We start from the raw sequence: 115,343 nt of genomic DNA, 5'->3' as shown, positions 1-115,343 counted from the left end.
CGCTTCACTTGGTGAAAATGTGAAGAATGGAATGGAACTCTATTTTGAAGAAATCGGCTGGGAAGTTGCGGGAAAGAAGATAGAAATTGTGCATGAAGACACAGAAGCAGATCCCCAAGTTTCATTACGAAAACTCCGTAAGTTAATGGAGCAGGATAAAATTGATATTTTAACAGGTCCAATCAGTACGGCGGTTGCGTATGCGATTCGTGATGAAGTTGAAAAGAATAAATTACCATTCCTTGTATCACATGCGGGTGGTAATGACCTAACAAGATCAAAGCGTAGTGATTATATCTGGCGTTCATCGTTCTCTTCCTACCAAATTGGCCATTCTATGGGTCAATGGGCATATGACAATATTGGTAAAAAAATCTATTTAACAGCTGCTGACTATGCCTTTGGTCATGAAGCGACTGCGGCATTTAAAGATGCTTATACGGCAGCAGGTGGGGAAATCGTCGAGGAAGTATTTGCTCCACTAGGAAATAATGACTACTCTTCTTATCTAGCAAAAATGAATCGTGATGACATTGATGGAATCTACGCATTCTTTGCTGGGACAGATGCAATCCGCTTTGTTCAACAGTATGAGCAATATGGATTAAAAGGTAAGATTCCTTTAATTGGTTCTGGATGGCTAACGGCTGAAGATACTCGTCCACAGCAAGGAACGGCTCCGGAAGGAATTATTACTTCAATCTTCTGGGATTATAGCTTAGACACTCCTGAAAATAAAAAGTTTGTTGAAGCGTATGAAGCGAAGTTTAATGCTAGACCAAGTATCGAATCTGCAGAAGGATATGATGCAGCAGCGATCATGGCAAAAGCAATTGAAGCGTTAAATGGAGATGTTTCAGACCCTGATAAACTAGTAGAGGAAATCTCAAAGGTTGAGCTTGATAGCCCGAGAGGTCCAATCAAATTTGATCAGGATACACATCAAATTATTCAAAACCTTTATATCGTTGAGACTTATCTAGATGGCGATAAGACAGAAAATAAAGTAATCGACACAGTACCAGAAGTTGTAGACCCAGGAAAATAAGAAAATATAAAAGAAGGGGGCAAAGGTAACAGGTGTTGCCTCTTTCTTTACATTTGATAGGGGGAAAGTAATGGATACATTGGTTTTGCAATTGATGAATGCACTTAGCTACGGGTTTCTCCTTTTCATTATTACATGTGGGATAAGTCTCGTTTTCGGTATTTTAGGGGTATTAAATTTAGCACATGGCTCGCTATATTTATTAGGGTCGTATATTGGCTATTCAATCGTAGTAAAATCAGGGCTGCCATTTTGGGTTGCTCTCTTAGTTGTGCCATTTATTATTGCAATCATCGGGTTAGTTTTAGAAGTGGTCCTACTTCGTCCTACTTATAAGCTTGGTCACCTCTCTCAAGTATTGTTAACCTTTGGTCTTGCTTATATCTTCCATGATCTCTTCTCCATTATTTGGGGTAAAAACATTATGACCGTAACACCACCTGCTTTCCTAAGCCAATCTGTTGAAGTGATGGGGAATATGATTCCTTCATATCGCCTCGCCTTAATTGTAGTCGGAATCGTCATTGCGTTAGTCCTTTGGTATACGCAGGAAAAAACAAAATGGGGTGCCGTTATTCGTGCGGGATTATCAGATAAAGAAATGGTTGGTGGACTAGGCGTTAATATCCACCTTGTTTTTACACTCGTCTTTTTCTTTGGAAGCTTTTTAGCAGGGGTTGGTGGAGTACTAGGTTCGCCAATTCTAGGGGTCGCTCCAGGGATGGAGTTTAACATATTGATTTTATCACTTGTTGTCCTTGTCGTTGGAGGACTGGGGTCTGTCTCGGGGACGATTGTAGCCAGTCTCTTAGTAGGAATGGTGGAAACCTTTAGTCGCTTCTTTGTTCCTGAATTAAGTTTAATCATTACATTTGCATTAATGGCTGCAGTATTAATTATCCGTCCGCAAGGATTGATAGGAAGGAGGGCATAAATGGGCAAACAGTGGGTCAAAGGTAGTTTATTATTTTTCTTAATGGTTGCTGCTCCATTTTTCGTTTCTCTTTATTACGTGAACATTTTTACGGAAATATTGATCTTTGGAATTTTCGCCATTAGCTTAAATATCCTCGTCGGACAAACCGGATTGGTCTCATTAGGGCATGCCGCGTTTTTCGGTGCTGGTGCCTATGCAACAGGTCTTGCTGCTAGTCATCTATCAACGAATGTGTTTCTAACCCTTGTAATCGGAATGGTGATTGCATTCCTATTAGCCATTTTGATTGGATTTGTGTCAACAAAGGCTCATGGATTTTACTTTTTGATGCTAACACTCGCATGCTCTCAAATGGTCTACTCTGTCATCTACCAATGGACGGATGTTACTGGTGGGTCCAATGGGTTATCAGGAATACCTTCACCAAGTCTATTTGGAGATTTTATCCTTTCCAATCAAGTGTTTATCTACTATTTTACTTTAGTCGTGTTTACGATCGTCATTTTTGTCATTAACAGACTTCTTCACTCCCCATTAGGGTATGTCTTCATCGGAATTAAAGAAAATGAAGACCGAATGAAGTCGATTGGTTATAACACAACCTTCTATAAAAACATTAGCTTTTTGATTGCAGGTACTTTAGGGGGATTAGCTGGCGGACTCTATGTATTTTTCAATGGCTTCGTTGCTCCGACAGATGTGTACTGGACTGTTTCAGGATCTGTATTAATCATGGTACTAGTCGGAGGTTCAGGTACGCTTTGGGGACCAGTTATTGGAGCAGCGTTTATCGTTGTATTGGAGACGATTATTAGCTCATACACAGAAAGCTGGATGATGATTATTGGAACCACCTTTATTCTGTTTACGATTTTTGCTCCATCCGGAATTGCTGGGTTGTTCTCGAGAATTACACAAAATCTATTTAAAGCAAAGCCCCAACCGGTAAAGGAAGAATATATCGAGCATCCGATTGAACCAATTAAACAGCAATCAAAAATAAATGGATAGGGGGGACAGGGATGACGACGATTCTTTCAATTCAACACCTATCAAAGCATTTTGGTGGTTTGAAGGTAATTGAAGATATTACATTAGATATTTCTGTTGGCGAACGTGTTGGATTAATCGGACCCAATGGTGCCGGAAAGACAACCTTTTTTAATATGATTGCCGGAGACTTGAACCCTAGCGGGGGCACAATTACTTATTTTGACCAAGATATTACGAAGGTTCCTAATTATAAACGAACAGAAAATGGAATTGTACGTACGTTTCAGAAAAACAATCTCATGTTTGGGTTAACTGTAAAGGAGAATGTCCTACTTGTTTTACAAAAAATGAGAAAAGAACATATCCAATGGTGGAAGAGTGTCAGTCTTAAAAACTACCGTGCACTCCATGAAGAAGCAGATGCGCTTTTACATGAATGGAGCCTTGAACCATACAGTGATATGAAGGTACAAGAGCTCTCTTATGGGGTTCAAAGACAAATCGAGATTGTTATGGCGATTGCCGGAAATCCGAAGCTTCTGCTGTTAGATGAACCAACTGCAGGTATGTCACAGGTTGAAACCGACCAAATTATTGCGCTGATTAATAAGCTTCCGAAAGAAGTAACCATCTGTATGATTGAACATGATATCGATGTGTTGTTCGGAAATATGGACCGTGTAATTGTTCTTCATACAGGAAAATTAATTGCCGACGGGAATCCAGAAGCTGTTCGTGAAAATGAAGAGGTTAAAGAAATTTACTTAGGCCGGGAGGAGGCTGCACATGCTTAAACTAAACAATGTTAATAGCTTCTACGGTTCAAGTCACATTCTTCATGGTGTAAATCTCGAGGTGAAGGAAGGGCAGGTTGTCACTCTACTTGGAAGAAATGGCATGGGGAAAACAACAACGATGCATTCCATCATTGGGTTTGTTAGTAAAGTGCAGGGAGAAATCCTATTTGAAGGTCAAAATATGACCTCACTCCAAAGTCACCAAATTGCAAAGAAGGGAATTGGAATTGTCCCACAGGGTCGAAGAATTTTTCCGAACCTAACCGTGACAGAAAATCTAACTGTGTTCGCTGATTCAAAAAAAGGCGATTGGAATCTAGAGAAAATTTTTCATTATTTTCCTCGATTAAAGGAACGTGAAAAATCGCATGCAGGCACACTAAGTGGCGGGGAACAGTCGATGCTGTCAATCGGGCGAGCCTTGATGAGAAATCCGAAAATCCTTCTCCTCGATGAGCCAACAGAGGGACTATCCCCATTAATGGTAGGTGAAGTAATGGATGTTCTTTTGAAATTGAAAGAGAGCGGAATGTCGATGCTTTTAGTTGAACAAAATATCTCAACGGCATTACGAATCGCGGATGATGTGTATATTTTAAGTAAGGGAAAAGTCGTCTACCACGACAATCCGGAAGAACTTAAAAATAATATGGATATTGCTTATCACCATTTAGCCCTAAGCAGCTAACAGTAGCCCTTCCCATTCGCGGGAATGGGCTATTTTATTTTCTGTAAAATAAAAGGGAGGGTAAATGATTGGACAGTAATCGCACCCTCGGCCAGTTGAGTGTAGAAGAGTGAGGGTACGAATAAGCAGTAATCGCACCCTCGGCCAGTTGAGTGTAGAAGAGTGAAGGTACGATTAAGCAGTAATCGTACCCTCGGCCAGTTGAGTGTAGAAGAGTGAAGGTACGAATAGGCAGTAATCGTCCCCTCGGTCAGTTGATTGTAGAAGAGTGAAGGAATGATTAGGCAGTAATCGTACCCTTGGCAAGATGGAGAGAGAAGAGTGAAGGTACGACTAAGCAGTAATCGTACCCTCGGTCAGTTGAGTGTAGAAGAGTGAAGGTACGAATAGGCAATAATCATACCCTAGGCCAGTTGAGTGTAGAAGAATGAAGGTACGATTAGGCAATAGTCATACCCTGGGCAAGATAGAGATAGAAGAGTGAAGGTCCGATTAGGCAGTAATCGTCCCCTCGGCAAGATGGAGAGAGAAGAGTGAAGGTACGAATAGGGAGTAATCGTCCCCTCGGCAAGCTGGAGAGAGAAGAGTGAAGGTACGAATATGCAATAATCATACCCTGGGCAAGATAGAGATAGAAGAGTGAAGGTACGAATAGGCAGTAATCGTCCCCTCGGCCAGTTGAGTGTAGAAGAGTGAAGGTACGAATAGGCAGTAATCGTACCCTCGGCAGTTCGGAAGTAGAAGAGTGAAGGTACGAATAGGCAATAATCATACCCTGGGCAAGATAGAGATAGAAGAGTGAAGGTACGAATAGGCAGTAATCGTACCCTCGCCAAGTTGAAAGTAGAAGAGTGAAGGTACGATTCCACTGTCTTTTCTGATTTGAAGCCACATTCTTTCCATCCAACCCAAAAATAACCCTACATATAACATACTAAATTCCCCTTTAGTAAATACTACAACTGGTGATGAAAATGCCTTGTCAATCAAGTGATGAATTAAAGGAATTGGTCAAAGAAGCGCGCCCAATTGCGAAACAAGGACGCGTAGCAGACTATATACCTGCACTCGGAAAAGCAAACCCCAATGACCTATCGATTGCAATCAACTATCCGGATGGTCGTTGCTATTCTGCTGGGGACATTGAACGAAAAATTTCCTTGCAAAGTATCTCGAAAGTCATTACACTTGCTCTCGTTTTAATGGACAGAAGTAAGGAGTATGTCTTTGCACGAGTTGGAATGGAGCCCACTGGGGACCCGTTTAACTCGATAGCAAAGTTAGAATTGATGGCTCCCTCAAAGCCACTGAATCCGATGATCAATGCAGGGGCACTAGCTGTAACCCATATGATAAAGGGGAATTCCGTGGAAGAAAGGTTTCAACGACTTCTAACCTTTATTCGAGAATTGTCGGGCAATAATGCGATTGAATATAATGAAGAAATTGCTCGCTCTGAATTCGAAACAGCTCATCTCAATCGAGCCTTATGCTATTTCTTGAAGCAACATCATATCATTGAAGGTGATGTTGAGCAGCTGATTGACCTCTATACAAAGCAATGTGCAATCGAAATGAATTGTCTTGATTTATCAAGGATTGGACTTGTTTTTGCATTAGACGGAACTGATCCACAATCAGGAAAACAAATCATGCCCATGAACATAGCGCGCATTTGTAAAACCTTTATGGTGACCTGTGGGATGTATAATGCCTCTGGGGAGTTTGCGATAAAAATTGGGATACCCGCAAAGAGTGGCGTATCCGGCGGAATTATGGGAGCCGTGCCTGGAAAATTTGGAATCGGTATCTTTGGTCCAGCATTAGATGATAAAGGAAATAGTATTGCAGGAATAAGACTCCTTGAGCTCCTTTCTAAAACGTACAACCTAAGTATGTTCTAAAAATTCATACGAAACCATAGTGGATACAATTTCATTGCAAACTTACAGTTCTTGATATAATATAGCTTATGCCTACATAAAACACTGGTATAAAAAATGAACTATACGTATAAAAAAGGGGGAATAGGAATGGATTTTTCCGACAAACATATCCGCCCTAATTACGGTATACTTACCGTCTTGATGGTTGGAGCCTTTATTTCATTTTTAAACAATACATTACTAAATGTTGCTTTGCCTTCCATTATGACGGAATTAAAGGTTGATCCTCCAACCGTTCAATGGTTGACTACGGGCTTCATGCTAGTCAATGGAATCCTGATTCCGACGACTGCATTTTTAATCGAAAAATTTACAGTTCGTCGTCTATTTTTAGTCGCGATGGGATTGTTTACAATTGGTACGATTCTGTCGGGTACGGCTCATATTTTCTCTATCCTGCTTGCTGGACGAATGATCCAAGCATCTGGATCTGCGATTATGATGCCACTATTGATGAACGTGATGTTGGTAAGTTTCCCAGTTGAAAAAAGGGGAACCGCGATGGGGGTATTCGGATTAATCCTGATGTTTGCACCTGCAATTGGGCCAACATTATCAGGTTGGATTATTGAACATTATGACTGGAGAATGCTCTTCCATTTTATCACTCCAATTGCAGCAGTGGTGTTTATCCTTGGATTTATTATGCTGAAGGATAAAAAGGAAAAAATAACCTTAAGACTCGACTTTTTCTCCTTAGTACTATCAAGTATTGGTTTTGGTGGCTTATTATATGGATTCAGTTCCGCTGGAAATATGGGGTGGAGTAGTCCATTTGTCTACGGAACCATTATAGTCGGAATTATTTCATTAACTTGGTTTATTATCCGTCAATCGAAGCTCGATATCCCAATGCTAAACTTTGGTGTTTATCGTTATCCGATGTTTGCATTATCATCAGCAATTACAATGGCTGTCAATATGGCGATGTTTTCGGGCTTTTTACTTTTACCGATATATGCTCAAACGATTTTACGTATTTCGCCTATGGATACAGGTCTAATGCTTTTGCCTGGGGCAATCTTAAATGCGATTATGTCACCAATTAATGGGCGTTTATTTGATAAGTTTGGTGGACGGATATTAGCTACTATAGGATTGGCCATTACAACTGTTACAACCTATCTTTTTAGTCAGTTAACATTTGAAACAACCTATACAAATCTTGTGATTTTACATGCGGTGAGAATGTTTGGGATGTCCATGGTCTTCATGCCAGTTTCAACGAATGGATTGAATCAGCTGCCACGTAATCTGTATCCACATGGTACGGCGGTAAACAATACGTTGAACCAAGTTTCCGCAGCAATTGGAACAGGATTTTTAATTACGCTTATGTCATTAAAAGAAGAATCATCTATAGCGAATTTATTGAAGAATATTCAGGGGCAGCCTACCGAGGCACAAATGGGTCAAATCCAATTACAAGCCATGCTTGATGGAATAAATTTCACATTTTTCGTGTCAACCTTCTTAATTTTCCTTGCTCTCATCCTTGCCTTCTTTATCAAACGTGCAAAACAGGAAGAGGATATTACAGGAAAGAATAAAACAAACCCTGGTGTAAAACCTACATTAGCCAAGAGTTAAAAAAAGGAGAGATCCACCAACATGGATTTCTCCTTTTTACTGTCTTAAAGCAGGTATTTTAATTTTGATTTTAAATTCCTCTTCTTTATGAACAAAGTCTAAGAATCCATTTGCCTCATGGACGACATCTTGAATGAGCTTTGTACCAAGCCCCTCGTGACCATCACCTTTAGTCGTTTTACCGTAGCTCACGAACAGCTGATCAAGGACCTGTGTTGGAATCGGAAGAGAACTATTTTTACATTGTAAAATAAACAAACCACTCCGCTTATAAAATTGCAGCGTCAGAAAGGGTTGTTTATTATATTTGTTTTGCCATTCCTCACACGCATCGATGCAATTTGATAAGAGATTTCCGATTAGCGTGACGATTTGTTGGTCAGACAACGGTAAAGTCGAAAGAGGCACATCAAAATCATATACGACCTCAATATGTAATGCACTTGCTTTACGGTACATTTGATGGAGAATACCTGCCACGACGCCACGCTCCCCTTTGATAGAGAGGTTCGTCTCCTTATAGCCTTCCACCAATTCATCCAAATATTGTTTGGCTTCCTCGTTCTTGCTCGTTTCCAACATAAAATGAATCGCAGATACATGCTTTAAAAAGTCATGGCGTTCACTTCGAACAACGCGGAACGTTTCATTAAATTGAGCACGCTGCTCATCAAAATGTTTAGCTTCTTCCAACAGAGTTTTTACTTTTTTTGAAAGAGCATATCGCGATAAAAATAAGTAAAGGCATAGAATCCCTAAGACTAACGTGATGCCCCAATACATTGTTACGCCACCTTAAAAATAATTTTGTTGTAAAAAGTCGACTTTTTCTTTTGTAATCATCGCTTGTTCTTCGATGCCTTCGAATGTGACAATATACGAGTTTTTGGCATAGAGTGAGAAGTTTTTTACATAATGGATATTGATGATAAACGATCTGTGTGACCGAATAAAATCACGTTCCCGCAACTCTCCCTCCAGATCATTAAGAGTTTGGTAGGTTTTGATCGGTCCTGTTTTTGTGAAAATCGTCGTTGACCGGCCTGAACGCTCGATAAAAATGATATCCTTTTTCTGCAGAATATGTATTTCATTTTTTTGCTTTAAGTAAAGTCTTCCATGAATTTCAGCTGATTTTGTTTTCTCAAGTAATCGCTCAATGGATTTCACTAAACGTTCCTTCGGATAGGGCTTCATAATATAATCATGAACATTCAGCTCAAAAGCGTGGACGGCATAGCCACTATTTCCAGTTACAAAAATCACAGAAATATTGAGCGCATGCGAATGAATAATATCAGCAAGCTCATATCCAGATAAATTTGGCATCTCAATGTCAGCGATCAACAAATCAATTTCTTCTTTTTTTATTTGTTCATAGGCTTCCTCGGCAGACAAGGTGAAGAAGATAATCTCAACATCAGGAATGCCGCTCACAATGGCTTTTAACTTATCCAAATCAATCAAACGGTCATCTACAAGACCAACCTTCATATCGCTATCGACCTCACAAGAATACATCCACATAGTAATTTCCAAATATAGTATCTTATTATTTTAACATCTTTATAGGGAAATTTGACCTATTCACGACAAAAAAAGGAACATTCGCGACATAACTAGAGATTTTGTAGATGGGTATGGCTATGATATAGACATAAGAATAAGACGAGGTGGAAAAAATGATTGAAGTTAAAGAAGTAACAAAAAGGTTTAAAGATAAAAAGACTTCTATTACTGCATTAAAACATGTGAAGTTTACGATTGAAAAAGGGCAAGTGGTTGGCCTACTAGGAGAAAATGGAGCAGGGAAAACGACCCTCCTTCGAACAATTGCGACTCTATTAACTCCGACTGACGGTCATGTAAAGGTGGCTGGGTACGATACACAAAAAAATCCAGAAGAAGTGAAAAAGAGAATTGGAGTTTTATTCGGCGGTGAAACAGGATTGTATGATCGCTTAACGGCTCGCGAAAATCTAGAGTATTTTGCAGTCCTTTATGGGTTAAGCAAACATGAAACAAAAGTAAGGATTGATGAACTAGCGCGAATGTTTGGTATGAGAGATTACTTGAATCGAAAGGTCGGCGGGTTCTCTAAAGGGATGAGGCAGAAGGTAGCGATTGCGAGAACGTTGATTCATAATCCAGAAATTATTCTATTTGATGAACCAACGACAGGTTTAGATATCACATCATCCAATGTGTTCAGACAGCTTGTTCACCAGCTAAAACGTGACGGAAAGACAATCATCTTCTCAAGCCACATCATGGAGGAAGTTTCCATGCTTTGTGATTCAGTTGCGATGATGCATAAGGGAGAGCTTGTCTACCATGGTGACTTAGAAGAGCTATATCAATCAGAGGGAAGCCAGGATTTAAACTATATTTTTATGAGTAAACTTGTGAGGGGGAACGAAACATATGCTTCGTAAAATTTATTTAAAGGAATTAAAGGATTGCTTTAGAGATCGTCGAACGTTAATACTCACTGTCTTATTGCCTATCATTATGATGTCAGGAATGACGTTTTTCTATGAAAATATGATTTCAGATGGAGAAGGAAAAACCTATCAGCTTGCGATTGAAGAGTCTTCTATGAATGAAGCGGAAAGTATTTTTTCAGAAGTAGAGAATGTAGAACTTATCAAATCTTCCAATCTAGAACAATCCATTCAGGACGGGGATGCACAGAGCGGATTACAATTAACACCAAATTTCATTGAGGCTACTCAAAATGAGGAAGATGCTTCAGTAACACTGATTGGTGATTCATTTAGTCAAAAGTCTACTCAATTAAATGCGATTATCATGAATGCTTTAGCGGTTTTTGAAAAAACAGTTGTAGCTCAGAATCTTCAAGAAGGCGGAGTGAATCCGTCTGTTATGCAGCCATTTGCAATTGAACAAATCGAGCTTACTAATGAAGATCCAAGTGTGGAAATGCTTGCATTTTTAATTCCCTTAATCTTATCAATTGCAATCGGTGTTGGTGCAGGACCTTCTGCATCAGAATTATTTGCAGGGGAAAAAGAGAAGAAAACAATGGAAGCTCTCTTAATGACACCGGTTAGAAGATCTACATTGCTACTTGCAAAATGGCTAACGATTGCAACAATTGGATCAGTGATAGGCATTATTACATTAGGCGTAGTTGCATTAGAGATTAGTTTGTTTACGGAAAGTCTTAAAAATGCTGTATCATTTGGAGATGATGCTTATTTAATCATTGGAATCGGAATTTTACTTTCCATCATCTACGCTGCATTCACCGCATCATTAATCATGATTACAAGTATTGCTGCGAAGACGATCAAGGAAGCAGGAAGCTATAGTAGTCCAGTCATGATGATTGCGATGTTCCCTGCAATGATTATAGTAGGGATTGGTGTGAATGAACTTACAACTTATCATTTCGCTGTACCAATTATGAATTTGTTTACTTTATTAAAAGAATTGATGTTCGGAATCATTAACTATGAACATATTCTACTTGCATTCGGTAGCAACATCGTATGTATGATCATTTTCTTTGTGGTTGGTAGAATTATGTTTATGAAAGATAAATGGGTGATGAACTAACGAAAAAAACGGCTAACCTATTCGGGTTGGCCGTTTTCTTATCAAACGTCTTGTGCGTATTTATCATCCGGAATCTTTGTAAGTGTGACATACAGACTCACATTTTCAGATCCGTCATTAAGAAAACTTAGGGTCTCTTCACCGTTAATGACGATGATATCGTTCTTTTTTACTTTTACTTCTTGCTCATCTATTGTAAAGGTTCCTTCGCCAGTAAGAACATGTAGATATACATTTGAACCTGGATGTTTATGAGCGGGGAGTATTTGTTTTGGCATAAAGTTTAGCACAAAGACAGTACTTCCGCCTTCTTTAAAAATGATCCGTTTTGTAAGTCTTTCCTCATTATATTCAATAAAGTTATTGAGCATTTCCTTTTTCATTTGAATCGCTCCCTAATCGTATTCTCCATCTATCTATACCCATTATAGAGTAGGATTAAAAGCATTACTGTGATTTATATCATTAATAAATGAATAAACCACATCTAAGTTCAAAGAAACTTCAGTATAATGGTAGTATTACGACTAAAGTAGTATTGTCTAACTTGTTCGAAAGGGTGTTTTAATGAAGCGATTAATGAAAAATGAGTCTTTATTATTTTACTTTTTTGGATCATTTCTCTTTATGGAAACGATTTTCAGGATTATTACAGCTGAAGTTTTATTTACTGTTGATTATGTTAGATCTATCGTTTTTTTACTTCCCATTTGTTTAGTCCTCTTTTTAATTTGTAGTTTTTTCAATGGTACAATTAATTTTATAATTGCCCTTTTACTTTTAGGTATAGCCTCATTGATTTATTCATCCCAGATTATTTATTATAAATTTTTTAAAACGTATTACATCATTTACTCACTTGGAAATACAGGTCAAATCATGGAATTTAGACGAGATATTTTCAATGTAATTGTTGAAAATGTGATTTTTCTTATTTTATTTTTTCTACCCGTTATTGGTTTGGTCTTTTTTAAAAAGAAGTGGATTACATTTGTGAGAATTGGCTGGTTAAATCGACTAATTGTTGTTTTTTGTACCATTCTCTTTCAATTTACTGGAATAGCAACAATTTACGCAGGCGGAAAGGAATCTCATTCAGCGTATGATTTATATTACAATAGCAATCTTCCAAACCTTTCTGTTGAGCGATTTGGCATCTTAACAGAAATGCGCATTGATCTTCAACGACTGCTTGTAGGGTGGACGCCTAAAGTCGAGGTACCTAATACGTCTAAACCAGTTTTCAGTCATAAACCACTACCACAAAAGGAATCTAATGTGAAAAAAACGCCAGAAAAAATAGAAGCAAAGCCCATAGAATATAACAAACTAGTGATAGACTTTGATGAATTAATTGCAAACGAAGCAAATGAGGAAATTCGTAACATGCATCGTTACTTTACTTCAGTTGAACCCACTGAAAAGAATGCATACACCGGTAAATACAAGGGATATAACCTTATCCTGATTACAGCTGAAGGTTTTTCATCTTATGCTGTTCATAAGGAGGTAACACCTACCCTTTATAAGCTCGTCAATGAAGGCTATCAATTTACCAATTTTTATAATCCGATTTGGGGAGTAAGTACGTCAGATGGAGAATATGTTGCTTTAAATAGTTTAATACCGAAAAGTGGAGTTTGGAGCTTTCAACGATCGGGAAGCAATCTCTTACCGTTTGTTATGGGAAAACAATTGAAGAAACAAGGATACAAAACTACCGCATATCACAACCATACCTATACGTATTATGGAAGGGACATCTCACATCCAAATATGGGCTATGACTATTATGGACTTGGAAATGGTTTGGATATAAAAGAGACCTGGCCAGAATCAGATCTTGAGATGATGGAAAAAACAATTCCAAATTATATAGAAAACGAGCCCTTTCATACGTATTACATGACTGTTAGTGGTCATATGCAATACTCATTTATGGGAAACTTTATCGCAAATAAAAATAAACAGCTTGTGAAAGAGCTACCTTATTCTGAACAGGCAAAGGCATATCTGGCAACGCAAATTGAGTTAGACCGGGCGCTGGAAACACTGATGGTTGAACTTGAGAAGAAGGGGATTGCTGAGCGCACATTGATTGCCTTAAGCGCTGACCACTACCCTTATGGGCTTGAGAAGGAAACAATCAACGAACTTGTAGGTCATAAGGTTGAGGAAAACTTTGAACTCTATAAAAGTACATTTATCCTGTATACAAAAGGAATGAAGCCAGTCGTCATTGAAAAAGCTGCTTCTAGTTTAGATATTCTCCCAACTCTTTCTAATTTGCTTGGGCTTGAATATGACTCAAGGTTATTGATGGGAAGAGATATTTTCTCAGATGCCGATCCGCTTGTCGTTTTTCAAAATCAAAGCTTTATTACGGATAAAGGAAGCTACAATGCGATCACCAATGAGTTTACTCTAAATGAAGGAGAAGTTGTGGAAGAGGAGTATGTTCAGAACATACTTCAGCGTGTACAGGAAATGTTCTATTACTCAGCGAAAATATTAGAGCTAGACTATTATCGAAAAGTATATGGGAATGAATAAAATATATCGATTAAATAGGAAGTGGGACCAAGTATGTAAAAATGGGTCTCGTTTCCTTTTTTTATATCTCTGAATTTATGGGTGTTATATAACAATAATATTGAGTTGTCTACCAAAGTGGACTATAATTCTTAATATACGGAATATTCAAAAACAAAAAAGGGGGAATGTATGTGCAGGCATTTACAGATTGGGTAAATGGGGTGCTTTGGAGCCCGGTCATGATTTATGGGATGCTTGGGGTAGGACTTTTATTTTCAATTTTAACTCGCTTTTTACAGGTAAGGCACATCAAGGATATGACAAAGCTTATGTTCAAAGGGAAAAGCTCAGAAGCAGGGGTATCTTCGTTCCAGGCGTTAGCTGTTTCGTTATCAGGCCGCGTAGGAACAGGGAACATTGCTGGTACTGCAACTGCCATTGCATTTGGTGGTCCTGGTGCTGTTTTTTGGATGTGGGCCATTGCATTTATCGGAGCATCTACGTCCTTTATTGAATCAACATTAGCTCAAATCTACAAAGAAAAGCAAGACGGTCAATATCGAGGAGGACCAGCGTATTACATAGAAAAAGGGATCGGTTGGAAGTGGTATGGAATTGTATTTGCAATTGCAACCCTTCTCGCGATGGCATTCCTAATGCCAGGAATCCAATCGAATTCGATTGCCGCTGGACTTGACAATGCTTTTGGGATTAACAAATGGGTAACTGCAGCCATTCTGGTGGCCTTAATTGGTGCTATTATTTTTGGGGGTATCAAAAGGATTGCAAATGTTGCGCAGTTTGTAGTGCCATTTATGGCATTAGGGTATATTTTAATGGCCATTGTAATTATGATTATGAATATTGATCAGTTTCCAGCTGTCATTGCTTTAATTTTTAAGAGTGCTTTTGGGGCAGAGCAAGCATTTGGTGGTATTATCGGGATGGCCATTTCGTGGGGAGTAAAACGTGGTATTTACTCAAACGAAGCGGGCCAAGGAACAGGTCCACACGCAGCAGCTGCGGCGGAAGTATCGCATCCGGCTAAACAAGGTTTGGTTCAGGCATCAGCTGTATATATTGATACATTATTAGTATGTTCAGCAACTGCCTTCATGATTTTATTCACGGGGATGTACAATGTTCAAGCACCAGATGAGTCCTATATTGTAAGCAATTTAGGCGAAACCGTTGAGGCAGGACCAGCGTTCACTCAGGCTGCCGTTGAAACGGCACTCCCTGGATTTGGTGCAGGATTTACAGCAATCGCCCTATTCTTCTTTGCCTTCACAACCATTATGGCTTACTACTATATGGCTGAAACAAATATCGCCTATTTAATAAGAGGTCGGGACAGTCGGGTGGCCATGTTGATTCTTAAAATTGTATTATTAGCATCAATGACATACGGAACAGTGAATGAGGCGAAGCTTGCATGGGCATTCGGTGATATTGGGTTAGGTCTAATGGTTTGGCTGAACGTCATTGCCATTCTCATATTAGCGAAACCGGCATTGATAACATTAAAGGACTACGAGAAACAGCGAAAGGCAGGAGTTGATCCAGTCTTTAATCCGGAAAAGCTTGGAATTAAAAACGCGGATTACTGGGTGAATGATTATGTTCACGATGATAATCCATCAGGTTCACTAGCTGATAAAGATAAGTCATTCCCAGGTTAAAAGGGGAAGGGGCCGTCGACTTAAGGTCACGGTCCCTTATTTATTAATATGAAATAATCATTCCGCCCTTCCCCGCGTAGGTTCCCATCGTGGCTCCCATATAATTAAGCATGACATCTTTCGGATGAAATTGAGCAATGATTTCATTTTTAAGTGCTTCCGCTTCTTCGATGTTACCTGTATGAGTGATACCAAAAACGGTCTCAGAAAAATCCGATTTAGATTGTTTGATGACCTCTAACAATCTTTTTTGAGATTTTTTCTTCCCGCGGATTTTTTCGAAAATCTCGACGGTGCCACCATTTCCTCTTTGTAATAACACTTTTATATTGAGGAGCTTTGCAAGCGATCCTTGAAATTTGCTTAACCTGCCACCTTTTACAATATTCTCTAGTGTATCAAGGAGAATGTAAATGTTCATGTGTTCACGGTAATCAGTGAGATTTGTAATAATTTCATCAACCGAATGCCCTTGTTCAGCAAGTTCAGCGGCCCTTAAAATTTGCATGCCGTGCCCTAAAGAGCCTGCTAATGTATCGAAAACAGTGACTTTATTTTCGCTAAGATCTTTTCCAATCGTTGCAGACTGGTAGGTACCACTTAATCCAGAAGAAATCGTCAAACATAGAATATCTGAATCGGCTGGAAACCTAGAATATGCTTCTGCAAAAGTAGCAGGGGATGGCTGAGATGTCTTTGGCAGTTCGGCTGTCGCAAACATCTTCTTAAAGAATTCCTGTGGCGGTAAATCCACACATTCTCGGAAATCCTTCCCTCCAATCGAAACATTCATGGGAACTACCGTAATATTATATTTTTGAAGTAGCTCAATTGGGAGATCCGCTGAGCTATCTGTTACAATGTTAATCATTCTAAATCCCTCACATTTTCAACTATCTGTTATTTTAAGTATATCATTTCCACATGAAATATACGTTTTACAACACTTACAAGGGTTTTATTTGAAAAAGAATTCAAATCTATGCCTTTGTAGTATAAAATTAGATGTATACACAAATTGAGCATGTATAAGGAAGGTCTATAATGTCTGAAGAAAATATTACGAGGATCGAATTAGATGGCAAGGAATACATATTAATTGGTACAGCACATGTTTCGAAACACAGTGCTGAACAGGTTAAAGAAGTGATTGAAGCAGAGCAACCAGATTCAGTATGTATTGAATTGGATGAGCAAAGATATCAGTCGATGATGGAAGGTAACAAATGGAAGGAAATGGACATCTTTAAAGTCATTAAAGAGAAAAAAGCCACATTACTTCTCATGAACCTAGCGATTTCCTCCTTTCAAAAACGAATGGCAAGCCAGTTTGGAATCAATGCTGGTCAAGAAATGCTGCAGGGGATAGAGTCAGCAAAAGAAGTTGGAGCCAAACTCGTTTTAGCAGACCGTAACATTCAAGTAACGTTTTCACGCATTTGGAATGCTGTTGGGTTCACCGGCAAAATGAAATTATTAATGTCGATTATTTACAGTATATTTAGCAACGAAACGATTTCCGAGGAAGAGCTCGAAAAAATGAAATCTCAGGATATGCTGAATTCCATGCTGACTGAATTCTCAACAAGTTTTCCAAAGTTAAAAACGCCTCTCATCGATGAGCGGGATCAGTATTTAGCTCAAAAAATTAAACATGCCCCTGGAGAAAAAATAGTAGCGGTACTTGGGGCAGCGCATGTTCCGGGAATCAAGGAAGAAATTAAAAAGGAACATGATTTGAAGAAACTTACCCAGCTTCCAGCAAAATCAAAAGCACCCAAAATACTTGGATGGGCAATTCCGATTTTAATTGTGGCAATCATTGTCTATACCTTTTTTGCCAATCCAGAAGCTGGCCTACAGCAAACCTTAAGCTTAGTTTTGTGGACTGGCTCATTTTCAGCAATTGGTGCTGCGATTGCTTTAGGACATCCACTAACAATTGTAGCAGCCTTTTTTGCAGCACCAATAGGGGTCATGCATCCATTAATTGCTGCGGGATGGATAGCTGGCTTTGTCCAAGCCTTTTTACGCCGCCCAAGCGTGAAGGACTTTGAAACACTTTCAACTGATGTCTACAGTGTAAAAGGCTTCTGGCACAACAAAGTAACACGCATCTTACTGATTATTGTTTTATGTAACCTAGGTACAACTCTCGGTCTATTTATTGGTGGCGCAGATGTAGTGCGATTGTTTATCAAAAATTTATGATACGAAAAAGGCCTGTCCGCAATGGACAGGTCTTTTCAATATTAGTTAACACCCTTCATGAACTTTTGAATCTTAGGTGAAACAAATAATAGGATAATACCTAAAACGATAGATGCCCCACCAATGATTCCGAAATAAGCCATTTCTGTTTCAGGTGTATAGAACTTAACTAGCTGTGCATTAAGAGCTTGTGCTGCAGCGTTTGAAAGCATCCATAAGCTCATCATCTGTGCAGTAAATGCAGCAGGTGCTAATTTCGTTGTAGCGGAAAGTCCGACTGGAGAAATTAATAGTTCACCAAGAACAACGATGAAATAACTTAGTACTAGCCATAATGGATTTACTAATGCATCCGATCCTGCAAAATAACCTGGTAAAAGAATCACAAGGAATGAAAGACCGGCAAACAGCAATCCTAATGAGAATTTCTTAGGAACTGAAGGTTGACGATTTCCAAGCTTCACCCAAAACCATGCGAAAACAGGTGCTAGGACAATAATAAATAATGGGTTTAATGATTGGAACCAAGCTGGTGAAATTTCCATACCTGCAAAGTTTAATTGTGTTCGTGTATCAGCATAGTTGGCAAGAATGGTTGCCCCTTGCTCTTGAATAGACCAGAACATAACAGCTGCTAGGAATAAAGGAATATACGCTAAGATTCTTGAACGCTCAACATCAGTTGTTTTTGAACTACGGTACATTGTAACAAAATAAATAGTAGGAATTAAGAAACCAAGTATACCAATAAGTGCAATAAATGAATCAAATGTTAGGAAACCTGTTGGAATTCCAACCGCAACTAAAATTGCAACAACAATTACACCTAGAACGATTTGGGTATAAACCTTTTTCTTTTCATTCGGTGCAAGTGGGTTAGGAACGATTGTACCAGCAAGTCCCAGATTCTTTTTCTTCGTTAAAACAAACATAACTAAACCTACGAACATACCAACAGCGGCAATTGAGAAACCTAAGTGGAAATTATGCTTCATTCCAACTTCACCAACGATTAATGGAGCAAGGAAGCCACCAAGGTTGATACCCATATAGAAAATACTAAATCCGGCATCACGACGTGAATCTGTTTCACTATAAATCTCGCCGACAACACTAGATACATTCGGTTTTAATAATCCTGTACCAAGTACAATTAGGACCATTGAGATAAAGAATAAAGTGATGGTACCAGGAATCGCAAGTGCGATATGACCCAACATAATTAAAATCCCACCGTAGAACACGGCTTTTGAAGTACCGAAAATCCGGTCTGCTAACCAACCACCAATAATACCTGACATGTAAACAAGTGATCCATAAATAGACATGATAGCCATCGCAGTATGCTGGCTAAGTCCAAGACCGCCTTCAGTTACTTCGTAATACATGTAGAATAATAGAATAGCTCTCATCCCATAATATGAGAATCGCTCCCAGAATTCTGTGAAGAAAAGAGTGAATAGTCCTTTAGGATGTCCGAAGAATCCCTTTTGGGGAACACTGTCCACAATTTTCTGTCTATTATAGCCTGACATAACATAACCTCCAAAATAGTATGTTGATATAATAATCTAAATAATTTCATTATGTCAAACATAAGAAAATTCTGATTTGGCACCATATTTTATAAGGTTTTTAATTTTTGGTAGACTGATGAGGTTTTATATAATATTTTTCCAATAAAATAAGCAGATTGCGCTTACAATCTGCTTGATGTTTCTATAAAAGGGTAATTTTTCAATCATTTATGGTGTGAATTATATAAAATGTATAATAATGCCAACATCACAATATCTAGTCTTACCGCAAATGCAAAGTGTAGGAAGCCAGTATGTAGGATAGGAACTTTTACTAACAGGATGGCTGCAATCATAATGACAAGTAATGGAATCGTTGCTTTTTTAACTTCCTTATTGATTACAATAAGAATTCCACAAAGAACTTCAAGAATGGCGACAATATACATGACCAATTCTGGTGCAGGTAATGGTAGATTCATAAAGGTTGAGCTTAGTTCATTGCTAAGAAGTTTCATAGCACCAGCTGTAATAAATACATAGCCAACAGCATATCGAATAAGTTTTAAGCTGGAAAATGTTTTATTCATGAGTATTCCCTCCTTTTATATTACACTATGCCGGGAGGGACAAACTATTCTTACAATACGTCTCAGAAAAATAAATCCATAGAAAGTAGTAAGTGAACCGAATTTGATTGATTGAATAAAATAGGCTAATGACATCTTTAGAGAGGATGATGTATGTTGTCTTTTTATAACAGGGCACGACCCAATGGGTTTATTGCCTATACTTCGAGCCAAAATGGGCATTATGACATTTGGCTTTTTAATCTTCAAAATGGAGCTCAGGTACAGCTTACGAATGGAATAGCTGATTCTTTTTCAAAACCTATTTGGTCAGGTGATAATAGTAATATAGCCTTTGTTGGGAAGAATCGGATAGTGTATGTCATCAATCTTTCGACTGGTAGAATTGCAGCGATCGAACAAATCGATCCTAATGAGGATCCAACATTGGATTGGTCACCAAATCATCGAACACTAGCTTACACAACGCGAAATCAGATTATGATGTATGATGTTATATCACATCGAGTAGCAAGTATTTCGGCTCCGAATGCATCTAATGTACAGTGGTTTCCAAATGGAAGGGAGCTTCTTTTTCAAGGAGTCGATTCTTCAGGTTTCCAGCAACTATTCCGAATTGCTACAAATGGCTTTGGTAGAAGGCAGGTCACAAGAAATACAGAAGGACCTTTACATGATGTTTCACTATCTCCAGACGGAACATTTGCCCTTTACACGACACCGGGAGCGAGTATATCACTGATTCGTACTGTCGATTTAATGTCTGGTGATGTTTACGAAATCAAAGGCGGGGAACAAGCAAAGAATTATTACCCAACATGGTCTCCGAACTCACAGCAAATTGCCTTTAGTGCAACAACCTATGCTGAAGGAACTGGCTATTATAATGAGATACGGATTGTGGGAAAACGCGGTGGAAACGAACGAGTACTTACGAAATCTACATGCTATGCAACACCTGTTACATGGTCCCCTGAAAGCCGTTTTATTGCTTATTTATCTGGCTGCTCTGAACAAGGCTTGGCAACTGAAATGTGGATGATAGATTTACAGAATCCGTCCCCAGTCATGCTCACGAGAGAAAATTTAATTGGAAATCTGAGTTGGTCTACAGGGAATATTCGACCTGAGAACGCGGTCTATACAAATGAAACCTATAGAGTGCGATTCCAGTATCCATCGAACTGGGAGCAGGTAGATCCGGAGAGATATGAAGGGGCAGATGGATTTTTTCAAATTTCTGCAATTGGGGGTGGGGATGATATTCATGAAGTCTGTCGGGGTGAGGCATACCACCTGTTGAAGCCATATGGTTCATCACCTCGCATTTACCAAACAAGAATAAGTGGTCAGGAGGCATGCTTGATTTATCCGTCTGCAGATCAACCCCCTGAAATGAAGCGCCAAGCAGCAGCCATCGTTAGATATCCTGTTCCTGTGAAAATTGAAGGTTCAACCTATAATTACTTTATTTTATGGGCCGATGAAGTGCATCTGAGTTCAATCGCAAGAACAATTATGTTTTTATAAAAAAAGAGTTGCAACCTGTTTGGCTGCAACTCTTTTTACATTTCACGAAGTTGTTTAGACAATGAACTGATTTCGTCTTCTAGTTCTGCAATTTGACGCTCCAATGGTGAAATATTACCATTCACAGAATCTAATTTCTCTAAATCATTTTGAAGGCGGGCATAGTCTAATTTTAGCTCGCGTAGCTTGTATTCTATTTCTTTTTTATCCATTGATAGTCCTCTTTCCACATTTTTCTTACATTATAACATGCGTCATTTTGCTTCGCTTGGTTCAGGAACACGCGTTAAAATGATAAAACCGATGATGAATAAGATGACTAGGCTAAAGACACCGGTATTTGATTTGCCTGTAATTTGGGCTGTTACTCCAACTAACAACGGGCCCATAATGGCTGCGAATTTTCCAAAGATATTGTAAAAACCAAAGAACTCATTCGCATTTTGTTTTGGTACAAGCTTCGCAAAATAGGATCGACTTAATGCCTGGATTCCACCCTGTGAAGTTGCGACAAGCATCGCGAGGATCCAGAAATCTAAAGTGGTTTTTAAGAAATACGCATACACGCAAACAATGATATAAACAAAAATTCCAACATAAAGCATCTTTTTCCCCGTGAATTTTTGTGCCAATCTACCGTATAGAATCGCAAATGGAGCTGCCACGATCTGTGTCACAAATAACACGATTAATAGATTTGTAGCATTAATTCCAAGGTCAGTACCATAGGCTGTTGACATTGAAATCACGGTACCAACTCCGTCGATATAAAAGAAATAGGCTACTAAGAACAAAAACACGGCACGGTATTTTTTAATTTCTTTAAAGGTCGTTCCAAGTCGTTTGAAGCTATTCGCGACTGGGTTTGGTTCACGATCAATGTAGTAGCGCTGATGTACATTTTTAAAAAGAGGGATTGAGAAAAGCCCCCACCAGACTGCTGTGATGAGAAAGGCAATCTTGCTGGCAACTGTTGCTGAAATTGGTAGAATTTCTTTTTGGGCAAGTAAAATAATCGCGATTGCAAGCAGGAATGGAATCGTACTACCGATATAGCCGAGTCCATAACCGCGTGCAGAGACACGGTCCATTTTTTCCTCAGATGTAACATCAACAAGAAAGGCATCATAGAACACATTCGCTCCTGTAGAACCTAGTGCAGCAAACGTATAAACAATTAATAAGAGCAACCAATTTTCACTTGGAACAAATGCTAGTAAAGCTGTAGCAGATACCCCCAAAGCAAAGAAGAACGTGAAAAATTTCTTTTTATAGCCTTGGTAATCTGCAATCGTTCCTAAAATAGGACCAATCATCGCTAAAATAAACGTAAAAATGGCAATGGTGTAGCCAAGATAAGCCGTTGAATCTGCCGCATCAACACCTGCATTCGTTGCGGCAGCCTTGTAAAAAATCGGAAAAACAGCTGTTGTAATAATAATCGAATACGCCGAATTGGCCCAATCATAATACATCCAACTCGATTCCTCTCTCGTAAACCCCTTCATCCCATAACCCCCTTAAGAGTGACCAGAGGGACGGTTCCACTGGTCCCTTATTCAATGATTTTTAGTTCAGCCAAAGGGACGGTTCCAGCGGTCCCTTATTCAATGATTTTTAGTTGAACCAGAGGGACGGTTCCATTGGTCCCTTATTTAATGTTTTTTAGATGGAACCAGAAGAACCGTCCCTGCGGTCCCTGGAACCAGGAGAACCGTCACCGTGGCCCCGGTCCGATAGAAGTTCTTCGATAACATGACCGTCGGTTTTTCCGAGGTCGAGGCCTAGTAGGCGGGCAAAGGTTGGGCCTTCGTCTACTAGATGCATGTCTGGAATTTCGATGTTTGGTCGAATGCCTTTTCCAGATGCGATAAGCACCGTTGTGTAGTTCTCTTTTTCGGGTGAGTATCCGTGACTAGCATATGTGTAGCGTTTTTCGCGGACATCTTCAGCTTTGATTTCATCAATATACTCACCTTCAAGATTTTCCTTGAAATAGTAGCCCAGGCGCGCTTCGATCATAAATGTCGCATTGTCATCAGCGCCTTTTTCTTTAGCTTCACTCGTGGAAAGAATGCGTTCAATTCCGTTCTCTTCATTTTCCCTTAACTCTGTTAAAAGAGCTCTTACTTGTTCTTGCGTTTTAGTATCATTTTTATCTTTGAGATAAATATATGCGGAGCCGTCACAGCTTTTGCAGTAGGCCTTCCAATCTAGCACTTTCCCCTCATGGTTCACGGTAATAAGTCCAGCCTTTTTTAACAGTACATTCGGTTTAACCGCTTTGGATTCATCTAATGCACTATGGTCGCCTAATGCGATGATCGTCGTTTTATCATAGATCCCAGTTTCCTCGAGTGCATTTATTATTCTACCAAGTCTTTCGTCATGGCGAAGAAGGGCAGCCATTGCTTCATCCGAGGAAAACCCATGATAATGGCGCTGTGAATCTAAATCAACAAAATGGACAAGCATTAAATTTGGCTGCTTTGTCTTGATCGTTTCAACCGTCGACTCTAGGACGAAATCATCAAGTTCAGGCTGATTAAGTCCATTTCGTAGGTGACCAAATTTACGATTCATCTCTAACTGATACAATGGACTTCCATTAAAGAGGGAAACAAAAATTTGGTTTTGCCAAGGACGATTTGCGAAAATCTCTGGCATATTGTAATCAATATTTGCTTTAGCCGTAACAGGCCACAGAAGAGCTGCTGTTTTCATACCGGCTTTTTTAGCTTCATCATATAAGGTTGTACTTTTCACATGACGACGATGCCAATACCAATCCGGCGAAACCCGACCAGGCTGAAGAAATGTATTGTTCACAATCCCATGATTCCTCGGAAACTTACCTGTGACAATTGTCGCATGACAAGGATAGGTAACCGAAGGATAAATTGTTTCAACATTCCGGCAATACGACGCGTGTTCTAATAGCTTCTTAAAATTGGGAAGCTTTTCGATGATTGGAAAATCGAGTGATGATAGACAGTCAAATGAAATGACGAGTAAATGATCTGTAAGTCGAGACATAGGGATGTTCATCCTCCAAAAGTCTTATAATCTATTTTTAATATAACAGAAAATTGGCAATTAAAATATGAATTTAGTGTAAAGCCAAAGTAAAAAAGTATTCACTTCGATGTTGGATGGAATATAATAAAGGTTATGTTCGATTAACTTTATTCAGTAGAAGTTTCCATTTTAATAATAGGGGATATAAACAAGGAGAACGTATCATGTACGAAACAAACACCATTAGAGAGAAAATAAAATTGATTTTTGTGATGCTGATCCCGATATTAATTACTCAGCTCAGTATGTTTTCCATGGTCTTTTTTAATACGATCATGACGGGGAGATTTAATTCTTCAGACTTGGCAGGGGTAGCCATCGGTTCTTCGATATGGAATCCGATTTTTACAGGGCTTAGTGCCATTTTACTAGCGGTATCGCCCATTGCTGCCCAAAGATTTGGTGAAAAGAAGAGCAATGAGGTGGCAACAATTGTATCGAGTGGCATTTATTTAAGCTTCATTATTGGAGCGGTGGTCATTTTAGCAGGAGTCATCTTTTTAAATCCGTTGTTAAACATGATGAACCTTCCCGAAAGTGTTCACCTAACGGCGCATGACTATTTAGTAGGCTTGAGCTTTGGAATCATTCCACTGTTTATTTTTAATGTATTGCGGTCATTTATTTATGCGTTAGGGATTACGAGAGTGGTTATGTTTGTATTATTGGTATCTGTGCCTATTAATCTTCTATTAAATTATATGTTAATTTTTGGAGCATGGGGCTTTCCGGCACTCGGTGGTGGGGGAGCTGGACTTGCAACCTCGATTACGTATTGGGTGATCGTGGCCATTACGGCTTTCATTGTGATTACGAAAGAACCGTTTTCCTCCTATAAAGTCTTTGTGGGGCTAAGAGGGTTTACTTTTAACGAAAGCAAAGAGATTTTAAAAATCGGTATCCCTATGGGCCTATCCACCTTTTTCGAAACAAGCATGTTTGCAGTCGTAACCATTTTAATAAGTAAGTTTTCAGTCACAACCGTTGCGGCGTATCAATCCGCATTAAACATCGTTTCGTTCCTATATATGATTCCAGTGAGCATTTCGATGGCATTAACGGTTTTAGTTGGATATGAGGTAGGTGCGCGTCGCAATAAGGATGCGAAAATTTACTCATGGCTCGGGATTGCACTCTCCATGATGATCGCACTCGTCACGGGATTATTTGTGATTCTCTTCCGCTTTGAAGTGGCAGGACTATATTCAACCGAAACAGCGGTTATCACATTAACCGCACAATTCTTGATTTATGCTTTATTTTTCCAGGTGTCAGATGCCATTCAAGCAACAGCACAGGCTGCTTTAAGAGGATATAAAGATGTCAATATCGCGTTCGTGATGACATTGATTGCCTACTGGCTCATCTGCTTACCAGCCGGATGGGGGCTTGCCCATTTCACAGATTTGGGGGCAGCCGGTTACTGGCTCGGACTGTCATTCGGTTTACTGGCAGCAGGTGTCGGATTATCGGCAAGACTCATTCACATACAACGCACACGGTTTTCAGAAGAGAAGATGGTGGGATAAGCTTGGATAGGGGCTTCAGAGTGCTTGGATTTAGTTCTCAAAGACAAACTGGGCGAACTCTCGCTTCAAATGTCGTTGAGACATACTCTCGTGGACAAACTAAATTGACGAATGTCGTGAAATGTCTTTGATACCTGCTCTCGTGGACAAAAACCAAGCGAAGTATGTCGTGAAATGTCTTTGAGACCTGTTCTCGTGGACAAACCAAATCGAAGTATGTCGAGAAATGTCTTTGATACCTGCTCTCGTGGACAAAACCAAGCGAAGTATGTCGTGAAATGTCTTTGAGACCTGTTCTCGTGGACAAACCAAATCGAAGTATGTCGTGAAATGTCTTTGATACCTGCTCTCATGGACAAAACGAGACCACAAATGTCGTAAAATGTCTCTGAGCCCTGCTCTCAGAGACAAAACCAAACCACACATGTCGAGAAATGTCACTGATCCTCATTAATAACTTCAGAATAACGAAAAGGAAGGGGCAACCCTTCCTTTTTTTCATTCTCCCTACACCAAAACTTAACAATTCTTTTACAGTAGCTAAAGAAAATAATCGCAATTTTTCGATAAGATGTAGTAAAAGGCGATGGAGGGGTTAGATGAAGATTACGGTTGCGGGTGCAGGGTATGTCGGACTAGTTACAAGTGTTTGTTTAGCTGAACTTGGTCATGAAGTCATTTGCATTGATATCCAAGCCCAAAAAATTGAACAGCTTCAAGAAGGGTTCTCACCAATCTACGAACCAGAGTTGGAACCACTTTTACAGAAAAACCTGATAGAAGGCAGACTTTATTTCACGACAAATCCACGCTACGCGTACACACAAGCAGATGTCATTTTTATCGCTGTCGGTACTCCACAGAATGTGGATGGTACTGCCAATCTGGATTATGTCTATGACGTCGTAGAAACGATCGCTGTACATATTGAAAATGATGTGATTATTTGTACAAAGAGCACCGTCCCTGTGGGAACGAATGAAAAATTAAAACGAATCATTGACTCGAAAAAGCTCCCGCAACTTCGCGTAGAAATCGTATCAAACCCTGAATTCTTACGTGAAGGATCTGCTGTAGTTGATTTCTTTTATGGAGATCGGATTGTCATTGGGGCAGAAAACGATGAAAGTGCTAGAGTGCTTGAAAACATCTATCAACCTCTAAAAATTCCAATTATTAAAACGGATGTTAAAAGTGCTGAAATGATTAAATACGCGTCAAATGCCTTTCTTGCCACAAAGATAAGCTTTGTGAATGAAATTGCGAGAATGTGTGAAAAAGTAGGGGCTAACATTGATGATGTCACATACGGGATTGGGAAGGACCAACGAATTGGACCCTACTTTTTAAAAGCGGGGCTAGGCTATGGGGGATCTTGTTTTCCGAAAGATACGAGAGCACTCATTCATACCTCAGGTAGCCTAGGACATCATTTTGAACTACTTGAGGCGGTTATTAAAGTCAACAACCGCCAAAAATCGTTTCCTGTAGTAAAGGCAAAAGAGCTTTTGAATTCATTAAAAGGTAGAAAGGTTGCGGTATTAGGACTTTCCTTTAAACCGAATACAGATGACATACGGGAAGCAGCTTCCATCACTGTCATTAAAGAGCTCTTACAGGAGGGGGCAAGCGTCAACGCATATGACCCAATCGCAATTAAAAAGGCAAAAGAAATATTTGGGAATTCCATTGACTATACAGATGAAATTCCAACTGCGATTCAAAATGCAGATGTAACCATTATTACAACCGAATGGGAGCAAATTAAACAATTCCCCCTTAATCTCTACAGTGAATATATGAAAGAACCAAAAGTGATTGATGGAAGAAATTGCTACCCACTCGAAGAAGTACAGAAATACCCACTGTTGTATGTATCGATTGGGAGGCCGACAGTGGTTAAAACGTTAACGAAAAAGCATTAAAGGTCAAGGGGGAGACATAGAACATGAAGGTTTTGCTTTCCATTTATCATGCTGATTGTCGAATCTTTCAAAAAGTAAACCAGCATTATGATATAAAATGGCTACACTTTTTCTTCTCAAGAATCACATTTTTAGGTGGGGCTACTTTTACCATTATCACCTGTCTTGCGTTAGCCCTTTTGACGACAAATCAACTAAGGATTACGGCAATCGCAAGTGCGCTTTCACTTGCAATCAGTCATCTGCCTGTCCATGTCATCAAAAAACTGTATCCTAGGAAAAGGCCGTACTTAATAGTGGAAGAATCAAAGTTTCCGTTAAAAGCTTTAACAGACCACTCGTTTCCTTCAGGACACACAACAGCAATATTTTCGGTTATTATTCCGTTTATTTTATATATGCCATACCTTTCCATCATCCTACTTCCTATTGGGATTTGTGTGGGACTATCAAGAATCTTTTTAGGCTTGCATTATCCTTCTGACGTGATGGCGGGTGGGATTTTAGGAACCACATCTGGAGTTTTAAGCTTATCTTTAGTCATTCAATTATCGGAATCTACCTTAAGGGGGATCTTATGAAAATAGCGATTTTTACAGATACTTATTATCCAGAGGTTAACGGTGTTGCACGCACATTAAAAAGGTTCACGGATTATCTAGAGGAACAAAATATGGATGTGAAGGTGTTTGCGCCAATGTCTGATTCAAATGAATATGTATCGAGTCATATTCACCGATTTAAAAGCTTATCCTTTTTCCTATATCCAGAGTGCAGGCTTGCGTTTCCGAATATGTTTCACATTCGGGCAGAACTTGAAAAATTTGCACCAGATATCATCCATGTCGCAACCCCATTTAATATTGGATTTTGGGGAAGTTACTATGCAAAAAAACTAAATATACCGCTTGTAGGCTCGTATCATACCGATTTTGATTATTATCTACAGTTTTATGATTTGCAATTTTTATCCAATCCTTTATGGAAATATATGAAATGGTTTCATCGTCCATTTCAAAGGCTCTATGTTCCAACCCTAGTGACAAAAAATCAGCTTGAGGAAAAAGGGTTTTCCAACATCGAAATCTGGACTCACGGGGTGGATTGTGAATTGTTTAATCCTTATTACAATAGGGCTGTTGTTCAGGAGAAGTATCGGGTTTCAAAAAAGTTTATGCTGACTTACGTGGGTCGGTTAGCGCCGGAAAAAAATGTAGAAGAACTCGTTGACATTGCCAACTCATTGCCACCGGAGTGGAGTGACCAAATTCAATGGCTTATCGTTGGAGACGGCCCCTTACGTAGTAAAATGGAGCAAGAAGCTCCAGCCAATATGACCTTTACTGGATTTTTAAAGGGAACGGATTTGGCAGAAGTATATGCTGCTTCAGATATTTTCGTCTTTCCATCATCATCAGAAACCTTTGGAAATGTCATGCTCGAATCAATGGCAAGCGGTACACCAGTAATTGGCGTGAATGCAGGAGGCGTTAAAAATGTCGTTCAAGAAGGAGTTACCGGTTATTTGTGTGAGCCAGGAAACACAAAGGACATCACGGATACGATTCTGCATCTACTCGAAAATGACGGGGTTCGCAACCGCATGGGAATGGAAGGAAGGAAATATGCCTTAACCCAAAAATGGGATGTCATCTTTGAAAACCTGCTCTACAGCTACTCAAATGTATTAAAAGATCCAAGCAAACAAAAATATGCATAAAAAAGGAAGGGGCGCCCCTTCCTTTTTTCATTGTTCTCCAAGAAAGTTCACAAACTCGCTTCCGGTTAATTCAAGGTTTTTCGGAACACGGATGATGAGAAAATCATAATTAAGAGGCTTATCATCATTAAACCTTCTATCAAACTCATCTGTTAACCCACCACCTCTAAATTGGGAAATCACAAAATCATTATGAAAGCTATGAAGTTTTACCTCATGGTCCATTGCGGGATTCGCAATCAAAGTATTACCCTGGATTGAGAAGGTTGGTGTTGGGATTTCGTCGTAAAAATCGTACCCATTGAATTGTGTATTTGCTACATAATAAATAATCTCGATCGTTTGGTCGTCATTTTCTTTTCGATCAAAAATGGTATACATGTTAATGTTATCCAAATATTGAATATTAAGTTGCGCTTGGTCAAATGGGATATTCCATCTTTCTTTTTCTTTTATCGCTTCTACATTTTTAAATGTCTCTTGTTCAATCGCCTGATGAATTTGCTCGAAAGTCATATCAGGGCTTTCAGCTGAATCAATGGTTGAATTTGGTAGGCAATAATAGACAATGACGGCCACAACCAAGATAATAAAATACGTTCCGAGTAATAGTTTCGTAAGTTTAGCACCTGAGTATTTTTTACCGAAATATACGGTTAGAAAAACAAGAGCTATAATAAACAACAAGAAAATAAAAGGAAGTACAGTACCGATTACTGACATTATTTTCGAACCTCCAATCGGTTAGTTGCCGCAATCACAATCCACACCAATAGGGCAACTGTAACGACAACCTTGATGGTGAATAGTAAAATCGATGTTTCGTTTGCAAAAAACGTGAACCCTGAAAATGTGTTAAATGTTCTTCCTTCATAAATTGCCCATCCAATGAATAGGGCTGGTATCACAAACCCGAAAAGTTTGTTTATTTGTGTAAACATTCCGATGAAATATCCAAATGCCGCAAACAAAGTCAGGTATAAGGCACCAATATAAATTCCAACTAGTAAATCAGAAAATGATAGAAAAAAATGATTAGTGATGATTAACTTGCTGCTTTCTTTGAAGTAAAGGATCACCCTTAACAGAATCCCAATAAAAGTCGAGGTGATACTGGCAATGAATGAATAGACCACTAGCATTCCGAACGTGGATAGATGGCTACTCATTCGGTTTGTAACAAATGAAAAATCAATATAATGATAGGATTTTGTTGTTAGTGTGATTGCCGTAATAAAAGCCCAGAATGCCGTAAACATAAAGATCATGCTTCCGGAGTAGGTGGAAATGGATATTCCACTAAGCCCCATCTGCCCAACGCCATTAAAAGAAAACAAGAGCGCAATGGCCTGCACAGTTACAAGGCTTGTAAACGCACCATAATAGGCGCGAACCTTAAAAAATAATTGCTTTTTTACAACATCAAGTAAACGAGCATTAGTTAAAGACATCATTGATACCCCCCTTATTCTTTGCCGTGAGATACACACAAAGATCTTCTGTCGCAACAGGTGATAGTTCAATCCCACGCTTTTTCGCTTCCAGCCAAGTTGCTTCTGGATAAATATCATTTACAACGGAATACGTATAGTCATGGCCGATGTCCTCAACATAAATAACTTCCATGCCTTTCGTAACTTGTTCAATCACGTCCGTTTTTCCGCGAAGCCCGACCGCAAACACCTTCAAATCGTCAATTGGCTCATGAAGCACAACACTGCCATTCCGGATGAGGAGAACATTTTCCAGAATACTATCGATCTCATTTAGAAGGTGGCTTGAAAAGAGGATGGTTCTCGGGTGTGCAATGTAATCTTTCAATAATGCCTTGTAAAAGTCCTTGCGTATCGCCGCATCCATTCCGGTTGTTGGTTCATCGAAGATTGTAATTGGGCAGCGGGCTGAGAGACCGATAATCATATTAAAGGTACTTTTCATTCCTTTCGAGAGATGATGATGAAGCTGCTTCGGATTTAAATCAAAGTAATCAAATAGACGTTTGGCCAATTGGGCATCCCAATTCGGATAAAAGCCAGCACTTGCTTTTAAAATCTCGGCTAAATTTAACCAAGGCGGAAAGACCATATTGTCATCCACAAAAATAAGATTGGAAGAAACTTTTAAATTATTGAACGGATTCTCAGAAAAAACGCCAACCTCGCCAGAAGAAACTGGATAAAATCCAGCGATAATTTTTAAAAGAGTTGTTTTTCCTGCACCATTTCTCCCAATGACGCCTGTTATTGTATTTGGCTTGATTGTAAAAGTAAGGTGATCTAAAGCTTTCATATCACCATAGAGTTTTGATACGTTGTTCACATCAATCGCAATCACTTCTGATTCCCCCTTTGCCGTTCCTTTTCTTCCTTAACTAGATTGATTAATTCTGTTTCGCTAACTCCTAGACGCTCCGCTTCCAACACAAGTTCATGAACGAGATTTTTCATTGTTTGACTTTTCCTTTTCTCTAAAATAAATTGCGTGGCATTCGGCGTCACAAACATGCCCAAGCCGCGCTTTTTATAGAGGATATTTTCGTCTGCAAGGAGATTGAGCCCCTTCGCAGCAGTAGCAGGATTAATATTGAACATCTCCGCAAGCTGATACTGGGAAAACACCTTATGATCCTCAGGTATCGCTCCACTCAAAATCTCAGTTTCAATCCATTCAGATATCTGGACATAAATAGGTTTTGCGCCATCCTGCTTAAACTTCATATAAGCACCTCCTTAGGTGAATATGTACATTAGTGCATTAGTGATATAATGTACTATACTACATCCTATGAACAATTTCCAGATAATTTACTATGTTTTTTTAAAATGGACTATAATTAGGGTAGAGATTTGTGGAAAGTGCTTTTGTTGAAAATACGTCTCAGGTCTTAGATTCTTGTAATTTCTAGGTCCATAGTTTGAATAAATATCTTATAGTATAGTTAACTTGAGGAAAAAGAGATTATGAAGGGGAAAAGGTTGAGTAGGTGTCGTAGAAATCCTGTTCATCGGGGTGATGAAGGGGAAAAGTCCGCGCTGGTGTCGTGGAAATCCCGTTCATCGATTAGTTGAACGGGAAAAGTCCGCGGTGGTGCGGTAGAAATCCTGTTCATCAAGTCGATGAAGTCCCGAACGAAGGGTAAGTGCCACGTGAAAGTCCTTCATCAAGCTAATGAAGTCCCGAACGAAGGGTAATTGCCGCGTGAAAGTCCTTCATCAAGCTAATGAAGTCCCGAACGAAGTGTAAGTGCCACGTGAAAGTCCTTCATTCAGCTTATGTAGCCCAGAACCTAGAGCAGGGCCCCACGAACCTAGAGCAGGGCCCCACGAACCCAGAGCAGAGCACCAAGAACTCAGTTCTAACAAGTCTATCATCGCCCAATTACGTAGGGCGGCACAGCAAGAACAACACCATTTTTTCCCTCTAAAGTTTTTGAAACCAACGTTCGTGTTGGTTCGTATATAATAATAATAAGACAGAGTGTTAGGAGTCGATGGTATGAATTCGTTTCTCGCTTTTATTGTTAAATCGTTTATTTCAGTGCCGACAACGGCTACTGTTTGGTTAGTAAGCTTTTTTGCATTTGATCAAACATTCCTACTTTCGTCTGGATTTGCATTACTAGGTGGCGGAATTGCCTATTTTGGAACGTCAGCCATTATCAGACAATCCTTTTTACGAAAACATCGCCTAACGAGGAAGGAATATCAGTATATTGAGAGAAATTTAAAAGAAGCAAAGAAAAAACTTGCGAGACTCAATAAATCCCTTTTTACCGTTCGTCACATCCCGTCATTAAAACAAAGAGTCGACCTACATCGTGTCACCAAGAAAATTTATCGCTTATCGAAGAGTGAACCAAGACGCTTTTACCTAGCAGAACGATTCTATTTTTCGCATCTTGATTCAGTTGTAGAGTTAACAGAGAAGTATGCGTTTCTATCATCCCAGCCGAAGAAAAATAGCGAGCTTGAGCGGTCACTGCACGAAACACGAAGAGTACTTGAAGAATTAACGCACACGATTGAGAAGGATTTACACAAAATGCTCTCGAATGATATAGACGACTTGCATTTCGAAATTGATGTGGCAAAGAACTCGAATAAACAAGCAAATGATAATGCATTTCTTGATCAAAACAGGAGGTAAATGAGTATGAGTGAACAGTATTCTCCAAATTATAAAGAGCCAACAAATTTAATGGATGAATTACTTGCCAATCCATTTGATGAGAAAAAAGAGGAGCAGGAAAATCCGATTGTTCTCACACAAGAAGAAGAAAAGAAGCCTGTTCGGTTAGTAGATGTATTGCCTGAAGAAAATAAGGAAAAAGCCTTACAGTTGGCAAAACAAATTGATCCAACCAACCACCAAGCCATGATCTCATATGGTACGCCAGCTCAAAACAAACTGCTTTCGTTTTCAAACACAATGCTAGAGCATGTTCAAAAGAATGATGTGGGTGAAGTTGGACAGATTATTTCAGACCTTATGAAGCGTCTTGATGACATGAAGCCTGAGGAATTGAATCCTGAAAAGCGTTCCGTGATTGCACGGATGTTTGGAAAAATCTCAAATTCTGTTCAAGAGGTGTTATCAAAATACCAAAAAACAGGGGCGCAAATTGACCGAATCAGTGTGAAACTTGATAGAAGCAAGAATGTCCTTTTATCAGATATTGCGATTTTAGAGAAGCTTTACGACAACAATAAGGATTATTTTGATGCGTTAAACGTCTATATTGCTGCGGGTGAACTGAAGCTTGAAGAGATGCATAAACAAGTCATCCCAGAATTAAAGAAACAAGCGGAAGCAACCAATGATCAAATGAAGGTTCAAGAAGTGAACGATATGGTTCAATTTGCGGATCGCCTTGAAAAACGTGTTCATGACTTAAAATTAAGCCGTGAAATTACCATTCAAAGTGCGCCACAAATCCGTTTGATCCAAAACACAAACCAAGCACTTGTTGAAAAAATTCAATCATCGATCATGACAGCAATTCCGTTATGGAAAAACCAAGTGGCAATTGCGTTAACCTTAATTAGACAGCGCCATGCAGTAGAAGCACAAAAACAAGTTGCGAAAACAACGAATGAGCTTTTATTGAAGAATGCTGAAATGCTAAAGAGCAATACGATTGAAACAGCAAGAGAAAATGAGCGTGGTTTAGTGGATGTGGAAACATTGAAGAGAACAAAGGAAAACCTTATTTCCACATTAGAAGAAACATTGAGAATCCAAGAGGAAGGGCGCAACAAGCGTCGTCAAGCCGAGCTTGAACTTGCATCAATGGAAACAGAATTACGTCAAAAATTACTAGACATCAAAACAGACTAAATAAAAGGATAGGTACCATAACACGGTACCTATCCTTTCTTTTTTTATAATCCAAACAGTTGTGGTAAGAACAATGAAACTTGTGGGACAAAGGCAACGAGTAGTAATACCAAAATAACAACTCCGAAATAAGGTAATAATGTTGGGACCACTTCTTCAATTTTAACCTTTGCGACACTACAACCAACGAATAATGCACTTCCTACAGGTGGTGTCATGTTCCCAATACAAAGTCCGAAACAGATGATCATTCCAAAATGAATCGGGTCCATACCGAAGCTTTGCGCCACTGGTAAAAAGATTGGCGTGAAAATTAGTACGGCTGGTGTAATATCCATAAACGTACCAACGACTAACAAGATAAAAATGATAATAAGAATAATCCCAATTTTATTATCTGTAATTGATAATAAAGCACTACTAATTGCTTCAGGCAATCTCATATAAGACATTACAAGTGAAAATAAAGCTGAAGCTGTAATTAAGAAAAGAATCATACCCGTAATTTCAATCGTTTCGATAAAAATGGCTGGTAAATCCTTAAGCTTAAAGTTTTTATAGATGATTGAAAGAATAACCGAGTAAATAACCGCAACAGCTGCACCCTCAGTCGCTGTAAAAACACCGGCAACAATTCCGCCAATTACAATGACAATCAATAATAAACTTGGAATCGCACTCAAGATAATATAAAATATGTCTCTTGCACTTGGTAATTTCGAAATTGGGTAGTTTTCTTTCTTTGCCATAAAATATGCGACAACCATGACGGCAAGACCCCATAAAATCCCTGGAATATATCCAGCCATAAAAAGAGCTGCAACTGAAGTACCACCACTAACCAGTGAGTACACAATCAATACTGAACTTGGTGGAATGATTAATCCAGTTGGAGCGGAGGCAATATTAACAGCTGCCGAATAAGTTAATTTGTAGCCTTGATTCGTTTGCATCGGTGTCATAATACGTCCCATCGCAGCGGCAGAGGCAACGCTTGAACCAGAAATTGAGCCAAATAACATATTTCCAACCGCATTCGTGTGGGCTAATGAACCTGGAAGCTTTCCAACCAAGACCTTCGCAAAATTGACAAGGCGAAAGGCAATTCCACCATTATTCATAATAATCCCTGATAGCACGAATAAAGGAATCGCTAACATTGTAAAGTTATCAATACCCGTTACCATTCGTTGCGCTGATGTCAAAATGGCCACATCGAATGGCAATACAAATAAAAATGTAGCAACTGAACTCAAGATAATGGCGATCGCAATTGGTGCACCAAATAATAGTAAAAAGAAAAAGGTAGCAAAAAGAATAAGACCAGCAATCACTTCCATTATAAGATCACCTCTCTTTTTCTTTCTTTATAGGACATCAAACTGTGAATTTGATAGAGGACGATGCATATACCGGAAACAAGAATGGCGGCATAAACAACTCCCATAGATAAACCAGTTGCAGCTGCAGCTTGTGCAGAAGTTAGGATCACAATTCTGATACCGCCGTAAACCATTAAAATGGCAGCCGTTAAAAGAATAATAATATCGGTTACAAATTCAATTTGAAGCTGTACCTTTGGACTAAACTTTTCTCTTATAAAAAGGATTCCTATATGCTTTTTCGCACCGAACACATAGGCAGCGGACATGAGTCCAAACCAAATTAACATATATCGTGTTAATTCCTCTGTTCCGGGAGAGGAAATATTAAAAACATATCGAGATAATACTTGCCAGGACGATAGTACAACCATGGAGACAAGCAGTAAACTTGAGAAGACGATTAATACTTTGTCCAGAATTTGTTTTACCTTATTCATTAGATGATGTCCCCTTCATTAATTTGTAAATATCTTTTGTTTTTTCATCCTTTGCATAAGCCTCGTGAAGTGGCTTTACAGCATTGATGAAGGAGCTTTTATCTACGTCGATAAAATGAACGCCCATTTTTGTTTTTGCGATTTCAGTCTGTTCTTTAATAGATTTTGCCCAAACATCTTCATGATAAAGGGTAGCTTCCTTTGCTGCTTCCTGAATGATTCTTTGTTCATCATCTGTAAATTCGTTGAATCGTTTTGCATTGATGATGAGCATATCTGGTACGATTTGGTGACCGGTATACATATAGTATTTGGCAACTTCTCCATGATTGTTACCGACTAGAGCGGTTTCATTATTCTCAGCAGCATCGATCACTCCTGATTGAAGGGCAGTATAAACCTCACCGTAAGCCATTGGAGTAGGAAGACCACCGAATGCCTCAATCATGTTTACACTCGTTTGACTTGGTTGAACCCTCGTTTTTAAACCAGACACATCAGCAACAGTTTTTACTTCACGATCCTTCGTATATAAATTACGAGAACCAGCATTGAAGTAGGTTAATGCAATGAAGCCGATATCCTCGGTTTTATAATAAAGTTGATTAGTGATATTTTTATCATTCATTTTCTTTTCAAATTCGTCGTAACTCTCAAACACATATGGCAAGCTGAAGATTGAGTAATCGGATTCAAAACCTTCTAAAGCACTTGCACTTACTTTTGCAACGTCAACAGCACCTGATTGTGTTAATTCAAGTACTTCACGTTCACTTCCTAGTTGACCATTTGGATAGATTTCCACCTGGATTTTATGATTTGATTTTTCTTCAACTAATCGGCCAAATTCCACGAGGGACAAATGGACTGGATGGTCTAACGTTTGGTTGTGGGCAAGCTTCAATTCTTTAACCCCAGCCTCTTGATTGTTACACCCTACAATGAAAAATGTGATTAGTCCAACAAGTAATAATAGGGCAATCTTTCTCATGCTGTTTCCTCCTAGAATTAAAATATAAACGGTTCCATTTTAATATTTTGTGTTGGATAGTAGAACTTATCCTGTAAAATGGAACTATTTTCAATTTATTTGTTTAGAAAACAAACAAAATAGAACATTTAAAAAGAGTACCATAAGTACTCTTTTCAATCAATCATTTTTGTGGTAATCCTTTTATTTCCATGTCGTGTACTGTGACTACCTTTTTACTGAATTGGCTCATCACTAGTCCGAGTGCCGTACCAACGAGAGCCGGAACGATCCACTCTAATCCAGCAGATGCAAGAGGAAGCATATTTTTCATATCTTGCACAGGTCCTAGGTCAAGACCAAAAGCATTTAATCCACTAATTAAGGCAAATACACCAGTGAAAACAAAAGCTGAACCATAAACGACTTTTACATTTCTAAAATAACGACTAAAGAAGGTTAATACCACTAACATGATTAATAGTGGGTACGTCATCACTAAGAAAGGAACAGAGACTTTTAAAATCTGTGCTAATCCAAGGTTTGAAAGCGTAAATCCAACTAACGTTACAATAGTTACAACTGTTTTATAGCTTAACTTTGGTAGTAAGTTTGAAAAATACTGCCCACATGCAGTTGTTAATCCAACAACGGTTGTGAAACAAGCTAATGTAAAAATCAGGCCAAGAAGTAGAGTTCCGCTTTGTCCAAATAATTGGGTTGCTGCAGAAGATAAAATTTCTGTACCGTCTGCAAACGTGCCATGACCTGCCATCTTAGCGCCAACTATTCCAATACCAACATAAATGGCAGAAAGGAGGATACCTGCAATTAATCCAGCTTTGAACGTGTATCGCGTTAACTGTGAACGATTTTCGATGCCCTTTTTTTGAATCGAGTTTAAGATGACAATTCCGAATGCTAACGAAGCAAGAGCATCCATTGTGTTGTATCCTTCAAGGAATCCTTTGAAAAACGCCCCTGTTTGATAGTCTTCTGTTGGATTAAGGAACGGTGTATCAAGCTTAAATAATCCAACGGCGATTAAAATAACAATGGCAACGACCAAGGTTGGCGCAATAAAGCGCCCCATATATTGTTCCATTTTGCTAGGGTTTAAGCTGATAAAATAAACAATACCGAAAAAGACAACTGAGAAAAGTAAAAGAATGAGTGCAGTATTTGTTGATTCAGGTAAAAATGGGGTAATTCCCATTTCGAACGCAACATTAGCATTTCTCGGAATCGCAAGAAATGGTCCGATGCATAGATACACAGCAACCATAAAAGCTGTGCTAAATACAGGATGGACCCGATCGCCCATTGCCTGAGCGCCACCTTTTACAAGGGAAACCGCAAAGATGACAAGAACAGGTAATCCAACTCCTGTTACGATAAAACCAAGCATACCAGTCCAAAAGTTTGTACCAGCCCCAGCACCTAAAAACGGTGGAAAAATTAAATTACCAGCACCAAAAAACATTGAAAATAACATAAAACCGATAAATAAAGTGTCCAATTTCTTCATGGGAATTACTCTCCTTAGATAATATTTTTGGGACAGAGGGACAGGTCCCATGTCCCGACGAAAAAACAAAAAACCTCGCCCCTAAAATAGGGACGAGGTTTAACTCGCGATACCACCCAGATTCCGCAGCCAAAAAGGCGCGACGCTCACTAACGTACAAACATACGTGTTCCTTCGTAACGGCGGACTCTCCGTCAAAGCTTACTTGTTTCAGCTTTGCATCTCTGAGATGATTTTCGGATGGCTCTGAACATCGACTTTCACCAACTGTCGACTCTCTGAGGAACAGAATTCCTATCGTACTCTTTCTCGTCATCGATTTTTAATATATTGGTATAATAACAGGGAAGTAAGAGAAGGTCAATAAGTTTTTTGATAGTTTTTATAATTGGAAGTTTTTTATTGCGAATAGTTTCCCTGTCCCAATCAAAATGGGGGGCAAGAAAACTGCCCCGTGTCCCTATCCTAATTCACCTTCAATCCCTCTTTTACAAGCAAGAACATTTTCAATGATCTTTTTTATAAATTCATCGGTGATTCGATATTTCGGTACACTGACACTAAAAGCGCCATAGTTTTTGCCATTGACTGTAATACTTGCCCCTACACAGAAAATATCTGCTTCGTGTTCTTCATTGTCAAATGCATATCCGTTTTTGCGGATTTCACAGATTTCCTTCATAACACCTTCTTTAGTTGTGATTGTATTTTCGGTTTTCTTTTCTAATGTATGGTTGTTCAAATACGCTTCAATTTGTTCGTCCGTTTGGTCGGCTAGGATTGATTTTCCCATTGCAGAACAATAGAGAGGGATGGCTTTACCAACACGTGAGTACAAGGAAACAGGATTAAAGCTTTCTAGTTTTGTAATATAGATGATGCTCGATTGATCAAGAATGCCCATATGGACCGTTTCCGTTGTTTGTTCCCTCAGTTTTTCTAAAAAAGGCTGTGCAAGATCTTTTATGTCGGTTTGGTTTAATGCTTTGTTGGCAAATTTGATAATGGATCTACCAAGGCGAAATTTTTTGGTTTCGTCGTCCTTTTGTACATATCCAATTAATTGGAGAGTATCTAAAATTTTCAATGCTGTGGAACTAGTTAGTTCGGTTTCTTTCGCGATTTGTTGAAGGCTTTGTGGCTTGTCTGTTGTGGACAGGTATTTTAAGATACTGTCAGCTTTTATCAAGACGGTACCATATGGTTGCTTCTTTTCTTGCAAGGTCGTCACACTCTTTTCGTAAATATTCCGTAAATTCTCAATCTATCTGTTGAAATCCCTTTCACTATTATATATAATAACCTTGTAAGTTTCCATATAATAAAGTTAATTTCCAAATAGGAAATAGTCAAGAGATTTTGGAGGCAACCATGAAAAAAATAAAGATACTCTCAAAAATCGCGGATTGCGGCGTAGTCGCAGTTGTTCGAGCAGATTCAAAAGAAGAAGCAGTGAAAATCTCAGAAAGCTGTGTCGAGGGTGGAATCAATGGAATCGAGGTGACCTTTACAGTCGATGGTGCTGACGAGGTGATTAAGGAGCTAGCTTCCATCTACAAAAATAGTGAAGTTGTCATTGGAGCAGGAACTGTACTTGACGCAACAACTGCACGAATCGCGATATTAGCGGGAGCACAATTTGTCGTTAGCCCTAGCTTTGATGAAGAAACTGCTAAACTATGTAACTTGTATCAAATTCCGTACATGCCAGGGTGCATGACGATTACAGAAATGAAACGTGCACTTGAATCTGGTGCAGATATTATCAAGCTCTTCCCAGGGAATGCCTTTGGACCGGATTTTGTGAAAGCGGTTAAAGCGCCACTCCCACAGGTGAACATCATGCCGACGGGTGGAGTTAGCCTCGATAACATTCATCAATGGATTAAAAATGGATGTGTGGCCGTAGGCGTTGGCGGTAATCTAGTTGCCCCTGCAAAGACCGGAGATTACGCGAAAATAACGGAATACGCTGCCCAATATGTCGCTAAAGTTAAAGAAGTAAGAGGGGCGTAAATCATGAAAAAGATTGTTGCATTTGGGGAACCCTTACTTCGCTTATCCACGAACTTAGGTGAACGCCTTTTTCAAACAGACCAGCTGACAATCAATTACGGCGGTGCAGAAGCTAATGTAGGAGCATCCCTTTCACGATTTGGCTATGAGGTTTATTTTGTTGGGAAAGTACCGAACAATCCGCTTGGGCAGGCGTATGAACGGCATTTACATTCATTTGGCATTCATACGGATTACCTTTTAAAAGGCGGGGAGCGCCTTGGTACATACTACTTGGAAACAGGTGTAGGTGAAAGAAGTGCACAGGTCACATATGACCGAAAAGGCTCAAGCTTTGCACAGCTAGCTAAGGATGAAATTGATTTTGCTGAAATTTTACAAGGTGCTGATCTATTTCATGTATCAGGGATTACGCCCGCACTATCGCAAAACTTACAGGCATTAACTCTACAAGGTTTAAAGATTGCGAAAGAACGAGGTGTCACAACAAGCTTTGATTTCAATTATCGAGCAAAATTATGGAGTCTTGAAGAAGCCTCTGCTGCAATTAAACCATTTTTACCATATGTCGATATTTGCTCATGTGGAGAATTGGATGCGCTTAACTTGTTAGAAATTGAAGAAGCAGATGATACTTTGGACCAATCTCAGAAACTTGCTTTTTATTATCAAAAGATTGCGGATATGTATCCGAATATCAAATATTTGTATTCTACGTTTAGGGAAGTCTTATCTGCTTCTCATAATAGATTACAAGGTTATTTATTTGTTAGCGGGAAGTTGTATCAATCAAAGGTGCATAACATTACCCAGATTGTAGACAGGGTTGGCGGCGGAGATGCGTTTGCTTCAGGAATTCTCTATGGAATTTTAGAAGGACACGAACCTGCGCAAATTGTCACCTTTGGTACGGCAGCATCAGCATTAAAACATACTGTTCATGGAGATAGCAATATCTTTTCGGAAGAGGATATCAAAGCATTTGCCGAAAATGCCTCAGGTAAAATCGTCCGCTGAAGGTATATCGATCTGAATTTAAACTCACTTTATATTTAAAGCCAAGAGGCAGCAAAAATAATGGTAAAGCAAAAGAGTGGAAAAATCATTAATGTTGCGTCCATGCTTTCCTACCAAGGCGGAAGCTGATTTGCAAATATTTGCGAATCAGCTTTTTTTTATGGGACAGAGGGACAGGTTCCTCGTCCCCAAATTTTTTTCAAGTTTATGTAATTTTATGTTGTATAACGTAACAGTGTTATGTTACATTAGTTTTATAAGAAAGGAGCCGTTTAGAGATGAGTGAAGAGTTATTATCGAAAAAGGAATTACTTGAAGTAACAGGCATTTCTTATGGGCAGCTCTACAGATGGAAGCGCAAAGACTTGATTCCGGAGGAGTGGTTTATTCGAAAATCAACTTTTACCGGGCAGGAGACCTTTTTTCCAAAAGAAAAGATCTTAGAGCGAATTGATCGGATTCAAAAGATGAAGGAAAATCTATCCCTTGATGAAATGGCGGAAATGTTCTCACCAAGTGTAGGTGAGCTAAACCTTAGTAAAATGGATCTCGTAAAACGAGGTCTCGCATCTGAAACGACTATTAATCTCTATCTAGACCAGCTCAAAGATAGTCCAGAAAAGTTTCATTTTGAAGGAATCTTAACGGTCTATTTGGTCGAAAAGTTGCTGCAATCAGGAGATATCAGTCTTGAAGAAGCAAAAATGGTGATTCAGGTTTCAAACGATTATTTTTCAAAAGAAAAACAAAGCTACGGTGAACTGGTGATCGTCCGCAAGCTTGGAGTTTCAACCTGTTTTATCGTGCAAAGTACAACAGATTTTGTGATTGACCAAGGAACAAAACTAATCGTCAAAATAGCTTTTACGAATGAAATGGAAGAATTGCGAACGAAATTAATCTAAATGGGAGGCGGCTAAAATGGTGGATTTTGAGAATCAAGGAAACTTACTCATTAACGGAATGGGATCTTCCGGTGGTGGTAGTTTTAATAAAGTTTTAATTAATGGAAAAGGGAATGTGCAAGGTGACATTGAATGCAATGACTTCACGATAAATGGCACTGGCACTGTTAACGGGAATGTTAAAGGAAATGAAGGAAAAATAAGCGGTAGTGGGAATATTGAAGGGTCTATCGAATTTGAGCAATTTACGATTGAGGGTACTGGTGGCATTAAAGGTGATGCCAAAATTAATAACATGAAAATATCGGGTAACGGAAAAATCGGGGGCAGCTTAAAAGCGGAAGAAATAAAAATACGAGGTAAAGCCACGATTGCAGAAGATTGTGAGGCTGAGGAGTTCAAAGGCACAGGCGGTTTTGTAATCGGAGGATTATTAAACGCGGACGTAATCGATATCTCAATTGCTGGTGAATGTCGTGCGAAAGAAATTGGTGGTCGAACCATTACAGTCAAAAAAGGAATTTTTAGTTTCCTTAATAATCTTTTTAAAGCGGTCTATCCAGTTTCGCTGACAACGGAAATAATCGAGGCAGATGAAATTGAAATTGAATATACAAATGCTAAAATGGTTCGAGGAGATAACGTCGTCATTGGACCACACTGCCATATTGACGTTGTTGAATACAAAGGTACCTTCTCGCAAGACCCATCTGCAAAAGTAATAGAAGCTAAACAGATCTAATAGAACAATGTTTTGTTAATGCCCTTCATTCTTGGTGAGGGGCATTTTTGTGGTAGGGGTGACATGGTTTTCCAGCACCCCTGGGAGTACCCCGCATACCAGTAATTAGGAAGTTGGTGGTATTCTAGTTGCCCTGTAGGTACCCTACATACCATTTATTAGGAGATTGGTGATACTCCAACAGACTCGGGAGTACCCCGTATACCAGTAATTAGGAAGTTGGTGGTATTCTAGTTGCCCTGTAGGTACCCTACATACCATTTATTAGGAGATTGGTGATACTCCAACAGACTCGGGAGTACCCCGTATACCAGTAATTAGGAAGTTGATGGCATTCAAGACCAATCACACTTGGAAGTCATCCACTCCCCATACGAAAACGAACAGCCAACCCTCAATAAGCAAATAAATCTCCTTAAATAAACTATTTTTTGCACTTCAGCCAAAAGATAGTTAGAATATACAATAGTCTAAACATACAAGTACGTATAAGGAAGGTACATCAAAATGTCAAAATGGTCTCAATTAGAAGAAATGAAACCTTTTATACAAGAAGTCTGGCAGGAGTCGGGATTTGAAGCTCCAACATCGATACAGGAAAAAGCGATTCCTGCCATACTCGAAGGGAAGGACGTTATTTGCGAATCCCCGACGGGAACGGGGAAAACTCTTTCGTATTTACTTCCTGCTATACAAAAGCTCGACGAAGCAAAGAGTGGCATCCAGATTGTGATCCTGGCTCCATCCCGTGAGCTCGTCATGCAAATCCTGGAGGAAGTTCGGAAGTGGACGAAAGGCACAAACATCGTAAGCGCGTCCTTCATTGGCGGAGCAAATGTTAAAAAACAGGTCGAAAAACTGAAAGAACGTCCACAAATCGTCATTGGAACAACAGGTCGAATCATGGAACTTATCAAAATGAAAAAAATGAAAATGCACGAGGTTACGACCGTCATTGTCGACGAAGCGGATCAGCTCGTTTCAAATGAACATCTATCCAATGTGCAAAGCATTATTAAATCTACCTTAAGGGATCGCCAAATCCTTTTCTTCTCAGCTACAATCTCTGAGCAAACCGAAAAGATTGCGAAGTCCTTGATGAACAATGCGGAAATCATTCGAGTAAAGCAAACTCTCAACCAGGAAAACACATCACACATCTATTTCCTATGTGAACAGCGGGATAAAATCGATGTACTTCGCAAAATTATGTATACCGAACCAGACAAAGCAATTGCTTTTATAAAAAGTCTCGATAAAGTAGAAGAAATTGAAGCGAAGTTAACCTATAACCATGTTGATGTTGCAGTTCTTGCTGGAGAAGCGAAAAAGCAGGAAAGACAGCAATCAATGAAAAATTTCCGTGCTGGAAAAATTCCTTTATTGCTAACGACCGATGTAGCGGCAAGGGGTCTTGATATTCAGGATGTCACCTATGTGATTCATTTTGATTTTCCAAAAACAACAGAACAATATGTTCACCGCTCAGGTCGAACAGGGCGAATGGGGAAAAAGGGTGTAGTCATCTCGATCGTCAATTCACGTGAGGAAAGTTTCCTCAAAAAAATGGAGCATGATCTTGGGATCACTTTTAGTAAAAAGGACTTTTACAAGGGAGAAATTGTGGATGTGCGAGAGAAGAAAACCACGGATTTAAATGTTAGAAAACCAAGAAACAAAACAAAAAAGTAGGTTGAAAGCTTCTTTTTAATCCCATTTTAGCAGTTCGGCTGACTTTCAAATTTGATCAAGTAATCATAGAGGAAAAAGGATAAACAGAATTTATGTTTATCCTTTTTCTATTTATAGGTACTTATTTAAGAAAATTTTAAAAATTATCAATAGCATCATTTTTATTTGAAATATATACTAGATATACTAGAAGAATTTGATTCAAGGGGGAAGTCAAAATGTTTCTATTAAATAGAAAAAGAGAAGAGGCCAATAAAGATAAAGCGTTAACAGATTATTTAGTGGGAGAATTGCAAAGGGTTTATAAACAAAATGAAAACTATGATGGTTTATCAAAAGAGATTCCATATTTATCAGGAGATAGTGAAATAGAATTATGGATAAATAAACTACTTGAGCTAAAAAACTCACAGATAAGAGAGCAATTCCTTCGAAATGTAGAAACTATGGAATTTGTTACGCAAATGGATTATGTAAAGGATATGGTTGATTATATTTCCGTGCAAAAATCATCCATGGATGAAGTGGCCGCTAGTAGCGAGGAAATGAGTGCTTCAATAGAAGAAATATCTAACTTTGTACAATCATCATTAATCACAACAAATGAGACTATTTCTATTTCAACGAATTCTCTTGATACGATTAATGAGTCATTTAAATACATTAATCAATCTTTCGAGGGAATTCAAGCTGTTCAGGAGAAAATGAATAACTTAGTAGAAGTCACAAAGGAAATAGAAAATGTGGTAAATATTATTAATAATGTTGCGGGGCAAACAAATCTGCTTGCATTAAACGCTAGTATTGAAGCAGCAAGATCAGGGGAGGCCGGACGTGGTTTTTCTGTTGTAGCTGAGGAAATTAAAAAATTAGCAGATAATACAAAACAATCAGCGAACTACATAAAAGATATGGTGGCAAAGCTTAGAGGAGAAATCGGAGTTTCCAATCAAACGATAACGGGTGCAGTAACAGTTTTTACTAAAGGAAAAGAACAAATTAATCATGCTGTTCTATCAATGAATCAACTGGAGAAATCATTAGGAAGCATTTCATCGGTTTTTGAGGAAATATCTGCTAATGTAGAGGAGCAAGCAGATACGACACAAGAAACGACGCAAAAACTTTCTGAAATTAACATTCAAACTCAGTTATTAAATGACGTTTGCATAAAAACGGGACAAGGGATTTACGATGTAAGTAGTTTGTTGGAGGATACTAAACAAATGGCTCTTCCTTACTTTAAAGATCTAAAAGGAGAACACATTAAAAAGGTTACTATGGGGGACCATTTACTTTTTAAATGGAAAGCATACAATGCTTCTTGTGGATTTGTAAAACTAAACGAAAATAGTGTGGGTGAACACACAACCTGTAATGTTGGAAGGTATTTAGAAAACACAAAAAAAACAATTCCCTCGCATGAAGCAGTACAGACCTTGTATATTCCGCATAAAAAAATACATGACCTCACGAAAGAGGTTATTCGAACTGTTAATAGTGGAAACAGAAATGATATCAATAACCTTTTGAAAGAATTAGGCGAGGCCACAAATGAATTTTTAAAGGGATTAAAAATGACAAAACTATAAATAGTGCAATAACATGCGGGGCTAGTCTCCCACAGTTTATTAACGTGTTCTAGTTACCAATAGGATAACCAAATCCCTCTTACTCTTCAAATTGAAAAGGAGATAATAATATGATTAAAGTTGTTTGTAAAATCAAACTAAAGCCAGAAGTAAATGTGGAGGAATATGTAACACTGGCTAAAACAGTTGTGATAGAAACTCGAAAAGAAAAAGGATGTTTAACATATACTCTTAATCAAGATATCAATGATCCTTCAATCATTTCTATGATTGAGGAATGGGAAGATCAAGAGTCTTTAAATCGACACAATAATAGTAAACATGTTCTAGAAATTGTTCCTGAGTTAAGGAAATTAAGAGAAAGTACAGAACTTAACCTTTATAGGGAACTAATCTGATACCTCATGATTAGTAATAATTTCGGCATTTCAAAATAATGGATGAAAGCTTGAGATCAAGAGCATATCTACACATGAAAAATAAAAAACTCCCCGAAAACAGGATATCAGTGTTTTCGGGGAGTTTTTTTCCTTGTTTAGGAAATTATAAAATTTATTATTGAGGATAACTTTTATTGGGTGTATCTAAGTCCAGCTCCAGCGCCTAGCCCCTCGAGGTCATAAGCCAATCGCTTCGGAAGGCAAAGAGCGCATTCTGTCAGCGCTCGTCTTATGCTTGTCGGGGCTGATCAAGGCGCTTGCGCTTTTGTTCTTTAACCTGCAGTAGTTGGTAAAAGGTGTGCTTACATTAACCTCCTACTCGACTACTTAGTTGTTCTTGTTTACTTGCTATTCTCTTATATGCAAGATTTGCCGAGGAGAGAACCACAAGACCTAATAGGCTAACACTAAAAAAGAATCCTATTCCAGATATAGTAGTAACAGCAAAGTACACTGCAACGAATCCGAAAATAATAAGTAGACTTGGTATAGGACTATAAATTGTAATAAGAAGGGCATTTTTCAAATGAGTTCCTAATGGTTGCTCAAATTCAACAAAGGAAGCTAATGTGTAGCAAATGATTAGAAAATACATACAACTCATAATCATACTAGAATAAAAAAGTAGAGAGGATCCCTCATTAGAAGCAGATTGTAAAAAGTTAATATTCATAAACAATATAAAACCGATACCTACAATGATTAATCCTAATTTATTACTACCTAAAAACTCTTTTTTATAATAGTGCCAAAACGTTTTGAATACGGGTGGGTGATTCTTGATTAGAAACTGTCTTAATGTAGCTAACATCGCAATTGTAGCAGGAAAGAATCCGAAAATCACGAATCCACATAAAGTAAAAAGAATCCATAATAGATTCAGATATGCTAGCCTTGCAACCCACTCACAAAAGGTTAGAATTGAACCAGAAAATGCTCCTAATTTCATAGTGCTCCCTCCTTAACAATAATATATCATGCAGCCTAAACGAACGTTTTCTATTTTTAGAATAAGGTAAAAAAAATTCCCGAAAAGTAAAAATATTACTTCAATAATGACTAAATGACTTATAAAAATAGTCGTAGTTTGTAAGAAAAAATAAAATTAGTAAAAATTTTGCCAATAATGTAAAAATAATCGATTGTTGAAAGCGGTTTCTAAATCTATACTAAGTCTACATTAACGATTCTTAAGTCATCCAACAAAAGAAGAAGAGGTGAAAATCATGAAAAGCGAAATTAAACTCGAAACAGATCTGGTACAAACAAAAAACAAAGTTCATAAGCGAGCTAAAAAAGGGAAGAACTCTCCTTTTAATGGATGGAAGGAGAATTTATCCGGTTATGTATTTATAGCACCAATGTTTATTGGTACCTCTATATTAGTCTTATTTCCAATTCTATCTTCGTTTGTTTTAAGTTTTACAGATTGGAATTTTGTAGCAGGTTATCAAAATGCTAAATTTGTAGGATTAGAGAATTTTTCAAAATTACTTACCAATGCATTATTTCTTAAGGGGTTAGTCAATAATATTATCTTGATTTTAGCTATACCGATTACTTTAATTCTATCTTTAGGTTTAGCTGTTATCATTAATAAATATGTGTATTTGAAGGATATGTTTAAAGTTATCTACTTTATGCCGTTTATATCTAGCGTTGTAGCAGTTGCAGTTGTATTTCAAGTGCTTTTCCATCCAACGAAAGGTCCAATTAACCAATTATTGAAAACAATTGGAGTAGAAAATCCACCTGGTTGGATAGCAGACGTTACCTTTGCCCTACCATCCGTTATGTTAATTATGATTTGGACAGGAATTGGATTTAATTTAATCATTTACTTAGCTGGTTTGCAGAATATCCCTAAAGAATTATATGAAGCAGCACAAATGGATGGAGCTAATGCTTGGACTCAATTTAGAAAAATCACGATTCCTTTAGTATCACCTACCACGTTCTTATTATTTGTTACAGGAGTTATCTCAAGCTTTAAAGTGTTCGATTTAATTATTGTTTTAACGAATGGTGGACCGGCAAATTCTACAATAACACCAGTTGTTTATTTGTATCAGCAAGCATTTATTGAATTAAGAACAGGCTACGCTTCCGCAATTTCTTTAGTAATGTTTGTTATCATTTTGATTATTACCTATATTCAATTTATTGGACAGAAAAAATGGGTGAATTATTAAGAAGAAAGGAGCAGTAGAGATGATAAAAAAATTAAACATACGAAAATTAATCATGACAGTAATTATGGCTCTAATAGGACTTGCTTTTCTAATGCCATTTTTCTGGATGATATCTGCTTCTTTTAAAATAGAAGAGGAAGTATTAACATTTCCGATTGAATGGATACCGAAAACCTGGAATGTAGTTGAAAATTATAAAGAGGTCTGGACAGGCTCCATGCCATTTTTACTATTATATTGGAATTCTATTAAAGTTACCGTACTAACTACATTAATCTCATGTACGGTTTCATGTTTAGCGGCATATGGTTTTGCAAAAATAAATTTTAAAGGTAGAGATTTAATATTTTTAATCGTATTGGCAACTTTCATGATTCCGCCTCAGACTTTGTTAGTTACACAATTTCTATTATATCGATGGGTCGGGCTTTATGATACTCATACGGGTCTCATATTATTAAATAGTTTTAGTGTATTTGGAACTTTTATGCTACGACAGTTTTATCTAGGAATTAGTAATGAAATTATTGAATCAGCGAGAATGGATGGAGCGGGTCATTTTAGAATTTTTGCATCGATTGCTTTACCATTAGTTAGACCAGCGATTGCAACATATGCGATTTTACGATTTATTTGGACCTGGAACGACTTCCAATATCCATTAATTTTTCTAAGATCGAAAGAATTATTTACGATTCAACTAGGTGTACAAAGCTTTTCAGATCAGCATGGGAGCGTTTATTCGTTAATGATGGCAGCATCGGTGTCCGCGATTTTACCATTACTCATTATCTTCATTATCGGACAGAAAAACGTTATCGAAGGGATACAACTTGGTGGAGTTAAGGGGTAATAAGGGTATTTACCCTCTCTATACAGGGAGGGTTTATATACAAACAAAAAAAGGGAGGCTTTAAAATGAAAAGATGGGGGTTATCGTTACTAGTTGGACTTTTGGCAATGTTTATGTTGGTAGCTTGTTCTGGAAAAGATAACGCTTCGACAGATGAAAAAGATTCTAAGTCTGGTTCAGAGTCATCTAATGAAGAAGTTACGTTAAAATTTGTCCATTGGATTAATGAGGATGTTGGACAATGGGAAAGAGTTATAGCAAAATATGAGGAAAAAAATCCTGGGATAAAAGTGGAATCTATTCCACTTGTTGAAAACATGAACTCTCGAGATTATTTTAAGCAATTAGATTTAATGGCATCTGCGGGTGAAGAAATGGATGTAATTATGTTCTCCAATGTCAATGACTTAGCTAAACGAGTTGATGCAGGATTGGTTGATCCTATTACAGAATTTACTAAAGCAGAAGGCATTGACATTAATGAAGTTTACAATAATGCATATCCACTTATTAATGGTGACTACTATGGCTTGCCAATGAAAAATATTACAGGGCTTGTGATGCTTAATAAAGCACATCTTGATGAAGCTGGCTTAGAGATTCCAACTGAATGGACCTGGGATGAGTATGCGGAATACGCTAAAAAGCTAACAACAAACAAACATTTTGGGTCGTACTTACACACATGGCATGAGTTATTTTCCGTTTTAAAGCTTGTGAGCAAAGAGGAAAATAATATGATGGTAAATGAGGATGGTACATCTAATGCAAATGACCCTATGTTAAAAGCTTCACTAGAACTTCGAAATCAATTAGAAAATGTTGATAAATCATCAGTTCCATTTACAGAAATTTTATCGCAAAAAATGGACTATCGTCAGCAATTCTTTAGTCAATCAGCTTCAATGATTCCTATTTATAGTTATATGGTGACAGAATGGGGTCAATTTACACCTGAATTTGAAATCGCTTGGGCGCCATGGCCAAAAAATAGTGATAGTGAAGAAGCTACTGCGCCGATGGGTGGAGATTTGATTTCCATCGCAAAGAGCTCGAAACATAAGCAAGAGGCATATGACTTTATGCGTTGGTTGACAACAGAAGGTATCGTAGAACAAGGGATTTTTGCACCTTCATGGAAGGATGCAGATGTAGACAAGGTGTTAGAAACAATGGTAAGTGGAACACCAAAACCAGATGCAGTTCATATGGAATCATTGAAACATTCACTTGTTTCTGTTAAACCAACTAAACCAATTGCGCCACCTCCATATATTTTGGAATTAAATACCGAATTTGGTGCAGAGGTTGAATTATATCTTCTTGGTGAGCAGGACCTTGATAAAACGATGAAAAATATTGAAAAAAGAGTGCAAGCTATCATAGATGCGAATCAATAATTAGAATATTCATGCTATAATAGAGAGAAAACACTTGTTTTCTCTCTATTATTTTTTTTGAAGCGGTGATCAACAGTGAAGGTTTTATGGAAAAAGCTAAGTCAAATGTCACTAAGAGCCAGATTAATTATTTCAGTTATTCTATGTATTCTATTTCCATGGGTTAGTACTTATATCGTTTCAAACTATTTTACGAAGGATGTACTCGAACAACGTGCAGCGAAACAATCAGAAGATGATTTAAGGATGATTGAGTTAGGTATTAAGAACATTTTTGATGATATTATGTATACCTCTAACTATATACAATTTGATTCCAGTATGAGTCAGTTACTAAAATCACACGAGTTAATTGAAGCAGATTCTCCAACTGTAAAAGAAAAAATTGCTCTTAACTATATTCATATATCGAATGAATTGTCCAGTATTACGGATTTACTGATGCCTCTGTATATTACAATCTTATTTGAAAATGACCTTTTTTACACCAACTACTCACTGGTAAATTTTAATCCTTTACACTTTAAAGAAAAACCATGGTTCAAAAAATTGGATAACTTAAATTTTTATCAAACCTTTTGGCTAGGAGCACATCCCACCTACATTCAATCTGAGAAAGATTCCTACCCTAACCTGATTACTATTGGTAGAAGGATTCAAAAGGCAAATTCCTCGGATATCTATTTAATTATTAGTTTAAAAGAGGATGAGATAAAGCGGCTTTTAAGCAAATATCAAAGTGATAATCGAGCAAAATTTTACTTGACTAACACGGAAGGTGAAGTCTATTCCAGTTTAAATACAAATGAAATTGGATCAAAATTACCGTATGATGTAATGGATTCTGCTTACCACATAGTCGATTATGATGGAGAGAAACATATATTGGTGTCATATCCGGTTTCGTATTCGAACTGGAGATTGGTTAGTCTTGTACCGTATAAAGACACAATTGGTTCAATAAATACGGTAACTAAAACAACTATTTTAATTCAAGGCGGGTTCTTAGCCCTGTTTTTAATTGGTTTAATTATGCTTGTACGTGAATTCACGAAACCTATTATAAGGCTAAATGATGTTACAAAAGCAATCAAACAAGGTGACTTATCGGCAAGGATACAAATAACAGGAAATAATGACGTTGCACAGGTAAGCCAATCATTTAATCATATGTTAGATACGATTGAGGAAATGATTGAGAAAATTAAAATGAAGGAAGAAGCGAAGCGCAGCGCGGAATTAGAAATGCTCCAGGCTCAAATTAATCCTCATTTTTTATTTAATGTCCTGAATGCAATTCGCTTAAAAATAAAAATGGAAGGCAATAATAGCAGCGCTTCACTTATCTATTCGTTATCAGCACTTCTAAGAATGACAATTAATCGTAACAATGCTTTTATTCCTTTAGAAGAAGAGTTATTGACTGTAAAACATTATGTTGAATTGATGAATTTTCGTCATCAACATGAAGTAGAATTACAGATTCATATTATAGAGGCGGCTTCTAATATTAATGTGCCAAGATTCTTCTTGCAACCCGTTATCGAAAACGCTATCATACATGGTAATAATAATAGCAAAGAAATCATCCAAATTATTTCTAATGAGCAAGTGAATAATTACTTAAAATTAACCATTATAGATAATGGGAAAGGTATGAATGATTACACATTAAAACGATTACAAGAGAAAGTCTATCAATCAACCAATATTCAAAGTGATAAAAATAATCAATCATTTAATGGAATAGGGTTGCAAAATGTTTATCAAAGGATGAAGTTGATATATGGAAAAGATTTTCATATGAATATTGATAGTATAGAAGGAAAAGGAACAACTGTAACCTTTGAAATTCCATTGCGTAAGGAGTGAGTAGAATGTATGAAGTAGTCTTGGTAGATGATGATGTGATCGTTATTGAGTTTTTGAAGAGATTCATCCCTTGGGAAGATCATGGATTTAAAGTAGTTGCATCCTTCCAAGAGAGTAATTCTGCTTTAGAATATCTGCTGGAAAACACGTATGATGTATTAATTACTGATATTGGAATGCCTAAATTAAATGGAATAGAATTAATCGAACAACTGAAAAAATCAAGAGCTAAATCATATCATATAATCCTTTCATGCCAAGATGAATTTCGCTATGCACAACAAGCGCTAAAATTAGAAGTCTTTGATTATATTTTAAAAGAAACAATGGAAGAGACGAATATCATTGATTTACTTGGAAGATTAAAGGAGAAGTTGGACCAAGAACAATTCACAAGAAATCAGCACTTAAAAGTCACCCAGTTTTTAGAAAGAAATAATATGACATTAAAATCAAAGTTTATAGAAAAGCTTATGAAAGAACAGAATTTAAAAAAGGATGGTTGGTGGAAAGATCAAGAGGAACTTTTAGGATTTGACTTTTCATGCAAGTATTCCACCCCAATATTATGCTTTATAGATCAATATCAAGAAGCAATCAATCATTATGAGAATGAAAATTTACTTCAATTTGGTATTAACAATTTGGTAGAAGATGTACTTAGCTCAAAGGTTCAGCAAGTCGTACAGATATTCTTTATACAAGGTAAATTTTTTATTCTTTTTCCTAAGAAGTACAACACAAATGAAAGAACGAAACATCTGCTAGAAAGTATTTTAAAGGAATTACATGATACAATTCAGGCTTGCTTCAAGATTAGCATTACTTCTGTAATTGGCGAACTAAATGTGAAGGAACAGACATTAATAGAAAACATGAGAATTCTACTTGAAAATAAGGAGCAACGATTTTATTACAGATATAACAGTATTCAATACTATTATCCAATCTCATACACACGTGACTCTATATTTCAAGATTATGTAGAGATTTCGCAGACAATAAAAGAGTTGATATTAAAGGATAAAAAAGATGAGATAGTAGAATGCATCTCCCAACAATTAAAACAAATAAGAGAAAAGAAATATTCCCCGGATTCGATAAAAGATTGGGCAATTAAATTAATAATTGATATTAAATTATCTTTAAACGCCTTAAAACATTTTGAACGGCAATCTGTTGTCATAACAATAGCGGACCAAGTAATTCAGTATGTTGAGACATTTGAACATTTAGAAAATGTACTAGTCGATATATGTGATAAGTTTCTCGAACAAATAAGATCAACCAATCTAACAACTAGAAATGAAGATATACTAAAAGCACAAAAATATGTACAGACCCATATAGGAGAAAAGATTTCTTTGAATGAAGTAGCTGCCCATTTACATTTGAATTCTAGTTATTTTAGTAGGATGTACAAGAAAGAAACAGGAGAAGGATTTGTTGAATATGTGACGAAAACAAAAATGACAAAAGCGATCGAATTACTAGAACATTCAACAAAATCAATTGAACAGATTGCATTTGAGTTAGGTTTCGAAAATAAGAGTTATTTTTCTAAAACATTTAAAAAGTATTACGGAATGACCCCAGGGGAATATAAGTATAAAACAAAAGAAAAGATAAACTAGTACTAAATCCAATATCTCTCTATTGAAAATAAAAGCGTTTTCTCGTATGATTAGTATAGTTGAATAGTTTGTTTACTATCCTAACTAATTAAGTTAGAATCTTTTTGTATGTTTATTTAAATACTAGATCGTATACGTTAACTCGAAAGGATGAAAGAAATGAAAACATTTATTAACGATGATTTTCTTTTAGAAAATGAAACTGCGAAAGAGTTGTATCATAATGTGGCAAAAAATTTGCCGATTATCGACTACCATAACCATTTGAATCAAGTTGAAATTCTGGAAAACAAAAACTTCAGCAACCTATCTGAAATTTGGCTTGGCGGCGATCACTATAAATGGAGATTAATGAGAGCTAATGGTATTAGTGAAGACTTCATAACAGGGAACAAACCAGATTATGAAAAATATATGGCATGGGCTAAAACTGTTCCAAATACGCTTGGAAATCCACTTTATCATTGGACTCATTTGGAGCTTTTACGCTACTTTGGTATTGATGATTTATTAGACGAAACAACTGCACCAGCTATTTGGGAAGAAGCGAACAAAAAATTAGCTTCACCTGAATTATCAGTACGCTCTATTTTTGAAAAATTCAACGTTGAATTTGTTGGAACGACCGATGATCCAACTGATGACTTAGCAAGCCATATTAAACTTAAAGATGAAGGCTATAAAGTACAAGTATCTCCATCATTCCGACCTGATAAAGGGTTAACAATTGAAAAAGATGATTTCGTACAATGGGTTGAAAAGCTGGGACAAGTAACAAACCAAACAATTGAAAATTATGAAGCTTTCCTACGTGCACTTGCAGAACGTGTTGACTTCTTTGATGAGCAAGGTTGTAAAAGCTCTGACCATGGCTTAAGTGTTCTTTTCTATGAAGAAGCGACTAAGGAAGAAGTTTCAGCTATTTTTGCTAAGAAAGTAAAAGGTGAGCAGCTTTCTCAGAAAGAGGTTGATCAATTTAAAACATATACACTTGTAACTTTAGGTGAACTCTATGCTGAGAAAGGCTGGGTTATGCAGCTTCACATTGGTGCAACTAGAAATAATAATACCCGTATGTTTAAGCTTTTAGGACCTGACGCTGGTTTTGATTCAATCGGGGATATCAAGGTTGCCGATAAATTATCTAGACTTTTAGATGCACTAGATGTACAAAACAAACTTCCAAAGACAGTTTTATATAGCCTAAATGCAAATGATAATAATGTGTTAGCAGCTATGGCTGGAAACTTCCAAAGCTCGGAAGTACTAGGAAAAGTTCAGTTTGGTACAGCATGGTGGTTCAACGATACAATTGATGGTATGGAAGATCAAATGAGAACATTGGCTAATATGGGACTTATCAGTAATTTTATCGGAATGCTAACTGATTCCAGAAGCTTTCTTTCATTTACAAGACATGAATATTTCAGAAGAATTTTATGTAATTTATTAGGAACTTGGGTAGAGAAAGGAAAGGCGCCAAAAGATATGGCTCTTTTAGAAAAATATGTACGCGGAATTTGCTATGAGAATGCAAAACGCTATTTCTCTATTTAATCAAACGACCCGATAATGAAGTCATAAGAGCGGATGGCGGTTTTTGAGAACTTTTCAAAGACTGCCATTTTCTTTTTGAGTGGAAGGGAGTGGGAGTGATGATTAATTTTTTTAACATAGTTAGAGAAATTATTTTACCGATATTTATCATTATTGCGATGGGATATACCCTCCAAAAAAAGTTCCATATGAATGTACCGACGTTAGCAAAAATTAATATGTTCTTTTTGGTACCGGCATTTATTTTTGTCAAATTATATAGTACAGAATTATCGTTTCAATTATTTGGTTTTGTTTTATTATTTTTCATCATTATTATTCTCATACTTTATGTGATTTCAATACTTGCAGCTAAACTGCTTGGTCTTCAAAAAGGAGAAAAGATTACGTTTTCGAATAGTGCAATCTTTTTTAATTCAGGTAATTACGGTGTCCCTGTGAATGATCTTGTTTTCAAGGGAGACCCATTTGCAATGTCCATTCAGGTTATCGTTTTAACCTTACAAAACATTTTAATCTTTTCATATGGTGTCTTTTCTCTCCAATCCATTAAGATTGGAAAGCTAAAAGCAATGCTAGGATACATGAAAATGCCAGTGTTATATGCTATGTTAACTGGTATTCTATTAAATTACTTAAGTGTTCCCATTCCATCTTTTGTATGGGTTCCAGTAAATTATATTGCTGATGCGATGATAGGAATTGCCTTATTTACATTGGGTGCACAAGTTGCCGAAATAAATTTTAAAGCGGGTTTAACAAAGGTATACTGGAGTCTTTTCTTCCGCCTATTAGCTGGACCGGCGATTGCGCTGGGCATGATTTTTCTGTTCAATATCGAAGGGATATTGGCTCAAGCCCTATTTATTGCTTCAAGTATGCCTACTTCTGTTAATAGTGCGATTATTGCGGAGGAATATAATAATTATCCAGGTTTTGCGGCACAAATAGTTCTATTTTCAACCATATTTAGTTCGATAACTGTCTCAATTATGATTTATTTGGCAAGGATTTTATTCTAAATAAACACATTAAAAAGACCCTGTCAAAAATTTCAGACAGGGCTTTCTTCTTTAAGTAATTGTGTTTCGGGTAGGTATAATTGAATGTTATGAACGTCCAAAAAATGTTGAATTCCTAATGCACAAGCACCGAGCACACACGAATAATTACCAAGGTCAGAGAGAACGATTTCTCCATATTCGCTGACAGAAGAAATGAGGTTTCCTTTTAATTTCTCAACAGATCCAGGATAAATTTTTAATAGCCGGCTATTAATGACAATCGTTTCAGGATTGTATAAATTAATGATATTGTTAAGACCAATGGAGACATATTGAAGATATCTATCTATAAAACTTTTTACAATGATATGATCAGTTTTTAAGAAATTCTGAATGTCAGCAATAGATAAGTTTGTTTGGTTAATTTCAGTTTCCAAATTTCTTAAAAATTTTGTCTCAGACGCATACAGTTCCCAGCAACCATGGTTTCCGCATCTGCATGCATCGCCATTTGGAAATATGATCATATGCCCCATTTCCCCAGCGTATCCGTGAAAACCTTTCTGTAATTCCCCATCTATAATCATGCCCGATCCAATACCGGAGGTTAAAATGAGAGTAAGCAGGTTATTGCTGTGGTGATGTTTATAAACCTTTTCAGCATAGGCAGATAAATTCGCATTGTTTTCAACAAAAATAGGAATGCTTAATTCCTTTTGCAAATCTTCCTTTATATTTTTTTGGACCCATTTATATCTTGGATTAAAGCGTATACTACCAATTTGTTTATTAACTGTCCCATGGATTCCAATTATCGCATTTACTACACCGTATGGACTGTCTGAAAAATGAAGCTGATACTCTTTGATTTTTCCAATAAGTGTCTTGATGATTGAATCATAATCATCAGTATCTACTTTTTCTTCATTTTCAAAAACTGGTTTCCCTTTTAAATTTGAAATCGTGTAAATAATAGATTTATAATCTACATCAATCCCCAACACATAACCCGCATCTTCATTGATGGAGAGCATGATTGGTCTTCTTCCAACTGAATGATGTTCTAATTGTTTTTCATAAACTAATTCTTCTTGTAATAAATCAGCGACTTGGACAGAAATGGTTGCTTTATTTAACCCTGTAATTTTTGATAAATCTGCCCTAGATATAAAATCATTTTCAATTATTTTTTGTAATATTAAACTTCTATTTATCTTTTTAATATAAGAACTATCACCTGTTACCATTTTACTTACTCCTTTGTCATTTGCAATTAATAAATCGCAAAAAAATCTGTCAAACAATTGAAAGGGTTTACATTTAATTATTTGGTTTAGTAGATAATCTAATTATAACAGATAAAAAAGTTTTTTCTTAGTGGAGTGAAAAATTTCTTTTTTGGCTCGACAGGTGGATGTGTATAAAGAACTATTGAAAAAAATTCACATAACCTAATCGTAGAATTTCATTAAAGTGTCAAATTAAAAGCAGTATCAGTCAATTTTTTACTAAAAGTAAGTGCTTTCAGTCAAATAATTTCATTTTTCTTATGTTATGATAATGTTATCATCAAGAATTGAAAGGATGGTAGAGTTGAGACAGCCTATATTGCCAATTTACCGATTAACCGGCAGGCAAGAATTCATACTAGACTATCATTCTCATCAAGAATATGAAATTTATTTTTTTCATAGTGGTTCCTGCCGTTATTTGATTAAAAATCAAATCTATGATTTGGAACCTGGGGATATTCTCTTGATGGATGGAAAAACACTACACAAACCGATTGTTTCTCCAGAAGCGGAGTACATTCGTAGTACAGTTCACTTTTCTGCACAATGGATTGAAAACGTTTTAAGGGAGTTGAATGCAGAATATTTACTGGATGTATTCCGGAAAATACAGCATTGTTTAATCAGGACAAATGAAAACCAACAATCGAAGAAATTGGAGGAATTAATTTGTCGAGTAGACGAATTGTATAGGACGTCTGACAAAAATCAGCTTTCTGTTGCGGAAATCGAAATGAAAGTCCTTCTTATCCAGATCTTAATCCTTCTTGATAAGATGGGAAACGCTAATTCATATAAAAAACCTGAAACAAAGGACGATAAAACAGATTATGTTGAAAGTATTGTTACCTACATTCAGGAACATTATATGGAAAAGTTAACGATTGATTCGATCGCAAAATCACTTAATTTAAGTAAGTCCTATCTGTCACATTTGTTTAAAGAAATAACTGGGTTTACAGTAATGGAATATTTAATGGCAACAAGACTAACACAGGCAAAATACATGTTAGCTTTGGAGCCGGATAAACCTTTGAAGGATGTTTCACTTGATTGCGGTTTTGAAAGCGCCTCGCATTTTAGTCGTTATTTTAAGAGTAAAGTTGGAATGACCCCAAAGGATTATCGTAAATTACAAATAAATGAAGAAGGGAAGTAAAAAGAATGAAAAAAGTAAGATTAGGTATTATTGGCTTAGGTGCACAAGGTGGAGCATATGCAGGTTTCATAGCTGAAGGAAAAGTTCCAAACATGGAAATTGGAGCGATTTGTGACATCGATCCAGCCAAAAAAACAGAGGCTAAAGATAAGTTTCCAAATGTACCATTTTATGAAGATTATATCGAGATGATGGAAAGTGGAGATGTTGATGCAATTGTAACAACAGTTCCACATTACCTACATCCTGAAATGACAATTGAAGCACTAAAAAGGGATATTCATGCATTAGCAGAAAAGCCGGCTGGTGTTTATACAAAACAAGTAAAAGAAATGAATGAATTTGCAGCTTCAAAACCAGAATTAACATTTGCAATCATGTTCAATCAAAGAACGAATGAACTTTACAAAAAGGTAAAAGAAATTATCGATAATGGTGAAATCGGTGAAATTCGCCGTACGAACTGGATTATTACAACTTGGTGGAGACCACAAGGCTATTATGACCAAAGTGCGTGGAGAGCAACTTGGGAAGGTGAAGGCGGCGGTGTTCTTGTAAACCAAGCTCCACACCAATTAGACCTACTTCAATGGATTTGTGGAATGCCGAAAAAGGTTTATTCAAATGTTAAGTATGGGTACCAAAGAAATATTGCCGTTGAAGACGAAGTAACTGCATTACTTGATTACGGTAACGGAGCAACTGGTGTATTTGTAACATGTACACATGATGTTGTAGGTACAGACCGCTTTGAAATCCTAGGCGATAAAGGGAAAATCGTTGTTGATGATAGTAAGAAGGTAACGATTAAACGTTTAACAAGACCAGAAAATGAAATGAGCAACAGCATGAGCATGCAAGATGTCATGAAAATTTTCATGGGACAATCTGATGACAAAATCTTCACTGAAGAAGTAATAGAGTTTGAAAGCGTTTGGGGCGCTCAACACTCTTCAGTATTAGAAAACTTTGCAGCTAATATCTTAGACGGAACTCCACTAATTGCTCCAGGAAGCGATGGAATTAATGGTGTTCAATTAGCAAATGCGATTCACCTTTCAAGCTTCCTTGGAAAAGAAGTAGAAATTCCAGTTGATGAAGAGGTTTATTTAGCAGAGTTAAATAAACGTATTGAAGAAGAAAAAAAGAATCCTATAAAAAAGTAAGTAACGAACCAAACTAGAAATTGGCAATTCGCTGGTTTCTAGTCATTCATCTTCACTCTTAGAGGAGGAAGGATTTTATGCTTAAAGTAGCAGTAGTCGGCTTAGGAGATATATCAAAAATTCATATACCTGCTATTCAGAACAGTTCTAAAGCGGAATTGGTTGCCGTTTGTGATATAAATGAAGAGCTTCGCAATACTGTTGAAAATGTAAATTTTTATACAGATCTAGAAGAGATGCTTAATAAAGAAGAATTAGACTGTGTTCATATTTGTTTACCACACTATGTTCACTACTCCGCAACAAAGGCAGTTGTGGAAAAGGGTGTAAATGTCTTTTTGGAAAAACCATTAGCAAGAAGTGCGGAGGAAGGAATGTTCGTAGTTGATTTGGCAGAACAACACCCAGACGTAAAAATTTGTGTAAGTCTGCAAAATCGCCTAAATGAAACATTTATTAAGCTAAAAGAAATAGTAGATAGTGGGGAGTTAGGCCAGGTAACAGGTATTAAAGGTCTTGTTACATGGTTCCGTCCAAAATCCTACTACGATGTAAAGCCTTGGCGTGGCAAAATGAAACTTGCTGGCGGCGGAGTTATGATTAATCAGTCGATCCATACATTGGATTTGATGCAAATAATCGGTGGAGAAATTGAAACAATCCGTGGGTCTATTGACCAATTGGTTGATTATGGATATGAAGTGGAAGATACAGCTGTTGCAAATATTAAATTTAAAAATGGTGCAACTGGATTATTTTTTGCAACGACTACGTATGCAACTAATTCGTCTGTAGAATTTCAAGTCATCCTTGAAAAAGGCAAATTAACCATTAAAGATAGTGTTCTTTCTATTACTGATAGCGAAGGCGTTAAAAAAAGATTGATAGAGGATTCGAAGCTTCCAGGAAGTAAGTTTTACTATGGAGCTAGCCATGATACATTAATCAATCAATTTTATGATGCGATTATTAACAATACAGAAGATTATATTCATGTTCAAGATGCTCAAAAATCAATGGAAATGATTAGTGCAATCAGAAGATCTTCTGAGGTTAAAATTCCAATTAAAATGGAGGTATACAAATGACAAAAGGCAGAATTGGCGTTCAAATGATGATGCTTAAGAAAAAGGTAGAAGAACTTGGTGTTTATGAAACAATGAGAAAGATTCATGAGCTTGGATTTGGTGCAGTTGAGGTTTCTCAAATTCCAATGACAGAAGAAAATGTAGCAGACTTAAAAAGAGCAAGTTCAGATTTTAATATCAAAATTGCAGCTCTATCTGCAGCATTAGAACCAATGTTTGAAAATGCACCAGGTGAAGCCTTGTCTACACACTTTGACAAAATTGTAAGTGACTGTAAGACTCTAGATTGTAATTTTGTTCGTATTGGAATGCTTCCTTTTACAGTTATGGGAGATAAAGATAAAATCATGGGCTTTATCGAAAGAGCCGAGGAAATGGCACATCGATTAGCAGAGCATGGAATTGAATTATACTATCATACTCACCATGTGGAATTTGAAAAATACGATGGTGTGTATTTACTAGACCTTATTAAACAAAACACAACAAAATTAGGATTTGAATTAGACGTACACTGGATTCAACGTGCTGGTGAAAATCCTGTGAAAATTATCCAAGAATATAAAGACCGTATTTCATTACTTCACTTAAAAGACTATCGAATCACTAAGTTCGAATTTAATCCAGATGACATGAAAGATATGGCAGGATTCATGAACAAATTCTCTAACATCATTCAATTTGCAGAGCTGGGTGAAGGCAACATGGATATTGCATCGATGATTGAAGCAGGTAAGGATAGTGGAGTACAATACTTCCTAATTGAACAGGATGACACATATGGGCGTGATCCATTTGAATGTCTTGAGGTATCTGCTCAGCACTTAAGAAAAATTGGTTATGCAGACTGGTTCTAATAGGAAAAGCGCAAGGCGCACGTAGTGGAACATCGACTAACTACTGCCACGTCCTGTGGCAAACGTCGATGTCAGCACTTCCTGTGCAAGTACAAGCATAAGTCGAGCGCTGACAGAAGGTGCATTTTACCTTCCGAAGCGATTGGCTTATGACCAGAGAGCCGATGGCGCATGGAGCTAGACGTCGAAAACTAAGTAAAAAGTATAAGCAAGCACCTTGTGAAGATGAAAATCTAAATTTTTGGTGCTTGCATTTTTTACTATATAAACTAACAGGAGTGATTCAACAAATGAGTAGTAAAGATGGAATGAATTATGCACCAAAGGGGAAACCAAATCCTGTAGTTAAAGAAGGGGAATTTCCTATTGCTGCAGTTGCTCTTGATCATGGGCATATTAATGGTATGTGTAATGGATTAGTAGAGGCAGGTGCAACATTAAAATGGGTCTATGATCCAGATCCTGAGAAGGTAGAAAAGTTTATTGAAGCATTCCCTGAAGTGCAAGTTGCAGAGTCATTAGAGCAAGTCTTAGAGGATAAGGAAATTAAACTAGTTGCAGCAGCTGCCATCCCAAATAAGCGTAGTGAATTAGGGATAAAGGTAATGGAGGCAGGTAAGGATTACTTTACCGATAAAACTCCGTTTACTTCATTAGAGCAATTAGAAGAAACAAAGAAAGTAGTGGAACGTACAGGTCAAAAATACATGGTTTATTTCAGTGAAAGACTTCATGTTGAGGCAGCTGTTTTTGCGGGGGATTTAATTAAGCAAGGGGCAATTGGCCGTGTAATTCAAGTAACAGGCTTTGGCCCACATCGCCTTAATGCTGACAGTCGCCCTGACTGGTTCTTTAAGAAAGAACAATATGGAGGCATTCTCTGTGATATCGGAAGCCACCAAATTGAACAGTTTTTATATTACACAGGAAACGAAGATGCAACCGTTCTTCACAGTAAAGTAGGGAACTATAATAACCCAGAGTATCCGGAACTAGAGGACTACGGTGATGCAACTCTAGTAGGTGAAAATGGTGCTACTTTCATTTTCAAGGTAGATTGGTTTACACCAGATGGATTAGGTACATGGGGAGATGGACGTACATTTATTACAGGAACTGAAGGCACAATTGAATTAAGAAAGTATATTGATGTCGCTAAAAATGAATCAGGAGATCATCTGTTCCTAGTGAATAAAGAAGGCGAAAAACATTATGAGTTACGAGGAGAAGTTGGTTTTCCTTTCTTCGGACAACTTATTTTAGATTGTGTCAATCGCACTGAAAATGCTATGACACAAGAGCATGCATTTAAAGCTGCAGAACTATGCTTAAAGGCTCAGAAACAAGCGATTGTTGTAAGTAAATAAGAAAAGAAAGCACAAGTGCTTGTCTGGGCAAGGCGCTGGAGCTGGACATAGGTACTAGCAACTGGTCAAACTACACTGGTTTGACCAGTTTTTTTGAGTATGAAGGATTTCTTAACCAAATGCTGAAAATATAGATTCGATCCTTTTGTTAAAGAGGTTTCAAACGCTTTATAGGTATAGATTTAGATCGTTTGACTAGGTAACAAACGATTTAAATGTTTTTTAGTAGATTAGAAGTTTTTTCTGTCTTTTTGTTTGTATTAATTATAAGAAATATGAAAAGAGGATATCCGATGACAGGAGACCAACGTAAAAAGATGATCATTTTAATGGTCAATATGTTTATCGCAATTGGAAGTTTTGGTATTATTATTCCTATTTTACCTGCTTATCTCGAATCGATTAATGAGGGGGGAAAAGCTGCTGGACTTATGATTGCTATTTTTGCGGGAGCCCAGTTCATTTTTTCACCTGTCGCAGGAAAATGGACGGACCAATATGGTCGTAGAAAAATGATTATCTACGGGTTAGCAGGATTAACACTATCCATGTTTATTTTCTATTTTGCGGATTCAATTTGGTTACTATATGCATCTCGCGTCGTTGGTGGCATTGGTGCGGCACTTCTTGTCCCCGCTATATTTGCCTATGTCGCAGATATAACAACCATGGAACAACGTGCAAGAGGTAACAGCTATGTGTCTGCGGCTATGTCTCTAGGAATTGTTGTTGGACCAGGAATTGGTGGGTTTCTTGCAGATTACGGTATAAAATTTCCATTTTTAATATCCGCATTGGTTTCTCTTGTATCGGTTATTTTCTCCTTTGCAGTCCTAAAGGAAAGTCAGCAAAAGGAAGAAGGCTTCATGCCTGTTGATGATGAAACCATGGCAAGAAAGCTAGTACGCTCTGTACGAATGCCATTTTTTATTCCATTGGTTATTACACTTGTCATGAGCTTCGGTTTAATGACTTTTGAATCAGTGATTGGTCTTTTTGTAGATAACCAGTACAATGCAACACCACAGGAAATTGCAATGATGATAACATCGACTGGACTAGTTAGTGTAATTGTTCAATTATTTGTTGTGGATCGTATGGTAACACGCTTTGGAGAAGGTAAAATCTTAACCATTTTTATTTCAGTAGCTGCATTCAGCTTTCTTCTTTCCTTGGTTGCAAATAGTTTTGAAATGTTTTTTGGAATTACACTACTCGTCTTCCTAGCAACTTCCATCTTACGTCCTGTGTTAAATACATTGATCTCTAAGCTTGCAGGGAATGAACAAGGATTTGCAATGGGAATGAATAACGCATACATGAGCATTGGAAATATATTAGGTCCAACACTTGGTGGATTATTATATGATGTACAAATCATCTATCCATTTATTCTAGGGCTTTTACTACTCGTTGTCACCTTACTCATTACAATGCTATGGCAAAAAAACGCAAAGTCAAAAGTACAGTTTAAAGCAATGATTTAACAAAGAAAGCGAATGGCTTCTGAAGTGATTACCGAACCTATGTGCTTGGTCAATTATTCTCTAATCTATGTAGATAAAGCGCCAGTCGATTCACCCAAACAAAGGAACCCCCAGCTTTTTAAGGCATTGGATGAAATTCGTATTTTTTTGAAAATGTTTTATTAAATTTGTAGAAAAAAGTCTTGTAAATAAAAGCGGTTTCATTTATTATAAGACTATAGAATTAATTTGTTGGCCAAACAAATTATAAGATATCTAATTCGATATCTTGGTTATCTGTCTATTTGTTTGTTTAGTAGAGAAATTAATAACTAAATTGTAAGCGTTTGACAATAAGCAATATCTAATTTGAAAGCGGTTAACGCCAGGGGGGCTAATTATGTCAACAATTGCTACAAATAATCAACAATACAATAAGGCTAGGCTTTGGGAAATTGGTTTCTTTGCATTAAATAATACAGCAACAAATCTTTACATGTTTATCATGATGTTTGTATCTTATTATGCAGCTGGAATAGCAGGAATTGGGGTTGTGGTAGTAAGTACTATTCTAACCTCAATGAGGATATTTGATGGTATTACAGATCCAATAGTAGGATATATGGTAGATAAAACGGAAGGTAAATTTGGTAAGTTTCGACCATTTATGATCATAGGAAATATTATTTTAGCTGGTTCTGTACTAGTGTTATACAATGTAACACACTTGATCCCGGAATCATTCAGACTATTATTCTTTATTTTAATTTATGCAATCCACATTATTGGATATACATGTCAAACTTCAGTTACTAAAGCAGCGCAAACAGTATTAACGAATGATCCGAAACAACGTCCATTATTCGCAGTATTCGATGGAATTTATAACACATTACTTTTCACTGGTGGACAAGTCTATGTAGCGTCTTATTTAATCAAAAAATATGGCGGCGACTTCAATATGGGACTTTTTACAGAATTAAACACTATAGCTATGATCCTTGCGGGTGTATTTACAGTTTTAGCTGTAATTGGACTTACAAGTAAAGATAAGAAGGAATACTTTGGATTAGCAGAGGAAACTGTTCAAACGAAATTCCGTGATTTCTGGCCAATTTTGAAAAAAAATAAACCATTATTAAAGTTGATTACTGCTGTAACCGTTGACAAATTAGCATTCTCTCTTCTACGTCACGCAGTAGTAGTAGTTATGTTATTTGGTATCTTAATCGGTGATTATGGATTAAGTGGTACAATTTCAATGATTACCATTGTTCCTACATTATTGATCACGTTCTGGGCTGTGGCGAAAGCAAGAAAAACGGGTATGAAAAAAGCTTTCCTTTTCTCAACTTGGATCGCATTAGGTACTTTTATCGCACTAATGGCAATGTTTATAATGATTGATGGTTCAACAATCTCTTTGAGTAACTTAGGATTAGCAACAATCCTTTTCATTGTTTTATACACTTTGGCATTGGGATTTGGTCAAGTACCATCAACTCTTGTAAACCCAATGATTGCAGATGTTTCTGATTATGAAACTTCAACTTCTGGAAGATATGTACCAGGTATGATTGGAACGATGTTCTCATTCATTGATAAACTAATCACATCTTTAGCACCAGCTATCGTTGGTTTTGCAGTTGCTCTAATCGGATTTAAGGATGCGTTCCCAACAGTTAAAGATGTGCTAACACCTGAACTTAAAGTAGTAACAATTATCTTAGCATTTGGTATTCCTGCTTTAGCATTAACAATCTCTGGTTTAATCATGAGTCGATACGAACTGGACGGTACAAAAATGGAAGAAATCCAGGCAAAAATTGCTGCGAAAAAATCCAAGCATACAAATGATGATGATCAAAAAGTTGCTAATTAAATAGTGCCTGCAATGTAAACGCTTATTTAGGATAGCGACTAAGAAACCCCTCTTGTCTTAGTGTGAAATACACTAAAACAAGGGGGGTTTTTGTATCCTGTTAAAACGTCTATTTTGATAGGGGGAAACGGGGGTAGATGGACTCGCAGTTATGGTGCAAGAAATTCAAAAGGGAATTGCAGATATTAAAAGGAAACATAGGAAAGGTGAATATACATCCTCCAATGCCTTCTGAGTGAGAAATAGCAAAGTGTTTTAAGGTAGCTCATCAGTTGGTGGGCCATTTTTTCACACAATGATAATTTTTAACACATGAATGGCAGGAATCTGAATATATTATTCTATTAATCAAAGTCTATTGACAACAATATACAAGTGGTGATAAAGTTCAACTCATAAAAAATTTTCAGGTAATTTAAATTACAAAAAAATAGTTTGTTTGATGAACAAATTTTTAAAACAATAAGGGTAACTAAAATGGAGGATTTTTACTTTAAATGATCTGAAAGTGGTGAAAAACTTTGACAAATTTAACTGGAGCGAAACGTTTACAATTAGCGTTTATTTTAGGAGCACTCGGACTTTTAGGTCCATTTACAATAGATACATATTTGCCATCATTTCCAACTATCGTTGAAGATTATCATACGAATGCATCACTGGTCCAAATTAGTTTAACGGCATGTCTATTAGGACTAGGGTTAGGTCAATTGATTATTGGACCAATGAGTGATGTACATGGGCGACGCAAGCCATTGCTTGTTTTTCTTATCCTGTATATACTTGCTTCAGTAACTTGTGCGTTTGCACCTAATATTTATTTCTTTATCACATCCCGTTTTATACAGGGATTTGTGGCAGCCGGCGGGATTGTGATTTCTCGGGCGATTGTTCGAGATGTTTATAACGGCAGGGAGCTTACAAAGTTTTTCGCATTATTAATGTTAGTCGGAAATCTCGGGCCAATTGTTGCACCAATTGCGGGTGCGGGGATTCTTGCCTTTGGAGATTGGAACTGGGTGTTTATCGTTTTGAGCTGTATAGGCATAGTGTTATTATTGACCGTTGTATGGAAGTTAGAGGAAACGCTACCACAGGAGAACCGTATTCCTAGCAACCTTCCACAGATTGTAAAGAATTTTGGAACCCTTTTAAGGGATCAGCAATTTGCAGGCTACACGTTGACACAGTCCTTTATCATCGCAGGAATTTTTGCTTACGTATCTGGTATTTCGTTTGTGTATCAAAATATTTATGGTGTGTCTCCTCAAGGATTTAGTTTGTTATTTGGTGTAAACGGTATTGCTCTTATTATCGGCAGCCAGTCAGTTGGCCGACTTTCTGATTTCATATCCGAAAAAACCTTTTTAAAAATTGGTTTGATTATGGCTAATACATCTGCTGCCTTATTACTCTTAGCCATTTTTCTACAAGCACCGCTATTCTTGTTTGCGATGCCGATTTTCTTTTTTGTTTGTTCGATTTCGATTATTTCAACAACATCCTTTTCATTAGCAATGGAATCACAAGGCCATATTGCTGGAAGTGCTTCTGCATTATTAGGGGTTCTGCCATTTTTCTTTGGCTCCTTAACGGCTCCGCTTGTCGGGTTAGCTGGAGAGTATTCAGCGGTACCAATGGGCATCATAATCTTTATAGCATGCTTTTTTGCTTTCTTATCTTATTACGGATTGATTCGCAAAGCTCCTATGCAGGTACACTCTAATAAGATAGGGAAAGAAATCAATTAACCAATGATTATAAAAACATAGACTTCCCAAAGCGTCAGCTGGATTTGATCTAGCAGGTTTCATGCCCCTTTGTTTTAGCCGTTTTTACTAATACAAATTTTTTACATGTGTGTTCTGAAAAAAAATTGAACGTTGATAGCTCGCCAGTCTGGCGGGCTATTTTTTTCGACGAATGCTATACTAGCAGTAGTGAATTTTCGAATGAAAGGGAAGGGAATCATGGACAAAAAACTTCCACCGAATCATGAGCATGTTGATGACGGCATGATCAAACTTGAGGTAAATCTTGATAATATGTCGGGCGAATGGCTCGGCTATGTCATGGATTTATTATTTGATGCAGGGGCAAATGATGTCTATTACACCCCGATCTATATGAAAAAAAATCGCCCAGCTGTCCTCCTTCAGCTTCTTTGCTCAAAAAGCAAATTGGATAAAATGAAGGAAATCCTATTTGCTGAGACCACCACACTAGGTTTACGGTATTATCCTTTGACTGTTCACCGCCTCGAGCGAACTTTTACAGAAGTGATGACTCAGTGGGGCAAAGTTACGATAAAAGAGGGAATTTTTGAGGGAGAATCAGTTCAAAAGTCTCCAGAATATGAAGATTGCAGACGCATAGCCGAAGAACATGGCGTTCCATTGAAAAAAGTGTATGAAGAGGTGTGGAAGGAGATAAACAATAGGGGGTAAAAGAGGCTGCCATTCGGCTGTTACTGTTTTTATTTTTCATTTACTGTTTTTAATGGTAGAATACTGTTCTTAATTTGGATTTACTGTTGTTATTTTATTAATACTGTTTTTAGAGCTGGTTACATGTGTTTAGGTGAATACTGCTACTAGCTCCAAAATTGAAATAACCCACTGAAGCCAGTGGGTTACATTTTACATATCATTCAATTCCAGTTGAATATACTTTTTCGTATTCGGACCATAGATCCCATCATCGGCAAGAGCGGCATACATCGATTGGAATCTTCGAACAGCATCCTCCGTTAATGGACCATAGTTACCATCAATCATTTTAGGATCAAAGTGGATATGCTTTAAGGCACGTTGGATCATGCGAACCTCTTCGCCCTTGTCGCCACGTCCCCAAACGCCATCAGGAAGCGGAAACTCTTCATAGGTTGAATTGCCCTGCTTAATAACTTCCTCAAGCTTCCTCAAAGTCGCTTGACCAACTAGACCATCTACAGCTAACCCAAATCGTTTTTGAAATCGCATGACTGCAGTCTCTGTTTCAGGACCAAAGCTCCCATCCGCACCATAACGAGGTAATGGAAAACCAGCTTTAATTAAATCTTGTTGAATTTCCTTAACGAATGCACCTTTATTACCTCTTCGAATTGGAAGTCGTGTTGACACTACACCAACAACAGGCTTTGGGTTGCTCGTCGGAATCCCTTTAAAATCGCGATTATACGATTCTTGTACATCATTTATAAATTCTTCCCAAGACACACCATGTGGGCGCAGCGCATTCTGTGGGTCTGATCTTCGCGAAGGATCTAATGTGCTATGGGCAACGATATGTCTTTTCGGATCTAAATTGAATTTGTCACATAAATAAGCATGGTACCAGACATATCGATTATATGCCTCTTGGAAATTAATTTTCCCTCCGTGACAAAACTCCACACCAATCGCTGCATCATTAGCATCATCACCAAACATTCGATTGTCTGTCGTTACATTGTAGCGAACATGCCATGCTTTCTCAGTAAGCGGAATGATTTCCAATATATATTTATCATCAATAAACGTATGGGCAGAAGCACTTGGCTGTGATCGGTCAAAATAATTTCGATTCCCATAGGCCGTTGAACCGGGATTTCCAGTATCATGACTTACGATAAAACGGACCTTTGAAATCTTTTGACCTGAACGTGAATTTCCAAAACGAATATAATCTCTAGTAATTGGATACTCCATTTCATTCACCTCCATGAACTATGAGTATTACAATCCATTTATTTTATGCCTTTAATATTTATAACGTGCCAAAATAGGCTTGGTTCATGGAGGAGACGAGGGAGCATGTGTTGTCAAAATGAAAAAACCGAAGGAATTTCCCTTCGGTTTTAACAACATACCTATTTCTTTTTCCGTTTCTTCGCTCTAGCATCGGCTGCGTTAGAGCGTGCTAATGCCTCTAAATCATCCTGGTCAGCAAGCTCACGTGAGAACTCGACATCACGACCATCTGATTTCATATTTTTTGGAACCTGTGGTAGGCTCCCTTTGTTTTTATCTCGTGATTTTTGTCCCCTTGATCGTCCCATTATCAACACCATCCTAAGACAATAATGGAGAGGTCGCTTATGGCAACCTACTCAATTATAGGATGACCTTGATGACGAGCTTCATAAGTGGAAGATACTGATATGTATTACTTTTTCGTCGTATACCCGCCGGCTCGATCGGCCATTTTAAATTCCCTAGAATAAGTTACAGCCTGCATGCTGCTTAATGTGCTTTTCGACTTTTCACGCCTTTTATCTTTTGGCATCAAAGTTCCCTCACTTTCTAAGTAATGTAGTATTATTTTATCCATCCAAAAAAATTCCAAACAAAAAACCCGTTAAAAAACGGGTTTGAATGTTAAGCTTCTTTCAAATGCTCTTCCTCGGAAATATGGCCAACACGCATTGTGTGGAAGGTATATAAATCCTTTGATACTTCGAAAATGTTATAAATATCGCCATTGGCATTTAGTTCATCCAGCAAAGACTTTCGTGTTTCATTTGCGAAAGTGACATATGGGAGTTTATGAACGGCCATCATCGAGCGCTGATTAACCTTACGAACTCTCATAAAAATCGTTTCAATTCCAAGTTCAAAAAAGAGTTCAGCAAAGAATGCATCCTTCGCTGGTTGGTTGTAGCCTTTACCGTGAAATGGTTTGCCAAGCCAAGTACCGAGGAAACCAGCATTGTCTTGGATATCGAATAAATTAATGGTTCCGATTGGAGAGCCCCATTCATCTAAAATGGTACGTGAAATGAGTTCACCTCGCTCTTCTGCCTCAATCGTTTGCTTGGTTAAAAATAAAAACTCTTCGTAAGAATATGCCTTTTGACGCACAAAAGGAAAGACATCCGGGTGCACCATTAAGTCATAAAGAGCTTGACTATCTTGAAGTTCACGCTTTTTTAGCATCAGTTTCCCCTCCAAATGAGGACAGACCGGACCTGTGGTGTCGGATCCACCCTCGAAATTTTTTGTGTTATTAAAAAATTTCGGGGTGGGAATCGAACCCACTAGAACCAGTGAAACTGGTGGCGCACCATTTGCCTTCCCTAAAGTTAGCCAATTGAATTAGCCAAATTTAAGTTTGTATTCTATTGTTGATCACATTTTTTTTACTTCACTTTAGGTATCATACTCGAAACCTTTGTAAAAATAAATAGGTTTTTTGTGAAATTTTTGTATCAAATTATTGGTAATTTCGACCTTTCTGTAGAATCTTACAAGACTATGTCGAATCATCTTTGAAAAATGCTAGTTAACGCCTTTTCCACAGTATCATATGTAAAAGCAAACCCATTTTCCACAAGTTTTTTCGGAAGCACTTTTTGGCCTTCTAAAACTAAAATGCTCATTTCACCAAGTAAAAGCTGTAAAGCAAATCCGGGTACAGGGAGCCAATGTGGACGACGAAGCACGGTTCCTGCCGTTTGACCAAACTCCTTCATTCGCACTGGATTTGGTGCAGTGAAATTAACAGGTCCACTTACGTTCTCGTGATGAAGAAGAAAATCAATTCCTTTCAACACATCATCAATATGAATCCAAGATAGCCACTGTTTGCCAGAGCCAATTGTACCCCCAATAAAAAAATGATAGGGAAGAACCATCCGTGTTAAAGCACCGCCGTTAGCACCTAGCACAACGCCAAGTCGTAAGAGACAAGTCCTTACACCCAATGTAGCGGCTTGATTTGCTTCTTGTTCCCAAGCAGATACAGTATTTGCAAGAAAATCATTCCCAACCTCACTCGATTTTTCCGTAAAAGTCTCACTCTCAGAGGTTCCATAAATACCAACGGCACTTGCATTTAATAATACCTTTGGCTTTTTCGGTAATGAAGAGATAAGGCGAACAATTTCCTTTGTCGCAGTCACCCTACTATCCAAGATACTTTTCTTTCGAGCTTCCGTCCATCTTCCGCTATTCAAAGATTCACCCGCCAGGTTAATAACAGCGTCAACCTCCTGAAGCTCAATTTCTGGAGTGCTATTTGCCTTTAACCACTCTACAAAATGTAGCCTGGGGTGATGACTTGTTTTGGTAGCATTTCTCGTTAAAATAAACACTTCATGATTTTGGTCTAAAAGGTAATCCGTAAGTCTCTTCCCGACAAAGCCTGTTCCTCCTGCAATGGCAATCTTCATGGTTTTCGTCCTTTCCATCTCGTTTCCTACATAATTCAATAAGTTTTCCATATATCCTTCAAAAATCTTGTGCTACTATTAAAGGGAGGTGTAATTCAAATGGCGATTATAGCAAAAATCACAACTCAAAAGAAAAACACGGAACGATTTAATATTTACCTTGATTACGGAAATGGCAAGGGAGAGGAATATGCTTTTAGCGTTGACCAAGATATCCTGATTGCCTTTCAACTCAAAAAAGGGATGGAACTGGACGACCTTGATATTACGGAAATCCAATTTGAGGATGAAGTAAAGAAAGCCTTTAATTTGGCGTTGAACTTTTTATCATATAGAATGCGATCAAGGAAGGAAGTCATTGATTATCTGAAGAAAAAAGAAGTAGATGATCCTATTATTCCTGATGTGATGCATAAGCTTGCTGAATATAAATATGTGAATGATGAGGAATTTGCAAAAGCCTATGTTCAAACGCAAATCAATACAACAACAAAGGGACCTGAGGTTATTAAACAGGAGCTTTTTGAAAAAGGAATTGACCCGGACACACTAGCGAAAAGTCTTGCGCTTTTTACGATGGACGAGCAAATTGCAAAAGCCATTAAGCTGATTATAAAAACAATCCCTAAAAACAATAAAGCGTCAGAGCGCCAAACGAAACAAAAGCTTGAGCAAACTCTTCAAAGGAAAGGCTATTCATGGGATGTTATTCAAATCGCCATGGAAGAAGCTGAAACCGAGAAAGATACAGATGAAGAGTGGGAAGCCCTAAAGCATCAAGGGATGAAAGCCCATCGTAAATATGAAAAATTAGATGGATGGGAATACGAACAAAAAATGAAGGCGGCCCTTTTCCGAAAAGGCTTTGATTTAGATATGATTGACAAATTCATTGAATACATAAAGGACGGAGAAAACTGACATGCAGGAAAAACGATACAGTCAAATGACCGAATTTGAATTAAGACAAGAAATTGCAACCTTAAAAGAACAAGCACGTAAAGCCGAACAGCTTGGCATTGTTAATGAGCTTGCTGTCCTTGAACGTAAAGCAGCGATGGCTAAGGCGTATATGCTAAATCCAGCCGATTTTAATAAAGGGGAAAAATATGAAATTGATGGCGACCCTGGTAGTTTTTTTAAAATTCATTACCTCAACGGAGTATTTGCATGGGGGCACCGCGTCGGGCAAGAGGACAAAGAAGAGGCATTACCGATTTCATTACTTCTTAAAAAATAAAACCAGAGAGAAGGATCTCTCTGGTTTTCAATGTTCTAGGAGCGTTTTCTAGTCTCTCGCTCCAAGATGATGAGGTTTTGGGTCAATCTTGTTTCCCCGTTCACCTGTGCCCAAGCATGTTTCGGATTAGCCCATGCTTGTTGGAACGGATTGTTGTATTCATTTCGTTTATATCCTTTTTTACCCATTACACGCACCTCCGATTTTTAGGCCCCACAGCAAGTGGTGTTCACAGTCTTTCATGAACGAAAAACTTTCTTCTAAAATCTTTGAAGGTTAAGTGATTTTAAAAATCGTGTCGTTCACTTGAAGCTTTCATTCGCTCCTGTGGATGTGTGTTAATGGAACCATCTGCTCTTGTTGAAGCGTATTCAGCCTTTGCTCTAGGCTCACCCTGAAACTTATTACGATTCTGATTTGGGAATCCTCGTTCTTTGTTTCGCATACGAATACCTCCTAAAGGGCATTTGGACATCGTGTAAAAAGGGATTTCTCGCCTTTAAACACGTATTACTAGTATGGAGTTCATGCCTTCTTAACATGTAAAAAGGATAACGTGAATTAATGGAAATCCCCATAACAATTGTTGTTATGGGGAAAATGGGTCAGCTTGGAAGAAGATCAAGTTTTTTACGAAGCTTTTCTTCACTAAAAATCCAGCCAGTATAGGATGTCATAATGTTTAAATCAAGGTCTAACTGAACAACCGCGACAAATGGGTAATGCCCTTTGCTTCGATAACGCAGATCAATAAAGCGAACCTCATAGTAATCATCATACTCGTCGATTTCCCAACGATAGACCGGTGAAAAGTGAAGAAAGGCTGCCAAGTTCTTGTCTTTTTTCGCCGCATTAACAACTGGAGTATCAGGAATTGAGCGCTTTACAAATTGGTCCTGAAGGATGATTTCATAATTTTTTGAGCGTGCCACATAAAAATATTTATCGGTCACGACTGCAATATGCCATTGATTAAAGCGATATGTTGGCGAAATGATGATGTCTTTGATATCTTCATCGATTTTAGCCCGAACCCCTAACTCGACCTTATTTCGCATTCGAAAACGGATGATATAATAGACAAACAGGATGGCATAAACCGAGAAAAAAGTAACTCCCGGATGTAAGCCAAGCTTCCAAACAATAATCCCTGCTATATGAAGCAAGAAAATAAATGGATCGAATGTATTGATAACGCCTAAAGCAACCCATTTATGTGAAAATGGACGTAATGCCTGTGTTCCATATGCATTAAAAATATCGACAAATACATGGAGGATCACACCGATAAAGGTCCACATCCAGAGATGTAGAAGGTTAGCTTCTGGGAAAAAGAAATAAAGAGCGCCTGTGATTAAAATGGGCCACAGTAGCACGGCCGGAATGGAATGTGTGATTCCACGGTGATTTTTTATATAATTAGCATTGTTACGCAATTTAAGTATGGTATCAAGGTCTGGTGCCTGTGAACCAATTAACGTTCCAAATAGAACAGCATGAGTAGTAGCGGGGTTGACTGTTACAACTGGGTCAAGAGTGGCGATACCACCTAACGCAAGACCCATAACAATATGTGTTCCTGTGTCCAAAAATGGGACCTCCTTTTCCATACGCGTCTATGATTAATGTAACCAAAATCAACTATTTAAATAAATTATGATACCTTTATTCAGCAGTTGTGGACTACTACTGAAAATGGGTAAAGCAAGTAGCGGATTTTCAAATCGAGCAGAAATCGCTAAGGCGTTTTTGATAATAATAACACCTTGTGAGAGGGAATGGTAAAAATTAATGAAAATGTTAGAAGATTTTTCAATAAATGAATTCCAAAAGGATTTAATTGGGTGGTTTGAAAACGAACAAAGGGAACTGCCTTGGAGACAGGATCAGGACCCATATAAAGTTTGGGTTTCTGAAATCATGCTCCAACAAACAAGAGTCGATACCGTCATTCCATATTTTGAGAATTTCATTTCCAAGTTTCCAACAATTGAGGCACTTGCAGATGCTGACGAAGAAAAAGTTCTCAAAGCATGGGAAGGCTTGGGCTATTATTCACGGGTGAGAAACCTACATGCGGCAGTTAAAGAAGTGGCGCAAGAGTATGGTGGCAAAGTACCTAACACGGTGGAGGAAATTTCAAGTCTAAAAGGTGTCGGACCGTATACAACTGGGGCCATTTTAAGTATTGCGTATGGAATCCCTGAGCCAGCCGTCGATGGTAATGTGATGCGTGTTCTTTCAAGGATTTTATCCGTCTGGGATGACATTGCAAAACCGAAAACCCGTCAATTGTTTGAAGACATTGTAAGAGAACTGATTTCAAAAGAAAATCCATCTGCTTTTAACCAAGCATTAATGGAATTAGGCGCATTAATTTGCGTTCCTGGAAACCCGGCCTGCCTACTATGCCCGGTTCGTGATCACTGCAGGGCTTTTGCGGAGGGCGTCCAAAAAGAACTCCCTGTAAAAAGTAAGAAAAAAGCGCCAACCGCTGTTTCAATGGCAGCAGTTGTCTTGCAAGACGAAGAGGGGCGATTTATCATTCATAAACGTCCGGAAAAAGGACTTTTAGCAAATTTATGGGAGTTTCCAAATCACGAAACGATTTTAGATCTTCAAGCGCCAAAAGAACAGTTGGGTGAATTTTTAAAAAAGGAATATGAAGTTGATGCAAAAATGGGACAAGCATTTACAACGATTCAACATGTGTTTTCCCATCTGATTTGGAATATAACTGTTTTTGAAGGGAAAATAGAAGGATCCGTAGTAGAAACAGACACTCTAAAACTTGTCAGTTTAAAGGAGCTAGAGGAGTATACATTCCCTGTCTCCCATCAAAAAATACTAAAAAGCTTTCTCAATCGATGAGAAAGCTCCTTTTTTCATTCAGTCATACGACATCCTAATATCACTCGTATAGTCATGGTTACGATAGAAACCGCCTCTGGCTTCAATTTCTTGGATAATTTCGCGGTGAAGGGACTGCCCCTCCGCATTTAAATATGGAACAATTTGTTGAAAGGAATGGTGGAAAAAAGCTAATTCGCTTTCCTTCCATTCATTTTTTGGGATCATTGATAAATGAGTCATGTCACGACCAGAATACATCTTCAATTACCCTCCTTTTGATGGGTGTTCAAAAAGTCTCTACTTTGAACCCTCACTATTAATTCCTTTGTTCATAATAAGATTATCCAATTGTAGAAAAATTATCCTAAAAATCAAATATATTTTTTTAGGGATATTAATTTCACATCTGGGACAAATTAATGGTCGTGGAGGTGATAACAATGGCTAAACAACCAAACAAATCTTCAGCTGGAACAAACATTGAGCAAGTAAGACAACAAAACGCTCAATCTCAAGGTGCTGGTGGTCAATACGGTACGGAGTTTGCTAGCGAAACAAATGCTCAAGAAGTAAGACGCCAAAACCAACAGTCACAGTCTAACAAAGGCCAAGGCTAACATAAACAAGATATTTATACTTAACACAAAACACTTCCAAGCATGCGTTGGAAGTGTTTTTTAGTGATGTGCCCAAAGCTGGTTAAATAAATGAAGGACATTCAGGTGAGGGAACTTGCTCAAAAAGTCCTTCAAAGCGGGATGAAGACCATTCCGGCTAGGGAGCCCCCCCGAAAAGTTCTTCATAAGCCAGATGAAGGGTTTTTCCTTCTGATCTGACAAAACCTCCTATATTCCTACATACAAAGACAAAGGAAATTAAGTCTATTTAAAGAAATAATAGGTAATAACAATAATGATGGTTCATAGACAATAGGAGGATACCAAGATGAGCAATTTTAATGAGCTTGTTGGTGAACAGTTAAAAACAATGGACAAGCTACTTTTCATTCAATCCGAAATTGAGAGATGCCAGGAACTAGAGTCTCAAATTTTAGAACTTCAAAAAGAAACAGAGCTCGAAACGATACAAGAAGAGATTAAACGTATGCAGGAAGAACTTGTGCAAATTCATGACTTATTTCAAAAACAAACCGAAGAAGTCATCCAATCCTATCAGGGCAAATTGCAACAAACAGTCTAAACAAAGAGGAGTCATCGAAAATTTCCGATGGCTCTTTAGTTTTAAAATACTAGTTGAACCGTTATAATAATAGAAAAAGGTTTTTCTTTGTTTTTATACTTTCGATAAGGGAGATTTCATAAATGAAATTTGAATATGTATAAGACAAAGCTGCCCAAAGTGAAAGTAGGGAGAGAAAATGGGTATTCCCATGGAAGGAGATAAAATACAAATCCATAGTTATAAACATAATGGCCATATTCACCGTGTGTGGGAAGAAACGAGAGTGCTAAAAGGAACACAGAGCCTTGTAATTGGCGGAAATGATCGCACAACCGTGACTGAATCCGACGGTCGTACTTGGATTACACGTGAACCGGCTATATGTTATTTTCATGCGCGCCATTGGTTTAATATTATTGGAATGATACGTGAGGACGGTGTGTACTATTATTGCAACATCAGTTCTCCATTCATATCCGATGACGAAGCGTTGAAATATATTGATTATGATTTGGATATTAAGGTTTTCCCAGATATGACATTTATCCTACTAGATGAGGATGAATATGAAAAACATCGTCGTGAAATGAATTATCCAGATGTAATCGATAAGATATTAAAAAATAATGTAGACAAGCTTATCCAATGGATTCGTGGACGAAAAGGTCCATTCGCACCAGACTTTATAGATATTTGGTATGAGCGCTATTTAACTTATCGAAGTTAACAATTTAGGAGAACCTGTTGAAATAAGCAACAGGTTTTAACATTTTATAAGAACACAACTTGAAGGAAGGTCAGGGGTTTGGGGAGTACTAGACGTTATATGAAATTCGTGAAGCCGTACCGGTTTCAAATCTTGATTACGATCATTATTGGGATAATTAAATTTTCGATTCCGATGCTCACACCATTGTTACTGAAATATGTATTGGATGATGTTATTGCAGCAGAACTTACGCAGGATGAAAAACTATCAAAGCTTTTCCTCGCAATGGGAATCATGTTCTTTATTTTTCTTGTACTGCGACCACCTGTCGAATACTATCGCCAATATTATGCGCAATGGGTCGGCACTAAAATACTATATGATATCCGCGACCAGCTGTTTGACCATATTCAAAAGCTGAGTCTTCGATATTATGCCAACACAAGAGCGGGTGAAGTGATCTCAAGGGTTATTCATGATGTAGAACAAACAAAGACCTTTGTTATCACAGGATTGATGAACCTGTGGCTTGATCTTTTTACTATCTTTATTGCCATTGGCATTATGCTGACATTGGACGTTCCATTAACTATCGTGTCTATCATTTTGTTCCCACTCTATGGATTCTCGATTAAGTATTTTTATGGTAGACTTCGTCATCTGACACGTGCTCGCTCACAAGCGCTAGCAGAGGTGCAGGGGTATCTTCATGAACGGGTTCAAGGGATTCCTGTTATCCGAAGCTTTGCAATTGAAGACCATGAACAAAAGCTTTTTGATAAGCAAAACAGTAATTTTCTTCAGAAAGCATTAGACCATACAAACTGGAATGCGAAAACCTTTGCAGTCGTTAACACCATTACGGATATCGCACCACTTCTCGTGATTGGGTATGCTGGATATCAGGTCATTCTAGGAAATTTAACAGTTGGTACTTTGGTTGCGTTTGTTGCGTACATAGACCGACTCTATAATCCGTTAAGACGACTCGTGAACTCATCGACAACATTAACACAGGCACTCGCGTCAATGGACCGGGTTTTTGAATTTATTGATGAAAAATATGATATCGTCGATGCACCTAATGCAGTTGAATGTAAAAATGTATCCGGGAATATGAAGTTTGAAAATGTTTCATTCTCCTATGGGGATGATGACGATGATCAAATTGTATTAAAGGATGTCAATCTAGATATTAAAAGCGGGGAAACCGTTGCCTTGGTTGGAATGAGTGGTGGCGGAAAATCGACACTCGTTAGCTTAATTTCAAGGTTTTATGATGTGACAGATGGAAGGATTCTTTTAGATGGAACGGATATCCGCTCCTATAAGGTAAGAAGCCTCCGCGATAAAATCGGGATGGTTCATCAGGATACCTTTTTATTTAGTGAATCAGTTAAGCATAATATTCTTCTCGGTAAACCGGGAGCTACTGACGAGGAGATTATTGAAGCGGCTAAAGCGGCAAATGCCCATGAATTTATCGAAAATCTTCCACAAGGCTATGATACAAAAGTAGGAGAAAGAGGCGTCAAGCTATCAGGTGGTCAAAAACAAAGGATTGCAATTGCTCGTGTATTCTTAAAAAATCCGCCATTATTGATTTGGGATGAAGCCACTTCGGCATTGGACCTTGAGAGTGAACATTTAATTCAGGAATCACTAGAGGAACTTGCTAAAAATCGAACAACCTTCATCGTTGCACACCGATTATCAACGATCACACATGCAGATAAAATTGTCCTCATTGAACACGGGGAAATCGTCGAAATCGGCACACATTCTGAATTAATGAGCAAAAAAGGACATTATTACGACCTATTCCAGGTTCAACAATTAGATGATTAAAAGACACGGATATCCATTTCCGTGTCTTTTTTCATTCGACAAACTTTGTTATTTCCAGGGAAATGCTGTCGGATAATAGCGGAAAAATCCCTTCAAATCTCGAAGCCTTTTTTTACATTGAGGTAATATTTAAGACAACTTGTTAATAAAACTTCTTGTAAAGGCAGGTGGAGTGGATGGGGGAAAAAATAATCGAGGTCAAGGGTCTTCGTACTTCTTTCTTTACCGATGAAGGGGAAATACCAGCAGTTGACGATGTTGATTTTCATATAAACGAAGGAGAAATTTTGGGGGTAGTTGGAGAATCAGGATGCGGAAAGAGTGTCACATCGTTATCCATAATGGGACTAGTTCCAATTCCTCCTGGAAAGATTGTGGGAGGCGAAATTATTTTTAATGGTGAAAATCTTGTTCATTTCTCTGAGAAAAAGATGCGCCAAATTAGAGGAAACGAGATTGCAATGATCTTCCAGGAGCCGATGACATCTCTCAATCCTCTGTTTACAATTGGGGATCAAATGGTAGAGGGAATCAAGATTCATATGAAATGGGACAAGAAAAAAGCGCGTGCAAGGGCAATTGAAATCATGAAACGGGTCGGTCTCCCACGCGCGGAAGAATTAATGAACGATTACCCACACCAACTTTCAGGGGGGATGCGGCAAAGAGTGATGATTGCAATGGCTATGGCCTGCAATCCAAAACTATTAATTGCCGATGAGCCTACGACTGCTTTAGACGTCACAATCCAATCCCAAATTTTAAAGCTGATGAAAAAATTAAACGATGAAATGAATACGGCGATCATGTTGATCACCCATGATTTAGGTGTTGTTGCGCAAATTTGTGAGCGAGTCGTGGTTATGTATGCCGGAAAGATTGTAGAAGAAGGGAAAGTTTCGTCCATTTTTAAAAGTCCTAAGCATCCATATACGAAAGGCTTGTTAAAATCAGTACCCGATATCCGCAATAAAAATGAGCGACTTTATTCCATTCCGGGGAATGTACCAAAGCCAGGTTCGATTAAACAGGGGTGTCGATTCGCAGAACGCTGTGAGCATGCGTTTGATCGCTGCTTTATAAATAATCCTGAGCTTTACAATGTCGATGATAACGGACATCGTGTTCGTTGCTTTTTACAGTTTGGAGAGGAGGAAAGCAATCATGACACAACCTTTACTACAAGTCCATAACTTAAAAAAGTATTTTCCAATCCAGGGGGGCGTGTTTGGAAAAAAGATAGGAGACGTAAAGGCGGTTGACGGGCTTTCCTTTTTTGTAAATAAGGGTGAAACATTAGGAATCGTTGGGGAAAGTGGATGTGGAAAATCCACAACAGGGCGACTGATTTTACGGCTTTTGGAACCAACGGATGGCCAGGTTCTATTTAACGAGAAGGACGTTACGAATCTATCAAAACTTGAGATGAGAAAGCTAAGGCGTGACATGCAAATCATTTTTCAGGATCCATATGCGTCCCTTAACCCAAGACATACAGTCGAAAAAATACTAGAGGAACCCCTGATTGTTCATGGGATTGGAGACAAAAAGGAAAGAAAACGTAGAATACGAGAAATGCTAGAGGTTGTCGGTTTAAGTAGTTATCATGCGAAGCGCTATCCGCACCAATTTAGTGGAGGTCAGCGTCAACGCATAGGTATTGCAAAGGCGTTAATGACCAATCCATCTCTAATTATTGCAGATGAGCCTGTTTCTGCGCTCGATGTCTCGATTCAATCACAGGTATTAAACCTCATGGAAGATTTACAGAAGAAATATGGCTTGACTTATATATTTATTGCACATGATTTAGGGGTAGTCCGGCATATAAGTGATAGAGTGGGCGTCATGTATTTAGGAAGAATCATAGAATTGACAGAAAGCGAAAAGCTGTATAACAAGCCTCTTCATCCATACACAGTAGCATTATTGGAAGCGGTGCCAATTCCGGACCCGGATTATAAAAACGAGACAGCGGGCATTACCGGGGAGATACCAAGCCCCTCCAACCCACCTGCGGGTTGTGCGTTTCACACAAGATGTCGGAGTTGCATGGAGATTTGCAAAACGACACATCCAGAGTTTAAGGAAGTGGAAGACGGTCATTATGTTGCTTGTCATCTCTATTAGAACAACCTTAGAGTGGCTTGTAACAATCATGATAAAAAATATAGCTTTTAAGGGGGAATTTCTTTGTTTAAGAGGAAAGGGGTATTACTCTCATTTCTATTCCTACTCCTAGTATCAACAGCTTTAGTCGGTTGTAATGGAGGAAGTGAAAAAGGAAATGAAAGTCCGAATGAGGGAGAAAAGCCAACAGGAGAAACACCATCAGCAGAGGTACAAACTGAGCTTGTATTCGGGCGCGGTGGGGACTCTGTGTCTTTAGATCCGATTACAACAACAGAAGGGGAAACCTTTAAGGTTACAGTGAATATTTTCGAAACGTTAATTAATTATGGAGAGCAAGATACAACTTTACAACCCGGTCTAGCAACAGAATGGACACCTTCCGATGATGGTCTTGAATATACATTAAAGCTACGTGAAGGTGTCAAGTTCCATGATGGAACAGATTTTAATGCGGATGCAGTGGTGAAGAATTTCGAGCGTTGGATGAATGGAGATGCCGATCAATTCCCTTACTACACCATGTTTGGTGGATTCAAAGGGGATGAAGGACACGTGATTAAAGAGGTAGTAGCCGAAGACGATTATACGGTAAAATTCACGCTAAATCGTCCTCAAGCGCCATTCTTAAAGAACCTAGCGATGTCTCCATTTGGTATGGCAAGCCCGGCTGCACTTGAGAAATATGGGGATGATTTTATGAAAAATCCAGTAGGTACGGGTCCTTTCAAATTTGTCGAATGGAAAGAAAACGACAGAATTACGATAGAAAAAAATCCTGATTATTGGATGGAAGGCTATCCGAAGCTAGAAAAAATCATTTTTAGATCAATCCCTGAAAACTCTGCACGTTTAAATGCATTGCTAGCTGGCGAAATCGATTTAATGGATGGAGTGAACCCATCTGATCTTGAACAGATTCAAGGAAATCCGGACCTTCAAACGTTTGAGCGTCCTTCAATGAACGTTGGATATTTAGGTTTTACAGTGACTCGACCACCATTTGATAATAAACTTGTTCGTCAAGCACTGAACCACGCGATTGATAAAGAAGGAATTATTGAGGCGTTTTATGGTGGACTTGCAGAGCCTGCGAAAAATCCACTACCACCAGCATTAGAAGGCTACAATGATGAGATTGAACCCTATCCATATGATTTAGAGAAAGCGAAGGAATTATTAGCTGAAGCAGGCTACCCAGATGGATTTGAAATGGAACTTTGGGCAATGCCTGTACCACGCCCTTATATGCCAGATGGAATGAAGGTAGCAGAAGTCATCCAATCAAGTTTCGCAGAAATTGGTGTGAAAGCAGAAATTAAAACAGTTGACTGGGGAACGTATTTAGAGCAAGCGGCTAAAGGTGAATTTGATGCCTATATGCTTGGTTGGACAGGGGACAATGGTGACCCGGATAACTTTATCTATACTTTATTAGATAAGGATAGCATTGGAAGCAATAACTATTCATATTACAGCAATGATGAGCTTCACGATATTCTAATAGAAGCACAAACCATTCCTGATCAAGAGCAACGTAATGAACTATACAAAAAAGCACAAGAAATCATCCATGAGGACTCTCCATGGGCGCCACTTGTTCACTCAACACCGTTGTTGGCTGGAAAGAAAAATCTTAAAGGATTACTCCCACACCCAACTGGGTCGGATATTTTAACGAAGGTTGAGTTCGAATAAGAAATTGAAAGTTTGAGAGATGTCAAAGGGGAGTTTTCATTACTCCTCTTTGGTGTCTATTTTTCAAACAAAAGGGGTGATAACCTTGTTCACTTATACGCTAAGAAGAATCGGAATGGTCATCCCAGTGTTGATTGGCATGACACTTGTAGTCTTTTCAATCATTCACCTAATCCCCGGAAATCCTGCACAAATCATGCTTGGACAGCGTGCTACAGAGGAGTCCATCGCCGCATTAACCACAAAACTGGGTCTTGATCAACCGTTGTACATTCAATATTTCGAGTATATAAAGGGGCTGTTGTCCGGTGATTTAGGGGAATCAATCCGGACCAAGACAGCTATAAGTGCGGAGATTTGGCCATATCTTGCAGCTACAATTGAGCTAACCATTGTTGCGATGATTATTGCAATTGTAATAGGCGTTAACGCAGGTATCATAAGTGCTTGGTTTCAAAATTCATGGTTTGATTACATTGCTATGATCCTTGCTTTAATTGGTGTGTCTATGCCTATTTTTTGGTTAGGTTTAATGGAGCAATGGGCGTTTGCATTGCAACTAGATTTACTGCCAACTACGGGCAGGGAAAATGTGCGTGACCCAGTTGACTCTGTCACAAGCCTTTATTTAATTGATACATTACTGAATGGGAGAACTGACCAATTTGTAACAGTCTTAAAGCATTTAATTCTCCCAAGTTTTGCGCTAGCAACTATTCCAATGGCAATAATTGCACGGATTACTCGCTCAAGCATGCTTGAAGTCATGCGGTCAGACTTTGTTCGAACAGCACGTGCAAAGGGAGTGAAAATGTTCTGGGTCGTGTACAAGCACTCTTTGAAAAATGCAGTTATCCCTGTTTTAACGGTCATCGGTTTACAAACCGGTTTATTGCTTGGAGGAGCGATCCTAACGGAAACCATTTTTGGGTGGCCAGGAATTGGACGATATATTTATGAAGCCATCAATTACCGCGACTATCCGGTGATTCAGTCAGGGATATTAGTGGTTGCGACCTTCTTTGTTTTTATTAATTTAATCGTTGACCTTTTATATGCGGTTATCGATCCGCGAATTAAATATCGCTAATGATATGTGTTCAAATAGGAGGATGAAAAGGACCGAGAAGTTCGAGGCGGCGCAGCTTTGAGTAGCGGAACGTATGTAGTTAATACGTGAGCAGATGTTCTTGCACGCAGGAAAAGCGATTTTCTTTTCCAAGGAACGGAAAAGCAAGCCAACGAAGAAATTCGATGCGTCATTTTCACCGGACTTTTTGAACTTCAAAAAGGAAGGAGGGAGAAGATGGCAGAGCTAGCACGAACAGATTTACCTTTGAAAAAAAGGGATGAGGCTGTATCGCCATGGAAGGAAGCGTGGCGAAGCTTTTGTAAAAATAAATTAGCCCTTGTTGGGACTTGTATTGTTTTTTTATTTATCATTCTTGCCATTTTTGCACCGCTCATCGCCCCTCAAGGGATTGATGAAAAAAATCTGGCTAATCGACTTCAGGCGCCATCCAGTGATCATTGGCTTGGAACCGATGATTTTGGAAGGGATATTTTATCAAGGATTATCTATGGGGCCAGAATTTCATTGCGGGTTGGCTTTTTTGCGGTATTAGGTTCAGCCATTGTTGGAAGCTTGCTCGGCATTCTTGCCGGATATTACGGTCGCTGGGTGGATAACTTAATTAGTCGCATATTTGATATTTTACTAGCTTTTCCAAGTATCTTACTAGCACTTGCCATTGTTGCGATTCTTGGACCTTCACTTCGCAATGCGTTAATTGCCATTGCGATTATTAATGTACCAAACTTCGGAAGGTTGATTCGATCGAGGGTGTTAAGCGTCAAGGAAGAAGAATATATCACCGCAGCCAGAGCCGTCGGGATGAAAGATCGGAGAATTTTATTTCAACATATCTTGCCAAATAGTATGGCACCGATTATCGTCCAGGCATCCCTGGCAATTGCAACAGCTATTATTGAAGCGGCTGCACTTGGTTTTCTAGGAATGGGAGCACAGCCACCTAATCCCGAATGGGGGAAGATGCTTGCAGATTCAAAGAATTACTTAACCCAGGCCCCGTGGACGATGATTTTCCCGGGAATCGCTATTATGCTGACCGTGCTTGGATTTAATTTAATGGGTGATGGATTGCGGGATGCACTAGATCCCAAAATGAAACAATGAAAAAACAGCTAACTCGTGTTAGCTGTTTTTTACTCTTTATTTGCTTCCTCTACAATCACTTCGTTGTGGAAACTTTGAAAGCTATCTACCAATGTATCCAATCTCTCAAGCTGTTCCGAGTATTCAAAGATGGCTGAAACAAGTGTCATTAAATGGTACCAAGCTTCTTCATGTTCTTCATCGCCTGGCCGGTGTTGTGCGAACAATGTATCAATTACTTTTTTTCGATCAAATGAAAAATCCTCGATTAACTCTTCAGGAGCCTGAACCTTCACCTTACCAACAAATTTTAACAAGATCTGTTCATGAAAATGGATCAGATCATCGATTTCTTTTACAAATAATTGTTGAAACGGAATCGGCAATTCCTGCAGTTCATTTTCATGCCTGTGCAGTTTTTTTAGTGTATCCAATGCTCGATTTGTACAAGTGATCATTTGTCGGAACAAAACAAGCTTTCTGGACTTTTCATATTCTACCTTTTTAAAATAATTCCGTTCTTCTTTATAAAGGAGAAATAGCTGGTCAATCTGAATGATATTTTCTTTAATTTTATCGATGTCATCTTTTAATGTATTGTACTCAGAAGCATGTCTGGTACTCACTCGCACCCATTTGAAAATTTCCTCACATTGCTCGACAATTGCATCATATAGTTTTTTCTCATATTTAGGTGGAAGAAAAACGAGATTAACAACAAATGCCGATAGGATCCCCAGTAAGATGGAGAGGAATCTTAAACTGGCAAACTGAACGAATTGCTCGCTCGGACTCTCCATAATGGCGATGACCGTGACGATCGCAACAGAGATTGTTTTTTCCATTTTAAACCTAAGGTTAATCGCGATAACAAGAACGACGGTAAGTCCGATGATAAATGCATTATTGCCAAAATACAAACCAAACAAAATGGCAAAGACTGCACCAATAACATTTGCTTGAACCTGTTCAATTACCGTTAAATAAGAGCGGTAAATCGAAGGTTGAATCGCAAAAACAGCAGCAATCCCTGCAAATACTGGTGAAGGCAAATCCAAAAGCTTTGCTAACATTAACGCAAGTGTAATGGCAATTCCCGTTTTTAGCATGCGGGCACCAAATTTCATTTTTTCGAATCCTTTCTATAAAAAAGCTATTTTCTTATACTTAGCCTTTTCTGCATAATCTAAACCAATACAGTATCATACAATGATTTTATGCGTATAGCAAGGGAAACATGTCCTAGTTGAAAGGTGGATAAAGAAGCAGATGTTGAAATGGAGAAGCAAATCCTCTGACCGGGACGGAAATATTGAGAGAGACGAAGACGCAAATCTTTTGGTCAAGACGAAATCTCCAAATATAGACGCAAATCCGCCGTCCGAGACGCAAATCTCCCGTGGAAAACGCAAATATCAAAAATAACGCGCAATTCCCCGAAAATAAAGCGCAATTCCCGATATCAACACCCCAAAAATAAAAAGAACCTGCCACCCGGCAGGTTCTCCAAACTCACTTTAAAGATTCTTAAACGCATATTCAACTGCTTTTAAGGTCTCCACAATATCTTCTTCCGTATGAGCAATGGTAAGAAACCATGCTTCATATTTGGAAGGGGCAAGATTAATGCCTTGGCTCAGCATTAATTTGAAGAAGCGACCAAACATTTCTCCGTCTGTATTCTCAGCTTGCTCATAATTTTCAACCTTTACATCCGTAAAGAAAACAGTTAATGCACCTTTTAATCGGTTAATCGTAATTGGCACATTGTAGGTAGCAGCATGCTTAAGAATTCCTTCTTCAAGCATCGCACCTAGTTGGTCTAATTTTTCGTATAATCCTTCTTCTTGAAGGACTTCAAGACACGCGATTCCTGAAAGCATGGATGCTGGGTTTCCGGCCATTGTACCAGCCTGGTATGCAGGGCCTAGTGGGGCAACCTGCTCCATGATTTCCTTTTTACCGCCGTATGCGCCAATTGGTAGTCCACCGCCGATAATTTTTCCAAGGGCAGTTAGGTCAGGTGTGATTCCTAATAGATTTTGAGCGCCACCATACATAAAGCGGAAAGCTGTAATGACTTCATCAAAAATAACGAGTGCACCAGCCTCATGAGAAAGCTCAAGTACTTGCTCTAAAAAGCCTTCATTCGGTTCCACGATTCCGAAGTTCCCAACGATTGGTTCAACAAGAACGCCAGCGATTTCGGAACCCCATTTTGCGAGGGCCTTTTTAAATGGCTCAATGTCATTGAATGGAACGGTGATTACCTCTTGAGCGATGCTCTTTGGAACACCGGCAGAATCAGGTGTTCCAAGTGTTGAAGGTCCTGATCCAGCAGCTACAAGCACAAGGTCGGAATGACCATGATAGCAACCAGCAAATTTTATGATCTTTGTTCGATTTGTATAAGCGCGAGCGACACGAATCGTCGTCATTACCGCTTCTGTTCCAGAGTTGACAAAGCGTACTTTGTCCATTCCAGGGATAGCTTCCTTCAGCATCTTTGCAAACTTCACTTCATGTGGTGTTGGAGTTCCGTATAAAACACCAGTTTCGGCAGCTTTTGTAATCGCCTCTGTAATATGTGGGTGAGCATGACCGGTAATGATGGGACCGTATGCTGCAAGATAATCTATGTATTTATTTCCGTCAACATCCCAAAAATAAGCACCTTTTGCACGTTCCATCGCCACTGGTGCACCACCGCCAACCGCTTTGTATGAACGTGATGGACTATTTACACCTCCAACGATATGCTCCAGTGCTTCACTGTATAGTTCTTCTGATTTTGAATGATTCATCTATTTTAATCCTCCTAGCTTTGACTCAACGTTTCTATTTTAGCACTAATTTGAATAGGAACAAATCCAGTTTATTTGTATATCTATTCGAAATTATGTAACCTATTCTTAATAGGAAAAAACAGGAGGTAAAAACGATGACAATTGAAGTTAGAAAGAAAGCACCTGAGTTTACTGCAACAGCGAGCAACGGAGAAACTGTCTCATTAGCAGATTTTAAAGGGAAAAATGTAGTCCTTTATTTTTATCCAAAAGATATGACACCAGGATGTACAACAGAGGCTTGTGATTTCAGAGACGCACACGAAAGCTTTGGTGGGCTTGATACTGTGATACTTGGTGTTAGTACAGATTCACTTGAACGTCATAAAAAATTCATCGACAAATATGATCTACCATTTTTATTACTAGTAGATGAAGAGCATGAAGTAGCAGAAAAATATGGGGTTTGGAAGCTAAAGAAAAATTTCGGCAAGGAATACATGGGGATTGAGCGTTCTACCTTCATTATTGATAAAGAAGGAAATCTCGTCAAAGAATGGCGTAAAGTTTCCGTTAAAGGCCATGTTGAGGAAGCACTTACTTACATAAAGGAAAATCTATCTTAATTTATGACGTTTTTGTGAAAATGCAGTTCGACACTTCACCGGGGTATAGCTAGAAAGCAAGTGGGGACAGCGGTTCGAAACGTTGCGGGTGGTTAATTTGAAGCCACTCGTTTTCCCTTTTATAGGTTGATTTTACAATATTCTTTACTTATAATGAAGTTATTAGTAATGATAATCGTTTTCAATTATATTGCTAAGAAAATACATGTTATGAGGATTTTCAAATGAGACTATGGATGTTAATAATCGCTGCCATTGTTCTCTCCTTCATTTCGTTATTTATTGGGGCTATTGATATCACACCGATGGATTTACTCAATTGGGAATCAGATGAAACACAAATTTTCCTGATTAGTCGAGTTCCTCGATTAATGGCGATCATTTTAGCGGGAGCAGGGATGAGTATTGCAGGATTAATTATGCAGAGCTTAAGTAGAAATAAATTCGTATCCCCAACAACTGCGGGTACATTAGATGCAGCAAAGCTTGGGATCTTACTATCAATGCTTTTCTTTACAAATGTGTCCTATACACAACAGATTATTTTTAGCTTTATATTTGCTTTAGTGGGTACACTACTATTCATGCAAATTTTAGATAAAATTAAATTTAAGGATGCCATTTTCGTTCCGCTCATCGGGATTATGTACGGAAATATTTTATCATCCATTGCCACATTTTTTGCATATGAAGCAGACCTGATTCAGAACATTTCATCCTGGTTAATGGGAAGCTTCACATTGGTAATCGCAGGTCGCTATGAGCTCTTATATGTCGCTATACCAGCTGTTATTTTGGCATATATTTTCGCGAATAAATTTACCGTTGCAGGTATGGGTGAAGATTTTGCGAAAAACCTTGGGTTAAGCTATAAAGTTGTTTTAAATATTGGTCTTGTCCTCGTCGCTATTATTTCGACAACTGTTGTATTAACAGTTGGAGTCATTCCATTTTTAGGGTTAATTGTACCGAATATCGTTTCACTTTATTTAGGGGACAATTTGCGGAAGACAATTCCTCATACAGCAGCACTAGGAGTTGTATTTCTATTAATCTGCGATATCTTAGGTAGAGTCATTGTCCATCCGTACGAGATTCCAGTCAATGTTACGGTAGCAGTAATCGGCAGTGCGATCTTCTTAATCATGTTGTTTAGGGGGAAAGCATATGCGAAATAGTAAAAAATTGATTCTCTTAGCCGTTCTTGCTATTATTTGTATTTTGTTATATGGATTTTATGATTTAAAAGGTGGATTTGATTATGCCTTCCCTAAACGGATGACTCGAGTTACGGCAATGATTGTAACCGGAATCGCAATTTCGTATTCAACCGTTGTGTTCCAAACGATTACGCAAAACCGGATTCTGACCCCGTCGATGATGGGACTTGACTCAATGTATGAAGTCGTCCAAACCTTAATCTATTTCTTTGCTGGTTCAATGTCGATTTGGGTGTTAAATAAATATTTAAACTTTGGCGCAGCCATTATCGCGATGGTATTATTTGCGCTCATCTTGTACCGATTCCTATTCCGGTCTGATAAGCATCCAATTTATTTACTTCTATTAATTGGGATGATTATTGGAACACTATTAGGAAGTCTCGTTACATTTTTACAGGTAATGATTGACCCGGTTGAATATTTAAGTCTACAAAGTCGTTTATTCGCAACCTTTACAAACGTAAAGGCAGAGCTTTTATATATTGCAATTGGTATTTTACTTATTGCCTTTGTTTACGGTTATCTTATTATGGATAAGTTAGATGTTATGTCACTAGGCCGTGAAAATGCGATGAACCTTGGTGTCAATTATGACCGCATGGTGATGAACATTTTAATTCTATCATCGGTGTTAATTGCAACTTCAACTGCCCTAGTTGGTCCGATTACATTCTTCGGTTTAATTGTGGCGAATCTAGCCTATCAATTTTTAACTACTTATAAACACTCGGTATTAATTTTAGGGGCAAGCTTAATGAGCATCATCGCCCTTGTGGGTGGTCAGTTCCTTGTTGAACATATTTTTGAATTACGTACCACATTAAGTGTCATCATTAACTTTATTGGCGGTATTTACTTCATTTTCTTACTATTAAAAGAAAGTAGGTCAGCACAATGATTGAGATCAAAGGATTATCGAAGTATTTTGGAAAAAAACCTGTTGTCGAAGATGTCTCTGTAACCATTGAGCCGGGCACAATCACATCGTTCATTGGTCCAAACGGTGCAGGTAAATCCACGCTTCTGTCTATGGTAAGTCGATTATTAGATGCTGATACGGGTGAAGTTTTACTTGATAAAAACAATGTGAAAAAGTGGAAGTCATCTGAGTTCGCAAAACGTGTTTCAATTCTAAAACAATCCAACTACTTAAATGTTCGTTTAACGATTCGTGAGCTTGTTGCATTTGGGCGCTATCCTTATTCGAAAGGTCGCCTTTCTGACGAAGATGAAAAATATATTAACCAAGCACTTGAATATATGAATTTAATTGACATTCAAGATACATTTTTAGATGAATTATCAGGTGGACAAAGACAGCGTGCATTTATCGCGATGGTTATTGCGCAGGACACGGACTATGTGTTGCTTGATGAGCCATTGAATAACCTGGACATGAAGCATTCCGTCCAAATTATGAAGATTTTGCGTAAGCTCGTGGATGAGCTTGGCAAAACCGTTGTCATCGTCTTGCATGATATTAATTTTGCATCTGTGTATTCAGATCGAATTGTCGCATTGAAAAACGGCAAGTTGGTTAAAAATGGACCAACCCATGAAATTATAAATTCTGATGCTTTACGTGAGATTTACGATATGGATATTCCAATTCAGGAACAAAACGGCTGTCGCATTTGCGTGTACTTTAATTCACATGCATAGGATCTAGGGAATCAAGTCTCTAGGTCTTTTTATTAGGGCAAGGAAGTGAGTTCTTAGTCTTTGATCTTATGCTGAATAAAAGTTTTGAAGAATTTGCTCATTTTGTATTGACGGAAGGTAAATATGCCTCTATAATGAGAATTGTTATCAATGATAATGATTCTCATTTCTAATTAAAAATACATAATGCATAAAAAGGAGAGGTATATACATGAAAAAATGGAAAGTAGCAAGTGCAGTTTTAGCACTGTCGTTAGCGCTTACGGCATGTGGGAATGACGATGAGGCGACAAAGGAAAAAACAAATGATAATGTAGCCGGTGAACAGGCGACAAATAAAGCACCAGGTCAATATCCAATGACCATTTCTCCAACAACCACATCAGCTGAAAGTGAAGAAGCAGGGACCGTTAACTTTGAAGATGTAACATTTGAGGCTATGCCAGAAAAAATGGTTGTTTTTGATTATGGATTCTTAGATACATTAGATGCGCTTGGTGTTGAAGGTGTGGTTGGAGTTCCACAAGATTCAAGCTTACCAGCTAGCCTTGAAGAGTATGCAAGCGATGATTATGTAAATGTCGGAACGTTAAAAGAACCGTTACTTGAAGATATTGCCGAAATTGGTCCAGATGTCATTTTCATTTCTGGTCGACAAGCACCGTATTATGAGGAACTAAATGAAATTGCTCCTGTCGTGTTCGTGGGAACTTCTCAGGATGACTACTGGAACACATTCTTGGCTTCCGTAGATGTAGCAGCCAAGATGTTTGACAAAGAAGCTGAAGCAAAAGAGCAAATTGCAAAAATCGATTCAGCACTAGAAGAGGTAAAAGCTCTATCTGGCAACTATGAAACTTCATTAGTAACTATGTACAACGAAGGAAAATTATCTGGTTTCGCACAAAACTCTCGCTTTGGTTATATTTATGATATTTACGGCTTTACGCCAGTTACAGATGATATCGCATCATCATCTCACGGATCTAACTTCGGCTTTGAAGCCATCCTTGATTTTGATCCAGAAGTATTGTTTGTTATCGACCGTACTGCAGCAGTAGGTGGTCAGTCAAACATCGATAAAGATATGGAAAATAAAATCATCCAAAAAACACAAGCATATCAAAATAAAAAAATCGTGTATTTAGATGGTGTCCTATGGTACCTAAGCGGTGGCGGCTTACAATCTGAGCTTGCCAAGATTGAAGAAATCTTAGCTGAATTAAAATAAGGATGTAAATGAAGGCTGTCCAGAAAGTCAGTGGAAACTGATTATCTGGGCGGCTTTTTTGTTTTGTTTTGGTTGGGTTGAAGGTGTGGGGTTTTCTAGTGGTTGTGGTGTATAGTGAGTTTTGCCATAGGTTTTTCCAGTAATATCCAAAAATGATGTGAAATAGATCGGTTATGATATGAGTATTTCCAATGATATCCAAAAGTGATGTCATATAGATCGGTTATGGTATGTGTTTTTCTAATTATATCCAAAAGTCATGCCATATAGATCGTTTATGATATGAGTATTTCCAATGATATCCAAAAGTGATGTCATATAGATCGTTTATGATATGAGTATTTCCAATGATATCCAAAAGTCATGCCATATAAATCGTTTATGTTATGAGTTTTTACAATAATCTCCAAAAGTCATAGCATAAAGTGTTTTTATTACATCGCTTTTTCAAATAAATTCCAAAAGTCATGAGATAAAAGGATCTAGCGGTACATACTAGGGTGAAAACCTGAAAAGCACGTCCCGCAAAAAGCGTTTCACGGTACAAGCTAGGGTTAATAACCGAAAAGCAAGTCCCGCAAAAAGCGTTTCAAGATACATGCTAGGGTGATTAACCGAAAAGCATGTCCTGCAAGAGCGATACCAGCGATACATACTAGGTCGAAAATCTGAAGAGCATGTCACGCAGGTCTGGTCTCGCAGCACAAACTAAGTAAAAGTCCGACATCCTAAACGAGCCCACAAAAAAATTCACCAAGATTCTATTAATTTTTGCTATACTGAAAATAAAATGGAAAATGTATGGAAGAAGGGGGTTCTCGGATGATTCGTACCATTTTAATCGTGGATGACCAGCCGGAGATTGTTGAGTTGCTAAGTCTTTATTTGGAAAAGGAGAATTATAGAATCTTAGAAGCCTTTGACGGTCGAGAGGCGCTACAAATCATTCAATCAGAAAACATCGATCTCATGCTTGTTGACCTAATGATGCCACACATTAACGGCTATCAACTTATTAAAAAAGTAAGACAGGACCTGCATATCCCCATCATCATTATTTCTGCAAAGAACGACGATAACGATAAAATTTTAGGGTTGGGACTTGGAGCAGATGATTTCATTCCAAAGCCATTTAATCCACTAGAAGTGATTGCACGGGTTCAGGCTCAGCTAAGAAGAAGCTATAGCTACAAGCAAGAGCCAGCAACCACGAGTGAAAGCCTCCAATTAAAAGTAGGCGATATCATTTTAGATGAAAGCTCATTTTCGGCTATTAAGGGAGATACCACAATAACGCTCACAAAAATCGAATATAGGATTCTTGAACTATTAATGAGTTCACCTGGAAGGGTTTATACGAAACAACAAATCTTTGAACGGGCATGGGATGATTATTACATGGGTGGCGAGGAGGACAACACAATCAATGTCCATATCTCAAAACTAAGAGAAAAGCTTGAGGAAAATCCGAAAAAACCGACCTACATAAAAACGATTAGAGGATTAGGCTATAAATTTGTCGGCCAAAAATAGAGTCCTATAAGGAAGAGATAAATGAAAAAACTATTCTATCGGATTTTTCCTGAAAAAGAAGGGATCATACCATTTTTATATATTGCGAACTTGTTCTTTCCGCTCTTCTTTTTATTTCAAGAATCTCAGGGAAAACTACTAATTGGCTTGTTATTGATGGCAGTATTTGTTGTAGCATACAGACAGGCGTATTGGAGCTCACAGGACATACTTGCGTTCGTTCTTGTCCAACTTTCGATTATTCTAGTATTTGGGTTTATGTATGACCCCTTGTATATTTACATGATATTTATTCCGGTGTACCAGATCGTGCGACTACCGATGCAATGGATGTATGTTGTGTGTGGCCTGTTCACGTTTTTCGGCTTAATCCTTATCTACCAAGTTGTCCTTTCCGGAGAATATTACGCGATTCTAAATTTAGGTCCACCCCTATTTGGTGGAAGCTTCCTCCCTTTTATGATAAAGGGGTCCATCAAGTACAAGGAAATGAGTGAAAACTTAAGACGGACCGCAGAAGAATTAGAGAAGAAAAATCGTGAAATGACAAGATTGGAGGAAAGTAAAAAGCAAATGCTTGCAGATATTTCTCATGATCTAAAAACGCCAATCACGACGATTCAAGGATATTCCAGAGCGTTATATGAAGGTGTAGTATCTGATGAAACCCAAACGGAAAGATACTTAAAATACATTTACGACAAATCCATTCGGGTCACATCCTTAATTGATGAACTCTTTATGTTTTCTAAATTAGATAGCCCAGAAGTTCCCATTCAGAAAGAGCTGAAAGACATTTGCGAATTTTACCGTGGGGTCATTGTCGAGCATTTTGATTTGTTTGAAGAAAAGAAAATGGAGCTGGATATCGACATTCTGGATGAAAAAATGATGGTTCGATTTGATCCAAAACTACTCAACAGAGCCATATCGAATCTCCTTCAAAATACGAATAAATACAATCCTGAGAACACTGAAATTTACCTTCGGTTAGCTCGAACAGAAAATAGGATTTTCATTGAAGTCGGTGACAATGGTGTTGGCATCCGGGATGAAATTGCCCAAACCTTATTTGAGCCGTTTGTAAGAGGCGATAAAAGCAGAATGAATGATGGTGGCTCTGGACTTGGTCTCGCCATCACCAAGAAAATCATCGAACTTCATGGCGGAACCATCCGCGTCGACACCTCACCAAACCGAGGAAAAACAAATTTTATAATCGAACTCCCCATAAAGTAAATAGCTCAATCGCCGTGAACAGACCAACAGATTTGGTCTGTTTTTATTTTGGTAAAATACCCAAATCTTTACAAAACCTTAACACATAACAGGTAGACCGTTAAAAGTAGATTGTTATTATTTAATCGATAGACAGTCGGTCTATAAAGGAGGACTAATCATGAGAAAAGAAGCAGATGAACGTAGAAACGAAATACTTGATGCTGCTGACGAGCTGTTCAGTCAAAAGGGTTTTGATGGAACGAGTACGAACGATATTCTTACAAAGGTCGGAATTGCACGCGGAACACTCTATTATCATTTCAAATCAAAGGAAGATGTGATGGATGCTTTAATTGACCGGTATAGTGATCGACTTATAAGCACTGCACAGAAAATGGCAGCAGACAAGAGTATTCCTATCGTTGAGCGCATGATACGCGTTGTTTTATCAATGAATGTAAGTGGTGGAAGCAGCCAGGAAATGATGGATCACATTCATAAGCCACAGAACGCACTTATGCATCAGAAAATACAAAAAGTCATCATTAATGGAGTAACACCCATCCTGACAGATATCATCCAAGAGGGTATTGAAACCGGATTGTTTAACACGCCTTATCCATATGAATGTATGGAAATGCTTGTTACATATGCAAATATCGTTTTAGATGATGATCTAGTGGAGATGACCAGTGAGGAACGTGCCTCACGGATACAAGCGTTAATATTCAATGGAGAAAGGCTACTTGGTGCAGAACGTGGAAGCCTGATGAGCGTTATACAAATGTTTGGCAGCTAGAAAAGTAAGTAAAATTTATGCTCAAGAAGTAAAAACAGAGGTGACATATGTATTTTAGACTAATCCGAAATGACATAGTAAAGAGCAAAATCATTACATTTACAACCATGATTTTTGTCGCTGCAGCCTCAATGCTTGTTTCACTCGCGGCGATACTCATCGTTAATCTAACAGGTGCGCTTGATACGCTAATGACAAAAGCCGAAGCGCCACATTTTATGCAAATGCATGCGGGTGAAATGGATAGAGAACGACTTCATTCTTTTGCAGAAGAAAATGATAACGTCGAAGAATACCAGATTGTGGAGTTTCTAGGGATGGATGGATCACAATTCATTTTAGGAGATAACTCGCTTGCAAACAGTGTTCAGGATAACGGCTTAAGCATCCAAAATGAGAAATTCGATTATCTTCTTGATCTTAACGGGAACATCATTAATGTGTCGGATGGAGAGATTTATGTTCCAGTAGCTTATATGAGAGACAACACTACAAAGGTCGGTGATACGGCCGTAATAAGCGGGAAGGAATTTACCGTTGCTGGATTTCTCCGTGATTCGACCATGAATTCCTCGCTCTCTGCATCAAAGCGATTTCTCGTAAGCAACCAGGACTACGCAGAGCTAAAGGACCTTGGAAATATCGAGTATCTGATTGAGTTTAGACTAAAGGATTTCTCAAAAATAGGAGAATTTGAATCGGAATATGCATCCTTAGGACTTGAAGCGAATGGACCAACCGTCACTTATACTCTTTTTAAAATGATGAACGCCATTTCAGATGGGATGATGATTGCGGTTATCCTTATGATAAGTGCACTAGTCGTTGCCATCGCATTTATGAGCATACGCTTTACGCTGCTTGCAAAAATCGAAGACGACTATCGTGAAATAGGTGTAATGAAAGCAATTGGCCTTCGTCTTTCTGACATAAAGAAGATTTACGTTGCAAAATATGTAGGCATAGCTGCTGCTGGCAGTATACTTGGGTTTATTCTCTCACTTTTGGTACAAGGCAAACTCCTTGAAAATATTCGCCTGTATATGGGGGAAAGTGAAAATTCTTCTTATGCCCTAGTTCTAGGAATCATTGGCATCCTGCTAGTATTTCTTGCAATTGTGGTTTATGTAAACTTTGTATTGAAGAAATTCCGAAAAATATCCGCTGCACAGGCTATACGCTTTGGGACTTCTCAGGAAAAGAAAGCTGGCGCAAAGCGTTTTTCCTTAAATCGAAACAGATGGTTTAGTACGAATATATTCCTTGGGATCAAGGATGTTCTCGCGCGAAAGGGACTTTACGCTACAATGCTAATAGTTCTTGTAATTGCGTCATTTATCATCATTGTTCCGCAGAACCTGTACAACACGATTTCATCAAAGGGCTTCATTCAATATATGGGAATTGGAGACTATGATTTACGGATTCAGACCAATATTTCTGACAAAACGGACGAAATCATAAAAACGGTAGAAAGCGACAATTCCGTTTCAAAGTATGCTGTTATGACAACAAAGACTTTCAAAGTAAAAACAAATAACGGGACAGAGGAAAATATAAAAGTTGAACTCGGTGACCATTCGGTATTTCCTATTGAGTATGCTGAAGGTAAAGCACCAATCCGTGATGACGAAATCGCCGTTTCGTCTATAAATGCTGAAGAGATGGGTAAAAAAGTCGGGGATGTCATTACGCTCGTGAATGGCGGAAATGAAAAAGCACTTACGGTAACTGGCATATATTCAGACGTTACAAATGGTGGCAAAACAGCAAAGGCTGTATTTTCCGATCGTTCGGCAAACGTCATGTGGACCATCATCTGTGTCAAACTCTCAGATATTTCACTTGTAGACAGCAAGGTTTCGGCATACTCGGACAAGTTCGATTATGCGAAGACTTCAGACATCGATGAATTTGTTTCTCAAACTCTCGGCTCAACAATCAGTGCGGTCGAAATGGCTTCATACGCCGCGATTGCTGTTGCGCTTGTCATTACGATACTGGTTACACTGTTGTTCATGAAGATGCTAATTGCAAAGGACAGGTATTCCATTGCCGTATTGAAGGCCCTCGGTTTTACAAATTCGGATATTAAGGTGCAGTATTTTTCACGTTCGTTTTTTGTATTGGTTGTCGGAATCATACTCGGCACGTTTCTCGCGAATACACTCGGAGAGGTCCTAGCGGGCATGCTTGTCTCTTCGTTTGGAGCATCATCGTTTGATTTTAAGATCAATCCGATTCAAGCCTATCTGCTTAGTCCGCTGATGATGGGGGTCATGGTCCTTTTTGCAACAATGTTCGGCACATCGAATGCAGGACAAATCAAAATTTCCGAACATATCAAGGAATAGGAGGAGAAGGCAAATGAAGAAGATTCTGATTGGTAATCATATCGTAAAAATGTACGGTGAGGGAAACGAACAGCGCAATGTTCTTGATGGAGTATCAGTTGAAATAAACGAAGGTGAGTTTGTTACAATTATGGGACCCTCGGGTTCTGGAAAATCGACTTTGCTGTTTGCGCTAAGTGGAACGGATAGCATTGATGGTGGCAAGGTCCTTTTTGATGGTATGGATTTATCGGTATGCTCGGAGAACGAGCTTTCTGATATACGTCGCAATAAAATGGGATTTGTTTTTCAACAGCCGACGATGCTAAAAAATCTCAACATTATTGATAATATTATCTTGCCTTCTATGCGCGATAATCGAAAAAATGTTGCAAAGATTTCAGAGAAAGCAAGCTCACTAATGAAGAGGGTGGGAATTTCGGAGCTAGAAAAGCGAGACATTACCCAAGTATCGGGAGGACAGCTTCAGCGTGCAGGAATATGTCGTGCACTTATGAATGACCCAGACATTATTTTCGGTGATGAGCCAACGGGAGCGCTCAATTCAAAATCTGCGCGGGAGATTATGGACTTATTTTCTGAAATCAATGCAGACGGTACCGCAGTTATGCTTGTTACCCACGATGCGAAGGTCGCGGCACGGTCAGAACGTATTCTGTTTATGAAAGACGGAAGTATTATGACTGAGTTGAAGCTTCATAAGTTTGATGGCACGGATATGGATCGTAGAATTGAGGAAGTTACAGCAAAAATGTTAGACATCGGAATATAATTTGTTGTTTCACAATTTCATAGATATCGGAAAAGGCTTGGATTGCATACATAATCCAGGCCTTTTTGCTTTTTTCATTAATCTTAATAATGATATAAGACTCAATTAAGGTTGAGTTAAGGTTCGCTGTCTATGATAAGGATAACAAAGCAAAGCGAAAGTAAAAAGGAGGACCTTAACATGAATGTGATTGAACTTACCGATATATCAAAAAGCTATGGAGACGTAAAAGCAGTGGACGGCATTACCCTACAAGTTAAAAAAGGAGAGGTACTTGGAATCATCGGTGCAAATGGTGCAGGAAAATCAACTACACTCGAAATTATGATGGGCATTCGCAAGCCAGATTCAGGAACTGTAAAAGTCCTTGGTATGAACGTCGAAGAAGCTTCAAATGAAATCAAGCAAAAAATTGGAATCCAGCTTCAACAAACAGCGCTTTATGATCGAATCAAAGTCAAGGAAGCTTTAAATCTATTCAGCTCTTATTACAATAAAAAGAGAGACTTACAGGAAATCATTGAAACACTCGGGCTTAAACCTTATCTAAACAAATATGTTAAGAATCTATCAGGTGGCTGGCAACAACGCACATCCTTAGCATTAGCGCTCGTAAACGATCCAGAGATCATCTTTCTCGATGAACCAACGACTGGCTTAGACCCACAAGCAAGACGCGACCTCTGGTCATGCATCAATCGTTACCGTGATGAAGGAAAAACGATTCTTTTATCCACACACTATATGGATGAAGCACAAAGGCACTGTGATCGAATCGCAATGATTAAAAAAGGAAAATTAGTAGCCTGTGACCAACCACAGAATTTAATCGATTTTTACCTACAAGGTGCAGGAACGATGGAAGACGTTTATCTAAAATATGCAGTTTCCCAATAAAAAGGAGGAAAAACAAATGCAATCTATTCTTACACATACACAAATGGAATTAAAATTATTTTTTCGCGAGACTTTACCATTACTGTTTACCTTTATCGTCCCAGCTGTCAGCTTCATCGTATTTGGACTAATGTTTGAATCAAACACATATGAGGGTCTAAATTACTTTCAAGCCTATATACCAAGCATGATCGCCATCATTATTTTCACAACAGCCTTTTTCTCAATGGGTCTGCAAATTGTGATTGACCGTGAAAAAGGAGTTTACAAACGTTTAAAAGGAACACCTATTAATCAAAATGCCATTTTTACAGCAACAATTTTAAAAGGATTTATCGCGATCTATGTTGGTGCGATTGAAATTCTATTAATCGCTAAATTTGGATTTGGCACAGAATTAACTGCACATCCTTTTGAATTTTTCGCGGCCTTAACATTTAGCTCCATCACATTTTTCTCAATCGGCTTTATCATTTCAAGTGTGACAAAGCGGATGCAAACGGCATTAGGAGTTGCCATGATTGCGATGTATCCGATGATGTTTTTATCCGGTGCAACCATCCCAATAGAAACATATCCAGAAGTTTTACAAAAAATTGCTACCATCATACCACTCACATATGTCGTGAACGTTCTAAGAGATGGCTGGAATGGAACACTTTTTACAACAGATGCACTCCTTGACATCGGAATCTTAGTAGGAATTTTAGTGGTATCAACAGTTATTGGTTTAAAATATTTCAAGTGGACCGATTAACAATATTTAGCAGAAGACCAACTTCTGCTAAATATTGTTAATGCCTCCGGCGGATGCCACGATTTTTCAACGGAAACTTTTCGAGCTAAGATCAAAGACTAAGAGCGCCACATCCTGTGGCAACGTCTTTGTGACCCACCTCGTGTGGGCCTAAAAAAATCGGGCGCAAATACGCCAAGGGCGTATTTGATTGCCTATTTTTTAAAGGTAGTGTCAAACGTCCATACATTTTCCAAAAACGGACGTATCTTATAAGTGTAGGGCATACCTCCTCAGATGTTAGCGTATTTTCGTGCGAGAGAAATCTCGCACCTTTTTTTCTTCCACCTTTCCTCCAAACTTGATACTATAGTAAGGAAGGAGGCGTAATTATGCGAATTTTATCCACATTCATTCCAATCGAGGAAGTTACTGAAAACATGAATAAGGCGTTTCCGGATGAAGAATTTATCTATTGTGAGGATATTGAAAAAGCCTTACCTAAACTACATAACGCAGACATCCTACTTACATACGGGGAAGACTTAACCCCGGAGCATATTGAAATGGCCAAAAACTTAAAATGGATCATGGTAATCTCAGCGGGACTTGAGCTTATGCCTTTTCAAGCGATTCAGGAAAAAGGCATCCTTGTCACAAACGTTAGAGGCATTCACAAAATCCCGATGGCTGAATACACTCTCTCGATGATGCTACATGTCACAAAGAAAAATATGATCATTGTTGAGCAACAAAAGGGTAAAAGCTGGGATCGACTTACCCATTTTCCAGTTGGTGAGCTACATGGAAAAACAATTGGAATCCTAGGTGTTGGAGCTATCGGTGGTGAAATTGCACGATTAGCGAAAGCTTTTAACATGAAAACGATCGGATTAAATCGCAGTGGAAACATGCATGAATACATAGATGAAATGGTCCAATTTGATAAGCTCCATTATATTTGTGAGAAAGCTGACTATCTAGTATCGGTTCTTCCAAGCACAAACGAAACAAAATATATTCTGAATGATACCCATTTTGACATAATGAAAAAGGAATCCGTTTTTATCAATATTGGACGCGGCGATTTAGTTAAAGATGAGGTCGTACTACGAGCGATACAATCCCAAAAGATTGCACATGCGGTATTAGATGTATTTGAACAGGAACCACTTCCAAGTGATCATCCATTTTGGACACTTGAAAATGTAACCGTAACCCCGCATATTTCAAGTAAGTCTAAGTTTTATCAACCAAGATCCTTTGAAATTTTTGAAAAAAATCTTCATATATATAAGCAAGGTGGCAGTGAATTTATCAATAAAATTGACTTGAACCGGGGGTATTAAAATGAAAATCTACACAAAAACAGGGGATAAAGGGACAACCTCATTGGTATATGGGCAGCGGGTTTCAAAAACAGATCTGCGTGTTGAAGCATATGGAACATGTGATGAGGCAAATTCCATGATTGGATTAGCCTTAAGTCACCTACATGAATTTCAATTCGAAAGCAAAGAAGAGCTTGAGCAGGTTTTTAAAAAAGTTCAAACGACCTTGTTTCACGTCGGTGCAGAGTTAGCGACACCGGCAGGGAAGGAAGTAAAATGGAAGGTATCCGAAGAGGACATTACTTTATTAGAAGATACAATTGATAAATGGGATGCTGAGAATCCTCCGCTTACCAACTTTGTTTTACCTGGTGGCAGTCAAGCGGGAGCAGCCCTTCATGTTGGAAGAACAATCGTGAGAAGAGCAGAAAGAAACGCTGTAGCTATTGGGGAAGATGTAAATCCATTGGTAAATTCATACCTAAACCGCCTATCAGATTTTCTATTTGTCGCCGCTCGCTATGTCAATCATAAGCTTGGCCAAAGTGAACCTACACTCCATCAATGAAATTCTCAGCGAAATAAGCGTATTTTAATGGGATTAGTCATATAGTAATGGTAGATATGTTGACAAAAGTGGTGTAAGCAAGATACACTAATTATAAGGATTATAAAGTAATAATGTTTACTAGAAAAGAGGTGCATGGCGGTGTCAGACAATCATTTGAAAGAAGCGCTTGATACGTTGAAAGGATCTGGAGTTCGAATCACTCCGCAACGTCATGCGATATTAGAGTATCTTATTCATTCAATGAGTCACCCGACTGCAGATGATATTTATAAAGCACTTGAAGGAAAGTTCCCTAACATGAGCGTCGCTACTGTGTACAACAATCTTCGAGTATTCCGAGAAGTTGGCTTAGTAAAGGAATTGCCATACGGAGATTCTTCAAGCCGTTTTGATTTTATCACCACACAACATTACCATATAATTTGTGAAGAGTGTGGTAAAATTGTGGACTTCCATTACCCAGGATTAGATGAAGTGGAAGCCTTGGCTGCACATGTAACCGGCTTTAAAGTTAGTCATCATAGAATGGAAATTTACGGCTCGTGTCAAGAATGTCAAAAGAAAGCAGCACACTAAAAAAGCTGAGCAGGTTATCCTGTCAGCTTTTTTCTACTTTACTGTATTTTTTGCTATTGTATTTCTCGTCAAACTCTTTACCTTCAAGCTCTGGATCAAGAGTTAATGGTTCTTTACAATACATACACACATCTACTCGGCCTAACATCTTAGTCGGCTTTTGGCAAGAAGGACAGACCACCTGGATGGTTCGAGTCGAAAGCATGCCAATCCAGAAATATACCACAGTACTTGCTAAAATAAAAACGAGACCAAGAATCATAAAGATTGTCATTAAGACAACATTTTCTTTAAAGAAGATTCCCCCGTACATGACAATAAATCCTGCAAAGATCAAAGCAAGAGCGAAAGAACGAATTTTATTAATTTTACTTGAATATTTTACACCCATTGTTAATCTAACCTCCTTTCTATACTATACAATAAAAAAAGAAAGATAAAAATAAAAAAAGATTCTACATAAAATGTGCAGGGTTTTATTTTTGGTGCGTCGAAATATATTAGCAATGGATTTGAATGGAGGAAATCAAAATGGAGGATTTACTTCGACCTCTTTACCAAGAAAGAGCAAGCCAACCCAATACGCTAGGGGTTATTCTTATCGAAAAGGGGAAGGATGCTTTTACACATACTGATCACTTTGACTTAGCCTTACTTGTAATCGTTAAAGAGGCAGAGAGAAATGTGTTTATTAAACATTATGACTACAATAAAAGCAAAGCAACTTTGTATACAGTAAAAGAAAGTCAATTAAAAGAGTGGCTTTTATTCGGTTCCAATCGGAAAATCGTAGACTGGATTGTAAACGGAAAAGTTCTATTTGACCGAAATGAATATATTACTGACTTAAGGAACCAGCTGCATGAATTTCCGGCAGAGGAACGACAAATTAAAATGGGAATCGAATTTGCAAAACTAATTCGTCGGTACCAGGACGGTAAAGCGTTTTTTAATGCAAACCAACATTTAGATGCCTATAATTATGTCATTCATGCACTTCATCATCTAGCAAGGCTAGCTATTATCGAAAATGGCTTTCATCCTGAAATAACCGTCTGGAACCAAGTGAAACAAATTGATCCACAAATTTATAAATTATATATTGAACTCTTAGAGAGTGAAGAGACACTTGAAAAACGATTGGAGCTTCTTTTCCTTGCAAGTGAATTTCTCATACATTCTAGAGCAAAACGTGGAGCAAACCATATTTTAAATGTTCTATCTCGAAGAAATGGTTTTTGGACATTCGGGGAGATGATGGAAATTCCTGAGTTAAAAGTATACTCAGTGGATCTTGAAGTATATCTTGAATTCCTTGTAGATAAACATTTTATTAATGTAGAAAAACTCGAAACAAAAGGAAAAGGTATCTACCATAGAACCTACAGTGTAAACAAGTGAAATTCGTAAGCTCCTTCATACTATTGAAGGAGTTTTTATTATTTCAATAAAATATTTACTTTAGGTGTTGACGGACAATCGGTCCCCGTGTTATATTAGATTTCGCCGCTGAAAAAGAGAAATCAGCCGGCAAAAACTTTTGAAAAATATTATTGACATTAATAAATCACCATGATATATTAATAAAGTCGCTTCTGAGAGGCGAGTCAAAAAGTTCTTTGAAAACTGAACACAATACAAGCGTCAACGTTAATTCTAAGTAACAAAACTTATTGAGCAATCAATACTCTTATTGGAGAGTTTGATCCTGGCTCAGGATGAACGCTGGCGGCGTGCCTAATACATGCAAGTCGAGCGAACCTGAGGGAGCTTGCTCCCAAAGGTTAGCGGCGGACGGGTGAGTAACACGTGGGCAACCTGCCTGTAAGACTGGGATAACTTCGGGAAACCGGAGCTAATACCGGATAACATATGAGACCACATGGTCTCGTATTAAAAGATGGCTTCTCGCTATCACTTACAGATGGGCCCGCGGCGCATTAGCTAGTTGGTGAGGTAACGGCTCACCAAGGCAACGATGCGTAGCCGACCTGAGAGGGTGATCGGCCACACTGGGACTGAGACACGGCCCAGACTCCTACGGGAGGCAGCAGTAGGGAATCTTCCGCAATGGACGAAAGTCTGACGGAGCAACGCCGCGTGAGCGAAGAAGGTCTTCGGATCGTAAAGCTCTGTTGTTAGGGAAGAACAAGTATCGTTCGAATAGGGCGGTACCTTGACGGTACCTAACCAGAAAGCCACGGCTAACTACGTGCCAGCAGCCGCGGTAATACGTAGGTGGCAAGCGTTATCCGGAATTATTGGGCGTAAAGCGCGCGCAGGCGGTCCTTTAAGTCTGATGTGAAAGCCCACGGCTCAACCGTGGAGGGTCATTGGAAACTGGGGGACTTGAGTGCAGAAGAGGAGAGCGGAATTCCACGTGTAGCGGTGAAATGCGTAGAGATGTGGAGGAACACCAGTGGCGAAGGCGGCTCTCTGGTCTGTAACTGACGCTGAGGCGCGAAAGCGTGGGGAGCGAACAGGATTAGATACCCTGGTAGTCCACGCCGTAAACGATGAGTGCTAAGTGTTAGAGGGTTTCCGCCCTTTAGTGCTGCAGCAAACGCATTAAGCACTCCGCCTGGGGAGTACGGTCGCAAGACTGAAACTCAAAGGAATTGACGGGGGCCCGCACAAGCGGTGGAGCATGTGGTTTAATTCGAAGCAACGCGAAGAACCTTACCAGGTCTTGACATCCTCTGACACTCCTAGAGATAGGATTTTCCCTTCGGGGACAGAGTGACAGGTGGTGCATGGTTGTCGTCAGCTCGTGTCGTGAGATGTTGGGTTAAGTCCCGCAACGAGCGCAACCCTTGATCTTAGTTGCCAGCATTCAGTTGGGCACTCTAAGGTGACTGCCGGTGACAAACCGGAGGAAGGTGGGGATGACGTCAAATCATCATGCCCCTTATGACCTGGGCTACACACGTGCTACAATGGATGGTACAAAGGGCAGCAAAACCGCGAGGTTAAGCCAATCCCATAAAACCATTCTCAGTTCGGATTGCAGGCTGCAACTCGCCTGCATGAAGCCGGAATCGCTAGTAATCGCGGATCAGCATGCCGCGGTGAATACGTTCCCGGGCCTTGTACACACCGCCCGTCACACCACGAGAGTTTGTAACACCCGAAGTCGGTGGGGTAACCGTAAGGAGCCAGCCGCCTAAGGTGGGACAGATGATTGGGGTGAAGTCGTAACAAGGTAGCCGTATCGGAAGGTGCGGCTGGATCACCTCCTTTCTAAGGAAACTGAAGTTCTACGAACTTCATAAAAAGACGCTTTGTATTGTGGTCAGTTTTGAGAGTGCTTTTGTGCTTTCAAATTCGTTCTTTGAAAACTAGATAACGTAACAAAACATTCATTGAAGTAGTAAAAGTTCTTTAAAACTTAAAGGTGAATGAGAAGCGAGAAGGTCGAGGAACCGATTGAGGAATCACCGGAGCGTACTTTAACGTACGTGAGGATGATGACGACAAGCGATGACGAAGAGATTCGACGCTTATCAAAGCCGAATAGGTTAAGTTATGAAGGGCGCACGGTGGATGCCTTGGCACTAGGAGCCGATGAAGGACGGTACTAACACCGATATGCTTCGGGGAGCTGTAAGTAAGCATTGATCCGAAGATTTCCGAATGGGGAAACCCACTGCTCGTAATGGGGCAGTATCCTTACCTGAATACATAGGGTGAGAGAAGGTAGACCCGGGGAACTGAAACATCTTAGTACCCGGAGGAAGAGAAAGCAAACGCGATTTCCTGAGTAGCGGCGAGCGAAACGGAAGATAGCCCAAACCAAGAGGCTTGCCTCTTGGGGTTGTAGGACACTCTATACGGAGTTACAAAAGAGCGAAGTAGACGAAGTGACCTGGAAAGGTCCGTCAGAGAAGGTAACAACCCTGTAGTTGAAACTTCGTTCTCTCTTGAGTGGATCCTGAGTACGGCGGGACACGTGAAATCCCGTCGGAAGCTGGGAGGACCATCTCCCAAGGCTAAATACTCCCTAGTGACCGATAGTGAACCAGTACCGTGAGGGAAAGGTGAAAAGCACCCCGGGAGGGGAGTGAAAGAGAACCTGAAACCGTGTGCCTACAAGTAGTCAAAGCACATTTATGTGTGATGGCGTGCCTTTTGTAGAATGAACCGGCGAGTTACGATCCCGTGCAAGGTTAAGTTGAAGAGACGGAGCCGCAGCGAAAGCGAGTCTGAATAGGGCGATATAGTACGTGGTCGTAGACCCGAAACCAGGTGATCTACCCATGTCCAGGGTGAAGTTCAGGTAACACTGAATGGAGGCCCGAACCCACGCACGTTGAAAAGTGCGGGGATGAGGTGTGGGTAGCGGAGAAATTCCAATCGAACTTGGAGATAGCTGGTTCTCTCCGAAATAGCTTTAGGGCTAGCCTCGAGTTAGAGTCTTGGAGGTAGAGCACTGATTGGACTAGGGGCCCTCATCGGGTTACCGAATTCAGTCAAACTCCGAATGCCAAAGACTTGATTCTCGGGAGTCAGACTGCGAGTGATAAGATCCGTAGTCAAGAGGGAAACAGCCCAGACCACCAGCTAAGGTCCCAAAGTATACGTTAAGTGGAAAAGGATGTGGAGTTGCTTAGACAACCAGGATGTTGGCTTAGAAGCAGCCACCATTTAAAGAGTGCGTAATAGCTCACTGGTCGAGTGACTCTGCGCCGAAAATGTACCGGGGCTAAACGTATCACCGAAGCTGTGGATTGTTCTTACGAACAATGGTAGGAGAGCGTTCTAAGTGCAGCGAAGTCAGACCGAGAGGACTGGTGGAGCGCTTAGAAGTGAGAATGCCGGTATGAGTAGCGAAAGAGGGGTGAGAATCCCCTCCACCGAATGCCTAAGGTTTCCTGAGGAAGGCTCGTCCGCTCAGGGTTAGTCGGGACCTAAGCCGAGGCTGAAAAGCGTAGGCGATGGACAACAGGTTGAAATTCCTGTACCACCTCATTACCGTTTGAGCAATGGAGGGACGCAGGAGGATAGGGTAAGCGCGCTGTTGGATATGCGCGTCCAAGCAGTTAGACTGGTAAGTAGGCAAATCCGCTTACCGTAAGGTTGAGCTGTGATGGCGAGGGAAATATAGTACCGAAGTTCCTGATTCCACACTGCCAAGAAAAGCTTCTAGCGAGGTAGAAGGTGCCCGTACCGCAAACCGACACAGGTAGGCGAGGAGAGAATCCTAAGGTGATCGAGAGAACTCTCGTTAAGGAACTCGGCAAAATGACCCCGTAACTTCGGGAGAAGGGGTGCTTTTTAGGGTGAATAGCCCTGAAAAGCCGCAGTGAATAGGCCCAGGCGACTGTTTAGCAAAAACACAGGTCTCTGCGAAGCCGCAAGGCGAAGTATAGGGGCTGACACCTGCCCGGTGCTGGAAGGTTAAGAGGAGGGGTTAGCGTAAGCGAAGCTCTGAATCGAAGCCCCAGTAAACGGCGGCCGTAACTATAACGGTCCTAAGGTAGCGAAATTCCTTGTCAGGTAAGTTCTGACCCGCACGAAAGGTGTAACGATCTGGGCACTGTCTCAACGAGAGACTCGGTGAAATTATAGTACCTGTGAAGATGCAGGTTACCCGCGACAGGACGGAAAGACCCCGTGGAGCTTTACTGCAACCTGATATTGAATTTTGGTACAGCTTGTACAGGATAGGTAGGAGCCTTGGAAGCCGGAGCGCCAGCTTCGGTGGAGGCGTCGGTGGGATACTACCCTGGCTGTATTGAAATTCTAACCCGAAGGCCTTATCGGCCTTGGAGACAGTGTCAGGTGGGCAGTTTGACTGGGGCGGTCGCCTCCTAAAGAGTAACGGAGGCGCCCAAAGGTTCCCTCAGAATGGTTGGAAATCATTCGTAGAGTGTAAAGGCACAAGGGAGCTTGACTGCGAGACCTACAAGTCGAGCAGGGACGAAAGTCGGGCTTAGTGATCCGGTGGTTCCGCATGGAAGGGCCATCGCTCAACGGATAAAAGCTACCCCGGGGATAACAGGCTTATCTCCCCCAAGAGTCCACATCGACGGGGAGGTTTGGCACCTCGATGTCGGCTCATCGCATCCTGGGGCTGTAGTCGGTCCCAAGGGTTGGGCTGTTCGCCCATTAAAGCGGTACGCGAGCTGGGTTCAGAACGTCGTGAGACAGTTCGGTCCCTATCCGTCGTGGGCGTAGGAAATTTGAGAGGAGCTGTCCTTAGTACGAGAGGACCGGGATGGACACACCGCTGGTGTACCAGTTGTCCTGCCAAGGGCATAGCTGGGTAGCTATGTGTGGAAGGGATAAGTGCTGAAAGCATCTAAGCATGAAGCCCCCCTCAAGATGAGATTTCCCATAGTGTTAAACTAGTAAGATCCCTCGAAGATGACGAGGTTGATAGGTCAGAGGTGGAAGCATGGTGACATGTGCAGCTGACTGATACTAATCGATCGAGGACTTAACCAAAATCACTTCTAATGAATGTAGAAACGTTATCTAGTTTTGAAGGAATGAAAATTTCTTCTTGAATTATCTTTTAAAGATAGTATAATAATACTTGTCTTTACTTTATCTAGTGACGATGGCGAGAAGGTCACACCCGTTCCCATACCGAACACGGAAGTTAAGCTTCTCAGCGCCGATGGTAGTTGGGACTTTGTCCCTGTGAGAGTAGGACGTCGCTAGGTTTTGTAACATTCCGCAGTAGCTCAGTGGTAGAGCTATCGGCTGTTAACCGATCGGTCGTAGGTTCGAATCCTACCTGCGGAGCCATTTGGAGAGCTGTCCGAGTGGTCGAAGGAGCACGATTGGAAATCGTGTAGGCGGTCAACACTGTCTCAAGGGTTCAAATCCCTTGCTCTCCGCCATTACTTTTAAATATATGTTTTAAAAAGGCAAGTTGGCCCGTTGGTCAAGCGGTTAAGACACCGCCCTTTCACGGCGGTAACACGGGTTCGAATCCCGTACGGGTCACCATATGGAGGATTAGCTCAGCTGGGAGAGCACCTGCCTTACAAGCAGGGGGTCGGCGGTTCGATCCCGTCATCCTCCACCATTTGAATATGATTATCGCGGGGTGGAGCAGTCTGGTAGCTCGTCGGGCTCATAACCCGAAGGTCGTAGGTTCAAATCCTGCCCCCGCAACCAAAAAAACAACTAAAAAAGTTGTTGACTAGATTAAAAAGATATAGTAAGATAATATTTGTCCTGAAATAAAAGACGAAATATTTCATCAAATTTCCTAATAATGGTCCCGTGGTGTAGCGGTTAACATGCCTGCCTGTCACGCAGGAGATCGCCGGTTCGATCCCGGTCGGGACCGCCATTATAATACATATGTGGCTCAGTAGCTCAGTCGGTAGAGCAAAGGACTGAAAATCCTTGTGTCGGCGGTTCGATTCCGTCCTGAGCCACCATATTTATGCCGGTGTAGCTCAGTTGGTAGAGCAACTGACTTGTAATCAGTAGGTCGTGGGTTCGACTCCTATCGCCGGCACCATTTTTTATTTTAATAGTGGAGGGGTAGCGAAGTGGCTAAACGCGGCGGACTGTAAATCCGCTCCCTCCGGGTTCGGCGGTTCGAATCCGTCCCCCTCCACCATTTTAAAATTAATTGTAACAATTTATAGTGTAGGGGTATAGTTTAAAGGTAGAACGAAGGTCTCCAAAACCTTTGGTGTGGGTTCGATTCCTACTACCCCTGCCAACTTAATTATGGCGGCTGTGGCGAAGTGGTTAACGCATCGGATTGTGGTTCCGACATTCGTGGGTTCGATTCCCATCAGCCGCCCCTTTGTTTTCTAACAAAGTTTTTTTGTTTTGTAGCTTCGTTATTGGGCTATAGCCAAGCGGTAAGGCAACGGACTTTGACTCCGTCATTCGTAGGTTCGAATCCTGCTAGCCCAGCCATTTTCTTTAATAGATCATATCATGTTAATATGCGGAAGTAGTTCAGTGGTAGAACACCACCTTGCCAAGGTGGGGGTCGCGGGTTCGAATCCCGTCTTCCGCTCCAGTGGCGGCATAGCCAAGTGGTAAGGCAGAGGTCTGCAAAACCTTTACCACCGGTTCGAATCCGGTTGCCGCCTCCATTATTTTAAAATGTATGTAAGTGCTTTTTTATATATTGCCGGGGTGGCGGAACTGGCAGACGCACAGGACTTAAAATCCTGCGGTAGGTGACTACCGTACCGGTTCGATTCCGGTCCTCGGCATCTTCAGATGTCTTTTTTCTTTCTATATATGCCGGTGTGGCGGAATTGGCAGACGCGCACGACTCAAAATCGTGTTCCTTCTGGAGTGTCGGTTC

At 38.8% G+C, this 115,343-nt stretch carries 102 protein-coding genes, 15 tRNA genes, 3 rRNA genes, 2 pseudogenes and 1 other annotated feature (1 of these 123 running past the window's edge); of the genes and pseudogenes, 89 read left to right on the top strand and 33 right to left on the bottom strand.

Annotated features, from left to right (window positions below; all coding sequences use genetic code 11):
* The 7 genes from ABC371_RS00610 to ABC371_RS00580 form a co-directional block, all read left to right on the top strand.
* Nucleotides 1–1,048, top strand: partial view of an ABC transporter substrate-binding protein gene (locus ABC371_RS00610; protein ID WP_412895087.1) — the 3' portion only. It extends 191 nt beyond the left edge of the window; only the last 1,048 of its 1,239 coding nucleotides appear in the window; its start codon lies beyond the left edge, outside the window; it ends in the stop codon at nucleotides 1,046–1,048.
* Nucleotides 1,049–1,118: 70 nt separating this feature from the next.
* Nucleotides 1,119–1,982, top strand: a complete 864-nt coding sequence (locus ABC371_RS00605; protein ID WP_412895086.1) for a branched-chain amino acid ABC transporter permease — start codon at nucleotides 1,119–1,121, stop codon at nucleotides 1,980–1,982.
* Nucleotides 1,983–2,996: a branched-chain amino acid ABC transporter permease gene (locus ABC371_RS00600; protein ID WP_412895085.1), complete on the top strand. Its 1,014-nt coding sequence runs from the start codon at nucleotides 1,983–1,985 to the stop codon at nucleotides 2,994–2,996. It abuts the gene before it with no gap.
* An 11-nt stretch (nucleotides 2,997–3,007) separates the two neighbouring features.
* Nucleotides 3,008–3,772, top strand: a complete 765-nt coding sequence (locus ABC371_RS00595; RefSeq protein ID WP_412895084.1) for an ABC transporter ATP-binding protein — start codon at nucleotides 3,008–3,010, stop codon at nucleotides 3,770–3,772.
* Entirely contained in the window at nucleotides 3,765–4,463 is a 699-nt protein-coding gene (locus ABC371_RS00590; protein ID WP_412895083.1) for an ABC transporter ATP-binding protein, read from the top strand. The genes ABC371_RS00595 and ABC371_RS00590 overlap by 8 nt, the downstream gene beginning before the upstream one ends.
* 974 nt (nucleotides 4,464–5,437) lie before the next feature.
* Nucleotides 5,438–6,367 (top strand): glutaminase A, encoded by a 930-nt coding sequence (gene glsA, locus ABC371_RS00585; RefSeq protein ID WP_412895082.1) that lies wholly within the window; start codon nucleotides 5,438–5,440, stop codon nucleotides 6,365–6,367.
* 129 nt (nucleotides 6,368–6,496) lie between these two features.
* A complete protein-coding gene (locus ABC371_RS00580; RefSeq protein ID WP_412895081.1) occupies nucleotides 6,497–7,999 on the top strand; it encodes a DHA2 family efflux MFS transporter permease subunit in 1,503 nt (500 codons plus the stop codon).
* 36 nt (nucleotides 8,000–8,035) lie between these two features.
* On the opposite strand, the gene ABC371_RS00575 is transcribed toward ABC371_RS00580, so the two are convergent.
* Nucleotides 8,036–8,782 carry a sensor histidine kinase gene (locus ABC371_RS00575; protein WP_412895080.1) on the bottom strand — a complete coding sequence of 249 codons (747 nt, stop codon included), beginning with the start codon at nucleotides 8,780–8,782 and terminating at the stop codon, nucleotides 8,036–8,038.
* 12 nt (nucleotides 8,783–8,794) lie between these two features.
* Entirely contained in the window at nucleotides 8,795–9,493 is a 699-nt protein-coding gene (locus ABC371_RS00570) for a LytR/AlgR family response regulator transcription factor (RefSeq protein ID WP_412895079.1), read from the bottom strand.
* Between the two features lie 188 nt (nucleotides 9,494–9,681).
* Between ABC371_RS00570 and ABC371_RS00565 the strand changes: the two genes are divergently transcribed.
* Nucleotides 9,682–10,434 (top strand): ABC transporter ATP-binding protein, encoded by a 753-nt coding sequence (locus ABC371_RS00565; RefSeq protein WP_412895078.1) that lies wholly within the window; start codon nucleotides 9,682–9,684, stop codon nucleotides 10,432–10,434.
* Complete coding sequence (locus ABC371_RS00560) at nucleotides 10,424–11,581, top strand: ABC transporter permease (protein WP_412895077.1); 1,158 nt, start codon at nucleotides 10,424–10,426, stop codon at nucleotides 11,579–11,581. The genes ABC371_RS00565 and ABC371_RS00560 overlap by 11 nt, the downstream gene beginning before the upstream one ends.
* A 41-nt stretch (nucleotides 11,582–11,622) precedes the next feature.
* On the opposite strand, the gene ABC371_RS00555 is transcribed toward ABC371_RS00560, so the two are convergent.
* A complete protein-coding gene (locus tag ABC371_RS00555; RefSeq protein WP_412895076.1) occupies nucleotides 11,623–11,964 on the bottom strand; it encodes a cupin domain-containing protein in 342 nt (113 codons plus the stop codon).
* A 184-nt stretch (nucleotides 11,965–12,148) separates the two neighbouring features.
* On the opposite strand from ABC371_RS00555, the gene ABC371_RS00550 reads away from it, so the two are divergent.
* Both ABC371_RS00550 and ABC371_RS00545 read left to right on the top strand, forming a co-directional pair.
* Nucleotides 12,149–14,134, top strand: a complete 1,986-nt coding sequence (locus tag ABC371_RS00550) for an LTA synthase family protein (RefSeq protein WP_412895075.1) — start codon at nucleotides 12,149–12,151, stop codon at nucleotides 14,132–14,134.
* 173 nt (nucleotides 14,135–14,307) lie between these two features.
* The gene (locus ABC371_RS00545) at nucleotides 14,308–15,798 is read left to right on the top strand and encodes an alanine/glycine:cation symporter family protein (protein WP_488192737.1); all 1,491 of its coding nucleotides are present in this window, start codon (nucleotides 14,308–14,310) and stop codon (nucleotides 15,796–15,798) included.
* 43 nt (nucleotides 15,799–15,841) lie between these two features.
* Here the strand turns inward: ABC371_RS00545 and ABC371_RS00540 are convergent, their stop codons facing one another.
* On the bottom strand, nucleotides 15,842–16,669 hold the full coding sequence (locus tag ABC371_RS00540; RefSeq protein WP_412895074.1) for a DegV family protein: 828 nt from the start codon (nucleotides 16,667–16,669) through the stop codon (nucleotides 15,842–15,844).
* Nucleotides 16,670–16,842: 173 nt separating this feature from the next.
* On the opposite strand from ABC371_RS00540, the gene ABC371_RS00535 reads away from it, so the two are divergent.
* The gene (locus tag ABC371_RS00535) at nucleotides 16,843–18,009 is read left to right on the top strand and encodes a TraB/GumN family protein (RefSeq protein ID WP_412895073.1); all 1,167 of its coding nucleotides are present in this window, start codon (nucleotides 16,843–16,845) and stop codon (nucleotides 18,007–18,009) included.
* Between the two features lie 41 nt (nucleotides 18,010–18,050).
* On the opposite strand, the gene ABC371_RS00530 is transcribed toward ABC371_RS00535, so the two are convergent.
* Both ABC371_RS00530 and ABC371_RS00525 read right to left on the bottom strand, forming a co-directional pair.
* On the bottom strand, nucleotides 18,051–19,544 hold the full coding sequence (locus ABC371_RS00530) for a peptide MFS transporter (RefSeq protein ID WP_412895072.1): 1,494 nt from the start codon (nucleotides 19,542–19,544) through the stop codon (nucleotides 18,051–18,053).
* Nucleotides 19,545–19,750: 206 nt separating this feature from the next.
* Nucleotides 19,751–20,116, bottom strand: a complete 366-nt coding sequence (locus ABC371_RS00525) for a DoxX family protein (RefSeq protein ID WP_412895071.1) — start codon at nucleotides 20,114–20,116, stop codon at nucleotides 19,751–19,753.
* A gap of 153 nt (nucleotides 20,117–20,269) precedes the next feature.
* On the opposite strand from ABC371_RS00525, the gene ABC371_RS00520 reads away from it, so the two are divergent.
* The gene (locus ABC371_RS00520) at nucleotides 20,270–21,646 is read left to right on the top strand and encodes a TolB family protein (protein ID WP_412895070.1); all 1,377 of its coding nucleotides are present in this window, start codon (nucleotides 20,270–20,272) and stop codon (nucleotides 21,644–21,646) included.
* 35 nt (nucleotides 21,647–21,681) lie between these two features.
* On the opposite strand, the gene ABC371_RS00515 is transcribed toward ABC371_RS00520, so the two are convergent.
* The 3 genes from ABC371_RS00515 to ABC371_RS00505 form a co-directional block, all read right to left on the bottom strand.
* Nucleotides 21,682–21,858: an SE1832 family protein gene (locus tag ABC371_RS00515; protein ID WP_412895069.1), complete on the bottom strand. Its 177-nt coding sequence runs from the start codon at nucleotides 21,856–21,858 to the stop codon at nucleotides 21,682–21,684.
* A gap of 42 nt (nucleotides 21,859–21,900) precedes the next feature.
* Nucleotides 21,901–23,154 carry an MFS transporter gene (locus tag ABC371_RS00510; protein WP_412895068.1) on the bottom strand — a complete coding sequence of 418 codons (1,254 nt, stop codon included), beginning with the start codon at nucleotides 23,152–23,154 and terminating at the stop codon, nucleotides 21,901–21,903.
* Nucleotides 23,155–23,311: 157 nt separating this feature from the next.
* Nucleotides 23,312–24,682, bottom strand: a complete 1,371-nt coding sequence (locus ABC371_RS00505) for an alkaline phosphatase family protein (RefSeq protein WP_412895067.1) — start codon at nucleotides 24,680–24,682, stop codon at nucleotides 23,312–23,314.
* A gap of 206 nt (nucleotides 24,683–24,888) precedes the next feature.
* Between ABC371_RS00505 and ABC371_RS00500 the strand changes: the two genes are divergently transcribed.
* The 4 genes from ABC371_RS00500 (at nucleotide 24,889) to ABC371_RS00485 (ending at nucleotide 29,898) form a co-directional block, all read left to right on the top strand.
* Nucleotides 24,889–26,253 (top strand): MATE family efflux transporter, encoded by a 1,365-nt coding sequence (locus ABC371_RS00500; RefSeq protein ID WP_412895066.1) that lies wholly within the window; start codon nucleotides 24,889–24,891, stop codon nucleotides 26,251–26,253.
* A 599-nt stretch (nucleotides 26,254–26,852) separates the two neighbouring features.
* On the top strand, nucleotides 26,853–28,178 hold the full coding sequence (locus ABC371_RS00495) for a UDP-glucose dehydrogenase family protein (protein WP_412895065.1): 1,326 nt from the start codon (nucleotides 26,853–26,855) through the stop codon (nucleotides 28,176–28,178).
* A 23-nt stretch (nucleotides 28,179–28,201) separates the two neighbouring features.
* Entirely contained in the window at nucleotides 28,202–28,759 is a 558-nt protein-coding gene (locus tag ABC371_RS00490) for a phosphatase PAP2 family protein (RefSeq protein WP_412895064.1), read from the top strand.
* A complete protein-coding gene (locus ABC371_RS00485) occupies nucleotides 28,756–29,898 on the top strand; it encodes a glycosyltransferase family 4 protein (protein WP_412895063.1) in 1,143 nt (380 codons plus the stop codon). Before ABC371_RS00490 ends, ABC371_RS00485 begins: the two co-directional genes overlap by 4 nt.
* 27 nt (nucleotides 29,899–29,925) lie before the next feature.
* Here the strand turns inward: ABC371_RS00485 and ABC371_RS00480 are convergent, their stop codons facing one another.
* Genes ABC371_RS00480 through ABC371_RS00465 form a run of 4 tightly spaced genes read right to left on the bottom strand, consistent with a single transcriptional unit; the run spans nucleotide 29,926 to nucleotide 32,615 of the window.
* Nucleotides 29,926–30,621 carry a hypothetical protein gene (locus ABC371_RS00480; protein WP_412895062.1) on the bottom strand — a complete coding sequence of 232 codons (696 nt, stop codon included), beginning with the start codon at nucleotides 30,619–30,621 and terminating at the stop codon, nucleotides 29,926–29,928.
* A complete protein-coding gene (locus tag ABC371_RS00475; RefSeq protein WP_412895061.1) occupies nucleotides 30,621–31,352 on the bottom strand; it encodes a hypothetical protein in 732 nt (243 codons plus the stop codon). The genes ABC371_RS00480 and ABC371_RS00475 overlap by 1 nt, the downstream gene beginning before the upstream one ends.
* Nucleotides 31,336–32,232, bottom strand: coding sequence for an ABC transporter ATP-binding protein (locus ABC371_RS00470; protein WP_412895060.1), 897 nt, complete (start codon nucleotides 32,230–32,232; stop codon nucleotides 31,336–31,338). The genes ABC371_RS00475 and ABC371_RS00470 overlap by 17 nt, the downstream gene beginning before the upstream one ends.
* Complete coding sequence (locus ABC371_RS00465; RefSeq protein ID WP_412895059.1) at nucleotides 32,229–32,615, bottom strand: GntR family transcriptional regulator; 387 nt, start codon at nucleotides 32,613–32,615, stop codon at nucleotides 32,229–32,231. Before ABC371_RS00465 ends, ABC371_RS00470 begins: the two co-directional genes overlap by 4 nt.
* A 778-nt stretch (nucleotides 32,616–33,393) precedes the next feature.
* Here ABC371_RS00465 and ABC371_RS00460 point away from each other — a divergent pair.
* Both ABC371_RS00460 and ABC371_RS00455 read left to right on the top strand, forming a co-directional pair.
* Nucleotides 33,394–34,044 carry a 5-bromo-4-chloroindolyl phosphate hydrolysis family protein gene (locus ABC371_RS00460; RefSeq protein ID WP_412895058.1) on the top strand — a complete coding sequence of 217 codons (651 nt, stop codon included), beginning with the start codon at nucleotides 33,394–33,396 and terminating at the stop codon, nucleotides 34,042–34,044.
* A gap of 6 nt (nucleotides 34,045–34,050) precedes the next feature.
* On the top strand, nucleotides 34,051–35,235 hold the full coding sequence (locus ABC371_RS00455) for a toxic anion resistance protein (RefSeq protein WP_412895057.1): 1,185 nt from the start codon (nucleotides 34,051–34,053) through the stop codon (nucleotides 35,233–35,235).
* Between the two features lie 44 nt (nucleotides 35,236–35,279).
* Here ABC371_RS00455 and ABC371_RS00450 read toward each other — a convergent pair whose 3' ends face one another.
* From ABC371_RS00450 to ABC371_RS00430, 5 genes are all read right to left on the bottom strand, one after another.
* Complete coding sequence (locus ABC371_RS00450) at nucleotides 35,280–36,575, bottom strand: TRAP transporter large permease (RefSeq protein WP_412895056.1); 1,296 nt, start codon at nucleotides 36,573–36,575, stop codon at nucleotides 35,280–35,282.
* Nucleotides 36,575–37,057, bottom strand: coding sequence for a TRAP transporter small permease (locus ABC371_RS00445; protein ID WP_136379391.1), 483 nt, complete (start codon nucleotides 37,055–37,057; stop codon nucleotides 36,575–36,577). The genes ABC371_RS00450 and ABC371_RS00445 overlap by 1 nt, the downstream gene beginning before the upstream one ends.
* A complete protein-coding gene (locus ABC371_RS00440) occupies nucleotides 37,050–38,048 on the bottom strand; it encodes a TRAP transporter substrate-binding protein (RefSeq protein ID WP_412895055.1) in 999 nt (332 codons plus the stop codon). The genes ABC371_RS00445 and ABC371_RS00440 overlap by 8 nt, the downstream gene beginning before the upstream one ends.
* Nucleotides 38,049–38,211: 163 nt before the next feature.
* Nucleotides 38,212–39,555, bottom strand: coding sequence for a branched-chain amino acid transport system II carrier protein (brnQ, locus tag ABC371_RS00435; protein ID WP_412895054.1), 1,344 nt, complete (start codon nucleotides 39,553–39,555; stop codon nucleotides 38,212–38,214).
* Between the two features lie 85 nt (nucleotides 39,556–39,640).
* Nucleotides 39,641–39,880, bottom strand: a binding site (T-box leader).
* Between the two features lie 135 nt (nucleotides 39,881–40,015).
* Nucleotides 40,016–40,777: an IclR family transcriptional regulator gene (locus ABC371_RS00430; RefSeq protein ID WP_412895053.1), complete on the bottom strand. Its 762-nt coding sequence runs from the start codon at nucleotides 40,775–40,777 to the stop codon at nucleotides 40,016–40,018.
* Nucleotides 40,778–40,926: 149 nt separating this feature from the next.
* Between ABC371_RS00430 and ABC371_RS00425 the strand changes: the two genes are divergently transcribed.
* The 8 genes and pseudogenes from ABC371_RS00425 (at nucleotide 40,927) to ABC371_RS00390 (ending at nucleotide 47,917) form a co-directional block, all read left to right on the top strand.
* Nucleotides 40,927–41,571: a bifunctional 4-hydroxy-2-oxoglutarate aldolase/2-dehydro-3-deoxy-phosphogluconate aldolase gene (locus ABC371_RS00425; RefSeq protein WP_412895052.1), complete on the top strand. Its 645-nt coding sequence runs from the start codon at nucleotides 40,927–40,929 to the stop codon at nucleotides 41,569–41,571.
* A gap of 3 nt (nucleotides 41,572–41,574) precedes the next feature.
* A complete protein-coding gene (locus ABC371_RS00420; protein WP_412895051.1) occupies nucleotides 41,575–42,588 on the top strand; it encodes a PfkB family carbohydrate kinase in 1,014 nt (337 codons plus the stop codon).
* A gap of 6 nt (nucleotides 42,589–42,594) precedes the next feature.
* Nucleotides 42,595–42,711, top strand: a pseudogene (locus ABC371_RS00415) (SDR family NAD(P)-dependent oxidoreductase); the annotation flags it as partial.
* A 155-nt stretch (nucleotides 42,712–42,866) separates the two neighbouring features.
* Nucleotides 42,867–43,493, top strand: a complete 627-nt coding sequence (locus tag ABC371_RS00410) for a YhbD family protein (RefSeq protein ID WP_412895050.1) — start codon at nucleotides 42,867–42,869, stop codon at nucleotides 43,491–43,493.
* Nucleotides 43,494–43,509: 16 nt separating this feature from the next.
* The gene (locus ABC371_RS00405) at nucleotides 43,510–44,235 is read left to right on the top strand and encodes a polymer-forming cytoskeletal protein (RefSeq protein ID WP_412895049.1); all 726 of its coding nucleotides are present in this window, start codon (nucleotides 43,510–43,512) and stop codon (nucleotides 44,233–44,235) included.
* Between the two features lie 507 nt (nucleotides 44,236–44,742).
* Entirely contained in the window at nucleotides 44,743–45,927 is a 1,185-nt protein-coding gene (locus ABC371_RS00400; protein ID WP_412895048.1) for a DEAD/DEAH box helicase, read from the top strand.
* A 218-nt stretch (nucleotides 45,928–46,145) separates the two neighbouring features.
* Entirely contained in the window at nucleotides 46,146–47,519 is a 1,374-nt protein-coding gene (locus ABC371_RS00395) for a methyl-accepting chemotaxis protein (protein ID WP_412895047.1), read from the top strand.
* Nucleotides 47,520–47,629: 110 nt separating this feature from the next.
* On the top strand, nucleotides 47,630–47,917 hold the full coding sequence (locus ABC371_RS00390) for a putative quinol monooxygenase (protein WP_412895046.1): 288 nt from the start codon (nucleotides 47,630–47,632) through the stop codon (nucleotides 47,915–47,917).
* Between the two features lie 349 nt (nucleotides 47,918–48,266).
* Here ABC371_RS00390 and ABC371_RS00385 read toward each other — a convergent pair whose 3' ends face one another.
* Entirely contained in the window at nucleotides 48,267–48,908 is a 642-nt protein-coding gene (locus ABC371_RS00385) for a YesL family protein (protein WP_412895045.1), read from the bottom strand.
* A 277-nt stretch (nucleotides 48,909–49,185) separates the two neighbouring features.
* Between ABC371_RS00385 and ABC371_RS00380 the strand changes: the two genes are divergently transcribed.
* The 7 genes from ABC371_RS00380 to ABC371_RS00350 all read left to right on the top strand — a co-directional run bounded on the left by ABC371_RS00380 (nucleotide 49,186) and on the right by ABC371_RS00350 (nucleotide 58,489).
* Nucleotides 49,186–50,151, top strand: coding sequence for a carbohydrate ABC transporter permease (locus ABC371_RS00380; RefSeq protein ID WP_412895044.1), 966 nt, complete (start codon nucleotides 49,186–49,188; stop codon nucleotides 50,149–50,151).
* A gap of 19 nt (nucleotides 50,152–50,170) precedes the next feature.
* Complete coding sequence (locus ABC371_RS00375; protein WP_412895043.1) at nucleotides 50,171–51,004, top strand: carbohydrate ABC transporter permease; 834 nt, start codon at nucleotides 50,171–50,173, stop codon at nucleotides 51,002–51,004.
* A 65-nt stretch (nucleotides 51,005–51,069) separates the two neighbouring features.
* A complete protein-coding gene (locus tag ABC371_RS00370) occupies nucleotides 51,070–52,404 on the top strand; it encodes an ABC transporter substrate-binding protein (protein WP_412895042.1) in 1,335 nt (444 codons plus the stop codon).
* Between the two features lie 75 nt (nucleotides 52,405–52,479).
* Entirely contained in the window at nucleotides 52,480–54,276 is a 1,797-nt protein-coding gene (locus ABC371_RS00365; protein WP_412895041.1) for a sensor histidine kinase, read from the top strand.
* 5 nt (nucleotides 54,277–54,281) lie between these two features.
* On the top strand, nucleotides 54,282–55,910 hold the full coding sequence (locus tag ABC371_RS00360; protein WP_412895040.1) for a response regulator transcription factor: 1,629 nt from the start codon (nucleotides 54,282–54,284) through the stop codon (nucleotides 55,908–55,910).
* Between the two features lie 159 nt (nucleotides 55,911–56,069).
* Nucleotides 56,070–57,467: a glucuronate isomerase gene (gene uxaC, locus ABC371_RS00355; protein WP_412895039.1), complete on the top strand. Its 1,398-nt coding sequence runs from the start codon at nucleotides 56,070–56,072 to the stop codon at nucleotides 57,465–57,467.
* Between the two features lie 98 nt (nucleotides 57,468–57,565).
* Nucleotides 57,566–58,489: an AEC family transporter gene (locus ABC371_RS00350; RefSeq protein ID WP_412895038.1), complete on the top strand. Its 924-nt coding sequence runs from the start codon at nucleotides 57,566–57,568 to the stop codon at nucleotides 58,487–58,489.
* A gap of 32 nt (nucleotides 58,490–58,521) precedes the next feature.
* Here the strand turns inward: ABC371_RS00350 and ABC371_RS00345 are convergent, their stop codons facing one another.
* Complete coding sequence (locus tag ABC371_RS00345; protein ID WP_412895037.1) at nucleotides 58,522–59,718, bottom strand: ROK family protein; 1,197 nt, start codon at nucleotides 59,716–59,718, stop codon at nucleotides 58,522–58,524.
* A 346-nt stretch (nucleotides 59,719–60,064) separates the two neighbouring features.
* On the opposite strand from ABC371_RS00345, the gene ABC371_RS00340 reads away from it, so the two are divergent.
* The 9 genes from ABC371_RS00340 (at nucleotide 60,065) to larC2 (ending at nucleotide 71,195) form a co-directional block, all read left to right on the top strand.
* Nucleotides 60,065–60,922: an AraC family transcriptional regulator gene (locus ABC371_RS00340; protein ID WP_412895036.1), complete on the top strand. Its 858-nt coding sequence runs from the start codon at nucleotides 60,065–60,067 to the stop codon at nucleotides 60,920–60,922.
* Nucleotides 60,923–60,927: 5 nt separating this feature from the next.
* Nucleotides 60,928–62,088 (top strand): Gfo/Idh/MocA family protein, encoded by a 1,161-nt coding sequence (locus ABC371_RS00335; RefSeq protein ID WP_412895035.1) that lies wholly within the window; start codon nucleotides 60,928–60,930, stop codon nucleotides 62,086–62,088.
* Between the two features lie 77 nt (nucleotides 62,089–62,165).
* Nucleotides 62,166–63,176: a Gfo/Idh/MocA family protein gene (locus ABC371_RS00330; protein WP_412895034.1), complete on the top strand. Its 1,011-nt coding sequence runs from the start codon at nucleotides 62,166–62,168 to the stop codon at nucleotides 63,174–63,176.
* Nucleotides 63,173–64,033: a sugar phosphate isomerase/epimerase family protein gene (locus tag ABC371_RS00325; RefSeq protein ID WP_412895033.1), complete on the top strand. Its 861-nt coding sequence runs from the start codon at nucleotides 63,173–63,175 to the stop codon at nucleotides 64,031–64,033. The genes ABC371_RS00330 and ABC371_RS00325 overlap by 4 nt, the downstream gene beginning before the upstream one ends.
* Nucleotides 64,034–64,323: 290 nt before the next feature.
* Nucleotides 64,324–65,400, top strand: coding sequence for a Gfo/Idh/MocA family protein (locus ABC371_RS00320; RefSeq protein WP_412895032.1), 1,077 nt, complete (start codon nucleotides 64,324–64,326; stop codon nucleotides 65,398–65,400).
* A gap of 293 nt (nucleotides 65,401–65,693) precedes the next feature.
* The gene (locus ABC371_RS00315; protein ID WP_412895031.1) at nucleotides 65,694–66,887 is read left to right on the top strand and encodes an MFS transporter; all 1,194 of its coding nucleotides are present in this window, start codon (nucleotides 65,694–65,696) and stop codon (nucleotides 66,885–66,887) included.
* Between the two features lie 379 nt (nucleotides 66,888–67,266).
* Complete coding sequence (locus tag ABC371_RS00310) at nucleotides 67,267–68,748, top strand: MFS transporter (protein ID WP_412895030.1); 1,482 nt, start codon at nucleotides 67,267–67,269, stop codon at nucleotides 68,746–68,748.
* 521 nt (nucleotides 68,749–69,269) lie between these two features.
* Entirely contained in the window at nucleotides 69,270–70,499 is a 1,230-nt protein-coding gene (locus ABC371_RS00305; protein WP_412895029.1) for a multidrug effflux MFS transporter, read from the top strand.
* 219 nt (nucleotides 70,500–70,718) lie between these two features.
* On the top strand, nucleotides 70,719–71,195 hold the full coding sequence (gene larC2, locus ABC371_RS00300; protein WP_412895028.1) for a nickel pincer cofactor biosynthesis protein LarC2: 477 nt from the start codon (nucleotides 70,719–70,721) through the stop codon (nucleotides 71,193–71,195).
* 192 nt (nucleotides 71,196–71,387) lie between these two features.
* Here the strand turns inward: larC2 and ABC371_RS00295 are convergent, their stop codons facing one another.
* The 6 genes and pseudogenes from ABC371_RS00295 to ABC371_RS00270 form a co-directional block, all read right to left on the bottom strand.
* The gene (locus ABC371_RS00295; protein WP_412899230.1) at nucleotides 71,388–71,870 is read right to left on the bottom strand and encodes a peptidoglycan-binding domain-containing protein; all 483 of its coding nucleotides are present in this window, start codon (nucleotides 71,868–71,870) and stop codon (nucleotides 71,388–71,390) included.
* 54 nt (nucleotides 71,871–71,924) lie between these two features.
* Nucleotides 71,925–72,437 (bottom strand): annotated as a pseudogene (locus ABC371_RS00290) (peptidoglycan recognition protein family protein); the annotation flags it as partial.
* Between the two features lie 161 nt (nucleotides 72,438–72,598).
* A complete protein-coding gene (locus ABC371_RS00285; RefSeq protein ID WP_412895027.1) occupies nucleotides 72,599–72,787 on the bottom strand; it encodes a YfhD family protein in 189 nt (62 codons plus the stop codon).
* A gap of 107 nt (nucleotides 72,788–72,894) precedes the next feature.
* Nucleotides 72,895–73,014: a YfhE family protein gene (locus tag ABC371_RS00280; RefSeq protein WP_116354095.1), complete on the bottom strand. Its 120-nt coding sequence runs from the start codon at nucleotides 73,012–73,014 to the stop codon at nucleotides 72,895–72,897.
* Nucleotides 73,015–73,106: 92 nt separating this feature from the next.
* Nucleotides 73,107–73,664, bottom strand: coding sequence for a GNAT family N-acetyltransferase (locus ABC371_RS00275; protein ID WP_412895026.1), 558 nt, complete (start codon nucleotides 73,662–73,664; stop codon nucleotides 73,107–73,109).
* A 326-nt stretch (nucleotides 73,665–73,990) separates the two neighbouring features.
* A complete protein-coding gene (locus ABC371_RS00270; RefSeq protein ID WP_412899229.1) occupies nucleotides 73,991–74,899 on the bottom strand; it encodes a TIGR01777 family oxidoreductase in 909 nt (302 codons plus the stop codon).
* A gap of 99 nt (nucleotides 74,900–74,998) precedes the next feature.
* Here ABC371_RS00270 and recX point away from each other — a divergent pair, with 99 nt between their 5' ends.
* On the top strand, nucleotides 74,999–75,820 hold the full coding sequence (gene recX / locus ABC371_RS00265; RefSeq protein WP_412895025.1) for a recombination regulator RecX: 822 nt from the start codon (nucleotides 74,999–75,001) through the stop codon (nucleotides 75,818–75,820).
* A gap of 1 nt (nucleotide 75,821) precedes the next feature.
* Nucleotides 75,822–76,139, top strand: coding sequence for a YfhH family protein (locus tag ABC371_RS00260; protein WP_412895024.1), 318 nt, complete (start codon nucleotides 75,822–75,824; stop codon nucleotides 76,137–76,139).
* A 35-nt stretch (nucleotides 76,140–76,174) separates the two neighbouring features.
* On the opposite strand, the gene ABC371_RS00255 is transcribed toward ABC371_RS00260, so the two are convergent.
* From ABC371_RS00255 to ABC371_RS00245, 3 genes are all read right to left on the bottom strand, one after another.
* Nucleotides 76,175–76,327 carry a YpzG family protein gene (locus tag ABC371_RS00255; protein ID WP_116354056.1) on the bottom strand — a complete coding sequence of 51 codons (153 nt, stop codon included), beginning with the start codon at nucleotides 76,325–76,327 and terminating at the stop codon, nucleotides 76,175–76,177.
* A 98-nt stretch (nucleotides 76,328–76,425) separates the two neighbouring features.
* Nucleotides 76,426–76,584: a small, acid-soluble spore protein K gene (locus tag ABC371_RS00250; protein WP_136379421.1), complete on the bottom strand. Its 159-nt coding sequence runs from the start codon at nucleotides 76,582–76,584 to the stop codon at nucleotides 76,426–76,428.
* Between the two features lie 160 nt (nucleotides 76,585–76,744).
* Nucleotides 76,745–77,728 (bottom strand): metal-dependent hydrolase, encoded by a 984-nt coding sequence (locus tag ABC371_RS00245; RefSeq protein ID WP_412895023.1) that lies wholly within the window; start codon nucleotides 77,726–77,728, stop codon nucleotides 76,745–76,747.
* A 202-nt stretch (nucleotides 77,729–77,930) separates the two neighbouring features.
* On the opposite strand from ABC371_RS00245, the gene mutY reads away from it, so the two are divergent.
* Nucleotides 77,931–79,010: an A/G-specific adenine glycosylase gene (gene mutY, locus ABC371_RS00240; RefSeq protein WP_412895022.1), complete on the top strand. Its 1,080-nt coding sequence runs from the start codon at nucleotides 77,931–77,933 to the stop codon at nucleotides 79,008–79,010.
* Nucleotides 79,011–79,028: 18 nt separating this feature from the next.
* Here mutY and ABC371_RS00235 read toward each other — a convergent pair whose 3' ends face one another.
* Nucleotides 79,029–79,250, bottom strand: a complete 222-nt coding sequence (locus tag ABC371_RS00235) for a cytosolic protein (protein WP_412895021.1) — start codon at nucleotides 79,248–79,250, stop codon at nucleotides 79,029–79,031.
* 182 nt (nucleotides 79,251–79,432) lie between these two features.
* Here ABC371_RS00235 and ABC371_RS00230 point away from each other — a divergent pair, with 182 nt between their 5' ends.
* The 9 genes from ABC371_RS00230 (at nucleotide 79,433) to nikC (ending at nucleotide 88,756) form a co-directional block, all read left to right on the top strand.
* The gene (locus ABC371_RS00230) at nucleotides 79,433–79,609 is read left to right on the top strand and encodes a gamma-type small acid-soluble spore protein (protein ID WP_412895020.1); all 177 of its coding nucleotides are present in this window, start codon (nucleotides 79,433–79,435) and stop codon (nucleotides 79,607–79,609) included.
* A gap of 328 nt (nucleotides 79,610–79,937) precedes the next feature.
* Nucleotides 79,938–80,192: a YgaB family protein gene (locus ABC371_RS00225; protein WP_412895019.1), complete on the top strand. Its 255-nt coding sequence runs from the start codon at nucleotides 79,938–79,940 to the stop codon at nucleotides 80,190–80,192.
* Between the two features lie 178 nt (nucleotides 80,193–80,370).
* A complete protein-coding gene (gene ntdP / locus ABC371_RS00220) occupies nucleotides 80,371–80,901 on the top strand; it encodes a nucleoside tri-diphosphate phosphatase (protein ID WP_136379427.1) in 531 nt (176 codons plus the stop codon).
* Between the two features lie 78 nt (nucleotides 80,902–80,979).
* On the top strand, nucleotides 80,980–82,731 hold the full coding sequence (locus ABC371_RS00215) for an ABC transporter ATP-binding protein (protein ID WP_412895018.1): 1,752 nt from the start codon (nucleotides 80,980–80,982) through the stop codon (nucleotides 82,729–82,731).
* A gap of 176 nt (nucleotides 82,732–82,907) precedes the next feature.
* Nucleotides 82,908–83,924, top strand: coding sequence for an ABC transporter ATP-binding protein (locus ABC371_RS00210; RefSeq protein ID WP_412895017.1), 1,017 nt, complete (start codon nucleotides 82,908–82,910; stop codon nucleotides 83,922–83,924).
* A complete protein-coding gene (locus tag ABC371_RS00205) occupies nucleotides 83,896–84,861 on the top strand; it encodes an ABC transporter ATP-binding protein (protein ID WP_412895016.1) in 966 nt (321 codons plus the stop codon). The genes ABC371_RS00210 and ABC371_RS00205 overlap by 29 nt, the downstream gene beginning before the upstream one ends.
* 63 nt (nucleotides 84,862–84,924) lie before the next feature.
* Nucleotides 84,925–86,559: an ABC transporter substrate-binding protein gene (locus tag ABC371_RS00200; protein ID WP_412895015.1), complete on the top strand. Its 1,635-nt coding sequence runs from the start codon at nucleotides 84,925–84,927 to the stop codon at nucleotides 86,557–86,559.
* An 85-nt stretch (nucleotides 86,560–86,644) separates the two neighbouring features.
* A complete protein-coding gene (locus tag ABC371_RS00195) occupies nucleotides 86,645–87,649 on the top strand; it encodes an ABC transporter permease (protein ID WP_412895014.1) in 1,005 nt (334 codons plus the stop codon).
* A gap of 216 nt (nucleotides 87,650–87,865) precedes the next feature.
* A complete protein-coding gene (gene nikC, locus ABC371_RS00190; RefSeq protein ID WP_412895013.1) occupies nucleotides 87,866–88,756 on the top strand; it encodes a nickel transporter permease in 891 nt (296 codons plus the stop codon).
* Between the two features lie 29 nt (nucleotides 88,757–88,785).
* Here nikC and ABC371_RS00185 read toward each other — a convergent pair whose 3' ends face one another.
* Both ABC371_RS00185 and ABC371_RS00180 read right to left on the bottom strand, forming a co-directional pair.
* On the bottom strand, nucleotides 88,786–89,862 hold the full coding sequence (locus ABC371_RS00185; RefSeq protein ID WP_412895012.1) for an FUSC family protein: 1,077 nt from the start codon (nucleotides 89,860–89,862) through the stop codon (nucleotides 88,786–88,788).
* Nucleotides 89,863–90,252: 390 nt separating this feature from the next.
* Nucleotides 90,253–91,539, bottom strand: a complete 1,287-nt coding sequence (locus ABC371_RS00180) for a glutamate-1-semialdehyde 2,1-aminomutase (RefSeq protein ID WP_412895011.1) — start codon at nucleotides 91,537–91,539, stop codon at nucleotides 90,253–90,255.
* A 137-nt stretch (nucleotides 91,540–91,676) separates the two neighbouring features.
* Between ABC371_RS00180 and bcp the strand changes: the two genes are divergently transcribed.
* The 15 genes from bcp (at nucleotide 91,677) to perR (ending at nucleotide 107,053) form a co-directional block, all read left to right on the top strand.
* Nucleotides 91,677–92,147, top strand: coding sequence for a thioredoxin-dependent thiol peroxidase (gene bcp / locus ABC371_RS00175; protein WP_412895010.1), 471 nt, complete (start codon nucleotides 91,677–91,679; stop codon nucleotides 92,145–92,147).
* Between the two features lie 224 nt (nucleotides 92,148–92,371).
* Nucleotides 92,372–93,325, top strand: a complete 954-nt coding sequence (locus tag ABC371_RS00170) for an ABC transporter permease (protein WP_412895009.1) — start codon at nucleotides 92,372–92,374, stop codon at nucleotides 93,323–93,325.
* A complete protein-coding gene (locus ABC371_RS00165) occupies nucleotides 93,315–94,268 on the top strand; it encodes an iron chelate uptake ABC transporter family permease subunit (protein ID WP_412895008.1) in 954 nt (317 codons plus the stop codon). Before ABC371_RS00170 ends, ABC371_RS00165 begins: the two co-directional genes overlap by 11 nt.
* Complete coding sequence (locus tag ABC371_RS00160) at nucleotides 94,265–95,032, top strand: iron ABC transporter ATP-binding protein (RefSeq protein WP_412895007.1); 768 nt, start codon at nucleotides 94,265–94,267, stop codon at nucleotides 95,030–95,032. The genes ABC371_RS00165 and ABC371_RS00160 overlap by 4 nt, the downstream gene beginning before the upstream one ends.
* Nucleotides 95,033–95,243: 211 nt before the next feature.
* Entirely contained in the window at nucleotides 95,244–96,263 is a 1,020-nt protein-coding gene (locus tag ABC371_RS00155) for a siderophore ABC transporter substrate-binding protein (RefSeq protein ID WP_412895006.1), read from the top strand.
* An 822-nt stretch (nucleotides 96,264–97,085) separates the two neighbouring features.
* Nucleotides 97,086–97,796 (top strand): response regulator transcription factor, encoded by a 711-nt coding sequence (locus ABC371_RS00150; protein WP_412895005.1) that lies wholly within the window; start codon nucleotides 97,086–97,088, stop codon nucleotides 97,794–97,796.
* Nucleotides 97,797–97,817: 21 nt separating this feature from the next.
* Nucleotides 97,818–99,035: a sensor histidine kinase gene (locus ABC371_RS00145; RefSeq protein ID WP_412895004.1), complete on the top strand. Its 1,218-nt coding sequence runs from the start codon at nucleotides 97,818–97,820 to the stop codon at nucleotides 99,033–99,035.
* Between the two features lie 160 nt (nucleotides 99,036–99,195).
* Entirely contained in the window at nucleotides 99,196–99,816 is a 621-nt protein-coding gene (locus tag ABC371_RS00140; RefSeq protein ID WP_412895003.1) for a TetR/AcrR family transcriptional regulator, read from the top strand.
* Nucleotides 99,817–99,863: 47 nt separating this feature from the next.
* Nucleotides 99,864–102,170, top strand: coding sequence for an ABC transporter permease (locus ABC371_RS00135; protein ID WP_412895002.1), 2,307 nt, complete (start codon nucleotides 99,864–99,866; stop codon nucleotides 102,168–102,170).
* 13 nt (nucleotides 102,171–102,183) lie between these two features.
* The gene (locus ABC371_RS00130; protein WP_412895001.1) at nucleotides 102,184–102,942 is read left to right on the top strand and encodes an ABC transporter ATP-binding protein; all 759 of its coding nucleotides are present in this window, start codon (nucleotides 102,184–102,186) and stop codon (nucleotides 102,940–102,942) included.
* A 180-nt stretch (nucleotides 102,943–103,122) separates the two neighbouring features.
* On the top strand, nucleotides 103,123–103,839 hold the full coding sequence (locus ABC371_RS00125) for an ABC transporter ATP-binding protein (RefSeq protein WP_412895000.1): 717 nt from the start codon (nucleotides 103,123–103,125) through the stop codon (nucleotides 103,837–103,839).
* 16 nt (nucleotides 103,840–103,855) lie between these two features.
* Nucleotides 103,856–104,596, top strand: a complete 741-nt coding sequence (locus tag ABC371_RS00120; protein WP_412894999.1) for an ABC transporter permease — start codon at nucleotides 103,856–103,858, stop codon at nucleotides 104,594–104,596.
* Nucleotides 104,597–104,967: 371 nt separating this feature from the next.
* Nucleotides 104,968–105,924 carry a D-2-hydroxyacid dehydrogenase gene (locus ABC371_RS00115; protein ID WP_412894998.1) on the top strand — a complete coding sequence of 319 codons (957 nt, stop codon included), beginning with the start codon at nucleotides 104,968–104,970 and terminating at the stop codon, nucleotides 105,922–105,924.
* 1 nt (nucleotide 105,925) lies between these two features.
* Nucleotides 105,926–106,474, top strand: a complete 549-nt coding sequence (locus ABC371_RS00110; RefSeq protein ID WP_412894997.1) for a cob(I)yrinic acid a,c-diamide adenosyltransferase — start codon at nucleotides 105,926–105,928, stop codon at nucleotides 106,472–106,474.
* A 135-nt stretch (nucleotides 106,475–106,609) separates the two neighbouring features.
* On the top strand, nucleotides 106,610–107,053 hold the full coding sequence (gene perR / locus ABC371_RS00105; RefSeq protein WP_412894996.1) for a peroxide-responsive transcriptional repressor PerR: 444 nt from the start codon (nucleotides 106,610–106,612) through the stop codon (nucleotides 107,051–107,053).
* Between the two features lie 22 nt (nucleotides 107,054–107,075).
* On the opposite strand, the gene ABC371_RS00100 is transcribed toward perR, so the two are convergent.
* Nucleotides 107,076–107,444: a YgzB family protein gene (locus tag ABC371_RS00100; protein ID WP_412894995.1), complete on the bottom strand. Its 369-nt coding sequence runs from the start codon at nucleotides 107,442–107,444 to the stop codon at nucleotides 107,076–107,078.
* Nucleotides 107,445–107,584: 140 nt separating this feature from the next.
* Between ABC371_RS00100 and ABC371_RS00095 the strand changes: the two genes are divergently transcribed.
* The 19 genes from ABC371_RS00095 to ABC371_RS00005 all read left to right on the top strand — a co-directional run bounded on the left by ABC371_RS00095 (nucleotide 107,585) and on the right by ABC371_RS00005 (nucleotide 115,248).
* Nucleotides 107,585–108,454 (top strand): nucleotidyltransferase-like protein, encoded by an 870-nt coding sequence (locus tag ABC371_RS00095; RefSeq protein ID WP_412894994.1) that lies wholly within the window; start codon nucleotides 107,585–107,587, stop codon nucleotides 108,452–108,454.
* 289 nt (nucleotides 108,455–108,743) lie between these two features.
* Nucleotides 108,744–110,293, top strand: a 16S ribosomal RNA gene (locus ABC371_RS00090).
* 276 nt (nucleotides 110,294–110,569) lie between these two features.
* A 23S ribosomal RNA gene (locus tag ABC371_RS00085) occupies nucleotides 110,570–113,500 on the top strand.
* Between the two features lie 105 nt (nucleotides 113,501–113,605).
* Nucleotides 113,606–113,721 (top strand): 5S ribosomal RNA (rrf, locus tag ABC371_RS00080).
* The 16S, 23S and 5S rRNA genes sit together here with 15 tRNA genes alongside, the layout of an rRNA operon.
* Before the next feature lie 10 nt (nucleotides 113,722–113,731).
* Nucleotides 113,732–113,806: transfer RNA gene (locus ABC371_RS00075), tRNA-Asn, on the top strand.
* Between the two features lie 3 nt (nucleotides 113,807–113,809).
* Nucleotides 113,810–113,901 (top strand) — tRNA-Ser (locus tag ABC371_RS00070).
* Nucleotides 113,902–113,935: 34 nt separating this feature from the next.
* Nucleotides 113,936–114,010: transfer RNA gene (locus ABC371_RS00065), tRNA-Glu, on the top strand.
* 3 nt (nucleotides 114,011–114,013) lie between these two features.
* Nucleotides 114,014–114,089, top strand: a tRNA-Val gene (locus ABC371_RS00060).
* A gap of 15 nt (nucleotides 114,090–114,104) precedes the next feature.
* Nucleotides 114,105–114,181: transfer RNA gene (locus ABC371_RS00055), tRNA-Met, on the top strand.
* 102 nt (nucleotides 114,182–114,283) lie between these two features.
* Nucleotides 114,284–114,359, top strand: a tRNA-Asp gene (locus ABC371_RS00050).
* 15 nt (nucleotides 114,360–114,374) lie between these two features.
* Nucleotides 114,375–114,450 (top strand) — tRNA-Phe (locus ABC371_RS00045).
* 7 nt (nucleotides 114,451–114,457) lie between these two features.
* A tRNA-Thr gene (locus ABC371_RS00040) sits at nucleotides 114,458–114,533 on the top strand.
* Nucleotides 114,534–114,550: 17 nt separating this feature from the next.
* Nucleotides 114,551–114,635 (top strand) — tRNA-Tyr (locus ABC371_RS00035).
* 31 nt (nucleotides 114,636–114,666) lie between these two features.
* Nucleotides 114,667–114,740: transfer RNA gene (locus ABC371_RS00030), tRNA-Trp, on the top strand.
* 11 nt (nucleotides 114,741–114,751) lie between these two features.
* Nucleotides 114,752–114,824 (top strand) — tRNA-His (locus ABC371_RS00025).
* A gap of 44 nt (nucleotides 114,825–114,868) precedes the next feature.
* Nucleotides 114,869–114,943, top strand: a tRNA-Gln gene (locus tag ABC371_RS00020).
* A 31-nt stretch (nucleotides 114,944–114,974) separates the two neighbouring features.
* Nucleotides 114,975–115,049: transfer RNA gene (locus tag ABC371_RS00015), tRNA-Gly, on the top strand.
* Between the two features lie 2 nt (nucleotides 115,050–115,051).
* Nucleotides 115,052–115,125: transfer RNA gene (locus ABC371_RS00010), tRNA-Cys, on the top strand.
* A gap of 37 nt (nucleotides 115,126–115,162) precedes the next feature.
* A tRNA-Leu gene (locus tag ABC371_RS00005) sits at nucleotides 115,163–115,248 on the top strand.
* The last annotated feature ends 95 nt before the right edge of the window (nucleotides 115,249–115,343 follow it).

Source organism: Bacillus jepli (assembly GCF_047238305.1).
Lineage (GTDB): Bacteria > Bacillota > Bacilli > Bacillales > Bacillaceae_L > Ferdinandcohnia.
This window is presented reverse-complemented; position numbering and strand designations above follow the sequence as displayed.

Coding starts and splice junctions, on each gene's coding strand:
- ABC371_RS00450 (WP_412895056.1), bottom strand. CDS start 36,575: ATGGAAGTGATTGCTGGTCTTATTCTTTTTGCTACCTTTTTCTTTTTA.
- ABC371_RS00330 (WP_412895034.1), top strand. CDS start 62,166: ATGCTTAAAGTAGCAGTAGTCGGCTTAGGAGATATATCAAAAATTCAT.
- ABC371_RS00335 (WP_412895035.1), top strand. CDS start 60,928: ATGAAAAAAGTAAGATTAGGTATTATTGGCTTAGGTGCACAAGGTGGA.
- ABC371_RS00280 (WP_116354095.1), bottom strand. CDS start 73,014: ATGCCAAAAGATAAAAGGCGTGAAAAGTCGAAAAGCACATTAAGCAGC.
- ABC371_RS00560 (WP_412895077.1), top strand. CDS start 10,424: ATGCTTCGTAAAATTTATTTAAAGGAATTAAAGGATTGCTTTAGAGAT.
- glsA (WP_412895082.1), top strand. CDS start 5,438: ATGCCTTGTCAATCAAGTGATGAATTAAAGGAATTGGTCAAAGAAGCG.
- ABC371_RS00535 (WP_412895073.1), top strand. CDS start 16,843: ATGTCTGAAGAAAATATTACGAGGATCGAATTAGATGGCAAGGAATAC.
- ABC371_RS00205 (WP_412895016.1), top strand. CDS start 83,896: ATGACACAACCTTTACTACAAGTCCATAACTTAAAAAAGTATTTTCCA.
- ABC371_RS00260 (WP_412895024.1), top strand. CDS start 75,822: ATGCAGGAAAAACGATACAGTCAAATGACCGAATTTGAATTAAGACAA.
- ABC371_RS00540 (WP_412895074.1), bottom strand. CDS start 16,669: ATGATTAACATTGTAACAGATAGCTCAGCGGATCTCCCAATTGAGCTA.
- ABC371_RS00520 (WP_412895070.1), top strand. CDS start 20,270: ATGTTGTCTTTTTATAACAGGGCACGACCCAATGGGTTTATTGCCTAT.
- ABC371_RS00150 (WP_412895005.1), top strand. CDS start 97,086: ATGATTCGTACCATTTTAATCGTGGATGACCAGCCGGAGATTGTTGAG.
- ABC371_RS00310 (WP_412895030.1), top strand. CDS start 67,267: ATGTCAACAATTGCTACAAATAATCAACAATACAATAAGGCTAGGCTT.
- ABC371_RS00400 (WP_412895048.1), top strand. CDS start 44,743: ATGTCAAAATGGTCTCAATTAGAAGAAATGAAACCTTTTATACAAGAA.
- ABC371_RS00110 (WP_412894997.1), top strand. CDS start 105,926: ATGAAAATCTACACAAAAACAGGGGATAAAGGGACAACCTCATTGGTA.
- nikC (WP_412895013.1), top strand. CDS start 87,866: ATGGCAGAGCTAGCACGAACAGATTTACCTTTGAAAAAAAGGGATGAG.
- ABC371_RS00145 (WP_412895004.1), top strand. CDS start 97,818: ATGAAAAAACTATTCTATCGGATTTTTCCTGAAAAAGAAGGGATCATA.
- ABC371_RS00480 (WP_412895062.1), bottom strand. CDS start 30,621: ATGTCAGTAATCGGTACTGTACTTCCTTTTATTTTCTTGTTGTTTATT.
- ABC371_RS00320 (WP_412895032.1), top strand. CDS start 64,324: ATGAGTAGTAAAGATGGAATGAATTATGCACCAAAGGGGAAACCAAAT.
- ABC371_RS00500 (WP_412895066.1), top strand. CDS start 24,889: ATGTACGAAACAAACACCATTAGAGAGAAAATAAAATTGATTTTTGTG.
- ABC371_RS00375 (WP_412895043.1), top strand. CDS start 50,171: ATGATAAAAAAATTAAACATACGAAAATTAATCATGACAGTAATTATG.
- ABC371_RS00575 (WP_412895080.1), bottom strand. CDS start 8,782: ATGTATTGGGGCATCACGTTAGTCTTAGGGATTCTATGCCTTTACTTA.
- brnQ (WP_412895054.1), bottom strand. CDS start 39,555: ATGAAGAAATTGGACACTTTATTTATCGGTTTTATGTTATTTTCAATG.
- ABC371_RS00555 (WP_412895076.1), bottom strand. CDS start 11,964: ATGAAAAAGGAAATGCTCAATAACTTTATTGAATATAATGAGGAAAGA.
- ABC371_RS00525 (WP_412895071.1), bottom strand. CDS start 20,116: ATGAATAAAACATTTTCCAGCTTAAAACTTATTCGATATGCTGTTGGC.
- ABC371_RS00530 (WP_412895072.1), bottom strand. CDS start 19,544: ATGTCAGGCTATAATAGACAGAAAATTGTGGACAGTGTTCCCCAAAAG.
- ABC371_RS00510 (WP_412895068.1), bottom strand. CDS start 23,154: ATGAAGGGGTTTACGAGAGAGGAATCGAGTTGGATGTATTATGATTGG.
- ABC371_RS00325 (WP_412895033.1), top strand. CDS start 63,173: ATGACAAAAGGCAGAATTGGCGTTCAAATGATGATGCTTAAGAAAAAG.
- uxaC (WP_412895039.1), top strand. CDS start 56,070: ATGAAAACATTTATTAACGATGATTTTCTTTTAGAAAATGAAACTGCG.
- ABC371_RS00570 (WP_412895079.1), bottom strand. CDS start 9,493: ATGAAGGTTGGTCTTGTAGATGACCGTTTGATTGATTTGGATAAGTTA.
- ABC371_RS00230 (WP_412895020.1), top strand. CDS start 79,433: ATGGCTAAACAACCAAACAAATCTTCAGCTGGAACAAACATTGAGCAA.
- ABC371_RS00395 (WP_412895047.1), top strand. CDS start 46,146: ATGTTTCTATTAAATAGAAAAAGAGAAGAGGCCAATAAAGATAAAGCG.
- ABC371_RS00455 (WP_412895057.1), top strand. CDS start 34,051: ATGAGTGAACAGTATTCTCCAAATTATAAAGAGCCAACAAATTTAATG.
- ABC371_RS00170 (WP_412895009.1), top strand. CDS start 92,372: ATGAGACTATGGATGTTAATAATCGCTGCCATTGTTCTCTCCTTCATT.
- ABC371_RS00580 (WP_412895081.1), top strand. CDS start 6,497: ATGGATTTTTCCGACAAACATATCCGCCCTAATTACGGTATACTTACC.
- mutY (WP_412895022.1), top strand. CDS start 77,931: ATGAAAATGTTAGAAGATTTTTCAATAAATGAATTCCAAAAGGATTTA.
- ABC371_RS00270 (WP_412899229.1), bottom strand. CDS start 74,899: ATGAAGATTGCCATTGCAGGAGGAACAGGCTTTGTCGGGAAGAGACTT.
- ABC371_RS00385 (WP_412895045.1), bottom strand. CDS start 48,908: ATGAAATTAGGAGCATTTTCTGGTTCAATTCTAACCTTTTGTGAGTGG.
- ABC371_RS00495 (WP_412895065.1), top strand. CDS start 26,853: ATGAAGATTACGGTTGCGGGTGCAGGGTATGTCGGACTAGTTACAAGT.
- ABC371_RS00590 (WP_412895083.1), top strand. CDS start 3,765: ATGCTTAAACTAAACAATGTTAATAGCTTCTACGGTTCAAGTCACATT.
- ABC371_RS00315 (WP_412895031.1), top strand. CDS start 65,694: ATGACAGGAGACCAACGTAAAAAGATGATCATTTTAATGGTCAATATG.
- ABC371_RS00250 (WP_136379421.1), bottom strand. CDS start 76,584: ATGCGAAACAAAGAACGAGGATTCCCAAATCAGAATCGTAATAAGTTT.
- ABC371_RS00595 (WP_412895084.1), top strand. CDS start 3,008: ATGACGACGATTCTTTCAATTCAACACCTATCAAAGCATTTTGGTGGT.
- ABC371_RS00440 (WP_412895055.1), bottom strand. CDS start 38,048: ATGAGAAAGATTGCCCTATTATTACTTGTTGGACTAATCACATTTTTC.
- ABC371_RS00410 (WP_412895050.1), top strand. CDS start 42,867: ATGAGTGAAGAGTTATTATCGAAAAAGGAATTACTTGAAGTAACAGGC.
- larC2 (WP_412895028.1), top strand. CDS start 70,719: ATGGACAAAAAACTTCCACCGAATCATGAGCATGTTGATGACGGCATG.
- ABC371_RS00350 (WP_412895038.1), top strand. CDS start 57,566: ATGATTAATTTTTTTAACATAGTTAGAGAAATTATTTTACCGATATTT.
- ABC371_RS00565 (WP_412895078.1), top strand. CDS start 9,682: ATGATTGAAGTTAAAGAAGTAACAAAAAGGTTTAAAGATAAAAAGACT.
- ABC371_RS00405 (WP_412895049.1), top strand. CDS start 43,510: ATGGTGGATTTTGAGAATCAAGGAAACTTACTCATTAACGGAATGGGA.
- ABC371_RS00235 (WP_412895021.1), bottom strand. CDS start 79,250: ATGTATTCTGGTCGTGACATGACTCATTTATCAATGATCCCAAAAAAT.
- ABC371_RS00465 (WP_412895059.1), bottom strand. CDS start 32,615: ATGAAGTTTAAGCAGGATGGCGCAAAACCTATTTATGTCCAGATATCT.
- ABC371_RS00600 (WP_412895085.1), top strand. CDS start 1,983: ATGGGCAAACAGTGGGTCAAAGGTAGTTTATTATTTTTCTTAATGGTT.
- ABC371_RS00490 (WP_412895064.1), top strand. CDS start 28,202: ATGAAGGTTTTGCTTTCCATTTATCATGCTGATTGTCGAATCTTTCAA.
- recX (WP_412895025.1), top strand. CDS start 74,999: ATGGCGATTATAGCAAAAATCACAACTCAAAAGAAAAACACGGAACGA.
- ABC371_RS00275 (WP_412895026.1), bottom strand. CDS start 73,664: ATGCTAAAAAAGCGTGAACTTCAAGATAGTCAAGCTCTTTATGACTTA.
- ABC371_RS00370 (WP_412895042.1), top strand. CDS start 51,070: ATGAAAAGATGGGGGTTATCGTTACTAGTTGGACTTTTGGCAATGTTT.
- bcp (WP_412895010.1), top strand. CDS start 91,677: ATGACAATTGAAGTTAGAAAGAAAGCACCTGAGTTTACTGCAACAGCG.
- ABC371_RS00140 (WP_412895003.1), top strand. CDS start 99,196: ATGAGAAAAGAAGCAGATGAACGTAGAAACGAAATACTTGATGCTGCT.
- ABC371_RS00360 (WP_412895040.1), top strand. CDS start 54,282: ATGTATGAAGTAGTCTTGGTAGATGATGATGTGATCGTTATTGAGTTT.
- ABC371_RS00125 (WP_412895000.1), top strand. CDS start 103,123: ATGAATGTGATTGAACTTACCGATATATCAAAAAGCTATGGAGACGTA.
- ABC371_RS00155 (WP_412895006.1), top strand. CDS start 95,244: ATGAAAAAATGGAAAGTAGCAAGTGCAGTTTTAGCACTGTCGTTAGCG.
- ABC371_RS00165 (WP_412895008.1), top strand. CDS start 93,315: ATGCGAAATAGTAAAAAATTGATTCTCTTAGCCGTTCTTGCTATTATT.
- ABC371_RS00515 (WP_412895069.1), bottom strand. CDS start 21,858: ATGGATAAAAAAGAAATAGAATACAAGCTACGCGAGCTAAAATTAGAC.
- perR (WP_412894996.1), top strand. CDS start 106,610: ATGGCGGTGTCAGACAATCATTTGAAAGAAGCGCTTGATACGTTGAAA.
- ABC371_RS00185 (WP_412895012.1), bottom strand. CDS start 89,862: ATGAAATTTGGTGCCCGCATGCTAAAAACGGGAATTGCCATTACACTT.
- ABC371_RS00505 (WP_412895067.1), bottom strand. CDS start 24,682: ATGTCTCGACTTACAGATCATTTACTCGTCATTTCATTTGACTGTCTA.
- ABC371_RS00380 (WP_412895044.1), top strand. CDS start 49,186: ATGAAAAGCGAAATTAAACTCGAAACAGATCTGGTACAAACAAAAAAC.
- ABC371_RS00420 (WP_412895051.1), top strand. CDS start 41,575: ATGAAAAAGATTGTTGCATTTGGGGAACCCTTACTTCGCTTATCCACG.
- ABC371_RS00225 (WP_412895019.1), top strand. CDS start 79,938: ATGAGCAATTTTAATGAGCTTGTTGGTGAACAGTTAAAAACAATGGAC.
- ABC371_RS00605 (WP_412895086.1), top strand. CDS start 1,119: ATGGATACATTGGTTTTGCAATTGATGAATGCACTTAGCTACGGGTTT.
- ABC371_RS00475 (WP_412895061.1), bottom strand. CDS start 31,352: ATGATGTCTTTAACTAATGCTCGTTTACTTGATGTTGTAAAAAAGCAA.
- ABC371_RS00180 (WP_412895011.1), bottom strand. CDS start 91,539: ATGAATCATTCAAAATCAGAAGAACTATACAGTGAAGCACTGGAGCAT.
- ABC371_RS00460 (WP_412895058.1), top strand. CDS start 33,394: ATGAATTCGTTTCTCGCTTTTATTGTTAAATCGTTTATTTCAGTGCCG.
- ntdP (WP_136379427.1), top strand. CDS start 80,371: ATGGGTATTCCCATGGAAGGAGATAAAATACAAATCCATAGTTATAAA.
- ABC371_RS00390 (WP_412895046.1), top strand. CDS start 47,630: ATGATTAAAGTTGTTTGTAAAATCAAACTAAAGCCAGAAGTAAATGTG.
- ABC371_RS00115 (WP_412894998.1), top strand. CDS start 104,968: ATGCGAATTTTATCCACATTCATTCCAATCGAGGAAGTTACTGAAAAC.
- ABC371_RS00210 (WP_412895017.1), top strand. CDS start 82,908: ATGGGGGAAAAAATAATCGAGGTCAAGGGTCTTCGTACTTCTTTCTTT.
- ABC371_RS00135 (WP_412895002.1), top strand. CDS start 99,864: ATGTATTTTAGACTAATCCGAAATGACATAGTAAAGAGCAAAATCATT.
- ABC371_RS00095 (WP_412894994.1), top strand. CDS start 107,585: ATGGAGGATTTACTTCGACCTCTTTACCAAGAAAGAGCAAGCCAACCC.
- ABC371_RS00120 (WP_412894999.1), top strand. CDS start 103,856: ATGCAATCTATTCTTACACATACACAAATGGAATTAAAATTATTTTTT.
- ABC371_RS00425 (WP_412895052.1), top strand. CDS start 40,927: ATGAAAAAAATAAAGATACTCTCAAAAATCGCGGATTGCGGCGTAGTC.
- ABC371_RS00550 (WP_412895075.1), top strand. CDS start 12,149: ATGAAGCGATTAATGAAAAATGAGTCTTTATTATTTTACTTTTTTGGA.
- ABC371_RS00100 (WP_412894995.1), bottom strand. CDS start 107,444: ATGGGTGTAAAATATTCAAGTAAAATTAATAAAATTCGTTCTTTCGCT.
- ABC371_RS00345 (WP_412895037.1), bottom strand. CDS start 59,718: ATGGTAACAGGTGATAGTTCTTATATTAAAAAGATAAATAGAAGTTTA.
- ABC371_RS00445 (WP_136379391.1), bottom strand. CDS start 37,057: ATGAATAAGGTAAAACAAATTCTGGACAAAGTATTAATCGTCTTCTCA.
- ABC371_RS00160 (WP_412895007.1), top strand. CDS start 94,265: ATGATTGAGATCAAAGGATTATCGAAGTATTTTGGAAAAAAACCTGTT.
- ABC371_RS00255 (WP_116354056.1), bottom strand. CDS start 76,327: ATGGGTAAAAAAGGATATAAACGAAATGAATACAACAATCCGTTCCAA.
- ABC371_RS00285 (WP_412895027.1), bottom strand. CDS start 72,787: ATGGGACGATCAAGGGGACAAAAATCACGAGATAAAAACAAAGGGAGC.
- ABC371_RS00485 (WP_412895063.1), top strand. CDS start 28,756: ATGAAAATAGCGATTTTTACAGATACTTATTATCCAGAGGTTAACGGT.
- ABC371_RS00130 (WP_412895001.1), top strand. CDS start 102,184: ATGAAGAAGATTCTGATTGGTAATCATATCGTAAAAATGTACGGTGAG.